We start from the raw sequence: 113,570 nt of genomic DNA, 5'->3' as shown, positions 1-113,570 counted from the left end.
CGTTACGCAGCAAGCTCCCCTCGATTGGTGATCGCCACATCGTTTCCGACGGACCCGGCGGTGAGGGTGTCTATTCTTACGAAGGATTGATAGAATCGGGCGCCGAGGTGGTCCCTGACGTTCCAGCCGATCTCGAGGCTTGCTATTTCCAGGGCTATACATCAGGGACGACCGGCTTCCCGAAGGGATGCGTCAATCCGCACCGCGCATTTGCGGATTGCCTGCGCCGGATGGCCACGATCTACGGCATCACGGCGAATGATCGCGAGTTTGTGGCCGCGCCGCTTTTCCATGAAGCGCCTGCACTGTTTTCACTGCTTCAGTTATTTTGCGGGGGAACGGTTATCGTCACCGGCGATACCACGCCGGCGAATGTGTTCAGCATGATAGATCGCTACAAGGCGACATGGGCTTTCATGGTGCCGACCATGTGGGCTGCGATGATGACGAGTGACGAGATCAACGAGTTTGATCTCGGATCGCTACGCATTGTCATCAGTGGCGGGTCTCCGCTGCAGACTCATACCAAGGAGGCCATCCTCAAGCGCTTCCCTCATGCGGGCCTCAACGAATTTTATGGCGGCACGGAAGTCGGTCTGGTTACCAACCTTCCTCATCAAGATCAGTCCCGAAAGGTGAGGTCGGTCGGACGTCCGGTGATCGGCATGTTTGTCGAATTGAGGGACGAGAACGGAAAGGTCGTGCCGCAAGGCGAAGTCGGCGAAATTCATATCGGCGGGGCCACGCTGATCCGGGAATATTACAACAATCCGGAGGCGACCGCCAGCGCTCGCAGCGGCAGCTTCTTCACGCTGGGCGACATGGGCCGATTCGATGAAGAGGGGTATCTCTACATCGTGGATCGCAAGAAGGACATGATCATCAGCGGTGGCGAGAACATCTTCCCGAATGACATCGAGGATGTTCTGTACAAGCACCCGGCGGTGAACATGGTCGCAGTCGTCGGCGCGCCGGACCCGAAATGGGGAGAGATTGTCGTCGCGGCTGTCGTGCTCAAGCAGGGGCACTCCGCAACCGAGGCGGAGCTGATCGCGCACTGCAAGGAAGCTCTTTCGAATTTCAAGGTCCCCAGGAAGATTGATTTCCGCGATCAGCTTCCGATGTCGTCCTTCGGAAAAATCCTGAGGCGCGACGTGCGCCAGCCTTACTGGGACAAGCAGGAGGTTCAGGTCTGACCTGACCGCCTGACCAAACGATTTCGGACAAGGCCGGCATCGTGTCGAAAGAAACAGAAGAAACCAAAAACATCACAATGCGAGAGAGGAACGTCATATGAGGTCAGCCAACTATCTTCGCACTTACATGCTAGCCGTCGCCGCGGCCGCGATTGCGGTGGTCGCGCAGCCCGCTGGCGCTCAGCAAACTTATAAAATCGGAGCAATGCTCGATGTCACCGGCGGCGCATCCTTCCTCGGAAAGCCGGAACACAACGCCGTCATGCTTGCGGTGGAAGAAGCCAATCAGGCCGGCGGCATCCGCGGCAGCAAGGTCGAACTCGTTTTTGAAGACAGCAAGAGCACGGAGACCGATACGGTGCTTGCCGCGCGCAAGCTGATCAATCAGGCAAAGGTCCTCGCAATCGTGGGGCCAAGCCGGACCGGTGGCGCGATGGCAGCCGTTCCGATTGTCACCGAAGCGGAAGTTGCAATGTTGTGCCCGGTGTCCGGCGTCGGCGTGATCGAGCCGGTTGCCGAGCGCAAGTGGGTGTTCCGTCCGGGACAGGGTGGCGATCTCTCGGTGGCCAAGGTGCTCGATTACGCGCGCCGCGCAGGATGGAAGAAGCTGGGCATTCTCTATTCCGCCGATGCCTATGGCGAGGATGGGCGCGACAACATGCGCAAACTTGTCAAGAGCGCTGGCGTTTCTCTCGATCGCGAGGAATCGTTCCCAGCCAATTCGACCGATCTGAAGCCGCAGCTTGCCAAGCTGAAATCGGCTGGCGTCGATGCGATCTTCATGCATGGCCTCGGCGCGCCTTCGGCCATCGTCTACAAGAATGCGCGCGAACTTGAACTGGCTACTCCGATCATCTCCGGGCATGGCCAGGCCAACAGCGCATTCCGGAATGCCGTTGGTGACGCGGTGATAGGGCAGCCGATTGTCGGTGCGCCTGTTCTGGTGTGGAGCGAGTTGCCGGGCTCGCACCCGCAGAAGAAGGTTTCTGAATCCTTCGTCACTAAATACAAGGCAAAGTTCGGTATCGCGCCGGACATGTTTGCGGGCGTCGCGTATGACTCCGCCAATATGGTTCTGCAGGCGATCCGGGAAACCAGCGGCGAGCGCGCCCAGATTCGCGATTGGCTCGAGAACAAGGTGAATAATTATGTCGGCGTGACCGGGGTCTTCAACTTCACCTCTCAGGACCACGGTGGACTGAAGAGCGACGCGCTGGTGATGATGATCGCTGACAAGGACGGCTGGCGTCTCGCCGATTACGAGAAGTAAGCCATCATGGATTGGGGCGCGATTCCGCAGTTCCTCGCCGGAGGACTTGCCATCGGTGCGGTGTATGGACTGATCGGCGTCGGCTTCAGCCTGATCTACAGTACGAGTAAGGTCATCAATTTCGCACAGGGCGAGTTCGTCGTTTACGGCGGACTCGCGACTGTGTCGCTGACCTTGTTCGACATTCCCGCGTCTGTCGCCCTGCCACTATCGCTTGCCGCCAGCATCGTCATGGGCGGAGCGTTGCAGGGACTACTGTCGACCGCGCGAAAAGGCAGCAATGAACTGACTTACATCATGACCACGATCGGCGTCGCGATCGCGCTGCAAGGCCTCGCCCATCAGATATGGGGAACAGACTACAAGACGTATGCGCTGTATCCGCAAGGTGCGATCAAGGTGCTCGGCGCGAGCGTCAACTACGCAACGATCACCATTCTGGTCATGACCGCCCTGGTCTGCGTCGCGTTATGGGTCTTCCTGTTCCGCTCCATGATCGGGAAGGCCATGCGTGCATGCGCCAATGACAGCCGCGCGGCCCGGACGGTCGGCATCCGTCCGCGGCGCATGGTGTTGCTCGCCTATTTGGCCAGCGCCGCCATCGGCGGTCTCGCCGGAATGCTGATCACACCCTCGCAGATGATGTCTTACGACAACGGCGTCATTCTCGCTATCAAGGGCTTTACGGCCGCAATTGTCGGCGGATTGGCCAATCCGTTCGGTGCCGTGATCGGCGGGCTCGTGCTGGGTTTGCTGGAAGGGCTGGGCGTCGGCTTGATATCGTCGGACTTGCAGAATGCATACGCGTTCCTCACGCTTTTGGTGATCCTTCTCGTCCGGCCGCAGGGCCTGTTCGGCCGCGCCGAGCCGGGATCGGCCCGATGATGGTGCGATCTCTCATGCCGGCTGTAGCGATGAGGCAGGGGCCCATGCTGGGCATTCTTGCTTTATTTGCGATTGTTCCGCTTGTTTCGCAGGATCCTTATGTCCTGGGCGTGTGGACGTTCCTGCTTCTCAATATCCTCGTCGTCGTGGGATTGGATCTTCTGCTCGGATACGCCGGACAGCTTTCCCTTGGCCATGGCATCTTTGTCGCGATCGGCGCCTATGCGTCCGGCCTGCTGACCACCAAGGCTGGGTTTTCTGGCTGGGCTGCGATGCCCGTCGGCATGCTTGCTGCAGCCCTGCTGGCAGCGATCGTGGCGGTCCCGACGCTTCGACTGCGCGGCTACTATCTGGCGATGGCGACGCTGGGTTTTCCAGTGATGTTCGACGCGGCTGTCCGTGTGACATCGCAATGGAGCGGAGGCTCTTCTGGAATCATCTCGATTCCCCGGCTCAAGATCGGCGGTTACATCCTGCGCGATCCCTTGGTGTATTACTATCTCGTGCTCGGTGTTGTCGCCGTCGTACTTCTGGTTGTGTGGAATCTCGCCAATTCGCGTCTTGGCCTGAAGCTGCGGGCGATCCATGCCGATGAAACGGCAGCTTCCGCGCGCGGGATCAACGTCACCTCGCTCAAAGTCATGGTGTTCGTCGCGAGTGCCACGATCGCAGCGCTGAGCGGAAGCCTGTACGTTCACAACGTTCAATTCGTGGCGCCCGATACGTTCGGCCTCAACTATTCCCTGACACTGGTCATTATGCTGGTCGTGGGCGGAATGGGGCGCATCTGGGGCGGTATCCTCGGTGTCGTCCTGCTGGGCTGGATGCCCGAGCTATTGCGTGAGGCCGCGACATGGCAGCCAGTGATCTTTGGATCGATCTTGGCCATCATCATGCTGTTCGCACCCAGCGGACTGGCCGGATTTGTGCGCAGACGCTCGTTCTTCTTGCCCGAGGAAGCGCCGGCCGGGCCGCCATCGAAATCGAGCGACAAGCCGGTTCTGGCGGTCAGAGATATCGGCAAGGCATTTGGCGGTGTGCAAGCGGTCAAGGGATTGAGTTTTGACGTGCGCGCGGGTGAGATCAAGTCGATCATCGGACCGAACGGGGCAGGGAAATCGACTGCGCTTGCGCTGATCTCGGGTGCAATCGCCGTGGACAGCGGCACGATCAAACTCGGCGGACAGCCTGTCGAGCAGACACCGGCCTATCATCGCGCGCGTCTCGGGCTTGGGCGCACATTCCAGCATGCCCGATTGATCCCGACGCTGACGGTCTACGAAAACATGGTGCTGGGGGCTTCGGTGCTCGGTACCCGCTACGACGCCGAGGCAAGCACGATCTTGCACCATCTCGATCTGGTGCACGTCGCCCACGCCTTTCCCGGGGAAGCAAACCAGTACGAACGCAAGCTCATCGAGATCGGCACGGCGTTGGCCGCAAGTCCCGCTCTTCTATTGCTGGATGAACCCGGAGCCGGTCTGTCGTCTACGGAAATTGAAAAACTGGCTAAATTGTTGCGCGAGCAGAAAGAAAGGGGCTGTGCCATCGTTCTGGTCGATCACATCATGAGTCTCGTGATTCCGCTTTCTGACAGCATTCTGGTGTTGAACAGCGGTAGTCCGATCATGGATGGAGAGCCGGCAGAGGTGATCGCTGATGCCGAGGTCCGGCGCGCCTATCTTGGCGAGAGGAGCGATGTCCATGCTTGAGGTGCGGGGACTTCAGGTTCGCTACGGAACAATCCTTGCGGTGGAGCATCTCGATCTTCACGTCAATGCAGGCGAGATCGTTGTTATGATAGGCGCGAACGGCGCGGGGAAATCCAGCGCGGTTAATGCGATCACCGGGCTTGTACAGCAGGTAAAGGGTGAGATCAGCTTTGGCGGAGAGGATGTTTGCCGATTGGATGCGGCGGAGCGGGTCCGGCGCGGTCTCGCGCTGGTGATCGAAGGGCGTGGTATTTTTTCCGAGATGACTGTTCGCGAGAACATCGAGCTTGGTGCCTTTGCCAAACCTGAATTGCGTGGGTCATCGTTACAGTCAGCGATTGACCGCGTCGTCGCGATGTTCCCGCGGCTCGGTGATCGGTTTTGTCAGATCGCCGGAACCTTAAGCGGCGGCGAACAGCAGATGCTGGCGATCGGGCGGGCATTGATGAGTTCACCCCGTCTGCTCGTTTTGGACGAGCCGTCCCTCGGACTGGCGCCGCGCATTGTCGATGAGATCGCGGAGCGTTTGGTTCAGTTGGCGCAGAAATCCGGTGTGACGGTATTGATCGCCGAACAGAACGCGGCGCTGGGGCTTAATATCTCTGACCGGGCTTATGTGCTGCAGCGCGGGCGGGTGGTACTTGAAGGATCGGCATCCGAACTGCGAGCTAATACTGATCTGATGCGGGTATATCTTGAGGGCTAACTAAGCACCGGTCGAAGGCAGAGAAAGCCGAGCGGGCATTGCTGTCCAAGCGTGAGGCGCCGCTACGGGCGATCGCTGCCAAGCTGCTGAACGACAAGCGCCTGGATGGTTCGACGGCCGTGACTGCTTCGGAAGGCCGTGGCGCCTCCCAATAGAGGACGAAAACCTTAGTCGTGAATAGCCCGGCGGCGATGGACTTCGGCGCGGGCTTAGCTGCGAGGGGCCGGTACGTCCCCGTCCGCCGTGGTTTCGGCGGCGTCCACGTGGTGGTCTTTCATATCGACACCATGCAATCGAATGTGCTCGCCTCGGCTCCCAGTTCTTTCAAATTCTTCGTAAGAAACATCGTCTTCACAGGTATTGGCAGCTCTTGAAGTTACCACGCCAAAGAAATGAGCGCCCGGCTCGCGCCGCGCAGATGGTCGCGCAATGAGCTGTCCGCCGAAATGAGCTGTCCGCCGATTACCGGCAGATGCGAACAGCGGCAACAACGCAGCGCAACGGCAACTAGCAAGGTGCGGTCCGGCCCGACTTCATATCATCGCCCATCGCGACCTTCACAGGGTAAGCATGATCTTTGCAACCGTCGGCGCTTCATCGAGCTGCACCCAATGACCCGCGTCCACCACATGGAGCTCAGCTCGCGCAAACTTGCCGCGTAGATATTCGGCATAGCTCGTCCGAAGATAAGGGTCTCTGTCGCCCCATATGATACGAACGGGGATATCGAGCTTGGCCAATTCGGGAATGCGCCGAAGGTTGTGCTCTTCCTCCGCCAGCAGCCCGCTAACCATTTGACCGAAAGCCGGAAGTGCACTTGGTTGCTGGCTAAAATTATGGTCGATGATGGGTCCAAGGAACGACATATAGTAAGCGCGGTGCTCTTCGCTCAATTCTTTCTGAAATATCTCGCGCTGGAAGTGCATGATGAACCTGAATATCTCTGGCCGTTGCAGAAAGGCACGAGTGAGGTTCCGTATTTCTGGTCTCGCAAAAAGCTCAATGAACTCGGGATGGTCGAGATCATTGGACGTACTGTAAACCGAGTTGAGTATGACCAGCCCCGACGTCATTTCGGGATGGTTTAACGCGAAGTTGATGGCCGTCGGTCCCGCTGAGTCATGCGAGACTGGGACAATCTTGTCCAGGTTCAGCCCTTTGACCACGGCCTCCAGGTCGCCAAGCTGCTGAGCAAAGCTATAGTGCTGCCCAGCAGGCTTGTCAGAATCGCCATAGCCCAGAAAATCAAAGCTCGCTACTTTCCGGCCCGCGGCAACCAGCAATGGGACTAGATCGTCGAAGATGTGCAGATTGTCGGGAAAACCGTGCAAAGGCACGAACGCCGGACCTTTGCCCTCATATTCACGAACGCGGACAGACCCTGCGTCGCGAGCGACCCGGTGTTCCGTGTAACGAGGGTGTGGAATTCGCGAGACTGCTGGGTTGGTCATTGTTGTTCCTACACGGGATAATTTAGCTTCGATCAGTTCCTTTGTGTTGAAGCGTCGCGCTCGCATCGGGGCGCTCTTCGAGGACTTTCGAGCTCCGCTCTAAAGAGGTATCGCCCGATAATCGCGCGATGGATTGCAATAAAATGACCTTCGTTGGATAATTCCAACGCTATAACTTATCGAGCATTGCCACATCGCTTGCTTTTCGCAGCACAAGCGTCTGCTGCCAATTACCCCTTGCTTCGGTAAAGGTTCAGTCAGCCAACTTCTCGGTCACCACCATCTCAAGCAATCTTTGTCGTAGCTCATTCTTGTTCTTGGTGCCGTTCAAATGCTCGAATTGTTGCTGAGCCTTGCGCCAAAGAGGGGAGGCGTCAGCGTGGGTGCGACGCCCCTTTTCGGTGAGTTCAATCAGCCGGCTTCGACCGTCAGTAGGCGACGGCCTGATCGTGATCAGGCCGTCCCGTTCCAAAAAACCGACCATCTTCCCCATCGCCGTGCGTTCGACGTCGAGCCGTTCGGCGAGGGCATTTATCGCAGCGCTTCCAGCCTCGTTGAGAATCGCCAGCGTCAGGAATTGCGTGATACGCAGGCCTGTCGGCTCGAGATGCGCGTCATAGAACCGCGTGATGCGCCTGCTCGCCTTCCTCATGGCGTTGCAGTTGCAATCGTCGATCCCAAGCGGTTGGTTGATCTGCTTCATTTTCATTTCTCTAGGCTTCGGTGACGACCTCCGCCTGCCGCGTCAGACAAAAGCCTTCTTGTGCTTCTCGATGAAGGCCGGCACTGAAAGCGCGGGAGTACCGGTGATCTTCTCAATGTTGTCGTTCGTCCCCGCGAAGATGCCGTCTCGATAGTTCTGAGCAACTTCAACGAGATGTTGAACCAGGAACGGGGGAAACTTGTAAAGCTGCTCCATCTTCTGCTTGAATTCCTCGATGGAGGTCGGGGCATACTCGATCTTCGCACCCAGAGCCTTGCTCATACCGGCGGCGATCTCCGTGTGATTCAACTCAACCGGGCCGTGGAGCGTGTAGATCTTTCCTTCGTGACCTTTCGGATTGGCCAATAGATGGGCGATTGTGCGCCCTTGATCCTCGGTCGCGATTGGGGCATGACGGCCGTTCTCGAACGGGAATTCAATCTTCTTCTTGGCCCAGATTTCCCTGGCGAAATGCGGATAGACCAGCCAATCGGCGAAGAAGGTGGGGCGGAGATGGGTGGTCGCGACTCCTGACCAATCGAAGACGCGTTCGGAAATCCAGTGATCCTGTGCCGCGTGACTGGTCGACTCCCGGCGCGCGGAGATCTGCGACATGTTGATGATCGCTGTGACGCCCGCTTCCTTTGCGGCCTGCGCGAAATAGGCGGACGCGTTAATAATGCCGGGCGCTATAGGGTGGAGAAAATAGGCCGATCGAATGCCCTCCATCGCCGCACGGATGGCGTCGATCCTAGTGAAATCGCCAATCGCGATCTCGACACCGCGAGCCCGTAGTGCAGCGGCCTTGTCGCCGTCCGAGCGCACGTAGGCCCGCACGCGCTTGCCCATTTTGAGCAATTCGTTGATCGCCGCCCCTCCGGTACGCCCTGTGGCCCCACTCACAAGAAACTCGGCTTCACTCATCTTCGTGATCCTTTCTGATATAGAGGCATATGCTCTTAATTCCATAGATAGAAGCATATGCTCTTAAATGTCAAGTGACTGTATTAGCCGCTCCCAGCGGTTTGAAAAATGAAAGTCATTTCAGATAGATAGAATAATGGACGCAGCGTTCCCGGAAAGGTCTAGCTTTCGCAGTCTCTGAGCGCGTAGCCTCGGTAAAGGCATTGGTCTTTCAGCGTCCTTTGAACGGGAAACTCGGGCGTGGCTTGTTCGCCTTGTACGCCTCAGCCGACGCTGGCATCGCAAGTTTGACATCCTCACTTTCGAACAAGGGTAATACGATGTCGAACATGGCCTCGTCAGCCGCCGATATGCCACCCGTTGCCCAGATGCGCAGGAGTGCCTTATGCGCAGCGTGAGCACGGGTTGCCCCTTCCGCGAGTTTGGCAGCGAATGCTCTGGCTTCTTCGAACAATGAACCGTCAGTTACGATATGATTGACGATGCCGTATTGCTCCATCACGCGGGCTGACACTCTTTCCGAAGTCAATGCCCATTCCATCGCTTTCGATCGGCCCGCACGCTCGGCGACCCGATAGATGCCGCCAAGGAGCGTTACAATCGCGAGCGATTGCTCTGGGTGACCGAGTTGTGCAGTTTCGCTCGCAAAAATCACGTCAGCCCGGATCGCAAGCTCAAGACCTCCGCCGAAGCAAAGGCCTTGCACTGCGGCTACCGTGGGGATCGGAATTCGTTCGAACCGGTTGAACACGTTCATGTAGCGTTCGAAAAGTGTGCGTAGCTCACGCTGATCCATGTCTGGCCACGGCACAATGTCGCCGCCAAAGCTGAAGTCGGGTCCCTCGGCATGGAGCAAGAGTGCTCGCGCTTTGCTGTTTCCAATCGCCGTCACGGCTTCTTCGAGCTCGCCGACCATTTGCGGAGATAACCGATTTTGCGGGGGGTTTGACAGCGCAATGATGGCGAGCTCGCCATCGATTCTATGTTTCAAATGGGCCATGGCTTGGGCCTCTAGTCGAGATGTGCGCGGAACCAGGCGACGGCCGCTCCGCATGCGTTTGGAAACTGACCGAGATAGGGATCGAAATGACCGCCGGGAATCGTCACCAGCTTTTTCGGCTCAAGCGCACGCTGGTAGGCGGACAGCGCAAGATCGGTGACCGTAATGGTATCGTTGAGCGCGACAATCATGAGCAGTGGCGTGGGCGAGACGCGTGGGAGCCACACGCCGGGTTCGTACATGCGCGCGGCCCGAGTCGAGCGAGCCGTGATGTTGTTGTCCCAAACGCCCTGAGGCAGTGGTTGCAGGTAGAAGTCGATTGCATCCTTTGATCGATAGGATGCTGGAACGGACGGATCGGCGCTCACGATCGTCTGGCGCTTCGGATCTTCGCCGCGGAATTGAGCCCGCGCTCATCCTCCGCAAAAGAATTCTCGATCGCAGCGATCACGTCGGGAGAAATACGGCGAAGTCCCTGCTCGTAGCCACTAATGGTAGGTACTTGCGAAACTACGGCGCGAATCCGTCGATCGGTTGCGCCCAGCACGATGACATGCCCGCCGGCGTAGCTCGTGCCCCAGATTCCGATTCGCGTGCGGTCCACCTCTGGCTGGTCTTCGAGAAACGAGATCGCTCGGCGCCAGTCGGCAATCTGACGCCATGGATCAACATCATGACGTAGTTTGCCGTCGCTCGATCCGAAGCCTCTATGATCGTGCAACAGTACCACAAACCCTGTGTCGGCAAACGCTCGGGCGAACTGCTCGAGGCCATGCTCTTTTACGCCCCCGTAGCCGTGAGCCATCGAGATAGCTGGCCTCGGCAATTGCCCGTCCGGCACAAACAGCCAACCTCGCAGCGCGTCTCCGCCTTCAACCCCGAACTGAACGTCGCGACGATCGAGCATTAGCTATCCCAACACGACGGTCTGTCCGCATCGCGGTGAATACCGCCTACGTATGTGTCTCGCGTAACGAAATGGATACGATTTCTTTCACCCCAGGGTCGCTCGACGAAGCCATTAAACCGTGTGCCTTGAGACACAGGAACAAATAGCCACGCCAGACAACCGCTTGCAGTAGACTATCCGTTCACTCGTGGCGCGTCTTGCAAATTACGTTCGGAATTGGACAAACCCAACTAGGGTGTACCGGCTGTAGGGCGCACCAGTACAACCCAAGGGCTGTTGTTCTTGAGTGTGCGTCGGTGAACCCGGGATCAAAGCGAGATCGCGTCGCTCAGGCACGATTCTTAGCAACCATTGGCGGGTCCGACGCTTGCTATTCGACCAAGAAAAATATGACGGTTGGCTCGTTCAATTAGGCTGGAATTTTACAAGAACGTTTCGACGCGGACGACTAGTTGAACGGTGAAGGATAGCGCGGTCATCGCAGCAGTGCTGCTGTTCGTCCGGGTTGTGGGTTTCGAGCATCCGGAGCGATTTCCGCCACCGGAGGCGCACATGTTCTATGAACATCGCGTCAAGGACGTCGACAACAACATTCCCAAGTATCAAGGCTATTTTCCAAGCGAATGGGCGATGGCGAAGATGATAGTGCACGCGCTGTCGCGATGAAGCTGCCAGCGTGGCGCGAAGGAAGGATGAGATCATGATTTCGAAGATTTCCGCTCCCGACAATCGCATCGCTCGCCAAGCCGAGGACCTGGTGCGCTCGTCATCCAGCGCGATGCTCTTCAACCACGTCATGCGCTGCTACTGGTTCGCGGAGCTCTTCGCGAAGCAGGAACAAGCCAAGGCCGATCGCGAATTAATGTTTCTTTCGGCGGTATTGCACGACCTCGGTTTCACCGAGTATGGCCGCGGTCCCGCGCGCTTCGAGATTGAGGGAGCTCACGCCGCGCGGCGTTTCCTGATGGCGAACGGCGTGGCGGAGGCCCGCGCGTGGCAAGTGTGGGACATCATTGCCCTGCATACATGGGATATAAACCTTTACCGGGAAGATGCGGCGCGTTTGGTTCAATTCGGGGTTCTCTATGATGTCATTGGACTGCCCGGGGCGACGCTCGATTCCGACGACGTCGCAGAGGTGGTCAGGCGTTTTCCGAGGCTGGGCTTCAAACGTGGCTTCCACGAGTTGCTGTGCGAAGAATTGGCCAACAAACAACCGTACGAGCACCGGTTGCATATCTGCACGTGCATAGCGCATCACCGGATGAAGCCAATAACGATTCCCGATGGACAAGAACTCCTGAACGGTGCGCCGTTCGACGAATGAGCGGGGCTACGCCTCGGTCGGGATGTTTTCAAATGAAATCGGGTGGTAACTGCCATGAACCATACAAAATCTTCGTTCCTTGCGGACACGGCAACGACAAAGTACGTCGATGCCGATGGTGCGCGCCTCGCCTATCGCGTGATCGGTCCTGAAGGGGCGCCGCCGCTTCTGCTTGCTATGCGGTTTCGCGGTGTGATGGATGAGTGGGATCCCGCTTTTCTCGAAGCGTTGGCAACGAAACGCCGGGTTTACTGGTTCGACAGTGCAGGCTTGGGTCTCTCGTCAGGAGAAGTGCCGGACAGCATTCCGGGCATGGCGCGTGTGTTGATCGCTCTCGTCGAGGCGTTGGAACTTGGCCCGGTCGACATTCTCGGCTGGTCCATGGGCGGCTTTGTCGCCCAAAGCGCGGCCTTGCATCGGCCGAATCTCGTGCGGAGCCTCATCGTCGCCGGCTCCGGTCCAGGGGGCGTTCCCGAGGCGCCGGCGACGCCGCCCAGTGTGCTCGAAATCGCGGGAAAGCCTTCCAACGTTGACGCGGACTTCATATACCTCTTTTTCCCGGCGACACCCGAAGGAATTGCTGCCGGGCGCGAACATCTGGCGCGCCTGGGCAAACGCGCGGAGCCGGCCGAACTCAGGCTCACCGGCGAAGGCGTGGCAAGGCAAAGCGCAGCGATTGCTTCGTTCCAGGGACGTGATGCGGTCTATCCGCATCTGGCGAAGCTCTCGATGCCCATTCTCTATGCAAACGGCGCGCATGACATAATGGTTCATGCGTACAACAGTTACGCTGCCGTCCAGCGCGCGCCCAATGCCGCGTTGATACTTTATCCCTGCTCGGGCCACGGTTTCTTGTTTCAGCACTACGCGCGGTTTGCGCGCGACGTGCATCAGTTTCTCGACGCGAACTAAGGCGTGCGACTTGCTTACCGGTTAAGAAAACGTAGCAAGAGATCACTCAACTCCTCTGGTGCCTCTTCCGGGACCATGTGGCCGCAGTTCGGAATGATATGCGCTTCGAGGTTGGTGACGACGCGACCGACACTATCGGAAGTCTCGTCGCCTCGTCCACGACCCGATCCACCGGCAACGGTCAAAACAGGTAGGGTCAGCTTACCGTCCTGCGCGATACGCGCTTTTACGAAGGCGGAGGATATCTCGGTCGTTCGGTAATACTCAAACCCGCAGCGCATTGCTCCGGCTTTAGAGTAGCAACGAACATATTCAGCCAGATCGGACGCGCTGACAGCGCCAGGTCGCTCGCTAAACTCGTCGTAAAACCAGCTGAGATAAATCTCCTCTCTGCCGGCTGTAAGCGCTTCGGGGAGGTGCGGCGTGCGGTGGAAGAGGTGGTGCCAGCGTGCGCCGCCTTGACTTGATCCGGCGGTCCGGCCGTCACCAGGAACAACGACATCGACGATAGCGAGTTTTTTGACGCGCTCGCGGGCCAGCAGTGTAGCCGCGAAAGCGACCGGTCCGCCCCAGTCGTGCCCGACCAAGCAAAACTCGTTCACCCCCAGTGAATCCATTAGTTCAACAATATCGCCAGCGACACTGGCGTTATCGTATCCTGTTGATGGGCGCGAGCTGTCGCCCAAACCTCTAAGATCCGGCGCAATCACGCGATATTGTTTCGACAGAATTGGCATGACGTGGCGCCAACTATGCGAGGTGTGGGGCCACCCATGGAGAAGAACGACTGTTTCGCCGCGTCCCTCTTCCAAGTAGTGAAGCTTGACCTCAGAAAGTCTCGCAAAGCAATCCGTTACCATTGCGCCTTCCCGTTCAGCTCTATGGTCGCTCGACACGAAGATCAGTACGGCTCGCGCCAAGCAAATGTCACGCGTCGACGTCAGTCGAGTGTGCGAGGGCCTTCTGAGCCTCGAGATCAGCGAGCCGTTGCGTGAGCGCGGCGTGGACAAGCTCGTAGGCATCGCTGCCGAGCGTCAGTCGCTTGGGCGCGGGGTTTTGATCGGCCGATGCAATAATCGCCGAGGCTACCTTGCGCGGATCACCCGGAAACATGGCGAGGCCAGCGGAGGCCACCAAACGGCGAAAATCGCCGACAGGTGTCTTGTCGTAGACTTCCAAAACTTGGCCCGCATCTGCGCTCGAGGATGCGAAGTTCGTCCGTGACGCACCAGGCTCGACCAGCGTGACCTCGATGCCGAACGGAGCGATCTCCGGGATCGTGCCTTCGAAGAAGCCCTCAATGCCCCACTTGGTCGCAGCATAGATGCCCATCGTCGGATAGGCCGCCTGACCTACTGAGGACGATATCTGAATAATCCGACCGCCACCCTGGCTCCGCAAGCGCGGGATCGCTGCGCGCGCGACGTGGATCGAGCCGAGAAGATTGGTATCGAACTGGCGCTCGATTTGGGCGTCCGCGACTTCCTCTGCCGCACCGAAGAGCGCATAGCCGGCATTGCTGACGACGACGTCGATTCGCTTCAGTTCGGCAAAAGCCCGGTCAATAACCGTGCGCACGGCGGTCGCATCCGCTACGTCGAGGACGCCGACCCATAAACGGTCGCCGTATTTCGTCGCGAGGTTCTTCAAGGCGTCGCCTTTGCGAACCGTGGCGGCGACCCTGTCGCCACGCTCGAGCAGAAGTTCGGCCAACTGCCGACCGAAGCCGCTGCTGGCCCCCGTGATAAACCATGTCTTTGTCATTGAAGGCCTCCGTAGGTCTGATGTTGCATTGTAGGTACTCCCTCCATCAAACGTGCCACCACACTGCCGGCCATCGTCTGCGACTTCCGGCCGGTAAAAGCGACGAACTCACTATGCCAAATACGCTCAACATTGCTTCGGCCATCCGCCCAACTAAGGGCGCGCATCCGACTGGGCAGACACATCCCGCACAATGGAACTCACCTTCACATCGCTCCGCTGATCGGGTCGCGAGGTCTATGCGCGCAGGATCGCGATTTAACCCTTGATGAAAGCGAGAAGGTCGGCGTTGATTATGGCCGCTTGTGTTGTGGGCATTCCGTGAGGGAAGCCCTGGTAAGTCTTCAGCGTACCCTTACTTGCGATCTTCGCGCTTAGAGGGCCCGAGTCTGCGTAAGGTACGATCTGATCGTCGTCTCCATGCATGACCAGGATGGGAATCTCGATCTTCCTGAGATCTCCAGTGAAGTCGGTCTGCGAAAAGGCGACGATGCCATCGTAGTGGGCCTTGGCGCTCCCCATCATGCCTTGTCGCCACCAATTCTGAATAATTCCTTCGCTAGGCTTCGCCCCAGGTCGGTTAAAGCCGTAAAAAGGGCCTGCCGGCAGATCACGATAGAACTGTGCGCGGTTGGTGGCGACTTGTTGCTGCATGTCGTCGAACACTTGCTTAGGCAGTCCGCCGGGATTGCCTGGTCCTTTCACCATAATGGGCGGGACCGCCGCGATCAGAACCGCTTTCGACGCTCGGTTCTGTCCGTGGCGGGCGAGATAGCGTACAACTTCGCCTCCGCCGGTCGAATGGCCGACGTGAACCGCGGCGTTCAAGTCGAGATGATTGACCATGGTCGCGAGATCATCCGCATAGTGGTCCATGTCGTGACCTTCCGCGATTTGGGTTGAGCGCCCATGCCCGCGACGGTCGTGCGCAATCACGCGGAATCCCTGCGCGAGAAAAAACAGCATCTGAGCGTCCCAGTCATCGGACGACAATGGCCAGCCGTGACTAAACACGATGGGTTGGCCCGATCCCCAGTCCTTGTAAAAAATACTGACCCCGTCCTTAGTTTTGACCGCTGGCATGATAGTTCCTCGAGGTGATGTTGGCCGGTGAAGCTCGGCTCATCTACTCCCTCGGTTCACATGCTTTCTTGCACAATCCCCACGAATTTGGACAAATGGCACCGTTAACGTCCTACGCTTCGTGGTGTCGAGCGGAGAGCCTTGGATGATCAAGCCAGAAACATTGGCCAATCGGCAGGCGTTGCACAGGTCGTCTCGATCTTTATCTACGGTCGGCGCGCGAGAATGTATGAACTCGGTCGAACACGCACGCCGTCCACTCGTCGTAGCAAGCGGGTGAACGAGTCCCTCTCGATCGTCGCCGTCTAATCCGAACTATTCTGCAGCTCAAGTTGCTCCTGAGCCGCGCGCCACAGAGGCGTTGCCTTATCCAGCACACGGTGCCCTCGGCGGGTAAGTTCCATCAGGCGACGCCGCCGGTCTGCAGACGAACGTTCCGTACGCACTAGGCCGGCAGTCTGCAGACTAAGCACTATCCGCGCCATCGTTCTCTGTTCTACTTCCAGTCGTTGCGAAAGCTCAGCTAACGTCCCGCGGCCTAACTCCTTCAATGCGGTCATGGCAAGAAACTGGGTGATGCGAATCCCGGCTGGCTCGAGGCAAGCGTCGTAGATCCGGGAAACGCGTCTGGCGACTTTCACCAGGCTGAGGCCGCAGCGATCCTCACTAGCGGGCGATGCGCCAATTCCTCCCGCGGATCTTTTGCGACCCATGTGCTCACCCCTGGCGTAACCTGAAGCGCAGCTCATGAGCCGCGATGGCTAACCGCTAATTTGATCGAGCGCTTTGCGGATTCCCTCGCCGTAAGCCGGATCCGCCTTCGCGCAGTTCGAAATATGCCGTTCCTGCACGGCCACTCCCGTGCCTCTCAGCTGCCGCGCGGTATTCTCGAAAAGCAAGCGTTGCTGAGCCGCGTCCATAAGTCTGAACAGATCGCCAGGCTGCCGGTAATGATCATCGTCAATCCGGTGGTCCCAGTGCGCTGCGTTGCCATCGATCTGCAATGCAGCCTCGGCCAACGCCGGCTGGTCCTTCCACTCACCGTGGCTATTGGGGAAATAGGTTGGGGTGCGGCCAAGATTTCCGTCCGTCCTCATTGCACCGTCCCGATGGTAGCTATGGAAAGGACACTTGGGCGAATTAACCGGGATGTGGTTGAAGTTCACCCCGAGGCGGTACCGCTGCGTGTCGCCGTACGAGAACAGACGCGCCTGCAGCATCTTGTCTGGCGAGAACCCAATACCCGGGATGATGTTTGCGGGTGAAAACGCCGCTTGTTCAACTTCGGCGAAGAAATTCTCCGGGTTCTGATTCAGTTCGAAGTATCCGACCTCGAGTAGCGGAAAGTCCGCTTTCGGCCAAACCTTCGTCAAATCGAACGGATTGTAGGGAAACGAGCGCGCTTGCGCTTCGGTCATGACCTGTATGAACAGCGTCCAGCGCGGAAACTCGCCGCGCTCGATACTTTCGAAGAGATCCCGCCCGTGGGTCTCGCGATCGTTCCCGACAAGACGGGCCGCCTCTTCGTCAGGAAGGTTCTGGATGCCCTGCTGGGTTCGAAAGTGAAACTTCACCCAGTGTCGGACGCCGTTGGCGTCGATCAAGCTGAACGTATGGCTACCAAAGCCGTGCATATGACGATAGCTGCGCGGGATACCCCGATCACTCATCACAATTGTGACTTGGTGAAGCGCCTCCGGCAGCAAGGACCAAAAATCCCAGTTGTTATGAGCGCTTCGAAGTCCGGTGCGCGGGTCACGCTTGATGGCGTGGTTCAGATCGGGAAAACGCAGAGGATCGCGGAAGAAGAATACTGGCGTGTTGTTGCCGACGATGTCCCAGTTTCCTTCCTCGGTGTAGAATTTCAGCGCAAAACCGCGAATGTCGCGCTCGGCGTCGGCCGCACCACGCTCGCCGGCAACGGTTGAAAACCGCGCGAACATCGGCGTCCGCTTGCCAACTTTCTCAAAAATCTTCGCTTTGGTGAAATGTGTGATGTCGTGGGTGACCATGAAGACGCCATGTGCGCCCGATCCCTTTGCATGCATTCGGCGTTCTGGAATCACTTCGCGATCAAAATGAGCGAGTTTCTCGATTAGCCATATGTCTTGCAGCAAAGCGGGGCCTCTTGGCCCAGCCGTTTGAATGTTGACGTTGTCTACAACGGGCGCTCACATGCGCGCGCCGTTGCTGGGGACCATCTCGGCGATCACACCTTTCAACCACCCGCTGAACATGGTGAGCCACAAGGTCGCGCCGGCGATCGCCACCAACAACCGGATCGTATTGAAGCCCACTGAACTGACACCGCTCACCGCCCTCGCATTGGCCGACGTTCTCTACGAAGCGGGATTGCCGCCGGAAATGCTCTCGATCGTGACCGGCAGTCCCCATTCGATGGGGGATGCCATGATCACCGATCCGGATGCCGATCTGATCACTTTCACCGGCTCCGTCCGTGTCGGCAAGCATATCGCTGCGACCGCCGGCTACAAGCGCCTCGTACTCGAACTCGGCGGCAACGATCCGCTGATCGTCATGGAAGATGCCGACCTTGAAAAGGCGGCGGAACTGGCGGTGTTGGGTGCCACAAAAAATTCAGGACAGCGCTGCACCGCAGTCAAACGCATTCTTTGTGTGGAAGCGGTAGCTGACGCATTTTCAGAACTTGTGCTGAAAAAGGCGAAGACGCTCAAGTGCGGTGATCCGATAGATCCGACCGTCGACATCGGCACGGTGATCCATGAGAAAGCTGCCATGGAGTTTGAGCGCCGTGTGAATGACGCGGTCAAGGACGGTGCGCGGTTGCTGCACGGCAACGACAGAAAGGGCGCGCTATATCCGCCAACGGTGGTCGATCACATTCCCTACACCAGCGAACTGGTGATGCAGGAAACATTTGGCCCGGTAATTCCGATCATTCGAGTCCCCAATGACATCGAGAGCGTGATCCGGATTTCCAACTCCACGGCGTTCGGTCTGTCGTCAGGCGTTTGCACCAACCGCCTCGACTACATCACGCGGTTCGTCAACGAACTCGATGTCGGCACCGTGAACGTCTGGGAAGTTCCCGGATATCGCATCGAGATGTCGCCTTTCGGCGGCATCAAGGATTCTGGCCTTGGATACAAGGAAGGCGTGCAGGAAGCGATGAAGAGTTTCACGAACGTGAAAACCTACTCGCTCCCGTGGTCCGCCTGACGACGTCGCCAGGATCGGTCCGGCGCAAACGACGCACTCAATCGCATGACTCGGGAACGGCTCCAAAGAAGGGCCGTCCGATATCCGGGATTAACACAGGGAGGCTTCAATGTCCGTTATGCAAAGCCCAGCGAGCATAGGCTCCATAGGGGCGACAAATCCAGAATTGGCGACCAGCTTTCGGCGAGCGCAGTGGCGCATGTTGCTGGCCGCCATGTTCTGCTATTTGTTTTTCTACACCGGCCGGCAAACGTTTGGCTTTGCCATCCCGGGAATCCAGGCCGAGTTTGGCGTGAGCAAGGCGGCGCTGGGATGGGCCAGCGCTGCGCTCTTGTGGTGCTACGCCATCGGTCAGGCCATCAATGGCAACCTTGGCGATAAATTCGGCGGCCGCCGAGTGATGAGCGCCGGCGCTATCCTGTCCTTTGTCATGAACTGGGCTACCAGCTTTTCGACAGGCATCGTCAGCCTGACGGCGTTCTGGGGAATCAATGGATATTTCCAGGCGATGGGATGGGCGCCGGGCAGCCGCCTTCTATCGAACTGGTGGGGGCGTCACGAGCGCGGCAAAGTGTACGGCATGTACACGTTTGCAGCCGGACTCGCTTCGGTCCTCTCGTTCGTCACGTCACTGGTTGTTGTCGGTTACTTCCATCTCGACTGGCGCTGGATCTTCCGAATTCCCGTCGTGCTTTTGCTGGTCGGCGGAATTGCGTTCTATCTGATCGCTCGCGAGAAGCCGGAGGATATGGGTTTTGCATCGCCTCATGAAGATGCGGTGGACGAAGCTGCCACGGCCAACGTCGATGATTCTGAAAGTTCGCTGTCCAGATACAAGGCGGTTCTGTCTAACTGGCGGCTGCTGGTTGCCGGTCTTGCCATCGGGTTTCAGAATGCCGCGAGATATGGGCTTCTGGTTTGGGTGCCGGTCCATTTTCTTGGCGCCAACTGGACCAAGGCAGCAGCGGAAACGGCTGTCATCGACCCCCGATGGATCAGCATCGCGCTTCCTGTCGGAATGGCCTTCGGCGCTTTCACCAATGGGTGGGTTTCGGACAAGTTCTTCAATTCGCGCCGTTCGTCCGCGATCGTGCTCTACATGGTTCTGGCTGCGATTACGGCGCTTTACATGTACACAATTCCCACTACGGCGGTGTATCAGGGATTGGCAGTCCTCTTTCTGTGCGGCTTCTTCGTTTATGGTCCTCAGTCGTCATTCTGGGCTTTGTGCCCCGATCTGGTAGGGCACAAGCGGGCCGGAACAGCAACTGGCATCATGAATTTCTGCGCGTATCTGTTCGCCGGGTTGGGCGAGCCGATCATCGGGCATTTCATGGACACGCGAGGTGAAACGTCGGTTGTTTTTCTGATCGTCTCGATGTGTGCCGCTGCAAGCGCCACGGTGGCAAGCTTTATTCGTCGATAAGTGTTGGCTTATATGGAGAAAGGCCCGCCAACGGCGGGCTTTTTTATTGAGAAGCACCAGCGTTCGCCGAAGGTGATAATGATGTTTTGGCCACGCAACGGTACGTTGATCGAGGATATATTCCTCACGATCCCAATTTTCCTCCGACGCGGGCCGCCGATAGCCCAAGCGGTCCGGCGGTAAAACGACTGCGGCCGCTGAATGAGGCAGCGAACGGGCTGCATGTGCGGCCGCGCAATTGGGCCCTCGAAGCGCACGATATCTTAATTCCGACCCCGCCGCTTGTGCATTCATAATAAGAACTTACCATGTTGGTGACCATTTTTGCGATGAGGCAGGCGGTCGAAATCCAAGGCATAATTTGGCTTTTGATCGAGATTTTTCGGGTATTCCTTGATCGGAAAGTTAGACATTCCAGAACGGCTTGACTAATTCTAAAAAAGAACTGTAGCTTCCAAAAAAACAAATGTCCCGCAGTGCCGAACGCGCTTCAGCGACTTTAGGGACAACAGCATTGGGTGGAACGATATGAACGCTCGGGCGCGCCGTCGGCGGCAGTGCTCGTGACCATCAGCTCAATGTAGTTTCGCGCGGACGAAGCATCGCTGAGGAAAGCGAAGAGGTTCGCGAGCACGGATGCGGCCCGCCGGCCCGCAATCATTCAGTGAATAATCCGGAGACCATCGTGGATATCGAGAACCTTCACTACTACGAGCCGTCACAAGGGCACGGGCTGAGGCACAATCCGTTCAACGCGATCATTGCACCGCGCCCGATTGGCTGGATTTCGTCGTTGAGCAGTCAAGGGCAGCTCAACCTGGCTCCCTACAGCTTCTTCAATGCCTTCAACTACGATCCGCCGATCCTTGGCTTTGCATCGATCTCCTGGAAGGACAGCGTCAAGAACGTCTCGGACACCGGCGAGTTCGTGTGGAATCTCGTGACGAAGGAGCTTGGCGATCAAATGAACAAGACGTCGGCGCCGGTCCCCCATGGCGTGAGTGAGTTTGACGTTGCCGGACTGACCACAGCGCCCAGCCGTCACGTCAAGGTGCCGCGCGTTCGGGAAAGCCGCGCTGCAATGGAATGCAAGGTGACCGAGATCGTCAAATTCAAGAACTGGAAGGGCGAAGCGGTCGAAGGGTGGCTCGTTCTCGGTGAGGTGGTCGCGGTCTACATCGACAAGGCGCTCATCAAGGACGGCGTTTATCAAACGGCGCTTGCAAACCCGATCCTGCGAGCGGGGCGGGGCGGGGACTATGTGGAAGTCACTGAGGATCGGATGTTCGAGATGGGGCGGCCGCCGGGAAGCAGCAAGCCGGAATTCCACGGATCGTGATGCCGCCGTCTTTGCTCGTCGAATTTGAACGTCTTTGTTTCTAAACGGGAGTTATCCTGATGCACTTCAATCTTTTCGGACGCGCGGCGAAAGGACTGGCGTTGGCAGCACTTGTTGCGTGCTCAAGCTCTGCCGCAATGGCCCAAAACTATCCCACAAGGCCCATCACCATCAAAGTGGCATTCCCTGCCGGCGGCCCGTCTGATGCGTCAATTCGCGCGGCCAATATCGTTCTTCAGCGCAATCTCGGTCAGTCGCTGATTTCCGAGAACGTCCCTGGCGCCACAGGTTCGATCAGCGCAATGGCCGTGCTTAACGCCCAACCGGACGGCTATACGCTGCTTGGAACCACCGGTTCGGATTTCGTGGTCGCGCCGTTCACGATCGCCTCTGCGAAGTATAAACCTGACAGCTTCAAGCTGCTGGGCGTGACCGGCGTTTCGGACTTCATTCTCGTGTCAAATACGAATTACTCGTTCAAGAATATCGATGAACTCATCGACTATGCCCAGAAGCCGGGGAACAAGCAGTTGACACTCGGGCACTGGGGCAAGGGCTCGACGGCTCATATCGTTGGCGCCGACTTTCAGGCCCGAAGCAAAGCCACATTCCTGGAGGTTCCTTATAAAGGTTCGGCGCCCGCGCTTTCCGACATCACGGGCGGGCATCTCGATCTGACCTTCGCACTCCTGAGCGGACCGACCCTGGAGCTGATCCAGTCTGGCAAGGTGAAAGCGATTGCGATCGCCAGCAGCAAGAGAAGTGACGTTCTTCCGGATGTGCCGACAATCAGCGAAAGCGCGAAGGTCGGCAAATTCGAATACAGCATCTGGTCGGCGCTGTTTGCTCCGCCCAATACACCGGAGCCGATCGTTACCCGTCTGTCTGAGGCGATGGGTGAGTGGGCGACAAGCCCGGAAAACGCCGCACGGATCAAGCTCAACGGCTCGCGTGCCATGGAGCCCATGAGCCCGGCCCAGGCGGCGGCTTTCTTCAAGAGCGAGCAGGAGAAATTCAGCGGGATAGCTCGCTCGCTCAATCTCGAATTGCAATAAGCTTTTCAGCTTGCGCATTTAAGCGAGCATGAAACTTGTTTGCTCAACCGGCCAGCCGGATGTCTGCGGCTGGCCGCGATTACAAAACAGCGATGCGGGCCACGCTCTAGCGCCTATTTTGTAACGAGCTTGCATGCGCCGCACGGCTGATCAAATTCCAGCCGGCAGCGTTGACCTGCCGGAGCATCGGCCCCGGCTGGATCGGCATTTAGCTCTTTGACCCGCCGCTAAAAGGATTATTCTGAGCGGGCTGGGTGGAATAGAGTCTGTGTGTTGGCGAACCCTTTTCCCGGAGAAGAGGAGACCGCATGACGATCTACATTTCTCAAGGTCGCTACACGACCGCGGCCATCAAGGGGATGTCTGCAAGGCCGGAGGACCGCTCGGAGGCGGTTGCGGATCTATTCGCTGCCGCCGGTGCGCGGCTGATCAGCTGGTATCTGACGCTGGGTCCCTACGACTGGCTGATCATAGCGGAAGCTCCGGATGAGCCCACGATGATTTCGGCAGTGCTTGCCGCCGCGGCCGGCGGAAGCCTCTCGGACATAACCACGACAGTTGCGCTCACGGCGAGCGATACCGCGAAAGCCTTCCAGCGGGCAGGCGAGTTGACTCAGAAATTCAGATCGGCGGGCCGAGCCGATTACTATGGCGTAGGGATCGACTCCGCCAGCGACATTCAGTGAGGCATGAACACGCGGCATCCGGGAGCTGCGCTGGCCGCTGCCTGCCCCTCTGCGATCGACAGCAAGCTACATGACTGCGAACTTTCGGGTTTTTGCATCCGCGAGCCGCTGGATTTGGCTGATCTGGCGCTAGAACCCACAGCAATTATGTCGCGGTGCAGCAAATGAACCGCCTCGCTTCTTCGTTGTATTTGGTGCATTCTATCTTGGAACTCGCGTTTGAACGGGGTTTGGGATGGGAAACGTCGGCGAGAACTACGTTCGGTTGGTCGGAGGCGATCTTGTGTCGTCCGTCATTACCGATACGCCGAGCATGCGGATCGAAGTGCTTCGCAGAGAAACGGTTGGGCGCATGCATTGGCATTTTCGCCAGCCGGAGCTGTCGCTGTTCTGGTTCGGCAAGGGAGCCGAACGCCTGAGAGCCACGATTGACGGGCGGCCGGTGGAGCGCTGGTTTCCCGGCAAGTCGAAGCTCGCGATTTTTCCCGCCGCCATCGAGATCGAAGGCGAGTGGAATGTCGGGCCGACCCTCGACTATACGGTGGTGTTCCTGAACCCGGCTTTCGTGGGTGAGCGCCTTCAAAATGCAATCACGAATCCCACAGTGGCTTTTGAGCACGACGGATTGACCCGCGGCCTCGCCGAACTCTGCCGTGAGGCAGCCTCGCCGGATAACGTTTTCAACCTCATGGCGGAGGGATGGTCGATTCAGGCGCTGGCCCACATTTCCCGGGTCAGCGAAAGAAGTCAGCAGGCGCCCAGCGAGTTGCGGGGCGGTTTGCCTGGCCGCAGTCTCCGGCGCCTCGAGGAATACGTTCGAGAGAATCTGACCCAGCCGATCTGTCTTGCGGAACTTTCGGAGATCGCGGGGCTGAGCAAGCGGCATTTCCTGCGGGCGTTTCAGGAGAGCGTCGGCACGACGCCCTATAACTACGTTCTTTCGCGCCGGATCGATGAAGCGAAGCGGCGGCTGTCGGATACGGAAGACAGCATCGTCGATGTCGCCCTCGCGACGGGTTTCAGCCACGCCCAGCATTTCTCGACAAGTTTCAAGAAAGCGACCGGTGTGACGCCATCCGCGTTCCGTCAGCGCTGTCTGTCGTAGGCAACAACCCTCTCTGACACGCGCTGGCCGGCTTTCCGGACTAAATGGCGTTTTTCCGGAAGTCCTGGCGCTATCCTGCAAGTCAGGATCAGCCTCGCGATCTAACACTATCCCACAAAAATCCACGCAGACTGCGGCCGCTCGGCCGTGGCCAAGCGGGAGTTTCGGGGCGGAACGCCCGGCATAGGGAGAGCGGGATGGCTATTTTCAACGGATACACGCGCATTGGTGTGGCAGCGGCGATAAGTCTTGCGGCATCGGCCAGCGTGACGGCGTACGCGCAGGAGAAGACGCCGATCAAGATCGGGCTGATGCTGCCGTATAAGGGCGTCTATGCGCCTCTTGCAGTGAATATTGACCAAGGCTTCCAGATCGCGCTCGAGGAATACGGCAACAAGTCCGCCGGGAGGCCCATCGAGATCATCCGCGCCGACGACGAACTGACGCCGAGTGTCGGGGTCCAGAAATTCAACAAGTTCGTGCAATCCGACAAGGTCGATCTGGTCGCCGGAGTCGTCGGCTCCAATGTCGGTATCGCGGTCTCCGAACTGGCGGACAAGAACAAGATGCCGATGGTGTTCGCCAACGCATTCGCCGACGAAATCACCGGCAAGTTTTGCAGCCCATACATCGCCCGCACGTCTTTCAGCGCCAACGGATTCGAATATGCTTCCGGAAAGTACTGGGCAAGCAAGGGCGTGAAGACCGCCGTCACGATGGGCCCCGATTACTCCGCGGGGCGTGCATTCATCGGCGGATTCAAGCGCGGCTTTGAGGACAACGGCGGCAAGGTTATCGAGGAAATCTGGACCCCCTTCCAGAAGACCAAGGATTACAGTGCCGCGCTGACGCAGGCTTCGAACTCCGGCGCGCAGATTATTTACGCCTTCTATGCGGGCGCGGAGGCAATCCAGGTCGTCAAGCAGCACGCCGATTTCGGACTGCGGACCAAGATCCCCCTGATTGGCGATCACTGGGTTTATGACGAAGCGCTTTGGCCGGCCCTGGGTGATCTGGCTCTAAATGCGCAGCACGTTGCCACGCATTATCCGGGTATTCCCACCGAAGCGAACCAGAAGTTCGTGAAGGCCTATACCGCAAAGTACAAGCAGGAACCCGACGTCAGCGCCGAGCTTGGCTATGACAATGGCAAGGCGATCATGCTGACACTTGAGAAGCTCGGCGGCCAGATGCCGGAAGATCGCGCCAAGTTCATCTCCACGATGCGCGACCTGACGTTCGACGCTCCGCGTGGAAAGATCAAGTTCAATGCGCAGAACAGCGCGTTGCTCGAGAAGGTCTACGTGATCGAGATCGTCAAGGGACCCGACGGCAAGATGCAGCGTAAATCGCTGGATCAGTTCCCAGGAGCGGGCGATCTGCCGGGTTGCACGAAATCGTTCTGATCCGAGGCGAGCTTCGCTTTCAGCGGAGCTCGCCTCCCTCGAATTTGTGTGAAACATGCAGCTCTTTCTGATTCAGCTTCTCAATGGCGTGCAACTGAGCATGCTGGTGTTCCTGCTCGCGGTCGGCCTTACGCTGATTTTCGGGCTGATGAACATTCTCAATCTGGCCCATGGCGCCTTCTTCACGATGGGGGCCTATTTCGGATTGGTTGTCGCTAACAAGACAGGCTCGTTCTGGCTTGCGCTGCTGATAGGTCCGCTGCTGCCGTTCGTGGCAGGCTTCGTGCTGCAACTCTTCGTTCTGCAACCGCTGGCTCAGCGCGGACGCTCGACGCATCTGGATCTCGCCTTGCTAACGTTTGGCCTGCTGTTCGCAACCGCGGGTGCCGTCGAATACATCTACGGATCGGCATTTCACAGCATTGTCACGCCCGATTTCCTCAAAGGCCGTGTTGCCTTGCTGGGCATCGAATATCCGCTCTATCGGCTTTTCATCATCGCGGTTGGCATTGCCATCGCTGTCGCGCTTGTCCTGTTAATTGACCGTACGCTGATCGGTGCCACGCTGCGGGCCGGTGTCGACAACCGTGAGATGGTCACCGCGCTCGGCATCAACATCAATGTTCTGTTTGCGCTGGTGTTCGGATTCGGTTCCGCTCTCGCCGGCTTTGCGGGTGTCGTCGCCGCACCGGTCATGAGCATCTACTCCAACATGGGTATCGGAATCGTCGTAACGACGTTCGTGGTCGTGGTGGTGGGCGGTCTCGGCAATCTCAAGGGGTCGTTCTATGCGTCACTTATCGTGGGTATGACCGATACGTTTGCCCAGGCCTATCTTCCGGAGGCTGAGCTTTTTGCGATTTACGCGCTTCTGATCGCCGTGATGATCTTCCGTCCGCAGGGCCTTTTCGGCGCGGTTGGGAGGGTCGCATGAGCGCAGATGCCGTCCTCACGAGGGAGAAGGACGTCGGCGGTTTGAAGCGTCTGCCGCTTCCAAAGTCTCGCCGTGCTTTCGCTGTGTTGTTCGCCGCTTTTGCCGCCGGACTATGCGCGCTGCCGTCGTTTTCCTCCGGTTATATCATGACGCTGGCGGTCGAAGTCATGATTGCGGGTGTATTTGCGTCCGGCATCAATCTTCTGACCGGGTACACGGGCCTTGTGTCGCTCGGACAGGCGATGTTTCTCGGGTTCGGTGGATACGGCATCGCCATCGGAACGGTGCTGCTGGGGTGGCCGCTGTGGGTTTCTGCGCCGGTCACGCTGGTGGTGGTAGCCGTAATTGCCGCTGCCATTGGCGCAATCTGCACGCGGACGCGCGGCGTCGAGTTTCTTCTGATCACGCTGGCATTCTCCCAGATGTTTTATGGCGCGATGATCAAATTGCGGTGGACCAACGGCTCTGACGGCATGACGGGAATTCCGCGTCCCGATCTGTCATGGCTCGGCGTGAGCGGGGATAACCCGACCGTCTTCTACTACTACGTTCTCGCCGTTGCAGTTCTGGCGCTGCTGATGCTGTGGCGGATCGTGACGTCGCCTTTCGGCAGCATCCTGGTCGGCATTCGTGAAAACGAGCGCCGCATGATGTCGATGGGATACGCGGTTGCGAACTACAAGATCGGATCGTTCGCGCTGGCCGCGGTGATTTGCGCGGTCGCGGGTATTTTGCAGTCGCAATACACCTATTTCGTCAATCCCGATGCGATGAGCTGGCAAATGAGCGGCGAGGGCGTGCTGATGGTCATCATCGGCGGTGCCAATGTCATTCTCGGGCCTTTCGTAGGCGCGGCAGTGTTCGTCGTCGTCAAACAGGCGCTGAGCATGATCACCGAAGAGTACAATTTGTTCTTCGGCATCTTCTTCATGCTCGTGGTTGCGTTTTTCCGCGGCGGCGTTCTCGGCGCCATCACCACGCTGATCGGAAAACGGCGATGAGCGCCCTCGAAATCAGGAATTTGCGCAAGGCCTTCGGCGGGCTTCAGGTCATCAGCGACCTCGATCTGAAGGTGCCGTCGGGCCAGCGTCATGCAGTGATTGGGCCGAATGGCGCCGGCAAGACCACGCTGTTCAACATCATTACGGGATGGCAGCCGCCGACCAGCGGCGAAATTCTCATTCATGGCGTCCCTGTGCAGCAGGGGCGGCCCGACCTCGTCACGCGGGGCGGTCTATCGCGCTCATTCCAGAAAAACATGCTGCTTGAGAGCGTCACCGTTCTTGAGAACCTGCGCGTTGCCTGCCAGGCGTTCGATGCGTCCCGGCACTCGATATTCCGGTCATGCGGGTCGTTCTCGGACGTCGTTCGCAAGGCACACCTCGCCGCCGAGCAGATGCATCTGGACACCGTGCTGCATCGGAATGTGAACGAACTATCCTACGGACAGAAGCGTCAGCTCGAAGTGGCGATCGCGCTTTGTGCGGAGCCGAAGATTCTGCTGATGGACGAGCCGGCAGCCGGAACGTCGCCGGATGAGCGCACCAGTCTGATCAAGCTGATCAACGGCCTGTCATCCGAGTTGACCATTGTGCTTGTCGAGCACGACATGGATGTCGTGTTTGCGATCTGTGATGTCATTACGGTGCTGAGTTACGGCAAGGTGCTCGCAACAGGAACGAAGGACGAAATTCAGTCCAATCCTCAGGTGATCGAAGCATATCTGGGGCAGCACCATGCTTAAAGTGCAGCATCTTCACACCTATTACGGCGAAAGCCACATCCTGCAGGGTGTCGATCTCTCCGTGACGACCGCGCAGTGCGTGGCAGTGCTCGGCCGGAACGGCGCGGGCAAGACGACAACGCTGCGCTCGATACTCGGGTTGACGCCCGCGCGGCGCGGCCTCGTGGAGTTCAATGGCATCGACATCACAAGGCTGCCGACCCATAAGATTGTGAGATCCGGCATTGCTTTCGTGCCGGAGGATCGCGGCATCTTCCCGACGGTAACCGTCGAAGAGCATCTTGCTATTGCCTACGGTGCGTCGAAACACCGGCCGAAGCGTAGGCCGGTGGAATACGTGTTCGAGATATTTCCACGCCTCGCCGAACGGCGCAGGAGTCTTGGAGGGCAACTCTCCGGCGGCGAGCAGCAGATGCTGGCGATCGGACGGGCGCTGGTGGCCGGGCCGGATCTGATGATCCTCGATGAGCCGAGCGAAGGTCTGGCGCCGGTGATTATCGAGAAACTCGCGGCCGTGCTCCAGGATGTGAAAGCATCCGGCACGCCAATTCTGCTGGTCGAACAGAACTATCACCTCGCCACCCAACTGGCTGACCATGTTTACGTGCTCAGTCAGGGCCGGGTTCAATTCTCCGGCGACACGCAATCGCTGATCGCAAATGACGATGTCAGGCGAACGTATCTAAGCGTGTGACGTCGGCAATGCGGCAGCCCGGATGAAATGAAACAGAAAGAGTAGAGATATGCCCGGTCCTTTGAGTGGAGTTCGCGTTCTGGATTTGACGGCGGTGGTGTCGGGTCCTTACGCGACGATGTTCCTGGCGGATCAGGGCGCGGACGTGCTGAAGATCGAGCCGATCGGCGGCGATGGCACGCGGCGCAGCCGCACCCTGATCGATGCGGCCGGAGAGTTCTCCGCCCTGTTCGTGTCGTGCAACCGCGGCAAGCGTTCGCTGTCGATCGATATGAAGAGCGACGCGGGACGCGAGGTGCTGGCCAAGCTGGCATCGCAGGCGGACGTGCTGGTGCAGAACTTCCGCCCCGGCACGATGGAACGCCTCGGCCTCGGGCAGAAGGAACTGCGCGAGAAGTACCCGCGCCTGATCTACGTTTCCATCAGCGGGGTCGGCGACAGCGGGCCTTATGTCAAGAAGCGGGTCTACGATCCGATTGTCCAGGCCTTGTCCGGCTTTGCCGACATCCAGTCGCAGCCGGTGACCAACCGGCCGCAGATGATCCGCACCATCGTCTGCGACAAGACCACGTCGGTGTTCACCGCGCAGGCGGTGTCGTCGGCGCTGTATGCACGCGAGAAGACCGGCAAGGGCGACCACATCCAGGTTGCGATGCTCGACACCATGATCTCGTATCTGTGGCCGGAAGGCATGATGCAGTACACCGTGGTCGGCTCCGAGGCGGCCGCGGCTGACCCCAACGACCGGCCGGACCTCGTGTTCCAGACGCTCGACGGTTACATCACCGCCGGCACCATCTCCGATTCCGAATGGCAGGGCTTCTGCAAGGCCTCGGGCGATCCGGAGCTTGCGAAGGACGAGCGGTTCGCGACGCCGAGCGCACGCTTCATCAATGCCACCGCGCGCATCAACAAGATGCAGGAGTACATCAGCCAGCGCACCACCGCCGAATGGCTGGAGCGTCTGGATGCGGCCGATGTGCCGTGTGCGCCGATCCTGCGGCGCAATGAGATCATCGGCAACGATCAGGTGGTGGCGCGCGGCCTGATCGAGGAGTTCGACCAGCCGACGGTGGGCCGGGTGCGGCAGCCGAAGCCCGCAGCGATCTTCGAGGTCAACAAGGCTGAGATCGGCGGTCCGGCGCCGCGCGTCGGCGAGCACTCCCGCACCGTGCTGCGCGAACTCGGCTACAGCGACAGCGCCATCGACACAATGATCGCCGGCAAGGCCGTCAGGGCCGTGGGCTAACGCGACAAACAATTTCAGCTTCTGGAGAACGGACAGTGACGAACAAAACGAAGGTCGCACTTCTTGTTGGCGCAGGCGATGCTATCGGGGCTGCGGTTGCTCAGAGATTTGCAAGGGGCGGTTATACGGTCTGCGTTGCGCGGCGCGAGGCTGCCAAGTCGCAGGGGCTTGTCGATTCGATGAAAGCCGATGGACACGACGTCCGCGCCTACAGCGTCGATGCACGCAAGGAAGAGGACGTCCAGAAATTGTTCGCGGACGTCGAGAAGGACGTCGGCCCGGTCGAGGTCTGCCTCTTCAACGCCGGCTCGAACGTCAACAAGCCGCTGCTGGAGACGACCGAGAAGCTGTTCTTCAAGGCCTGGGAGCTTGCATGTTACGCAGGCTTTCTCGTGGGCCGCGAGGCGGCGAAACACATGTCGACACGCGGCCGCGGGACGATGCTTTTCACCGGCGCGACCGCCAGCGTTCGGGGGGGAAAGGGTTTTGCGGCATTTTCGGCGGCGAAGTTCGGTCTGCGCGCCGTCGCCCAGGCGATGGCTCGCGAGCTTGGACCGAAGAACATTCATGTCGTCCATCTTCTGATCGATGCGGGCGTTGACAGCGAAGCCATTCATCAGCGCATGAAGGCCGCAACCGGAATCAGCGCCAGCGAGATTCCTCCGGACAGTCTGACCAAAACAGCGTCCATCGCCGAGGCATACTGGTTTGCTCATCAGCAATCCAAAGACGGCTGGACTCATGAACTCGATCTGCGCCCATCAGTGGAGACATGGTAAGATGGCAGACGAACTCATCCTCTGGGGTGTCGGTACAACGCGCACGATTCGCGCGCACTGGGCGCTTCATGAACTCGGTCTTCCGTATACGTCGCGGCCGATTCTCCCGCGGTCAGGCGAGACCAAGACGATGGAGTACACCGCGCTAAATCCCCGCCAGAAGATTCCACTCTTGCAGGATGGTGATCTGACCATCGGCGAAAGTGCGGCCATTGTCGCGTATCTCGCCAACAAACACCGTGCCGGTGCTGCTCTCGTTCCGGACTGCCCGAAGCTTTACGCAAAGTGGCTGGAATGGTGCTTCTTCATCGTGACCGAACTGGATTCGACCAGTCTATATGTCATGAGGCGGCACGGCACCAATCAGGGGCTGGCACATATTTATGGCGATGCGCCGCATGTCGTGGCGAAGGCTGGCGAGTACTTCCGCGAACAGCTACGCCATGTCGACGCCGCGCTGTCGGATGGCCGCCACTATCTGATGGGAGACCAATTTACGACCGCGGACATTCTGCTGACAACGTGTCTGACATGGGCGATCGACTATGGTGTGGGGATTTGCGACAGCGCAGTGCCATACCTGGAACGAGCTACATCGCGTGGTGCGTATAAAAGCAGTTCAGAAGTGAACTTTGCCCAGATCTAGGAATTGACACCGCTCCGCGTGCGATAGCCTGCACGCAGGTGTCCGGTCCCCTGCCGAACGCCGGACACCCGTATTCGCGACACGACGGATCGTGGCGCGATAGCGTCAGTTCGAATCGAAGATTTCAACTGGAAGGCTCTTTGCCTTGCTGTGAAGTTCCTGAATTGGGAAAGCAGACTTTACGGTCGAGGCGCTCTTCTCTCCCGGCACAACGTTCGACGTCGGGAAATCCATCGTCGCGGTATCGAAGGTTGCTTCTCCCTTCGCGTGCGGGTTGCCTGCATTCAGAATGATCAGACTGCCCACCAACAGTATGTAGGCGCAAAATGCGCCAATGACGAAAGTGAACCGGCGGTTGCTGAAGCTGAGCTTTGTCATGGGAGCCTCCTGTCTGGCTGCCATGAACCTTTCAGCAAAGAGAGAAATATGTCTGTGATCTCACCCACAGACTGAGAGAATATGTCGTCTCGCTGCGGTTGATACTTTCGCGCAGAGTGTGAGCAGGCTCACATTCGACAGCCGCCCTGAGCGCTTATTCTTTAAGGGCGAGCGGCAATCCGACGGTCCAGAACATCACCGCTCTCAAAACCTCGCAAGCCATTGCGGTTACTGACGTTTCTGATCATTCGTTGACATCCTTGCTCTCCGAAAAACCCTTCCGCCTGCTTCGCACGCATCGACCTCTTAGTATTGGCTGTCCGTTGGTGGAGATGATACCTTGCGATCTGAATCGCATACCAATCAATTGCCGATCCAGATTTTTAACGCGTGCGTTGCCTGCGATAATTGCGGGATGTCGTCATGAGCACGAACGTTCCTGATTCAACGCTCAAAGGTCCGAATCGCGGCCCTTCCGCGGCCGCCGCATCCTCACGCCGCCAGTGGCGGGCGGCTGACGGCGGCGCGCTGACCCGGCTTTTGCAAAGGATATCGCTCGCCAGGAAGATGGCGAGCTACCGGTTCAGCTCCTACATATTTTGCCATCTCTGGCTTCTCAAGCTTGTTTTCACGGTGCTGCGCCGTGTCCGTCCCGTTTCGATCTTCGGCAAGCTCGTTGTCCTCACCAAGATGAGCGATGTCCGCGAGGTTCTCGGACGTTTCGATGATTTCACGCTGGGCGAAGTCATCGAGCCGGGAATGCCGTGGGGGGCATTCCTGATGACGGTCGACTGGAGAGAGCAGCATGCACGCGAGCGAGCGCTTCTCCAGAGTATGGTCAAGCCGAAGGCCGATCCGGGGACGATCAGGAAGTCTGTCGCCGATGAATGCCGCGAACAGATAGCCGCTGCCACCAACGGCCGCATCGACATGGTTGCCGAATTCGCAGAGCCTGCCGTCATTCGTATCGCCACTGACTACTTCGGCGTTGCTCCGCTGAAGAACGACAGGCACCGCATGGCGCGCGCCACCCGGCACCTGGCCGGCATTATCATGGTGAACCCTCCGGTCGGCTCACAGCCCTGGATCGACTCGCGTGACGATATGGTCGTCCTGACGCAGCAGCTGCTGGAGCAGATTGAAGCCGTCAAGTCGGTAATCGGCGCGTCGCGCAAAAGCGAGCTTCCCGACAATTTGCTGACGCGGCTGACTTTGCTGCTGCATGCGGGAGGCACACCAAAGTGGTTCGACGAGGACTGGATACGGCGATACCTGACAGGCCTGGTTGCGACCGGCCTGGCGACGGTCGTCCGAGGAACGTCGCAGACGGTCGACCAGCTCGTGTCGCGGCCGGATTCCTTGCGGGAAGCCCAGCGGCTGACCGCAGCGCTTGATGATGCGGAAGCTCATGAACGACGTCTCACCAGCCGCGCCTCGGAAGTCGAACGGCGCTCTGTCGCGGAGCGTGTGGCAAGATCGCGCACTGCATTGACGCGCTACATTTATGAAGCCCTTCGGTTTCGCCCGATGCTCCCCTTGCTGGTTCGCGACTGTCCGCGCGAAACAATCATCGCCAACGGAACTGGGCGCGTGCGTATCGTGCCGGCGGGTGCCCGCATTCTGGCTGCGCCATTGGCCGCCATGTTTGATCCGGATGCGTTTCCAAAACCATTGCGCTTCGATCCAAATCGGCCGCTTGAGAATTACATTCATTTTGGCCACGGGGAGCGTCATTGTTTCGGGCGGTACGTTGCCGAGGTCGCTCTCATGGAAATGGTGCGCGCATTGCTGCGTCTTCCCGGTCTTGCGCGAGCAGGCGGAGCCGATGGCCAGATCCACTATGAGGGACCGGCGCCATGTTCATTTGTACTCACATTCAATAGGCAAACCATCGGGGCTCAGGAACGGTGAACCCGAACTACACGACCATCATCACACCGCTCGATCCCGGCCGTGTGGACGCGTGCCGGAAGTATCTGCGCGACAACGCTGAGCTTCGTCTCGCCGGCGATCTCATCGAATGCCAGCCTCTGTTCCGGTTTGACAAGATCGCAGGCCTTCATTTTTGCAGCTTTGTCATTCTCGATGAAGACGGTGAATTTGCTCCAAGCCTCGTATTCGAGGCGACTTTTGACGGATCTAGAGAAGATTTTCTGGATGAGTTGCTGGAAATTGCATCAGAGGGCATGCATGAGGTTTATCGGCATTGCACGGACTATCCGTTTTCCGGGCCCGCCGCGCCACGACTGATCGAAGAGTATCTCGCAAATCATGATGTCGGCGCGAACACTTTTTTCAGCGGCAGTCCGGGGCGGACCGTTGGGCAAATCCTGGGTGAAAACCTTCTGCGCCGCGACATTCTCACGTTCCTGTCAAAGCGATGCCAGCCGGGCAACGCTATTCCCGCGCGACCGGCCGGATTTCTCGACGAGGTGCGACGTCATGTGATCCGCGGCCGGGATGATAATCGCTGGGCCGAGCAAGCCGCGCCGGTGCCCTGGGAAATACGGCAGCGTTCGGGGATTGTGGCCGCTGCTATCATCGCGGCGTTCGTTGCGGTCTGCGCCACCGGCATAGCCGTAGGCGCGCTATTTGGGTGGGGGCCGTTTGTGCTGTACGGACATATCGTCCGGGCCTTCGAGCAAGTGAGCCACATCGGCGCCAGCATCAGCAACTTTATGGTTTCCCGGTTTCCCTGGATTGCCAGTCACATCACGATCGAGCCTGCGATCCTCCATATCCTGATTGCGTTGACCGGCGTATGGCTGATCGTGCGTGTCTTTGAACTCTTTCTCACCAGTTGGACGAAGAACCCTCACGATCAGCTTTTCATCAATCGTTTCCCGCTCCAGATCGCGGTTATCGTCAGATACGCATTGATCGTGTTTCTTGTCGGCTCGGTCGTGCTGGCCATCATTTCAGGAATGACCGCGGCCCGGTCGGCGGGTAGCGCGGTTCATTACGGCTTCTGGTCGATTGTCTGGCGTCTGATCGTTGTCGGCTTGATCCTGGCTGTCCTGAAGTACTCGGCAACCTCCCTGAAGCTTGCCGTGCAAATTCGGCCCTATAGCGCCGTTCGTGAAAACGTTCGCCGGCTGCTGCTCGATCTTCTCACATTCGCGATGGTCGTCGTAACGGCCATAGGTGTTCTGCTCGTCGCGCGCCACATCCCGTTCGCCGTTAGCGAGCAGATCGCGACAATCGCGCGGTCAATCGTCTTTGCCATCCTCGTCACTGTGGCTTACGGACTCATTGGCATTTTGGCTTTTTATGCCATTGGGCTTCTCATATTCGGGCTCATACGAGCACTTGAAGTCAGCGACAAACGTAATTTTTCCGAACCCGCCGAACTCATCGCGCGAGCCCGGGAGAACGCCAGGAAGTATGCTCGCGAGGAAGGCGGCATCAACAGGTATCAGAATCATCTGGCCAGCATCACGACCGTGAAGCCGGGCTTCATTCGATGCTGGCTGCTGCGCCTTGCGCTGTTTGTCATTAACCTGCTGTCCCGCTTCTGGTTTAACCGCGGGGAGCTTGGCGGCATACCGACGATTCTGTCGGCCCGGTGGGTGATGATCGACGGCGGGAAGCGGCTCTTGTTTCTCGATAATTATGGCGGCGCCTGGGAAAGCTATCTGAATGAGTTCATCGATCTGGCAGCGGTGAAGGGCCTGAATGCCATCTGGTCGAACACGTTCGTCTCGGCGGATGGAAAATCCTACGGGTTTCCTGCATCGAAATTTCTTTTCTGGAAGGGCGCGCAAGCCGAGCAGCCTTTCAAGGCCTATGTCCGCCAAAGCCAGGTTGAGACGATCGCTTGGTACAGCGCATATCCTACGCTCAGTGTCATTAATATTAACGCCAGCACCGAGCTGAGACAGTCGCTATTCGAGCCGCTGAGCGACGGCGACATCGATGCAATATTTCGAAGCCTCTGATGTGGAAGAGTGCCATGGAAAGAGTTGAATGGGATGACGTTCAGAGGCTCGTGCTGAGCGGATATCCGAAATTGCCATTTTCCGCTTACGTCTTCTGGCACTTCGTGCCCGGCGAGGTCGAGACGGCAAGGAAGTGGTTAAGGCTGTTGTCAGGCCGGCTGACGCGCGCGACGGGCCGCGGCGATCAGCAAGCGATCAACCTTGCGCTTACGGCGCATGGGCTGGAGCATCTCCGCGTCAGTGATGGAGTGCTGAGCAGTTTCTCACTCGAGTTCCTCGAAGGGATGGCCCCGAAGCCGACGCCTGAAGCGCAGTTTCCGCGCCGGTCGAACGTTCTCGGGGATGTCGGTGATAGTTCACCCGAGTTCTGGGAGTGGGGTGGCTGGAAAGAGAACCGAGATATCGACGGCGTGCTGTTGCTCTACGCTGCCGACCAAACGAAGCTGCTCTCGCTTATCGATGCCGAGATCAGCGCAATGGTGGAAGCTGCTGCACCCGCGTTGCGTCAGAATGGCGAGCCGCTCATCATCGAGGGCCGGGTCTATGACGATCGCAAAGAGCACTTTGGATTTACAGACGGCATTTCCCAGCCTTTGATTGAAGGATCGCCCAAGGCAAATGGGAAGCGCACCAGTGACGCCGACAACAACAAGAAGCTGACATCAGACGAAAAGCGGATTCTTCTCGTCAAGCCCGGTGAGTTCGTGCTTGGTTACAGGAACGAGCGGCGTACCAGTATATCGGACGTCTATCCCGAGAGGGCTGACGCGAACACAGAACCGCAAGATATCCGGCGCAACGGCACTTATCTCGTGTTCCGGCAACTTGAGCAGGATGTACTCGCCTTCAATGAATTTGTCGCGAAGACGGCTGAGCGTATTTATGGGCGAGCCGATGAGCCCGCGCAGGAGAAGATTGCGTCACAGCTTGTCGGGCGGACGCGCCAAGGCCATCCTCTGGTTCCGATAGACCGTCCGCCTGATGCGGCTCCGCGCAATGATTTTCTCTATTACTTCGAGGATCGATTTGGCATGGCTTGCCCGATCGGCGCTCACATCCGGCGTGCGAATCCGCGTGACACCGTCGGGCCGGACGCCGATACGGCGCTGCGTCTTTCAAAGATGCATCGCATTATCAGGCGCGGCAGGCCTTATGGAGAAAGAGTCGGCGTTGAGAAGGAAAACACGACCGGCAAACAAGCGGCGCGCGGAATGGCGTTCATTGCCCTTAATGCGGATATCGCCGGGCAATTCGAAATGATCCAGCATTCATGGCTGAACAACACTCATTTCGGCGGTCTTTATGCCGGGACAGATCCGTTTGGACATTTCAGTTGCGCCGGAGATGTGGTCGCCATTCAGGACCGGCCAACGAACCACCACGTCGATCGGCCGCGCCCGTTTGTCCGGGTTCGGGGTGGTGCTTACTTCTTTCTGCCCGGGATTGAAGCGGTTCGCGCGCTGGCAAGGTAGATCCAACCAGACCCGACCGGTCAAGACTAAGAGAAATTACCGGTTCGCGATGCTCGGTTCCTTGTTTCGATTTTCGGAGCTTTCCATCGCGTGACGACAAGCAACTGCTAAGGCGCGCATGCCGCATTTCTCTGCAAACCCCAACGCGAGGCTGAAATAGACTTCGGCGGCGACTGGATCATCCGGATTGCTGGCTCGTGCGATTTCACCGAGCAAATGCGTCGCATAGGCCTGCTGCGGGGGCTCGCCGCGCTGTTCGGCGAGCGACAGAGCGCGCTCACCGGCCGCATGCGCTTCGGCGAGACGGCCAGCCGCGAGCAGGGCCCGGCCTTGCGCAATGAAAAGATAGCGCCAGCCGAACGAATGCTCCGCCAAAGGTACGTCGAGCCGCTCGGGCACCGATAGGATATTGAGGGCTGTCTCGACGTCGCCCGTCGCGAGATGGGCTTCACCCATGCGGGCTGCGAAGACGGGATACATCTGGACCATTTCGAGATCCAGGCAGGTCTGCCAGCTTTCGCGCAAAAGCGAGAGTGCTTCTGCGTGCCGCCCCTGGGTCGTCCGCAGGCGACCGAGCACATGATTGATATTTGCGCGCGAGTAAGCGTGATCCAGGATCTCAGCGCGCCTGCTGGCGTCTTCCGCCACGGTTTCCGCGCGGTCGAGGTCGCCGAGTTCAATCAGGGAGTCCGCCATGAAGGTGCGCAAAAGAACGCTCGGATAGGCGGCCCAACCGGCCCGTTTCTGGTCAAGCTCCGGCGTTTCGATCTCGATGCACTTTTCGTGCATCTCGATCGATGTCGCGAAATTGCCGAGCTCGTGATGGACAATACCCACGATGAGGAGTGCTGCGAACTGGAGAGATGGATCGCCGATCTTGTCAGCAATGCGGCTCGCGGTTTCGGCCGCTGCCATCGCGGGGGCATGCTCACCAAGCCTCCATAGCGCCACAGCGAGCTGACAATTGACCGCGGCGGTGCGCACGGGGTCTCCCGAGGCGTCGGCCAGACGGCTCGCTTCGCGCAAGACCTCCGCAATCCGGCGATGCTTGCCGAGCGGTTCGAGCGCAATCACCAGCGTCAGGCGGAAATCGATCTCGGTTTTGATCTTGGCGGGGGAGGCCGGCAGATGCGACAGGGTTTCGAGGCCGCGCTCGAAGATGTTGATCGCGTCCTGATTGGCTCCGCGCTTTACCGCGCGGCGGCAACTGCGCAATTGATAGGGGACGGCCTTTTCCCATAGCTCGGCCTTGAATGCGTGGTCGGCGAGCCGATCAATATACTCGTCAAGACGATCGGGAAAGCGCGACTCGATAATGTCGACGGCTTTGGCATGAAGGGAGCGTCGAAGGCCCAGCAGCATCGTGCCGTAGACAACTTCACGCGTAAGCTCATGCTTGAAGGAATAGTCGGCGGATGTGGTGCTTCTGATTTTCCGGAGAAAATCGGCAGCTTCCAGCGTTCGCAGTTCGCCGGAAATCTCCGCGGGAGTCACGTCCAGCATTTCCGAGAGCAGGGCCACGGAAATCTCGGTGCCGATAACGGCTGACGTCTGCAACAGGGACTTTGGAAACCCGTCCAGCAGATCGATGCGCGCCGCGAGCACCGAGTGAATGGTTTGTGGAATTTCAACCCGGCCGGTTCGTTTCGCGGCCAGATAGTTCCCCGGCTGTCCCTCGAGATACCCCGTTTCCTTGAGTGTCTGGACCAGTTCTTCCATGAAAAGGGGATTGCCTTGGGACTGCGCCAGTATTTTCCGCTTTAACGGAATGAGGCTGCTGTCGTCGCCCATGAGCCAGTCCATCAACTGGTGCGAGGTCACATCGTCAAGCGGCGACAAATCGATGCCGATTGTGCCGCTATCTACCGGGCCGCCCTCGGGGCGTTGCGTTCGGATCAGAACCGTCCGCGTCCCTTCCAGCGCGCTAGCCAGATTTTGCAGAATGAGCTTGGTCTCTGCGTCGGCCCAGTGAACGTCCTCGACCAGGATCACCGAGGGATTCAATTGTGCGTGATGAAAAACCAGCGATCTGACGGCTTCCATGGTTTTAAGCCGCCGCTCGGATGGTTCCAGTTTTTTCCACTCCTGGTCGTCGGTGTTGAGATCCAGCAGCGAGAGAATCGGCGGCAAGAAGACCGACAAGTTGCTCCCCAGCCGGTCGATCCCCTCCTTAACGCGCGTAATGACAGTCTCGGGAGTGTCATCAATGCCAATCCCGAACATGGCTCTGATGAGTATGCCAATGGGATAGTAGCTCGAACTTGTTCGCTGCGAGGGACAGGCGGTCTCAAGGACGGTCCATTCGTCCGAAAGATTCCGGATGAAATCGTGTATCAGCCGGGATTTCCCCAACCCGGCGGCGCCGACGATGCATAACGATTGTCCATTTCCCGCTGCAGCACTCTCGATCGCACTTCTCAGGATGCGCATTTCATTCTGACGGTCAACGAGAATGCTGAGGCCTCGCGCGGAGCGAACCTGCCATCGCGTTCTTATCCGTATTGCCGTCAGTTCGAAAACTTCAACTGCTTCCGAGACGCCTTTCACCTCCGCAAATCCTCGCGGCTCCACCGTCACAAACCCTTTCGCGAGATCGTGCGTTGCCGCTGTCAGCAGAATCTTGCCGGGTGCGGCGAGTTCCTCCATGCGCGCGGCCAAGTGAACGCTCTTGCCGACGGCATCGTAGTTCATCGCCAGATTGTTGCCGATCGAATGAATGACGACCTCTCCGGAATTCATGCCAATGCGAATGGCGATGTCCCGTCCGGTCCGCTGGTTGAGTTCACCAACGGCGGTCCGCATGGCCAGTGCCGCGCTGCACGCCTGGACCGCATGATCCTCCCGCGCGATAGGAGCTCCGAACAGCGCCATAATCCCGTCGCCGAGGGTCTGGTTCACGAAACCGTCGTGATGATGGACTGCATCCATCAGACTTTTCAGGACAGGGCCGAGAACCTGGAGCGCTTCTTCCGGATCGAGCTGATCAATGAGCGCAGTCGAATCGCGGACATCCGCAAAAACGACTGTGACGTGCTTGCGCTCGCCCAGCATCGCACCGCCGGAACGCAGGATGCGGTCGGCAAGGTCGGGGGGGATGTTCGACTGCAGAAATGAGAGCGCGTTCGACGCCGGCTCGCTGGAGCGGGCCTTCGGGCGACCGCAGCCACCGCAAAATCTCGCTGTCGGTTCCATAACGAAACCGCAGTAGCTACAGCGATGATCTATGCCGCCGACCAAGCTACGCTACCCTATGGTTATGGCAGCCCCGCAATTCCTTAGCCCAAATAGGTTTAAGGGTTCCTTGGGCAATAGCAAGATGAACGAGCCCATGCGGTGGGGATACACGCCTAAAAAATAACCGCAAGCCAAGGGCTGCCGCGGATATACCAAGGGCTGCGTCCCTCCCAGGCTGCATTTCATTGAAACTTCAAGGAGTTTGTATTGTTTTGTTCCCGGCGTATCCTGAGGATCGCCGAACAAGAGCAAGTTTAGCTATTTCGCGATCGGGCCGTAAAGCGATGCTTCAGGACGACAAGCCAACCGTAGCCCGATCTGCCGGGGACAAGACGAATGTCTTGCGTAACCACCCACTGTTTCGCGACCTCGGGACTGAGGCGCTGGATCAGTTGTGCCACTACGCCAAAAAGAGAACCTTCAAACGGGGTGTAACGATTTTCGCCAAAGGGGATCCGGGCCAAAGCCTGTTCTTCATTATCAGCGGCACGGTGAAGATCGGCGTCTCGTCCGCCGATGGCCGGGGCGCTATTTTCAATATGGTCGATGCGGGAGAGATGTTCGGCGAGATTGCGGTTCTCGATGGTCTTGCCAGAACTGCCGATGCCATTGCAAATTCGGACTGCGAGCTGTTTGTCATTGATAGAAGGGATTTCTTCTCTCTATTGGCCAGTCAACCGGTGCTGGCAACAAAACTGATAGAACTGCTGTGTGTACGATTGCGCTGGATCAGCGATCACGTAGAGCAGGTCATATTCCCGGATCTGTCAGGCAAGCTGGCCAAGGCCCTTGTCCGTCTGATTGATCGGCCGGGCGCTGCTGTGGATAAGAAGATTACTATCACGCAGCAGGAAATTGGCGAGATGCTTGGCCTGTCGCGGGAGAGCGTCAACAAGCAACTGCATGAGTGGGCTGACCGGAAACTGGTCCGTCTTCAACGCGGATCGATCACCGTCATCGATGTAGATTCGTTGAGGAGTATGGCGGAGCGATCGCAAGACTGATCACGCTCGGGATCTGCCGATCAGGACAAGTCTCGGCCGGGCGGTGCCGAATCGATCAGCCGTCCGTCTGTCAGAGGCTTTGCGTTTTCTGAAGGTTGCCCAGCGGACACGCCTTGCGGCTGTGCGTAGAGTTTTGCTTTGCCTGTTCAACCTGAGAAGATGATTTCACAGGCGCGACTGACCGAGAGTTTGCGGCGAATCCGATCAGGGCTATGACAATAGCGAATTCCACGGCCAGGACCGCAAGAGACCATCTCCAACACACAATCCAGTTTCGCCGACTGCTCAACCCGGAATGGGTAAACTTTCCTATCTGGGTTTGCATGAATGCCTCCTTTGAAGGAGGCATTCATTAGGCCCATTCGCGGGTGGGGTATGTGAAGCAACTCACAGAGCGATGAACCTGCGGCTAGCCGTCGCTGCGGCCCTTGATGACGACACCGAAAGGCTCCCAACGGCTGCCTTTGAACCGCATCATCTGCATGTCTTCGAGCGGAGAAAAGTCCTTCTCGCCGGTGTTTGCCAGAATACCGGGAATCAGGACGTCGGACTCGAAGTTCTTGATGCTTGCAGCCTGTTTCATGATGTTCTCGCGGGTCAGGTTATCGCCGCTCTGCTTGAGCACCTGAACCATTAACTGGGCGCCCATATAACCGTGGATCATGAGGCTGTCTGCCTTGTTGGCGTCGGGCATATATTTCGCGAGGAACGAGGTGTAGGCCTTCATACCCTTATCGTTGTCCCACTGCGGATCCGACGCATCCTTGATGAAGGTTCCTGACAGCACGCCTTGCGCATTCTCAACGCCTGCGGGCACGATGACCGTTCCCACGGACGAGGCGACGTTGGGGACAAAGTGCATGGGCTTCCATCCCAACTCAGCGATCTTCTTGATGCTCTGCGCGACAAATTTCGGCGTGCCGAAGGTAAACATCACGTCGGCGCCGGAATGTCTCAGCTTGACGATTTGCGAGTCGATGGTTGGGTCGGCCACTTCATAAGGAGCTTCCTCGACGATCATCGATGCCTTCGCGCCAAGGCCGGCTTTCAGTCCGCTCAACAACTCTTTTCCGAAATCGTCATTTTGATAAAGAATGGCAATCTTCGCGTCCGGCTTTTCGCGAAGGAGGTAGGCGGCATAGATGCTTCCTTCAGTCTGATAGCTGGTGCCGAGCAGCATCGTCCATGGGTAGGTCTTTGGGTCGCTCCATTTGGACGAATAAGACGCCGGAAAAAGCTGGGGCACCTTCTTTGCGTTCATGTACTTCTGGATCGCCGAGTTCGACGGCGTCCCCATCGGGCTGAAAATCAGCAGCACTTCGTCGCTCTCGATTAGTTTGCGCGCCTGTTCGACCGCCTTCGGTGGGCTGTAGCCATCGTCGTAGCTGATGAATTCGATCTTCCGGCCGTTGATGCCGCCGTCATCGTTGATCTTCTTGAAGTAAGCGGCTTGCGTCTTTCCGATGACGCTATAGGCGGAAGCCGGTCCGCTGTAGGGCATGATGTTTCCGAGTTTGATGGTCGTGTCCGACGCGCCCGGATCGTATTTTTTCTGGGCGTGCGCCGGTGCGATAACGCTCATGCTCAAGCCGACGACGCCAGCAATTATCGACGATCGAATGTGCCTCATATTCCCTCCGTGTAATCATGTTTGGGTTGCCAGATCTTGGGTCTGGTCACAAAGCGCCGTGAAGAACCGGATTTGGGAGGTGCGCCCTGATGCACGCCATCATTAAATTCGCGGCCGGGCCCCTCTGGAATGTCGCTTTGAGAACCGTTCTGCATGAGTCGCAGCGGTTGCCTTTCGAGAACAGCGCCTTCCAAAACGATCAGGGCATAAATGCTATCGAGGTTGCACATGGAGTCTCCCAGGCGGCCACGCCAATCTTGTTCGCTCTACCTGGTATGACAACGTCGAACCGTGCCAAATGCCGCGTCCTAAAATGCCAAGGCGGGACGGTTGCATCGCGATTAAACGCGATGTTTTGCAGCGTATGTCAGGCTGGGACTGCTAGCCGGGGTGACGCGGACGATAGTGTGTCGGCGAATGACCGGTCCACTTACGGAAAGCCTTGCGGAAGCTCGTGGCGTCCGAAAACCCCACCCGCTCGGCAACCTCGTCGATCATGAGATGGGTATTTTCCAGAAATTCGGTCGCCACCGATCGGCGCATATTGTCCAGAACGGATTGATACGACAGTCCTTCCTGCGCCAATCGCCGATGCAGCGTACGCAGCGAAAGACCGAGCTGGTCCGCAATCTCTTCAGCGGTCGGGAAGCGTCGCGGGCTGTTGAAGCATGCGGTTCTTATCCGGCGCACCAGCTCTGTTTCTCCGGGAGTTGGGGCCATCACTGCGTTGCAGAACTGCTGACAGACCTGTGCGGTGATCGGGTTGGCGTTAGGACAGCACCGATCCATCACCTCGACCGGGAAGTGCCATTCCATCGAGCCGGCGTCGAACTCAATCGGGCAATTAAACATCCGCTCATAGTTTCGCCAATGAACGGGGGCGGGATAGGGAAACAGCATGCGTGTTGTCGGGAACGGCGCCTCCAGAACCCTGCTGAAAAGCGCTGTCATCGAACTCCGCCAGAATTCCGCGACGAACGGAAGCAGGTGACCGAGTGACTGGGTGCCATGGCTGCGGAGGATCGCTGTGCCATTCTCCACGCTATAACTGATTTGCAGCACGGTGGATCCGGCTTGCGTGATGTGCTCGATAGAAAACTTCAGTGCTTCCCCGAATGTCGGGCTGCTGACCATCGCATAGCCATAGATTCCGTAATCGCTGATGCGCTGCCGCGCGCCTGCGAGCAGTCCGATATCCGTTCGTTTCGCGAGCGCGACGGCATTTCGATAGATCGCCAGACGCTGACGCCGCGAGATGCGCGCATGCGGGTCTTCGAGCTGAGACGGAAGGGCACCGGTGCGGGCGAACAGATCCTTCACGGAAACACCTTCGGCGGCGAGTTCGGCCGCAAGAGCGGCAAGCCCAAGCATGCTTTGAGTCGGCGCATCGATATCGTCCGACAGCGGACTGATGATCTTGGATATCAGCATTGGTTCCTCCGGCCGCGTCGTGTTCTTTTCTTTCAGATTGGCACGTTTGGACCCCCTCTGTCATCGCATTGTGCACTGCAGTTGGCATTTTCGGACCTGAATATTGGCACTTCTTGACGTTGCTGGCGGCGTGAGCGGCGGACAAGTTGCCGCAACGAGGAAGCGGGCTTCAGGACCCGCCGCGCCGGTGAAATGGGAGAGAAAATTGACGACAGTCACGCACGAGATGGACGGCGCAGTAGGCGTCGTGACGCTCGCCAAGCCGCCGCACAATTTGATCGACGACCAGATGATCGCGGATCTGATCGCAGCTTACCGGGCGGTGCTCGCAGGGGGCTGCCGCGCAATTTTGCTGCGCAGCTCGATGCGCCACTTCTGCGCCGGCGCAGAGCTTAAATCCTTCGGCACGACCACCATGATCCAGAGCGATCAAAAACGCTTCACCGAGTTTCTCGATGCGATTGAAGATGTCCCGGTCCCGACTGTTGCTGCGGTACACGGAGGCGTTCTCGGCGGTGGTCTTGAACTGGCGCTGACCTGCGACATGATCATCGCCGCGGACACCGCGTTTCTGGGGCAGGTTGAAGTTACCGTCGGACTGCTCCCGCTGCTTGGCGGGACACAGCGTTTGGCGCAGCGTGCCGGCGCGGCGCGGGCAAAGGAAATTGCCATGCTCGGGCGGCGGCATACGCCGGAAGCCTTCGAGCGCTGGGGCATCATCAATCTCGTGGTGCCCGAGGCGGAACTGCCCGCCGCGTCGCTGACGTGGGCGCGTCAACTGGCGGCGGGTCCAACGGCGGTGATCAAAGGCATCAAAATGCAGGCGAACCTTGCATCGCGGGGCGGCGTTGCGTCTGCCGACGAGCGGCAGATCGAGATCAATGACATGATCTGGAAGGCTGCTGATCGGCAGCGGGGCTTCGACGCGTTCTTTGCAACCGGCCCGGCCTCTGCAGCGTTCAAGGGAGACTGACCGTGTCTTCAGCTCCTCTGGAAGGATTGCGCGTTATCGATTTCACCCGTGTGCTCGCAGGACCGCATTGCACGAAAGCGCTTCGCGATCTCGGTGCGCAGGTCACGAAGATCGAGCCGCCGTCGGGCGATCTCGGCCGCGTGAGTCTGCCGCATATCGGCGATATGGGCCTCTACTATGTCCAGCAGAACGCGGGAAAGCGGAATCTGAGCATCGATCTGAACTGGGCGGAGGCGCGCGAGATCGTGGTTGATCTGTGCCGCAACGCCGACGTCATCGTTGAGAATTTCCGGCCCGGCACGCTGAAGCGCTTCGGTCTGGCATACGAAGACGTCCGCGCCTTCAATCCGAAGGTTGTTTACGCTTCACTCAGCGGATACGGCCAGAACACGTCGTGGCGCAATCGGCCCGCTTTCGCTCCCACGGTGCAGGCCGAAACCGGACTGACTGCGATTGTCGAGGAGCATTTCGGCAATGCGCTGTCCGAGCCGCGAGGAGACGCCTGCAGCCACGCGGACGTCTATACCGGGCTCCAGGGTGTCATTGCGATTCTCGCCGCACTGAATCATCGCAGTCGAACCGGTGAGGGCCAGCACGTGGACGTGTCGATGGCAGCCACGATGCTCTCCGTCAACGAGCGCGCGGGCGCGCAGCTCTCGGGCATCGACACCGACGGCGAGCCGATCGCGCTGTCGGCCAATGAATCTCATATCTTCGAATTGTCCGACGGGCGCAGGCTCACCATCGCGGGAAGTCCGATCTACTCTCCGATGTTCAGCCGATATTGCGCCATGATGCGGCGAAACGACCTGCTGGCCGATCCGCGTTACGCCACGGCGAAACTGCGGCGTCAGAATTTGCCATCGCTTCTGGCGGAAATCCGGTCATGGCTGACCACATTCTCTGATCTTGAATTGCTTCAGGCGCAGGTCAGCGAGGCCGGCCTTGCGGTCGGGAGAGTCCGGACTGTCCGCGAGTTTGCTGAGTCGGAATGGGTGAAGGAATGGGGCGCGGTTGTCGAGGTTGAGGACCGCGCCGGAAATACCACCCGCATGCCGGGCAATCCATGGCGCTTCAGCGAATCCGAACTGCCTCTTCCTGGTGTCCCGGCGTTTCAGGGCGAGCACAACGAGGAGATTCTCCGGGAGAACAATGTTCCGGATTCGCGCATTACGGATCTGCAACAGCGCAAGGTGCTCCTCAGCAGGCGAAGTCCGGTCGGGGCGTATGACTGAGCAGTGCCCGCCGTCTTGCATGACCGGAGTTTGTAATGAAGCCAATGATCGATGAAAAAACTGCGGCGTACAATGTCATGCGTTTTTGGCTCGTGCACGGGTATGATTACCGAAGCGCTGCCACTTTGAATCACAGGCGCGGCTCACTTAATCCATACAAGGTGAGCCAAGCAAAAAGGGAATCGCAGATCGTTCGTATTGGTACGCTGTTCTAGTTCAGCAATCACGTCTTTCAGCCACTTGCGAATTGCCTTGATCTTCGCGCTGGTGGCGTCCTCTTTCCGATAGACGAGATGAAAATCGCGTTTGTCCATCAGGAGTGACGGACGAAAGAGGGCCTTGAGGCGGCCAGCCGCCACAACCGATGCCGTCAAGGGGAACGGCGCGAGGACAACACCGACGCCTGACTCTGCCATCTGGATTGCCGCCAGCAGGCTGTCGCTCGATAGGTTGAGTTCATTCAATTTGATTCTGGGGTCTGCCTTGGCAAACCATTGCTCCCACATTCCAGGAATATTATTGAGCTCGATAAGGGGCATTCGCGCGAGATCCTTGGCGCTCTTCAATGGCGCGAATTTCTCGCAGAGATCGGGATGGGCCAAAGGCGCAAGTTTTGACCGAAACAGCCTGTGGGCATGCAAGCCGCGAAACGGCGGTCCACCGACCTGAATGGCGGCATCGATGCTTTCAGTGTTGAAATCCACATCGGTGTTTCGTGCTTCAAGTCGGAGATCGAGAGACCTGTTAGCGGATTTGAATTTCTGAAGATGGGGCAGCGCGGCGAATGTCGCGAAGCTGGGCGAGGCGCTAACCCTCACGATTTCCCTGCGTTCCTTGCTTAGCAGCGCTTCGCCGGCGCGTGATAATTCCGCGAAAGCTTTCAGGATTGACGTCCCGTACATCGCGCCATCTTTCGTAAGCACGACCTTGTTTCCGTCGCGCACGAAAAGTTTGACGCAAAAATGCGTTTCCAGCGAACTGATCTGATGGCTGATCGCCGACTGAGTCAGGCTCAAGTCTTCCGCAGCAGCCTTGAAGCTGCCCAATCTCACTGCGGCTTCGAATGACCGTAGCGTGGATAACGGTGGAAGCGATGATCGCGATCGTTGCATGTGAATTTCATTCATATGGCCGCAAGGGAATTCATTTGCGCCCCGGAAGACGCCTGATCATGCTCGCACCAAATGTCAAGACGGGCAACGCGGCTGCCGCAGCATGTCAGCCATGCTCGCTAACCGGCAACAAGCTCACAAAGGGCATGACGGAGGACGATGATTGGCCAAAGCATTCGAGCGCCAGGGCGATGCAGCATGTCGCTGCAATTGCCCGGCCGATTCAACCGCCTCCATTTCGGTTGCCGATGACCGCGGTTATCTCCGCCGACATTAATTCCGGCCGCGCGGGCGGTGCATGCGAATGCCTGCTGGCCGGCGACCGTTCCAGTTGCGCATTTACAGTGAAGGAGAACCAGATGAACGCCCCGCAGAAATTCCATGATTCAACACCGGCTGCCGAGAAGATGTACACGGATCTGCCGCGCCCGCCGGTATTTGCAACAGTTGGCGAGGAGCGGTTGCATCGCAAGCAGCGCCTGGCCGCCAGCTTCCGGTTGTTCTCGAAATTCGGCTTCGAGGAGGGTGTCGTTGGCCACATCACGGCGCGCGATCCCGAATTCACTGACACGTTCTGGGTCAATCCGTTCGGAATGCACTTCAGCCTGATCAAGGCATCCGATCTGATCCGTGTCGGGCACGACGGAAAGGTAGTCGAAGGCAATCGGCCGGTGAATGCTGCCGCGTTTGCTATTCACTCGCGTGTCCATGCAGCTCGTCCGGACTCAGTCGGCGCGGCGCATTCACACTCGACTTATGGCCGCGCCTTTGCCGCGCTCGGCCGCAAGCTGGATCCAATTTCGCAGGACGTTTGCGCCTTCTACAACGATCACGCGCTTTACGACGATTACGGCGGGGTCGCGGTCGATCTCGACGAGGGACAACAGATCGCGAAGGCGCTCGGCCCGCACAAGGCAGCCATCCTGCAAAATCACGGCCTTCTCACAGTGGGCCAGACCGTCGACGAGGCGGCATGGTGGTTCATTACCATGGACCGGTCGTGCCAGGTGCAACTGATGGCAGAAGCCGCGGCTGCTTACTCCGGGCAGAAGCTCAAGATGATTTCGGAAAAGTCCGCACAGCAGGCTTATCAAATCGTCGGCTCGTCGTTCAGCGGATGGTTTCAGTTCCAGTCGCTCTATGCGCGCATTCTGAAAGAGCAGCCGGACTTTCTCGACTAGGAGCATCGCGGCCGCTCCCATGAGGGCGGCCGCGGATCAAATTCTTAAATGCCAGGAGGAATTCATGAACCGGCACGTCAAACCAAAGCTGTCGCAGATATCGTCCGAAGAGCGCCACGCACGTGAGCAACTGGCGGCGTTTTACCGAATCTGCGACCGGTTCGGCTGGACCGAGCTTATTTACAATCATATTACCGCGCGCGTTCCGGGACCGGAGCGTCACTTTCTCATCAACCAGTTCGGGTTGATGTACAATGAAATCACCGCGTCGAATCTGGTGAAGATCGATGTTGATGGCAACGTCGTTGACGGCAGCGATGCCAAGGTCAATGCGCCGGGGTTTACCATCCACTCCGCGATCCACATGGCGCGCGAGGATGCTCATTACATCGTGCATACCCATACGACCGAGGGCGTGACGGTTGCATGCGCGGACGGCGGTCTATCGCCGCATAGTTTCTATGGCGCGCAGCTTTACGGCGAAGTGGCCTATCACGACTTCGAAGGAATTTCGGTCGATCTCAGCGAGCGTGAACGGCTGGTGAAGTCGTTAGGCAACAAGAACGTCATGATCCTGCGCCATCACGGTTTGCTGACTTGCGGAGAGACCGCCGCGGCCGCATTCTTCCGAATGTATATGTTGCAGCGCGCCTGCGAGGTGCAGGTGCACACCTTGCAGATGGGCAAGGAGCTGAGGCATCTGCCGGAAGCGGTACTGAAGCGTACCGTGCAGCAGTCGCAAACGGCCGTCGCCAAGGGCTTCGATGAGAAGCATGCGTTCGGTCAGGACACCTACGACGCATTGATCAGGCAGCTCGACGCCGAAGGATCGACGTTCCGTCAATAGGCAGACGAACGGACAAAACAAACAGTTTCAAAGCAGCAAACAGCCGGCGGGCCCCAAGAGCCGCGCCGGCTGCAATAAGACGCGGAAAAATCCGCCCAATCATTTTCACATGGGGAGAAACACAGATGAGTCAGATAGCAGTTGATGCCTTGCCGGAGGATATGGCGGAAAGCGATATCGAAAAATCGACGATGCGCGCTGTTTCGGTCCGAATCTTGCCATTTCTGATCCTGGCCTATTTCATATGCGTGCTGGACCGGGTCAACGTCAGCTTTGCTGCGCTGACCATGAACGCGGATCTCGCATTCACGCCGCTCATCTATGCCTGGGGCGCGGGCATCTTCTTTATCGGCTATTTTATCCTGGAAGTGCCGAGCAATATCGCCTTGCATCATTTCGGCGCGCGTCGCTGGATTGCGCGCATCATGGTGACGTGGGGACTGATTTCCGCTTCGATGGCGTTCGTCAGCGGGCCGACCAGCTTCTATGCCCTTCGCTTTCTGCTCGGTGTTGCCGAGGCCGGATTTTTCCCGGGGATCGTTCTCTATCTCACCTACTGGTATCCGGCAAAATATCGGGCCCGCGTGATGTCAGCCTTCATTCTGGGCGCGCCGCTGTCCGCGGTATTCGGCGGACCAGTTTCGGGGCTCCTGCTCGAGATGAACAACATGCTGGGCCTGAAGGGTTGGCAATGGCTTTTCATCATTGAGGGGATTCCGGCTGCGATCCTCGGCGTCATTGCCTTCTTTTACCTGACGGACCGTCCGTCGGATGCGAAATGGCTCGACCCGGAGCAGAAGAAATGGCTCGAGGCCAGGCTTGACGGCGAGCGCAGCGCCAAGGAAGCGGCTCATCGCATGACGCTGTTGCAGGCGCTGAAGTCGTCCAAGGTGCTGGCATTGAGTTTCGTCTACTTCGGACTCCTGGCTGGTCTCTACGGAATACAGTTCTGGTTGCCGCAGATCGTAAAGGGCTTCGGGTTGACGAACGTTCAGACCGGATTTGTCAGCGCGCTGCCGTTCGCATTCGGCACCATCGCCATGTATCTGTGGGGACGCCGCTCGGATCGGGCACAAGAGCGCGTGTGGCACATTGCAGTTCCGCTGTTCGTGACGGCCGCTGCGCTCGTCGCATCAGCCTATGCGGGGAACCTGCCTCTTACCATGGTGGCGCTCATCGTGGCGGCTGTCGGCGGATTTGCAGCATTCGGGCTGTTCTGGACTCTTCCGACGGCCTTGTTGACCGGGGTTGCAGCCGCCGGCGGCATTGCGCTGATCAATTCGATCGGCAGCCTGGCGGGCTTCGGCGGCCCTTATCTCATCGGCTGGGTCAAGGAACTCACCGGAAACACAATAACCGGATTACTTGTTCTCGCGGTACTTCCGGCTGTTGCTGCGTTTTTGGTGCTGGTATTAGGGCACGATACGAAAACGGAATTCGCAGGCGACTCGAAGAAAGTCTGACGCCTCCAACTTCCGGCCTGCGGTGTTGTGACGACACCGCAGGTTTTCGCTACGTGCAGTATATGCTACGCGTTACCTTTCGCGCGGTAGATTGCCTCCAGCACCCGCCGCGGTGTCATCGGACAGCACAGTAATTCCACCCCCAGCGATTTGAGTGCGTCGTTGACAGCGTTGCCGATGGCGGCGGGAGGAGCAATCGCACCGCCTTCACCAAGACCTTTGACACCGAACTCCGTGTAAGGTGACAGCGTTTCCATGTGCTCGACCTGCGGAGCGGGAACCTCGGTTGGCCCAGGCAGCAGATAATCCGCGAAGGTCGATGCCAGCGGTTGTGCTGATGGATCGAACGGCATCTCTTCATAGAGAGCCGTGCCGATACCTTGTGCAAGGCCGCCGTAGATCTGGCCGTCGACGACCATCGGATTGATCAGCTTGCCGCCGTCCTCGACGATCACGTAGTCGAGAATTTCGATGTCGCCCATTTCCGGGTCCACTGCAACGACGGCGATATGTGCGGCGTAGCTGAATGTGCCGGAGTCGCGCACCGGCTTGTAGCCAATCGTGGTTTCAAGGCCGCGCGGATCGACCGAGGCAGGGAGATCCTGAGGGCGCCGATACCAGGTGTGAGCGACTTCCTTAACAGTCACGCTTCCCGATGGCCCGATCACACAGCCGTCCTCAAGGCGTACATTCGCAACATCGGTTTGCAGCAGATGCGCCCCGATGCCTTTGATGAGGCCGGCGATTTCCTGCGAGGCGCGTGACACGGCACCGCCTGCCATTACAGCTGATCGCGAACCCCAGGTTCCGGTCGAGTATGGCGTGTATTCGGTGTCGCCGTGGACGAGCTTGATCTTCGCGGTCTCGATGCCCAGAATCTCGTGGGCGATCTGCGGCAATGTTGTTTCCATGCTCTGCCCGTGCGAATGGACACCGATACGAAGCTCGAGACCTCCATCCGGCGTGACGCGCGCAGTCGCCTGTTCGTATCCCGGGATCATCGGGATTCCCCAGCCGGAATAGACCGATGTGCCGTGCGCGCCCTGCTCGCAATAGATCGAAAGACCGATGCCGATCAGTCTGTGGGTGTTTTCCTCCTGTTTGCGGATGGCGTCGAGATTGATCCTTGCCATGGCGCGTTTCAAAGCTTCAGGATAATCGCCGCTGTCAAAATGCTTTTTGGTGATGTTGTCGAACGGCATCTGCTCAGGCTTCACCAGATTTTTCAGCCGCACCTCCAGAGGATCGAGTCCTGCCTCGCGCGCGACGGCATCCACCATCAGTTCCATGGCATAGCAGACGCCCGTGCGGGCGACGCCGCGATAAGGGAGAATTGGACACTTGTTGGTTGCGACCGACCAAGTCCGGCAGCGATATGACGGAAAGTCGTAAGGCCCCGGCAGGATGCTCGCAATCTGCGCGGCCTCAAGACAGGCCGAGAACGGGTAAGATGAGTAAGCGCCGGAATCGACGGTGGCCTCGCACTCGATGCCGCGCAGCGTGCCGTCGCGATCCGCGTATGCGGTGATGACATAATGATGCTCGCGGCAGTTTGCGCTCGCAGTCAGATGCTCGCGGCGATCTTCGATCCAGCGGACCGGATGACCGCAGTGCATCGCAAGCCAGGCGAGGCAAACATCTTCCGGCGGCATGAGAGCCTTGTAGCCGAAGCCGCCTCCGACGTCGGGCGAGATGACCCGTACCTTGCTTTGGTCGAGCCCGAGACATTCGGAGATGCCGGTTCTGATAATGTGCGGCTGCTGCGTCCCGGTATAGAGCACTAGCTGATCGAGGCGCTTGTCCCAATAAGCAACAGTGGCGCGCCCTTCCAGCGGCGCCATGCATTGCCGCGCCGTCCTGATTTCACGGGTCACCTTGATCGGGGCGTCGTAGGCCGCCTCCATATTCACGTCGATATACGTTTCCAGGAAAACGTTATCGCCCCAATGGTCGTGAACCAGCGGTGCACCGGGCCGTCTCGCGGTCAGCATCTCGCTCACCACCGGCAGTTCGTCGAGGTCTAGTTCAACTGCGCCGGCGATGTCTTCAGCTTCGGCGCGCGTACTGCCTATGCACATGGCGACAAGCTCGCCGACCTGCCGGACCTTTTCGTGCGCCAAAAGAGGCTGCTCCGAATGCTTGAAGCCGGGCAGGCCGGATGCGGCGACGATCGGTTTGACGTCTGTAAGATCGCTGGCGGTGAAAACGCGATCCTGAAATTCCGGCGGGATTCGCACGCCACGGATCTTCGCGTGAGCGAGTGGGGAGCGGACGAAGGCGACGTCCTTGAGTCCGGGCAGCTTGAGGTCGCCCACATACTGGCCGCGGCCGCGCAAGAAGCGGTCGTCTTCCTTTCGCAGCAACGACGCGCCGACGCCCTGAAAATCCATCATCCCTCCGATCCGATCACCGCTTGCCACAGGCCGAATTGCTTTATATCATTCTATCTATAGGACAACAATGAGATAGAGAGATATGGTTCAGATTACAGTCATTCAGCCGTCGGGAACAACGTCTCAACTGGATGTGCCCGAGGGCTGGAGCCTGATGCAGGCCGCAGTGAAAAACGGCATCGACGGTATTGTCGCCGAGTGCGGCGGGTCCTGTGTTTGCGCGACCTGCCATGTCTACGTCGAGCAAGAGCGATTGACGGAACTCCCGCCGCCTGGCGAGGACGAACTTGAACTTCTGGACGAAGTGAAAGCCGAGCGGCGTCCCAACAGTCGCCTGTCATGCCAGATCAAGGCCTCACCCGCGATCGACGGACTCGTTGTCACCGTTCCCGAGTGCCAGACGTGACCGGCACCGATCCCCACATTGTCATTGTCGGGGCCGGGCAGGCCGGTCTTCAGGCAGCCGAAACGCTTCGCAGCGAAGGGTTTGAGGGCCGGGTCACGTTGCTCGGTGCCGAGCCGCACGCGCCTTATCAGCGGCCTCCGCTCTCGAAAGCGTGGCTCACGGACAAACTGGACCCTGAACAGCTGACGCTGCGTGATCCCTCCGTGCTGGAGAGGAAGCGGATCGATCTCTGCACCGGCGCATCCGTGTCGGCGATCGATGTGAGATCGCAAGCCGTGTTGCTGCGCGATGGGCGAGCATTGGCCTACACCGGGCTGGTTCTCGCCACGGGCGCGACGCCGCGTCAGCTTCCGCAGGCGCAAGAAGCCCGCGATCTGGTTCGGACGCTGCGATCACGCGCCGATGCTGACGCGATCGCGCGCGGACTTCAGAATTGCGCGCGAATGGAACTGCCTCTGGTCGTTGTCGGGGGAGGGTTCATCGGACTGGAGGTCGCGGCGAGCGCACGAAAACTTGGTATCGAAGTTACTGTCCTCGAGGCGGCTCCGCGTCTGCTGGAAAGAGTTTTGTCCGCAGAACTGTCCGCGTGGTATGCTCGGCTGCATGCCGATCGCGGCGCGACATTGATTTTTGAAGCGCGGATAGCTGAAATCCGAAAAATCACAGCGCATGCTGTCGAGGTCCAGCTTGCTGATGGACGCTGCATCGTTGCCGGGCTGGTGGTTGCGGGAATTGGCGTGACGCCCAACGACGAACTGGCAAGGGCTGCTGGAATCGTGTGCGAAAATGGAATCGTAGTGGATGCATGCGGACGCACCTCGGTTCCCAATGTTGTCGCTGCGGGCGACTGTACGGTTCGCCGCCTGCTGGATGGCACCATGCTTCGGCTGGAGTCGGTTCAGAACGCAGTCGAGCAGGGCCGGTCGGCGGCCTGCGCACTGCTGGGAACGGACAAGCCAAGTCTTGGAACGCCGTGGTTCTGGTCGGACCAGTACGACATGAAGCTCCAGATTGCGGGGCTGTCGCGGGGGGCGGACACGCATGTTCTGCGTGGCGACATGGGAGGCCATTCGTTTTCGATCTTTCATTTTCGCGAAAGCCGTCTTGTGGCGGTGGATTCGATCAACGCCGCCAGGGATCACATGGTCGCGCGGGACCTGATCGGGCGGCAAATTTCACCAACTGCGCAGCAGGCCGGTGATGCCGCGTTCAATCTCGCAAAGCTTCGCACCGTTCAGGCCTAGTTTTTTCGGAGTAAAAAAATAGCGGCGGCGCCGATATCGGCGCCGCCGCTGATCCTTGCCCGTTACTTGCTGACCAGCACGACCTTTCCATCGTCGATCTTGACGAGGTGCGTTGTCGCCGGGCTCTGTCCGCTCTCGGCGCCGGCCGGACCGACTTTCTCGAAGACGATGCGGCCGGTCAGGCCGGGAAACTCGATCTCCCAAAGAGCTGCGCGAATCTTCTCCGGCTCAGCGACACCGGCTTTCTTGATGGCTGCGGCCAGCACCTGAATGCCGTCATAGCCGCGCGCGCCCTCAGGCAGTCCCGCAAACGGAAGTCCGGTTTTTTCCCACGCTGCGATGAACGAGCGGGCCGCTGCAGGATCTGCCGAGGTTTCCGGGAACCACGGCGCAAACATCGCGTCATGCAACGAATTGTTCGCTGCCGAGCCGGCCTGGGCAATCAACTGATCCGGCACGGTACCGCCGGTGGTGATGATCTGTCGCTTGATGCCGAGCGCCTGCGCCTGCTTCATCACCAGCGTCATCTGTTCCGGGCCGGATGTCGTGAAGAGGGTGTCACTGTCTGTGCTCTTGATGGTCGAGAGCTGCGAAGACATGTCTTGCGCCGCTGCGTCCATATGCAGCGTGCGATTGACGGTGATGCCCTTTTCCTTCAGCATTTTCCCGAATTCGGCAGCCGCACCGAGACCCCAATCATTGTTGACGACCAGGAAGTCGACCTTCTTGATCTTCAGCGGTTCGACAAAGCGGGTGAAGCTCTTGGCTTCCATGCTGTTGGTCGGGCTGATGCGGAATACATACGGGTTGCCCATGGTCGTGATCTTGTCGGCGCTGGACGTTTCGACCAGCATCGGGACCTTGTATTCCATCAGCTTTGGCATCACTGCGAGTGTGTAGGTCGAGCTCCATGCGCCCATCATTGCGGGCACCTTGTCGCGCGTAATCAGCTTCTCGGCGACGTTCGCAGCTTCGGTGGGATTGCTCTTATTATCTTCGATGATCAGTTGAAGCTTCTTTCCGAGCACGCCTCCCTTCGCATTGATCTCTTCCGCGGCGATCTTGGCGCCGTTGGTGACGAAATTCCCCGACGCGGCGACAACGCCCGTCAGGGGCTGATTGACGCCGAGCTTGATGGTTTCCTGGGCTATTGCGCCTGTCCCGACACTGGTTGACAGGACCGCTAGCAATATTCTGGACCAAGACGATTTCATTGAATTCCTCCCTCCGGTTTTACCCGCCCGCCTGTTTGCGCGCTAAGTCACACTATCACCCTATTAATAGTATGACCAAGCCGCAAATGTAATCGATGGTGCTATTTTTCGGGGCAATTTGCACGAAAAACTCGCTTTGCGCACTTGCCGCTTATCTCTATCATGCTATAAATAGGATGAGTGGGTCGGCGGACGCCGCTTATTGTTTGGCGAATGCCGCAAATCCACGTCGGAAGGCCGCGCATTCTGTGCGCCAGGTGAGTGCGGAATGAATCGGAAGCTTGCGCATCTTCGTCGTCTCGTTCGGTTAAGTGACGCCAGGGCGGACCTGCCTGCACACACTCTGCTTCATGCTGGACCGCCTTACAAAGGCAAACCGCCGGGCGCGGTCATGGCGGCCGCGGAGCAGGCCGCGGTGATCGGAGGTTTCGCCGAGGATACCTCAGCCGCGCGCGGGATGCTTGAGGCGGGTTCACTTTCACTCAAGCCGGCGCAGGACCACGGCATTGCTGTTCCGCTCGCGATGGTGGCTGCGCCGTCGATGTGGTGTTTCGAGGTCGGGGACAATGACAGCGTCTTCTATTCTCCTGTCTCCGAAGGGCCGCCGCCAGCGTTGCGATTTGGCTCCGCCGATCCACTCTGTGTCGCGCGCGCGCGCGATTGGACCGCGGAGGTGGCGCGAGCACTCAATCCGCAGCTTGGCAAACTGCCGGACATCGAATCGATAATGCGGGAGGCCCTGCGCGAGGGGGACGACTGCCACGCCATCACACGGGCCGGAAACGATCGGTTGCTCGAACTCAGGAGCGAATTGCCCACCGGCATCGTGGCCGATATCCGGGCGAATCCCGGTTTCGTCCTGGGCATCTGGATGGCCTGGGCCGCGTGGAAACTGCACACATCGGCAAGCGAGATCGTGGCCATTGGCGGCAACGGCATTGAGTTTGGCTTGCGACGGCGCGGCGAGACAAGCTGGTCGACCGTATCATGCGCGCCGCCAATAGGAATCCGCTTCAATCAACAGCAGACGGCGCCGGCCCTGGGCGCCATCGGTGACAGCGCGCTCGTCGATATCTGCGGGTTTGGCGGACAGGCGTTAAGTCATGCGCCAGTGCTCGCAGCGGAGTGGGCACATTTGCTCCCGCTGGATGCGCAATCGCGCGCCAGCGCCATCATTAACAGCGGTAAGGGCATCATCGATACCGACGTCGTCCGCGCCACCGGCGTCACGCCGATCATCAATCTTGCGATCCTCGATAAAAGAGGTGCTGCCGCACCCATCGGAAGAGGGTTCTACATCGTACCGCCCTCACTTTTCGGAACTGGAGACTAGGAATGGACCTGACAGGAAAGGTGGCTGTCGTCACCGGCGGCGCGATGGGGATCGGCTATGCGATCTGCGAGGCGCTGGCCGGGCAGGGCGCGTCGATCATGATTGCAGATCTCAAGGGAGGTTCGGCCGCCGCGGATAAATTGCGCCAGCGCGGATATCAGGCCCACCATGTCGATGCGGATGTTTCCAGCGAGCAGGACACCGGCCGCATGGCGTCAGCGGCCGTCGAACGGTTCGGGCACGTCGACGTTCTGGTGAACAACGCCGCGATCTATTCCACCCTGTCCCTCAAGCCATTCGAGCAGCTTACAGTCGATGACTGGCAAAAAATGCTGAATGTCAATGTCATCGGGCAGTTTCTGTGCTGCAAGGCGGTACTGCCGGCATTCAAGAAGCAGGGCTCCGGGCGCATCATCAACATCTCGTCGGGTGTCGCCTTCAAGGGCAATCCCGGCATGTTGCATTACGTCGCCTCAAAGGGCGCGATCGTGTCCATGACACGAACGCTTGCGACCGAGCTTGGCGAGCACGGTGTTCTCGTCAACAGCGTCGCGCCCGGCTTCACGCTGAGCGATGGCGTTCAAAACAATCCCGAACTGGCGAACACGGTTTCCGGATTTTCCGTGCGCAACAGGGCGCTCAAGCGGGACATGCTGGCTGGAGACGTTGTTGGCGCCGTCGCTTTTTTTGCGGGCCCGCATGCCGCTTTCATCACCGGCCAGACCTTGGTTGTCGATGGCGGCGCTTACTATCACTGACGGCTGCGGAATTCTTGACTGTCGAAGGGAAGCAACAAAATGAAATACGTTACCAATGCATGGTACCCGGTGGTGTGGGCCGATCGTGTTGGCCGGGAGTTGACTCGGCACGTGGTGCTCGAAGAACCCATCGTCATCTATCGTCTGGAGGACGGAAGCATCGCGGCTCTTCAGGATGCGTGTCCGCATCGTCTTGCCCCGTTGTCGCTGGGCAAATTGAAGGGTGACAACATCGAATGCGGCTATCACGGCATGACATTCGACTGCAGCGGAAAATGCGTTCTCATTCCGGGGCAGGATGTGATTCCGGGCAACGCGCTGGTCCGCTCATATCCGCTTCAGATCAAGTACGGGCTGGTGTGGCTTTGGATGGGCGATCCGAAGAAAGCCGATCTCAGCAAGATGTTTCATCTGCCGCAGTACGAGGCCGAAGGCTGGCACGCCGTGCAGGGCGACACGCTGCGGATCGAGTGCAACTATCTCAGCCTTTGCGACAACCTGCTTGATCCGGCGCACGTCACGTTCGTTCACACAACAACTCTTGGCACTCCGGCCGGGGCCACCGTTCCGGTCAACAACGAATACCGCAACAACGAAATCACCGTGTGGCGATGGATCCGCAACGGGCCGGCGATTCCGCTTTTCTCGAAGTACGGCAAGCTCACCGGGTCAGTCGATCGCTGGCACTACTACAATTACTCGACGCCGTGCTACTTCGCGATCGACATGGGATCGTGCCCTGCCGGTTCGATTCCCGATACGGAGGACAGAGATAAGGGCGTTCGGATGTTTGCCTGCCACGTTCTGACCCCGGTCGATGAACGGACGGTGCTTCAGCACTGGTTCCATGTTCGTAACTTCCGCACCAACGAGCACAACATGGACGCCTCGCTGACCGCCGATCTCGATATGGCTTTCAAGGAAGACAAGGTCATCCTGGAGCGGATCCAGCTCGAGGAAGAGCGCGACCCGAACTACAAGCGCATCATTCTGGGAATCGACGCGGCGCCGATGAAGATGCGCCGGATGGTCGATAAACTTATTATCGCGGAACTGGAGTCTGCCGGTTGAGCTGACGATCCGTACACAATCGCGCGCGCCAAAGATCATCTCTGGCGCGCGGACACTTCCTCTGTACTGCCTGGGGTTTCGGCCCCAGGATTTTTTTGGGGGCGGGGCTTTGCCGGAGCACCTGGCTAGCTGCGATTCATCAGATCGCGCCGAAGCGCGAAACAATTCCGGTGGTAATGAAAATCCGCGACGTAGATCGCAACATTCCGGTCGTCCAGAAGAACGATCCTGCAGTCGGCGGTGGGCTCGCCAAGTCCGATCTTGAGCAGGTCGGCGACCTCGGGATTCGCTATGCCGATCGTCACCGTCTGATAGGCGTGACTGATCGAGATATCCTTCATCTCCATGATGAGCGGCAGGGCGGGTAACCGTGTGAATTGCTTCCGTTCGCGTGCGAATATCTCCTGCGACAGGTGCAGGTTGACGACTGAAAACGGCTCATCCCCGTTGTACTGCACGCTTCTCAGCAGCGCATATCTATGCGCGGGGACACCTTCACCCTCGCCGAGGGGAGGGCTGGCAACTTTTTCTTCTATGTGAACGATCTCGACGCGATTGTCCTTGATAGAGCTGATAAGGCCGTCGAGGTCATTGGCGATGTTCAGCCAGTGCCGTTCCTTCGGCACGTAAGATACAAAAGTGCCGAGACCCTGCCGGGAATCGAGCATTTTTTCTTCGCGAAGAATCTCGATGGCCTTGCTGATGGTGATCTTGGCAACGCCGAATTCGGCTTCGAGCTCTTCGATCGTCGAGATCTTGTCCCCGTTCTGCCAGCGGCCAGCTTCAATGCGCTGCCGCATTACCGATGCCAGCTGCAAGTACAGAGGCATACGGCTACGGTCGAAAATGACTGAGAGCTTATTCATCTCTCTATTATAGAGTAGTCCTATATATAAGGCGAGCCGTGTTTAGAGGTCATCTAATGGGTGCGGACTGCGACAGCCGGCGCCGGCACACGATGTGCCGCTCCGTCCAGGTATCGTACCGAACGGTGAGGACTAGCGCCGCTTAGAGCGTCGCCATTGCTTTTGGCGAGAAGGGTGCAAGTTCGGCGAAGCGTTTGTCGCGCACCTTGGCCGGCCACTCCGGATCGGTAATCAGCGCGCGGCCAACTGCGACCAGATCGAACTCATGATCCGCAAGCCGCGCTTCGAGTTCGCTGAGATCGCCAACTTCCGCGCTTTCACCCTTGTAGGACTGAATGAAGTCGCCGCCCTTCAGACCCACCGATCCCACCGTGATCGTTGGCTTGCCGGTGAGCTTCTTGCTCCAGCCGGCGAGATTGAGGTCGGAGCCCTGGAATTCGGGCTCCCAGAACCGCCGCGTCGAACAGTGGAAGATGTCGGCGCCTGCGTCGACCAGCGGCTGGAGGAACGCGGCGAGCTCGTCGGGCGAGTGAGCCAGCTTCGCACCGTAGTCCTGCTGCTTCCACTGCGAAAACCGGTGAATAATGACGAAGTCTGGCCCCACACGCTGGCGGATGGCCTTGATGATGTCGGCGGCAAAACGAGTACGCTTAACGAGATCGCCGCCGTAAGCGTCGTCGCGCCGGTTCGACTGCTCCCAGAAGAACTGGTCCACCAGATAGCCGTGCGCACCATGAAGTTCGACGGCATCGAAGCCGATCTCCTTGGCGGCGCCCGCGGCTTTCGCAAACGCTTCGATGGTGTCTGCGATATCCGCGTCGGTCATCGGCTCGCCAACCAGCTTGCCTGAACCGGACAATCCCGATGGCCCATCAGACTTGCCTTCCGGACGCGGACCGGTCCCAGCCTTGCGGACCATTCCCTGATGCCAGATTTGCGGCGCGATCTTTGCTCCGGCCGCATGCACTTCTTTCACCACGCGACGCCAGCCATCGAGGCTTTTCGGGGCATAGAAGTTCGGAATGTTCGGATCATTCGATGCGCCTGCGCGGTCGACCGTGGTTCCTTCGGTGATGATCAACCCGACGCCGCCTTCCGCGCGGCGGCGATAGTAGGTCGCGACATCCTCACCGGGGGTCCCGTCCGGACTCTTCGAGCGCGTCATCGGCGCCATCACCACGCGATTGGGCAGTGAAAGCGATTTGTGCCGGAATGGCTGGAACAGCGGGTTCGTGGTCGACATGAAGGCCTCGCGACAGTTGACTGGCGATTTTCTGATGAAAATTGTGCGGTAGCAGTTCTGGCAACGTCAATTCAAAACGGTGGCGCGGCAGCTATGCAATGGCTCTCCAGGGATAGCCGCCTGATTTGGATCGCCCTCTAGGCCCCCTGAAAAACGACCTTGCCGCGGAAGTTTTTTGAACCGTGTTCCACCACTGCTTGCACGCCGGCCCTGAAGTCCGCGCTGTCGAAGAGCGGCGGGCCGAGGTCGAGCAGCAGTTCGTCCGCAGCGCGCACGCCGTGGTCAAGAAACGCGCGCATCAGTCGCTTGGTGACGGCGTGAGCTTTGGTCGGTGCGTTGGCGAGCTTTTGAGCCCATGCCATGGCCTCGGCTTGCAGCGAGGCCCGAGGAACAACCCGATTGATGATATTCCAGCGTTCAAACGATGCCGCGTCATAGAAGTCGCCGGTGAAACAGATTTCGCGCGCGCGGGCGGGGCCGCATCGCTCGGCCAGAAGATAAGCGCCGCCCAGGTAGGTCGCAGCGCCAATGTGCTGTTCGACCTGTGCAAACTGCGCATCATCGGCCGCGATGATGACATCGCATCGGAGTGCGATTTCGAGCGCTGCTGCGAGGCAAAGCCCCTGAACGGCGCAGACGACAGGGATGTTCAGGGCTTCCAGCCGGGTGCAGATCCGAATCCCCCGGCCCAGCATCTGACGGGCGCTCTTGCTGTCGACACCAACGAAGGTGGTCTGCACATTCACGCCGCAGCCGAAATGATCGCCCGCGGCCTGGACCAGCAGCGCGCGGATGTTGGACGCCTCAACCTCGTCGAGTACAGTCTCGAAAGCCGCAAACAGGGCGTTATCGGCGAGATTGATCGGCGGATTATCGATGGTGATGACGCCAACATTTGCTTGTTTTTCGAAGCGCACTGAACTCATTTTTTATCCCTTCTCGAATGGTCCGACCGGGCCGGACTCGATGTGTCCTGCGGCTAAGTGCCTGGAAACCGGTAGTGCTGAAACTGTTCCCGTAAATCGGTCTTCTTGATCTTGCCGGTTGCGGTGTGAGGTATCGCATCGACGACGACGACATCGTCGGGCATCCACCACTTCGCGATCTTGCCTTCCATGAAGTGGAGAATGTCGGCACCCTTCGTCTTCGAATCCGGTTTAAGCTGGACGATGAGAAGGGGCCGCTCGTCCCATTTGGGATGGCGGATGCCGATCACCGCGGCCTCCAGCACGTCGGGATGGCCGACCGCCAGATTTTCCAGATCGATCGAGGAAATCCATTCGCCCCCGGATTTGATGACATCCTTGGAGCGGTCGGTGATCCGCATATAGGCGTGCTCGTCGAGAGTGGCGACGTCTCCGGTGTCAAAGAATCCCTCGTCATCGAGAATATCGTCGGTGATCCGATAGTACGCCTTGGCGATGGCCGCTCCGCGGACCTTCAGGCGTCCAAACGTCTTCCCATCCCGTGGCAGCTTTTTGCCGTAGTCGTCCGTGATCTTCATCTCGACAAGGAAGGGCGGAAAACCTTGGCTGGAGAGCCGGTCGATCTTGTCCTTGCCGGAGAGATTTTCGAATGGGGGTTTGAGTGCCCCGATCGAGCCGATCGGACTCATCTCGGTCATGCCCCAGCCCTGACGCGCCGGAATCCCCATGCGGCCGAAAGCCTCGATCATGGCGGGCGGTGGGGCTGCGCCGCCAATTGTCAGATGCTTGAGATCGGGCAGCCGCAGGTTGTTTGTTTCCATGTATTGCTGAAGCATCAGCCAGACGGTCGGCACACCAGCCGTCAGTGAGACCTTTTCGTCCCGGAGAAGCTCGTAGATCGACGCACCGTCCATCTTTGCACCCGGAAACACCAGCTTGGTGCCGGTCATCGGGGCATGGAACGCCAGCCCCCAACTGTTGGCGTGAAACAGCGGGACGACAGGCAACACGGTATCGGTGGATTTCAGGCCGACTACGTCAGCCTGCGCGACCATCAGCGAATGCAGGACATTGGAGCGGTGGGAGTAGAGCACCCCCTTCGGATCCCCGGTCGTCCCCGACGTGTAGCAAAGACCGGCTGCGGTATTCTCGTCGAACGATTTCCATTCGAAATCGCCGTCGACGCTATCGATCCAGTCCTCGTAAGCGATTGCCCCGGGCAGATTTGTCGCCGGCATGTGCGCACGGTCGGTGAGAATCACGAAACGCTCGACCGAGGAGAGTTGCGGCGCCAGCTTCTCCAACAGCGGCACGAAGGTGAGGTCGGTCATCAGGATCCGATCCTGAGCGTGATTGGCGATCCATGCGATTTGCTCAGGGAACAGCCGCGGGTTGATCGTATGACAGACCGCGCCGATGCCCATGATTCCGTACCAGGCCTCAAGATGACGCCATGTGTTCCAGGCTAGGGTCGCGACGCGGTCTCCGAGCCTGATGCCGTCACGTTCGAGCCGCTGTGCAACCTTCAGGGCGCGCGTCCGGATGTTCAGATAGTTGGTGCGATGGATCGGTCCTTCGACTGACCGGGTCACGACCTCTCGCGTGGGGTGACAGTCCGCGGCATGGTCGATGATACGGTGGCACAGCAAGGGCCAGTCCTGCATCAGGCCTAACATGGTGTGAAGCTCCTTGAGTTCTTGTCCTGCAAATAAAAAGAAACCCGGCACTCGATGAATGAGTGTCGGGTCAGTCTGGGTGGAGCTACATAGGTTTGTTTTCGCTGCTGAGAATCGGGCCGAACAACTCCCATTGATCCTTGGAAAAGCGCATCATCTGAAGCTGCTCGATCGGCCGGTAGTCACTCGCGCTCGTCTTCACGCGAATGCCCGGCAGAAGCATATTCACGTCCATATCGAGACTGGCGGCCTGCTTCATGACGTTTTCGCGGGTCAGGTCGTCGCCGCACTGCTTGAGCACCTGTGCCATGATTTGGGTGACCGCATATCCATAAATGTAAAGGCTATCCGCCCGGTCTGCGTCCGGAAGATACTTGTCCATGAAGGCATTCCACTCGATCATGCCCTGATCGTTCTTCCATTTCGGATCGGTGGCGTCCTTCAGGTAATAGGCGCTGAGCACGCCCTGCGCGTTCTCGAAGCCTGCCGGCTTGATGACGCCTCCGATCGTGGTCGAAACCTGAGGGATGATCTGAACAACCTTCCAGTTAAGCTCGCCAACCTTCTTGATGCTTTGTGCGACGAACTTCGGCGTTCCGATGTTGATGAAGACCGCTGGATTCGCGGCCTTGATCTGCACGATCTGGGAATCGATGGTTGGAGCCGAAACCTCGAAGGGCACCTCGGCGACGATCAGCTTGCTGGCGTTTTCGCCGAGCCCTTCCTTCAGCCCGATCAGATAATCTTTTCCGAAGTCGTCATTTTGATACAGCACCCCGATTTTGGCGTCCGGATAAGTCGCGAGAATGTACTGGGCATAGATGCGTGCCTCGCCGCGATAACTGGGCAGAAGTGCCATGGTCCACGGATAGTTCGCCGGATCGGCCCACTTGTCCGCGCCGCTGGTGACGAACAGTTGCGGCACCTTCTTCTGGTTCATGTACTTGTGAATGGCCGTGTTGCCTGGCGTGCCGAGATTGCTCAGCAGGAAAAGGACCTCGTCGCTCTCGACCAGCTTGCGGGCCTGTTCGACGGTCTTGGGCGGACTGTAGCTGTCGTCATAAGAGATGTAAGTGATCATGCGGCCGTTGATGCCGCCGCGGTCGTTGATCATCCTGAAGTAGGCCGCCTGCGCTTTTGCAATCGCAGAGTATGCCGAAGCGGGTCCGCTGTGCGGCGATGTGTTGCCGATCTTGATTTCAGTATCGGTCGCTCCCGGATCGTAGCGTTTCTGCGCGAGCGCTGCATCGCTTGTTGCGAGCCCATATGCTACGATCAGTCCAAGCGCGATTTTTGCGAATGTCTTGAAGTTCATGGCTGCCCTCCCAGGCTTTGCGACTTTGCGTTGCCTTTTTCGGCTTTTGGCAAAGTCGCGAGAGCTAAGCAGGCGGACTTTGTCGGCCCCAATGAAAATCTTGAACCGGCGCTATTCAGCCGTGAAGCGCTGCGTGGCCCGGGATGCTCATTCACTGATGAATAGCGATCATCCAGAATTTTAGTAGCTGGAAGCCGTTTCGGCTGATCTGATCACGCCCAAGCGCGCCCGACGTCTGATCGGATGGCAACGGGTATTGCAGGAAGCTGGCTGGAGCATTCGTCCGGTTTCATTCTCGCTAATCCATTTACCCGGTAGCGCGCCGGCCTTTATGGCGGATCGTCGATCCTAATGTCGGGCAACTTGATCCAAGAGAATTCGGGAGGAAACAACGTGAGTGAGACAAAGGCTGCTGTAGGGCAGGTTCGAACCGAGGTGCATGGCCATGTATTGAAGATCATCATCGACAACGCGGCCAAGAAGAATTCCTTCAGCCCGCAGATGATGCATCAGATGTCCGATGCGCTTACTCTCTTGCACAATACCGACGACTATTGGGTCGGTGTGGTCTGCGCGGAAGGAAGCGATTTCACAGCCGGCCTCGATATGCCGAAGTTCTTCGGTCCTACGGCGGACAAGGATGCGCTCAAGCTAAAAGAAGGCAACGTCGATACATTCGCGCTTCAGAAGCGTTGCCGAAAGCCCGTCGTCACGGCGGTTCAAGGTATCTGCTTCACCATCGGCATCGAAATGATGCTTGCCGGCGATATTGTTATCGCTGCCAGCGACGCGCGTTTCTGCCAGATGGAATCCAAGCGCGGGATCGCCCCGCTGGGTGGCGCGCATTTTCGCTTTCTGACGCGCGCCGGCTGGGGCGACGCGATGTATCATCTCTTCCTTTGCGATGAGTTTTCGGCGGAGCGGGCCTACAAGATCGGTCTGGTCCAGGAGGTGGTGACGCCCGGCCAGCAGATCCAGCGCGCGATGGAGATTGCGCAGACGATAGCGAAGAATGCGCCGATCGGCATTCAGGTCACCAAGGAAGCCGCCCTGAAGTTCATTGAGAGCGGCGAGCGGTCTGCAATCGACTACATCCCGAAGATCAGAGACCGCGTGTTTAACAGCGAGGACTTCAAGGAAGGCATTCAGTCCTTCGTTGAGCGCCGCCCTGCGGTCTTCCGCGGAAAATAACCGCATCCGAGACGGTAACCATTTAACTCATCAGAGGGACGACAAGCGACATGGGAAGCATCAAGAAGGCATTCGATCTGACCGGCAAGACCGCACTCGTTACAGGGGGCTCGCGCGGGCTTGGGCTTCAGATCGCCGAGGCACTTGGCGAGCAGGGGGCAAAAATCGTCCTCTCGTCGCGCAAAGCCGGTGATCTGGAAGAAGCTCAGGGCCATCTCGCCAAGCTCGGCATCAAGGCAGACTGGATCGCAGCCGACAATTCCAAGGACGAAGACATCAAGCGGCTCGCGGACGGCGCAATCGCCAAGCTCGGCAAGGTCGACATCCTCGTGAACAACGCCGGTGCGACCTGGGGCGCGCTGACGGAAGATCATCCCATCGAAGCATGGGACAAGCTTATGAACCTCAATATCCGCGCGTTGTTCGTGCTTAGGCAGCAGATCGGCAAGAAATCGATGATTCCCAACAAGTACGGGCGGATCATCAATCTCGCATCGGTTGCCGGGCTGTTCGGCAGCAGCGGTGAGATGCAGACGATCGCCTACAACACCAGCAAAGGTGCGGTGGTGAACTTCACTCGCGCTCTTGCGGGCAGTTGGGGCCGTCATGGCATCACGTCCAACGCGCTTGCGCCGGGTTTCTTCCCGTCAAAAATGACGAAGGGAGTGATCGCATCGGTCGGTGTCGACAAGTTGACCGAAGGTGTGCCGCTTCGCCGCCTTGGCGATGATGACGATCTCAAGGGTGCTGCGCTATTGTTCGCCAGCGACGCCGGAAAGCATATCACCGGGCAGATACTGGCGGTCGATGGCGGTCTGACGGCTGTGCTGTCGTCGTCCTGAGTTATCAAACCCGGCCCGGAAACGGGCCGGGTTTTTGATTCGGTCGCTTCGTCACCTGATTAAGGGATGATGAGAGCAAGACTCTCCGCCACCAGAGCCGGAGACTGATTGTTTTCGATCTCCAGCGTTGCTTTGCTTTTGATCAGGAATTGCCCGTTTTCCTTTGGCTCGATGCCGATCAGAGCCAATTGCAGGCGAACCCGCTCGCCGGCCTTCACCGGCGTAATGAACCTGACTTTATCCAGCCCATAGTTGATGACTGCAGAGGCATCCCTGGGAGCAAGTCCCAGCTTCATTGCTAGTGCGGCGACCAGCGAGAGACTGAGATATCCGTGGGCAATCGTGCCGCCGAACGGGCTCTCTTTCCTGGCGCGTTCAATATCGACGTGGATCCACTGCTGGTCGCCAGTGCATTCGGCGAATTGATTGATTCGGAGCTGGTCAACATCGACCCAGTCCGACGCCCCAAGGCTCTGGCCAACGAAGTCCTTAACGTTGGCGAGCGTGATATCCGTCATAACAATCAGCACCTTTCATCATGGTTATGTCCGTCATTGTCGTCGCGGCTGGAATGATCGCCATGGCAGATATTTCGAGACTATAGCCAGCAGTGAATAGCGATTGCGTCATTCATCATTGAATAGCCAGTCGCCAAATTCTCCCTACCTCTTCAGGACGGGCACGTTCAGCCTGCTGTCCTAAAGGTCCAGATTCAATGGAGCCCAAGGGAAACGCTGTTCATGACCAACTCCATAGCCTTGGCTGACGCCGTCGCGCCAATCGAGACGCTCTCCGATATTCCACGATACTATGCAGCTTTGACCCCGGATGCGGTCGCGCTGAATTTTGAAGGCAGGGAAACCACCTATGGTGGTCTCGATCATGCCTCAAACCAGGTTGCAAATGGCCTGATCGCGGCCGGCGTCAAACCTGCGCGCCGAATCGCGATTCTCGACAAAAACAGCGACGCCTTCTTTTCGGTTCTTTTGGGTGCCGCCAAGGCGAATGCGGTGCTCGTGCCCATTAACGCACGGCTTGCCGCTCCGGAGATCGCGTTTGTGATCAACGATGCCGAAGCGGAAGTGCTGTTTATCGGTGAACCGTTTCTGGAAACGCTCGGCAAGATTCGCGATCAACTTGTCACGATCCGCGAGGTGATTGTTCTCGATGCATCTTACGCGGCGTGGCGCGACGCGCAGAACCCCCGTGATCCCGGCGTGATCTCACAGCCCGAGGACGTCTGTATTCAGATGTACACCAGTGGAACGACTGGTCATCCCAAGGGGGTTCAGCTCACTCACCGGAATTTTTCGCTGACGTCGCCCGCGGTGTTAGATTTCTGGGGTCACTGGACATCCAGTGACACGCTGCTGATTACAATGCCGCTGTTTCATATCGCCGGGGCCGGGACGGGCATCCTGGGTCTGCTCGCTGGTATGAAGATTGTCGTTCTTCGCGAGTTTGTCCCGTCTCAGGTCCTTCAATCGATTCAACACGATCGTGTCACGGCTTCGTTCTTTGTGCCCGCGATGATACTGGCGCTTCTGTCTGAAAAGAATATCGATCAGATCGATACCTCTTCGCTAAAGCGAGTGATTTATGGCGCCTCGCCAATTCCAATCGATCTGTTGAAAAGCGCGTTGCGCGTGTTCAGGCAAACCGCTTTTGTCCAGGTCTACGGCCTTACCGAGACCACCGGAGTGCGGACCGCGCTTTTGCCGGAAGACCATTCCCGTATCGACAGCGAAGTCATGAAATCATGCGGCCGGGCCATCGACGGCGTTGAACTGCGAATTGTGGATGCTCTGGGAGCGCCGCTGCCACCGCGCGAGGTGGGAGAGGTCGTCTGCCGGACGGCAAAGAACATGGTTGGATACTGGAATCGTCACGACGACACAGCGAAGACCCTCAAGGGTGAATGGCTCCATACCGGCGATGCAGGATATCTTGATGAAAACGGATACCTTTATATCCACGATCGTATCAAGGACATGATTGTCTCCGGCGGAGAGAACATCTATCCCGCGGAAATCGAGAGTGTATTGTTCAGCCACCCGGATGTCGCCGATATCGCGGTCATCGGCGTACCGGATGAGCGGTGGGGCGAAGCCGTCAAGGCTCTTGTAGTGCCGATGCAGAATGCCGTTGCGGACGCCGACAGCATTTTGCGATATGCGCGGGAGCGCCTGGCAGGTTACAAGATTCCGAAGTCGATCGAGTTCTTGTCAGAGATGCCGAGAAATCCCTCAGGAAAGATATTGAAGCGCAAGCTTCGTGAACGGTACTGGCAGGGACACGACAGGCGTGTAAACTAAGTTCTGCATGCCCGTCCCATCACTATCCCTTCCCAGGCAGCGCGGAATGCAGATGTGACCGAAGCAAACTGGGATTTGTACCGTCTATTTCTGGTCGTGGCCCGAACGGGCAGCGTCAATCGCGCCGCCAATGAACTTGGGATGAGCCAACCGACACTGAGCCGGCGGTTAAAGGAGCTTGAGCGGTACGTCGGAGCGCCGCTGTTCTTTCGGGCGTCGTCGGGAGTAAAACTCACGCCGGAAGGCGAAGATCTTCGGCGCTCGGCTGGGGATATTCTGTCCGCATTCGACTTGTTTAATCGCGAGCTGCGTTCGCGCGTCGGCCAGAGGTCGTCCGTGGTCAAGATCTCCGCGACGGAGGGACTGACAAAGCACTGGCTCCTGCCTCGCGTCAAACAACTCCGCAGTCTGAACAGTCGTCTGCGTCTTGAACTCACATCGACAATGCATCAGCAGTCCCTGGCGACGAGCGATCTCGACTTCGTCATCAGAATGGGTGATCCGGGCGAAAGTGAACTGATCGGAAAGCGGGTAGCGACCGTCGCGTTCGGGATATTCGCTTCGGAGGAATATCTGGCGGCGCATCCTGCACCGCGATCGCTGGCTCAACTCAAGGATCACGACATTATCGGACTCACAGAGGATTTTGCCGGCTTCCGAAGTGAACGCGCCGGCCAGATGCAGTTGGCCACACAGTTCTTTGCCGCGACGGAGGTGCGAAATGCCCTGCGCATTTTGCCAGTTGCAAGTCACTTTGCTGCGGCGGCGGAAGGCCTTGGTCTGGCCTTTCTCGCTGTGCCCTTTGCGCAAGCCGAACGACTTGTCCGGGTGCTTCCGAATGAGACGGCATTTTTGAACGTGTGGTTGCTTCGCCGTCCTGAAAGCGATCTTAGAAAGCTGACCAGAGAGGTCAGGCGTTTTCTTGAGAGTGAGTTCGTAAAGTCGAAGAGCTGGTTCTCCGGTAACCAAAGACCCGCTCATACGCCAACCCGGCGTAAACCCTGAGCGCCGCGAGATAAGCAATATGGATATGGCGAGAGCTCCTCGCTGGACCCATTTAGAGACGATGTCAAAAGCAGCATGCTGCCGAGTAAACGAACACCTCAGAAGCCCTGAGATGATCGACGGCGGCCGGGACGTCGGCTGAGATCCGTCCCGGTTCGCGTTTCGTCCGAATGGACACCTCATTCTGCGGCTGGCTGTCCGCAAGTAACCCGCTAGATGGTCTGACGGAACCTTCCCCCGAACCGCGCATCTTGCATATGCTGGCGTCAGGAGCGCGCAGACGAGGAGATCTTGCTCGATTGGGTCATGATCAGGGCTCGTGAGATGCAGGAAGCCGACGGGGACGTTCGTCTCGATGACAATCACGAAGCGCTGAAAGTGCGTCTGCATACGTATGATGAGCAGACTGCTCCGCTCATCGAATACTATCAATAGAGAGCCATCCTCAGGAGCATCAACGGTTTGCTGCCGGTCGACGCCGTGACTGCGGAGCTTTTGACGGTCATCGGAGGCAGCCGATAGCGACAACCGGCTCAGGTGATGCATAACGTCGTGGGCATTGAAAATGGACCCGCGACGCGGTGGATCAGGCCCCGACCACAATTCTCTCTGCGCCGCTTGCCTGGGCCTCTCCTCCCAGATAGGCGGCTTCGAGCGAGGGGTCCTTCGCGATGGTTTCTGCGGCTCCACTTTTGACGATCGCGCCTGTCTCCAGAAGATAGGCCCTGTCAGCCAGAGCAAGAGCCTGTCCGGCCATCTGATCGACGACAATCAGCGTCATTCCTTCAACGCGGAGACGTTCGAACGACGCGAAAAGCTCGTCGACCACAAGCGGCGCGAGTCCAAGCGATGGCTCGTCCAGCATCAGCACTTTCGGCGACGTCAGCAGGCCGCGGGCGACTGCCAGCATTTGCTGTTCACCGCCGGAGAGAAGACCGGCGCGATGATCGATGCGCTGGTTGAGGCGTGGAAAGCGGGCCAGCATGGCTTCGACTTCGGCATCGAGATCGATGTCCGTGCGAGCATAGGCCCCAAGCTGCAGGTTTTGCCGGACCGTGAGTTCCGGGAATACCTGCCGTCCCTCCGGCACCAGCACAACACCAATGCGGGCGCGTGCATGCGCGGGCAGGCTATCGATCCGTTCGCCGGAAAGCGAAATCTCGCCGGTTGCGCGTGGCGGCTCAAGCCCTGCGATCGAGCGCATCAGCGTGGTTTTACCCGCACCGTTTGCGCCAAGCACGGCAATGGCCTCGCCGTTACCGACAACGACGTTAATGCTTTCGAGCGCCCGCGACAGACCGTAGAACGCATCGAGCTTTCTGATGTCGAGCACAGTCTCCTGCCCGGGCTGACGGACGGGACGCTGGCGCTGTTCGCTCGCCGTTGCATCGCCGAGATAGGCCTTCCGGACCAGAGGATCGTTCCGGATGGCCGCAGGCTCGCCGACGGCGATGCGTTTGCCGCCATCCAAGACCACGATGTGATCGCTCAGCGACATGATCATCGGCATGTCGTGCTCGACAATGATCACGGCGACACCGAGATCCGCGATGCGGCGCAGCAACGTTGTCAGGCGCAGCTTGTCACCCTTCGACAGGCCGGCGGCGGGCTCGTCAAGAAGCAGGACCTTCGGCCGCAACGCCAAAGCGCGCGCGATTTCGACCAGACGTTTCTCACCATGCGGAAGCGATTCCGCCGGCCGGTCGAGGTCACCATCAACTCCCGCGAACCGCAGCAGGGATCGCGCGAAACGCTCGGTGTCCGGATTGCGGAGCGGCGAGACGATGCCGCCCAGCTTGCCGGCGGTTTCCGCCAGGAGCGTGTTTTCGATAATAGTGAGCGAACCGAATAGTTGCGTGGTCTGGAATGTCCGCGCCACGCCGGCGCGGGCGAGAGTGTGTGAGGGCAGGCCGGTCAGGTCACGATCACCAAGTTTCACCGTACCTGACGTCGGCCGATAGAATCCGCAAAGCAGGTTGAGTGCGCTCGTTTTGCCGGCGCCGTTGGGGCCGATCACACTCGTCACCTGACCGGGCTGCGCGGTAAACGATACGTTCTGCACCGCGCGGACACCGCCGAACGCGATCGATAGGTCCGTGACGTTGAGCGGTGGCGCGCTGCTGCTTTCCACGCGAAGAGCGGCACCGGGGTCGCCGATCGTCGACATACCTTCCGCACTGGATTGCGGCCGGGACGCCGAAAAGAATTTTGCAAAGAGTTGCCCGGCTAGACCCGCGACGCCGTTCGGAGCAACGCGCAGCACAGCGAACAGCAAAAGACCAAACGCGAGCAGGCGATATTCCGCCAGATCCGAGAGAAGCTCTGGTAGCAGTACGACGAGTACTGCACCGATCACCGGGCCAAGCGCCGACCCGGCTCCTCCGATCATGACGCCGAACAGCAGCAGGATCGATTGCAGGAAGGGGAATGAACTGGGGCTGATGTAGCCTTGAAGCGGGGCGAATAATGATCCTGCCAGCGCCATGGCTGCCGCTGAAATGACAAAAGCCATGGTGCGCACGCGGACGAGATCGATACCCACCGAGCGGGTCGCAACTTCAGAGTCGCGGGCCGCGCGCATGGCATAGCCCCAGCCGCTTCGCTTCAGCCGATCGAATAGCACGACGCCGGCAAACATCAGGGCGACGCTGGCGATGGCGAGGCCGCGCTCCGATAGGGGCATGCCGAAAATGCTCGGTGGAACGGTAAGGACAAGGCCGTTGCCGCCGCCGGTGAGATCGCGCCATTCGATGGTGCCGTGTTCGACGATGAAGCCGAACGCAATCGTGACCATAGCCAGATACGGGCCTCGGACGCGCAACGCCGGCATGGCAAGAAGACCGCCGATGATGCTGACGAGGACAATGCCAGCGCCGGTCGCTGCCAGATAAGGCCAACCGGCCTTTTCCATCAAAAGCACCGTCGTGTAAGCGCCTATTGCCATGAAGCCGATATGTCCGAGCGAGATCTGCCCCGCCAGTCCGAGCAGGACATTCAGGCCGATGCAGGCAATGGCAGTCAGCGAAATGGTCGCGATGAGAAACACCGCGTAGCTGTCGGCGACTGCTGTATAGCCAAGGGCAATCGCCAGCGCGGCGCCGCCGATGATAAGAGACGTGCGGGAAGTCATACCTTTTTCACTCCAGCGCGGCCGAGCAGCCCGTGGGGCAGAACGACGAGAATCACGATGACAGAAGCGAATGTGATGATCTGGGTGTAAACCGAGCCGAGATAGCTGGTGGCGAACACCTCAATAAGGCCGAGGCAGAGTCCAGCCAGCATGACGCCCCATGCGCTGCCGAGGCCTCCGATGATTGCGGCGGCAAATGCCTTGATGCCAAACAGCGTCCCCATTTCCGAAGAGACGTTGAACAGCGGCGCAATCAGAAGGGCGGCGATCCCGGCGAGAACCGCCGATACCGCGTAGCTTGCGGCGATAGCGCGGCCGACATCGATGCCCATCAGGTGTGCAGCATTTGGATTTTGCACGACCGCGAGCATGGCGACGCCATGGCGCGTACGGCGGGTGAAAAGATGAAGCGCCGTTGCCAGGAGAAGACCGATGATCGGGATCAGAAGCTGAAGCGGATAGACGCCGGCTCCTTCGACGATCTGGATAGGTTTCACCGCGAGCATTGAGGGGAAGCCGCGCGGCTCCTTGCCGAACACAAACAGCATCAGGTTATCGACGATGATGCCGACGGCAACGGTTGCCATCAGCCAGTTGTCCGATCCGCGCTGCACGAACGGACGCACGGCATAGCGTTCGATGATAAGGCCATACAGGGCGCAGATTGCGAGAACAGCCGGAATGCCGAGCGCGCCCGGCCAGCCCCACAGAACGAGAAAAAAGTATCCAGCCACGGCTCCTAGGGTCATCGAACTGCCCTGGGAGAAGTTCACCGTGCCGGATACTGCGTAAGTGACGTGAAAACCAAGCGCGAGCAGTCCGTACATGCTGCCGAGCGCCAATCCTGTGATGATCGCAGGAAGAAGTGACATGTGCTGATCGCCTTGGGTTGTCGGCCAACGCGCCGGTTTACTTCTTCACGAACGGCAGGATGTGGTTGTCCTCGAAGCGCGTCCAGATGTAGTCGCTCTCCGTGAGCGCATCGTGCTTCGTCTTCGTGAACGGCTTGTCATAGGTCTTGATCAGGCCGTCGACGCGGTCGATTGCATAGAAGCCGTCGCGAATTGCGACTGGCTCTGCCTTGCCAGCCTTCTCGATTGCTTTCGCAATGACGAGGACCGAATCGTAGGCGTTGGCAACGCCGACGGCGGGGGTGATATCTGCCGGACCCTTGATGTCAGGATACTTCGCCTGCAGCGCCGCGATGACTTTCTTGCCGACGGGCGAGAGGTCGCCGAAGAAGCTATAGGTCTGAACGAAGATCACGTTCTTGGCGTTAGGCCCTGCAAGTTCGGTGAAGCGGCCGCCGGCGGGCCCCCAATGCGAGACGATCGGCGGAGCCCATCCCATCCGGTCGAGCGATTTCACGACCTGCGAAGCCGGACCGACGTTGCCGACCAGGAACAACGTATCAGCGCCTGCCTGCTTCAATCGCGACAGCTGCGGCACGACATCGACGTCGTTTCCTTCGAACTTCTCGATGCCGGCGGGCTCAGTGCCAGATGCCTTCATGGCGGCCTTGAGGCCATGCTCGTTTGACTCGCCCCATGGATTATTGACCAGGATCAGCCCGGGCTTTTTGGTGTCGTAGGTCTTGCGGGCGAACTGGACGATGGCCTTGTCGACTTCATCATCCATCGCAGAGACGCGGAACACGAAGTTGTCGGCGGCACCGTTCTGCGTGATGTTGGTGCCCGCAGCCCATGGCACGACGAAAGGCATCTTGGCGTTGTTGACGAACGGCACGATCGCGAGAGCAACCGGCGTATCGAGGCCGCCGAGCAGGGCTGAAACCTTCTCACGCTGGATCAGTTCGCGTGCGGCGATGAGTCCTTTCGCCGGGTTGCTTTCGTCATCGCGGCGAACGAGTTCAAGTGGCCGGCCGAGAACGCCGCCCTTGGCGTTGATCTCTTCGATGGCGATAGTGGCTCCACGAGTCAGAGCTTCACCAGCCCGTGCCGATTGACCGGAAAGGGCAGTGACGAGACCGATCTTGATGGGGTCGGCGGCATGAGCAGGTGAAGCGGCCAGTGTTACCGCGAAGGCCGCGCCCATCATGCCTTGCAGGAACGAAGGACGAGAAAAGGCACGGTTCGATGATGTCGAATTGTAGCGCATTCTGTTATTCCTCCCGATAAGGCGGTTGCTCTCCGTTTCGAGAACAAACTCGCCAGCATTTCCGCCGCTCATCGTTTCGCGAACTTGACGGAAGTAAAAACTTTCTTCAACTATAGTCGAAATGTCAAGCGGCCATAATTACTTTGAGGGAGTTTCCGGGATGGTCGAGAAAACGTCCACACCAAAAGAGAAGCAGATTGTGCCGATATCTGCGGCAGTTGCCGATGCTTCAAGCAACCAGAAAAATCAGTTGGGTTCGCGTAAAGGGAAAAGTCTCGAGGTTCCTTCGCACGGGCGATATGGCTACAGCGCGATCGTCAACCGGCCTGACTTCAACTGGCCCGACGGCAAGCGACTTGCCGTCTATATCGGTTTGAATCTTGAGCATTTTTCGTTCGGCGACGGACTGGGCGCGGAGTTGTGCCCCGGCGGTCCGCATCCGGATGTCCTGAATTATGCATGGCGCGACTACGGCAACCGTGTCGGTGTCTGGCGGCTAATCGATCTTTTCGACGAGCTGTCACTGCCCGTGTCTGTCCTCGCGAACAGCAGTATCTACCATTACTGCCCGGAAGTGATGGAGGCTTTTCGGAAGCGCGGCGCCGAGGTGGTCGGTCATGGGCGAACGAACTCCGAGCGGCAGGGCATACTGCTCGAAGCGGAAGAGCAGCAACTGATCGCCGAGTGCACTGCGGTGATTGCCGATTTCGAGGGGCGCCAGCCGGCGGGATGGCTCGGACCGTGGATCTCGCAGTCTCACCTCACGCCCGACCTGTTGGCCGAGGCCGGGTACGGATACCTGCTCGACTGGTGCATGGACGATCAGCCGATCTGGTTTTCAGCCCGCAATGGCGGAAGGATTCTTTCGGTGCCCTATCCGCAGGAATTGAACGACATTCCTTCGATCGTCGGGCGAAAGGACTCGGGCGAGCAGTTTGCCCAAATGATCGTCGACAACTTCGAGGAAATGCTGGAGCAGTCCACGAAGCAGTCTCTCGTGATGGGCATCGCGCTGCATCCTTATATTGTGGGGCAGCCGCATCGTTTGAGGCCACTGCGGCGCGCGTTGCAAACCATCGTTGCGAAGCGGCGCGACATCTGGATCACAACTCCGGGACGCATCGCCGATTACTGTCGCACGCTGCCAGAAGGAATCATCCAGTCGTGAGGAGGCGCAACCGCACAGCCGATCGACGATGCATGTGCTTGCTTACAGATTTGGGGACTTCAATTGACTGACATCGATACCCTGTTTCAAAACGCACGACTGCCCGATGGGCGAACGGTCGATATCGCCGTGAAGAACGGACAGATTTCTGCCATTGCAGCCGGTCTGCGCGTTGCGGCGCGTGAAAGTACTGATCTCAAGCGGCGCTTCGTGCTGCCGGGCCTGGTCGACGGTCATATCCATCTCGATAAGGGGTTCATCGGCGACGAATGGAAGCCGCATCGGCCGTGTACCGCAGGCTTCAATGTCCGCGAGCGGGTTGAGTTCGAGAAGCAGGCACTTGCCAAGGCGAAGCCGATTCCTGTCCGCGCCGCCGGTCTGATCGAGCTTTGCGTTTCGCAGGGTACGACCCACATGCGCAGCCATGTCGATATCGATCCGCAGATCGGATTGCGGAATCTCGAGCAGGTGGCGGCGGTCCGCGATGCGCATAGGGGCAAAGTGTCGATCCAGATCGTCGCCTTTCCGCAAAGCGGCATCGTGACTGCGCCCGGCACGCGCGAACTGCTCGACGAGGCCGTCCGCAATGGGGCCGATCTTGTCGGCGGTCTCGACCCCGCCGGCTTTGACGGTGACATCGCGGGACACCTCGATGCAATCTTCGATGTCGCGGAGCGTCATGGTGTCGGCATCGATATCCATCTGCACGACGGCGATCTGCTCGGTGTGTTCGAAATCGAGGAGATCGCGCGGCGCACGAAGGTGCTTGGCCTTGGAGGCAGGGTGACGATCAGTCACGCGTATGCGCTGGGACAGGTTCCGCGAGATATAGCGCTGCGGGCGGCAAATCGGCTTGCGGAAGCGGGGGTTTCGATTCTGACGAATGCGCCCGGCGCTCACGCATTTCCGCCGGTCCTGCTGCTTCACGAAGCCGGCGTGAATGTCTTCGCGGGCAACGATAACATCCGCGATTCCTGGTGGCCTTATGGCGATGGCGATCTGCTCGAACGGGCGATGATCGTGGGGTATCGTTCAGGTTTCAATACCGACGCGGAACTCGCGCTTGCGTTCGACATGGTGACGTCGCACGCGGCGCGAGCACTCGGTATCAAGGGGTATGGTCTTGTGGAAGGCGGGCCTGCGGATTTTCTGGTGATCGATGCGCAGCATGTTCAGGAAGCGGTTATCGCGCGGCCCAAACACCGTGACGTCTATAAAGCCGGTCGCCCGGTCGCCCGCAACGGCGTGACAGTCTCCGATGTACGTTGAAGCAAGCGCATTGGCCAATAGGCCGTCCACCCGGCGAGGACGGCCGATCTCGTCATTTGATTGCAGTTGCGGCGATGTGGTAGCTAGGACCCATATTGCCCGCAGAATGCAGTTTCAGAGGTCGAATGACCCCGCCGGTAACGGCAACTATGTTAAAGTCACCAAATGCTTTCAATGGTGTTGACCAGGTGCACGAATGAACGAGACGTCAGCAAAGAAGCAGCCCGCACGCAAGAAAGCCGCTGGGGGCAAGCGCAAACGGGATTCCGCCCTCACCAAGGAATCGATCCTGCAAGCTGCGACTTATGAATTCTGCCGCAACGGACTTGGCGGGGCACGCGTCGACGCGATTGCTCACCGCGCGAAGGCCAATATGCGCCTGCTGTATCACTACTTCGGCGACAAGGACGGGCTCTATCTGGCCGCTCTGGAGCATGTCTATACGGACATCCGCGCCGCCGAACAGCAGCTTAATCTCGACAGCCTCGACCCCGCGGAAGCCCTGCGCGAGCTGGTCGATTTTACGTTCACGTTCTTCCAGAATCACCAAGACTACATCGCGATGATCAACACGGAGAATCTGCAGCGCGGAAAGTATCTTCGCAAATCCCGCAAGATCGCCGCACTGACAATGCCGCTCGTATCCAACATCGAGAATATTCTACGGCGAGGCGCGGCGGCCGGCATTTTCCGCAGCGGCGTGGATCCGATCCAGCTCTACGTGACGATTACGGCGTTCAGTTATTTCCACGTATCGAACCGGCATACACTGTCGCTGATGTTCGACAAGGATCTGGGCGATGCAGGCTGGCTTGAAGACCGCCGCAGGCACGCTCACGACGTGATCATGGCGTGGCTGACGGTTCCCGATACCTTGCGCAAGGATGGTAAGAAGGTCTCCTCACCGAAACTTTCGCCGGTGCAGGGCAAAGCCCCTAATCTCGTCTGACCTTGTCCTGTTTACGCGCGCGGAAACAATTCGTTCCCGATCATGACGTTGTCGGTACGCGCAGCACGCTCTTCCCGTTTGACATAAAAGTAAGAATATTATTACTTATCTGAACTTCGGGGCATGGGGCGCCTGAGAGCCGGATATGTCAGTAACAGGTTGCATAGAGACTTCTGTGTCACGGCCGGGTACCCGGCCGTTGCCTGCCATTCGCGAAATGGGGCTGCTCGCGGAGAAGGCGCTGCGGAGCGACAGCGAAGGGCGGGTTGTCGCTGTTTTCGAGAGCTCGTTTTATGCCGTGCTTGGTGGCCAATGGATTTGTGTTGGCCTTCCGCATCTTGGCTCTGGTCCGCTGCATGTCCTGTGCGAACGTCGATCGCTTTGCTGGCCAGCGATATACGCTGCCGTTTCGGTGGATCGTTCAACTCTCTGTATCGACAACAGGCCATTGGCGACGTTCGGCGATGCATCGATTTGGAGGCCGGTGTCGGCAGTATGCTGGACGCTTGCAGGATTGCAGCGCGGACTTGGCGCCGTTGATCAATCTTTTCTTGTGGGGGTGGCGGAGGAGGGATTGGCGTCTGCGGGTTGTGCGCAGCGTCACGAAAAGCTCACGCCGCTTGTCGCGGTCGCCGCGCCGGGAATAGCTGCTCTCGATCGCGTCATCACGAATGCGCTCGATGGACGTGCTCCTCTGCCGGCGGAACGCGCGGAACTGGTAACACTGATCGGTCTCGGACCGGGTCTGACGCCGTCCGGTGACGATCTGCTCGGAGGCGCGCTCATCGCGCTGGCGGCACTCGATCTGCCGAAAGTGCGGGACCTGCTGTGGAGCGCCGTCCGCGCGCATCTTGACCGTACCAACGACATCAGCGCGACACATCTGCGGACCGCGGCGCTGGGTTACGGAGCCGCGGCGATGCATGCTGCAATTCACACGACGATAAGCGGGGACATCAATCGTGTGGCGCCGGCTTTGGCCGCGGTATCGGCGATAGGTCACAGTTCGGGCAGGGACGGCTTTGCCGGCGCGTTGATTGCACTGCGGGCTATTGAGCGGCACTTCGCCCGCGATGAGCCGCGGCCTCCGTCTTTCAATCGCATTTAGCAGCACCGCATCCGATCTCCCAACTTAACTGCTCCGGGTGCATGCCCGGAGCAGTTCTTTCTCTGCGGTGCAGTGCCTTTTCTCGTCGATGGTTTCTGGCGCTGCGATCGCGCGCCGACTGGATGGGCGCTCGCTCAAGGCTCTTGACGGTATATAAGTAAAAACATTATTACTTATTTTTGCGTGCGGAGCGTTCCGATGTTGCAGACGAAAAGAAGCTATCGAGGCATGGTGACGGCGCCGCATCATCTTGCGGCCCAGGCCGGTCTTTCCGTTCTGTCCGATGGCGGCAATGCGATCGAGGCAATGATTGCCTCCGCTGCGGCAATCGCCGTGGTCTATCCGCACATGAACGGCCTCGGCGGCGATAGCTTCTGGCTGATCGGCAAGCCGGGATCGGCGCCGATCGGAATTCAGGCGTGCGGGCGTTCCGCGATGGCTGCCGATCGCAATTGGTATCGGGAGCGTGGGTGCACGGCCATTCCCGGGCGCGGTCCATTGGCGGCGTTGACTGTTGCGGGCACCGTTGACGGCTGGGAGAAGGCGCAAAATCTCAGCCGCCGGCAGCATGGCGGACGATTGCCAATGTCGCGTCTTTTGCAGGATGCGATCCGCTACGCATGGGAAGGTGTGCCGGTTCCGCAAACACTCCACGAGAACATCAAGAAGAAGCGCCCGGAGCTGCAGGACGTACCGGGCTTCGCTGATGTCTATTTGCCGAACGGTGCTCCACTCGCTGTCGGTTCAAAGCTGCGGCAGCCTCGCGTCGCGGACACCCTCGCGCGCCTGTCGCAAGCGGGCCTGTCGGATTTCTATCGCGGTGATCTCGCCCGTTCGATGGCCGCCGATCTTCAAAAGGCCGGCAGCCCGCTTCGTCTGCCCGATCTCGAGCGTCATCAGGCCACTCTGGTAACACCGCTGTCGCTCGATGTGACTGGCCATAAGGTTTTCAATATGCCACCGCCGACGCAGGGTCTCGCGTCGCTGCTGATCCTTGGACTTTACGCCCGGAGGATTGCCAACGAGGCGGACGGCATTGATTATCTCCATCGCCTGGTCGAATGCACCAAGGCAGCATTTCGTGTCCGCAATCGGCATGTGACGGATCCCGACTATATGGAACGTGCCGCGGTGGACTTCCTGACGGAGGAATCCCTCGCGGCCCTCGACAAGACTGTTGCGACAGATCGCGCTGCTCCGTGGCCCGATCCGTCAAAGCATGGCGACACGGTTTGGCTCGCTGCGACCGATCGCAGCGGTTTGAGCGTCAGCTTCATTCAGAGCATTTACTGGGAGTTCGGCTCGGGTGTCGTTCTTCCTCAGAGTGGCGTGACCTGGCAAAATCGCGGAACAAGCTTCGGCCTCGGTGAGAACGATACAAACCGGTTGGAGCCGTCGCGGCTTCCCTTCCACACCATCCAGCCTGCGATGGCGGAGCTGAGCGATGGCCGTCTGATGTCCTACGGCACGATGGGCGGTGAAGGACAACCTCAAACGCAGGCCGCAATTTTTTCGCGCTATGTGCTGCACGGCCAGGATCTCCAGTCGACGGTCACCGCTCCGCGCTGGCTGCTTGGCCGAACGTGGGGTGAGGAGAACAACAATCTGAAAATCGAATCCCGTTTCGACCCCGGAACGATCGAGGCGATGCGCAGTCTTGGGCATGATGTGCAGGTTGTGAGGCCGTTCGAGGAATTCATGGGGCACGCAGGTGCAATCGTGTGGCATCCGGACGGATTGCTCGAAGGTGCAAGCGATCCCCGCAGCGACGGTGTGGTTGCTGCGCGATAGCTGCGACGGGACGGCGCCGCCACACCGATTTGCCGAGATGTAGTCGCGTGGAACAATCGCGCGGCGTCTTGATGCTTATCATCGCTAAACCGCGTCAAGCGGCGTGCAGTGCATTTCGCCGCTGCCGCTTTCATTCGGATCATGATCTTCAGTGTCTCAATTCAGTGTTTTGGCATCGGCAATTGACAAAGTAAGAATTTTCTTACTAATCTTGAAGCGTCGATAAAGAGTGAAGGAATGACGTCCATGGCAACTGAGAAAGATGCGCCGTATCAGGCTCTGCTGACGGGCGACGTAAAGGTCGTGAACGTCGGCCTTGAAGGCTTCGTGAAAGATCTGCGCGACTGCGACATCGAGGTCATCCATGTCGACTGGTCGCCGCCGGCCGGTGGTGATCCTGAGATGGCTGCGTTGCTCGCGAAGCTCGGCGTGTGAGGAGGCGTTCATGAAATTAATAGAAGAAGCAAACAAGCAGGCTCTGGCGCGCATTCTGGAAGGCGAGCCGAAGCTGATCGACATCGTTCCGGCGCGGGAGGTGTTGAAGGGATTGAAGGATCGGATGGTTCTTCATGCCGGGCCGCCGATCACATGGGACAAGATGTGCGGTCCGATGCGGGGCGCGGTCGCCGGCGCAATTGTCTTTGAAGGCTGGGCGCCAGATCTCGAGGCTGCCACCAAACTCGCCGCCAGCGGCGGTATCGAATTTCATCCGAACCATCATTTCGGCGCGGTCGGTCCGATGACCGGCATGACGACGGTGTCGATGCCGTTGTTTGTTGTCGAGAACACCAGGTTTGGTAATCGCGCCTATTGTGCGATCAACGAGGGACTTGGGAAGGTGATGCGCTTTGGCGGCAATGACGCGAGTGTGCTCGCGCGACTTGCCTGGCTGCGCGACGTATTCGGACCGGTCCTTGCCAGGGCCATTCGGGCGCGCGGCGGCATTGAGCTCAAGTCGATCATCGCGCGCGGCCTCTCGATGGGCGATGAGATGCACCAGCGCAATCTCGCCTGCTCAAGCGTGTTTCTGCGGGAGGTGGGGCCGTCGCTGGCGCGGACCTCGACCGACAACGAAGTTCTGGCCGATTGCATCGCCTTCATTGCGCAGAACGATCAGTTCTTTCTCAACATCGCGATGGCCATGGGCAAGGCGATGACCGATCCGGCGAAGGGCATTCGCGGTTCGACCATCGTCACCGCCATGTGCCGCAACGGCACCGACTTCGGTGTGCGTGTCAGCGGCCTCGGCGACCAGTGGTTCACCGCGCCTGTCGAAATGCCGGAGGGTCTCTACTTCGCTGGTTACTCTGAGAAGGACGCTAATCCCGACATGGGCGACTCCGCCATTGTCGAGACCATCGGTCTTGGCGGTTTCGCCATGGCTGCGTCGCCCGCAGTCGCCGGATTCATCGGCGCGGGTGCGCCGTCGTCAGCGGGAAATTTCACCCGTGCGATGGGTGAAATCACGGCAGGCCAAAATCCTGAGTGGACAATCGCAGCGCTCGACTTCGCCGGCGTTCCTACCGGAATCGATGTGCGCCTGGTGGTCGAAACCGGGCTGGCCCCGGTCATCAATACCGGCATCGCACATCGAGAGCCCGGGATCGGGCAGGTGGGCGCCGGCGTGGTGAAGGCGCCGATGGCCTGCTTCCAGCAAGCTGTCCGGGCCATTGCGAAAGATCTGGGGGTATCATGAGCGCATTCGTTCTGAATGAAATTCGAAAAGGTTTCTATCTGGATTCTGTCGCGCTGATGCGGCTGTCGCGTGAGATCGCGTCGGCGCCCGGCATTCTCGAAGCTGCGTTGATGATGGGGACGCCGTCGAATGTTGCCATCATGCGTAACGCTGGACTTCTAGACGGTGATGTCGCTGCACTGGGCAACGATCTCATCCTTGCGGTCAAGGCCGAGAGTGAGCAGGCCGCACGGGCCGCACTCGGCGACGCGCTCAAGGCGCTCGATAAGCCAAAGACCCGGAGTGCTGGAGAGGCCGCATGGCGGCCGCGCAGCATTGGCGCGGCGGTCAAGTCCACGCCTGATGCCAATCTGGCGCTGATTTCCGTTCCCGGTGAATTCGCCGCGGCCGAAGCGCGCAAGGCGCTGAACCGCGGGCTTCATGTGCTGATGTTCAGTGACAACGTCTCGATCGCGGACGAACTGTCGCTCAAGCAGCATGCGCGCGAGTTGGGCCTGCTGATGATGGGGCCGGATTGCGGCACGGCCGTCATCGGCGGTGCGCCGCTGGCGTTCGCCAACAAGCTGAAGCGCGGCAAGATCGGTATCATCGGCGCGTCCGGAACCGGCACGCAGGAAGTCTCGTGTCTGATCTCCGAGGCAGGTGAGGGCATCTCGCACGCGATCGGCGTAGGCGGACGCGACCTGAAGAAGGAAATCGGCGGCATCACAACGCTGATGGCGATGGATGCGCTGGATGCTGATCCGGAGACGGATCGCGTGGTTCTGATTTCCAAACCGCCGCATCCGGATGTTGCGAAGGTTGTGATCGCGCGCATTGCAAAAAGTCCAAAGCCCTATACGGTGTGCTTCATCGGTGCAGCTTCAGCCGCCGATCTGCCGCCGAATGCGAAATTTGCGCGCACCCTGAAAGATGCAGCGGAGCTCGCGCTCGGAGGCCGGACCATCGGCGGCAACTTCAATGTCACGAAGCTTGCCACGCGCTTGCCCCGGCGCAGGGGGGAACGCCGGATCGAGGGTCTGTTTGCCGGAGGGACACTCTGCGCCGAAGCGCAGGTGATCCTCGGAGCCGGCGGACGCAAGGTGGCCTCGAATGCCGCGATTCCGAATGTTCCCTATCTCGATGCGCCGGAGAGCGCTGGCCGGGATCGGATCATCGATCTCGGCGCGGACGAATACACCCAGGGCCGGCCGCATCCCATGATTGATCCGTCGGTGCGCGACGACGCCTTGCGTGCGGCACTGATCGATCCGGAGGTCGCGGTGATTCTCGTCGATCTCGTGATCGGTTACGGCGCGCATGCCGACCCCGCATCGCATCTGGCGGAGATCGTAGCCAACCGGCCTGACAGTGCCCCCATCATCGTCGCTTCGGTGACCGGCACGGAGCTTGACCGGCAGGTGCGCTCCGCGCAGGTCCGGCGTCTGGAGGACGCGGGCATTATGGTCGCGCCGTCGAACGCGCAGGCATGCGAACTCGTGCTGGCTCTTGCGGCCAATGACATGAAGGTGAGCCGTTATGCGAACTCTTAATGAAGTTCCACGCCGTCTTGTAATCGCCATCGGTGGCAATGCGGTTCATCCGGAAGACATCAGTGGCACCTCCGAAGAGCAAAAGTCCGTTGCGCAGCAGACCGCGGAGGCGCTGTTGCCGCTGGCGCAGATCGACAATGAATTGGTGATCACGCACGGCAATGGCCCCGTGGTCGGCAAGATCATGATGCGTCAGATGCTGACCATGAGCCGCATTCCGCCGATGTCGATGGACATCTGCGTGGCGCACAGTCAGGGCGGCATCGGCTATCTCCTGATGCAGGCGATCGAGAACGCCTTGCGGGAACAGGGCAATCAGCGGCACGTTGCAAGTCTCCTGACCCAGGTGGAAGTCGATGCCGACGATCCCGCCTTCGGCAACCCGACCAAGTTTGTCGGTCCGTTCTTCACGGAAGAGGAAGCCAAGAACATCAGTAAGGAACTGAACTGGGCAATGCGCGAGGATTCCGGTCGCGGCTGGCGTCATGTTGTGCCGTCACCGAAACCAAAACACGTCTGCGATATTTCGCTGGTCGATGCGCTGGTCAAGCGCGGCACCATCGTTATTGCCGGCGGCGGGGGTGGCATGCCGGTGATCCGCGATGCGAAGGGCGTGCGTACCGGCGTGCCTGCGGTTATCGACAAGGATCTGACGTCGGCACACATCGCCAATGTGCTCGATATCGACGAATTGCTGATCCTGACGGCGGTGCCGCGTGTCGCCATCAATTTCGGCAAGCCGAACCAGAAGGAGCTTACGGAGGTCACGCTCGACGAAATCAAGGCCTATCACCGGGAAGGACATTTTCCGCCGGGCAGCATGGGTCCGAAAGTCGATGCGGCAATCCGCTTTCTGGAAGGCGGCGGCAAGCGCGCCATCATCAGTCACCTTGATCACGCGATGCCTGCGCTTCGCGGCGAGACCGGAACGCATATCGTTCGGAACCCATAACCGCTTTCGTACTCACAAGAGGAAAGCTTCGCCGACTGGGAGAAAAGAATCGTAGCTCACTCCGGCATGGACTCAATGATCGCGCTTGGACGCATGACGGGAGCGCATGATCCGCGCAGCGACGGGCGAGCACTCGGGATGTAACCGGTCTCAAGCGTTTCCGCTGTGGACGACGGAGTCGCAGCGGAAACGCTTCGGTGATTGGTTCTACGGCTTGTCGCGCCCCCACGGGAGCAGAGAAGCAGGAAAATCGGCCGCGTAGCGCCGTCCTTTCGGCGGGTGGGGCGGTTCCTGGTATGGATTTGGATCCGGCTCGAGCACCTTGCGATAAAGATGCCACGTGGCATGACCGAGTACGGGCAGAACAACGGCGAGACCGAGGAACAGCGGAATCGATCCGATTACCAGCAGCGCCGCGACAATCAGACCCCACGTCGCCATTGCAACGGGATTCTTCGCCACGACCCGCAGAGAGGTCCGGATGGCATCGATCGTATTCGCATGCCGGTCAAGCATCAGCGGAAACGCCACGACACTGATGCACAAAGCGATGACAGCGAACAGAAAGCCGACGCTGCATCCCACGACCATCAGCTGCAGCCCTTCCTTGGTCGAGAAAATGCGTGAGGCGAAATCGGGAATGCTTGCAGCAGGAGTGTTGCCGAAGATGGCAACGTAAATGGAATCTGCGGTGGTGACCCAGACAACGAAAAGAATGAGCAGGATCACGCCAAGTCCGAGCATGGCTCCGAAAGACGGTGATCGCAGCACGGCAAATGCATCCCATGCGGAAGGCTCTTCCCCGCGCTCGCGCCGGCGGCTGAGCTCATAGAGCCCAAGCGCGGCGAAGGGACCGATCAGTGCGAAGCCCGCCGCGAGCGGGAACAGCAGCGGCAACACCGAATAGCCGAGCACTGTCCTTGCGATCACAAGTCCGAGCACCGGATAGATCACGCACAGAATAACCGCGTGGCTTGGGATCGCCTTGAAGTCTTCCCAGCCCAGCCGCAAGGCCTCGAGCAGATCGGAGGTTCCGATGTCGCGAACGACAGGGACGGCAGCGCCGGAAGACGCGTCTGGTACAACTTGTGGAATGTTGTCTGAATACGGTGTGGCCATGGCCGCAATCTCCCATGCGTTCGCACCGGCGAGATTGGGCGTCTTTTTCAAGCGACGTTCAATCGCCTTCGTGCGCAGAAATGGCGACCAGATGAGACGGCCAAGTTCACGAAAGAGCTATGCCGGGCAAACCGGGTCGCGACCTGTGGAGCAAGTATAGCGCAACCAGACAAGAATAGCACGCGCTGTTAGATCCATTGTGCATCTGCAAAATTTTTGAAGGCAAGGTGAGAAGACGTTACGCGCTTCTGTGTTCCCGATTGCATTGCGGCATTGTGCGACGGCACAGCACTCAACAAGCATCATCCGTTCGCATGAGCCGGTCTATTGACAATCAAGCCCGGCGAGGAACATCCTCTAGTGGTAATGCCCATAGTTCAATGACACCTGCGATCGCAGCATCTTCGCTGAATTGAACCCGACCGGCATACTTGCTCTTTAAACTGCTGATGTCGGTTTCGATGTTGCGACCGGTTAAGGGGGCAAGGCGGCCAGCATTGCGATGGCTATCTTGATGCATGCCATCCCGTGTCGACATGAGCCGTGCCCCTTAAGTCTTGTCCGTAGCCTCTAGAGGCAAGGATGAACAAGGCATGGCTGTAGCACTCATACTGCTTTTGGTCGCGATCGCTTCCGTGCTGTTCCACCTCTGGAGTCCGTGGTGGTGGACGCCGATTGCTTCAAACTGGAGCTACATCGACGACACCATCACGATGACGTTCTGGATCACCGGAGCGGTGTTCTTCGCGGTGATCGCGTTTATGGCCTATTGCGTCTTCCGCTTTCATCACAAGGAGGGAAGGCGGGCAGCCTACGAGCCGGAAAACAAGAAGCTCGAATTGTGGCTCACGATAGGAACCGCCATCGGCGTCGGCGCAATGCTCGCCCCCGGTCTGGTGGTCTGGCACCAGTTCGTCACCGTTCCGGCCAACGCCACTGAAATTGAGGTCATGGGCCAGCAATGGCGGTGGAGCTACCGCCTTCCGGGGAAGGATGGCCGGCTTGGCACAACTGATGCCCGCAACATCAGCGCCGAAAATCCCCTTGGACTGAATCCAAACGACCCGAACGGACAGGATGACGTCGTGATTGAAAACGGCGATCTGCATCTGCCTGTCGGGAAACCGGTGAAGGTATTGCTGCGCTCGATCGACGTCCTGCATGATTTCTACGTGCCTGAGTTCCGGTCGAAGATGGACATGGTGCCCGGCTCCGTTACCTATTTCTGGTTCACTCCAACACGAACCGGGACGTTTGAGGTCCTCTGCGCAGAGCTGTGCGGCATCGCGCACGCGCAAATGCGAAGCAAGGTTATTGTTCAGGAAGAGAAGGACTATCACGCGTGGCTTGAGAAGCAGCAGACGTTTGCGGAGCTATCCGGTGAGCGCAACATCATGAAGGCAATTTTCAAGACAGGCAGTGAATGAAAAATACTGATGAAGAGGCGCCGCACCTCGTGAGGCTAACTCCTCTCGGATGAGTGGAAGACCAAGGAGGACATTTCGATGGTTGATGTCCCGTCTGACGTGCTCGCAGGAATTCCGCCTGCTGAAGTGGGTGAGGTCGATCTTTATCATCCGCATAGCTGGTGGACCAAATACGTCTTCTCGCAGGATGCGAAAGTCATCGCGATCCAGTACTCGCTCACCGCGATGGCCATCGGCATGGTCGCGCTGGTGCTCTCGTGGCTGATGCGGCTGCAACTTGGATTCCCCGGTACCTTTTCATTCATCGATCCAAGCCAGTATCTCCAGTTCATCACCATGCACGGCATGATCATGGTGATCTATCTTCTCACGGCGCTGTTTCTCGGAGGTTTCGGAAACTACCTCATCCCGTTGATGGTCGGCGCGCGCGACATGGTTTTCCCGTACGCCAATATGCTGAGCTACTGGATTTACCTGCTTGCCGTGCTGGTGCTGGTGGCGACCTTCTTCGTGCCCGGTGGACCGACCGGCGCCGGATGGACGCTCTATCCGCCGCAGGCAGTTCTCTCCGGAACGCCAGGACAGGAGGCCGGCATCATCATGATGCTGCTGTCACTGGTTCTGTTCATCATCGGCTTCACCATGGGCGGCCTGAACTACGTGGTGACAGTACTGCAGGCCCGCACGCGCGGGATGACGCTGATGCGGATGCCGCTGACGGTGTGGGGAATTTTCACAGCGACCGTGATGGCGCTGCTCGCTTTTCCCGCTCTGTTCGTCGCCTCGGTGATGATGCTTCTTGACCGGCTTCTCGGCACCAGCTTCTTCATGCCCACGCTGGTGGAAATGGGCCAGCAGATGAAGTACTCCGGCGGGAGCCCGCTGTTGTTCCAGCATCTGTTCTGGTTCTTCGGTCATCCCGAGGTCTATATCGTCGCGCTGCCGGCTTTCGGGATCGTCTCCGATCTCATCAGCACCCACGCACGCAAGAACATTTTTGGCTATCGCATGATGGTGTGGGCGATCGTCGGAATCGGCGCGCTGAGCTTCGTGGTGTGGGCGCACCACATGTATGTCAGCGGCATGAATCCGAAATTCGGCTTCTTCTTTGCGACGACGACGCTGATCATCGCGGTGCCGACTGCGATCAAGGTCTACAACTGGGTCCTGACCCTGTGGCGCGGCGACATTCATCTCACCATCCCGATGCTGTTCGCGCTCGCGTTCATTGTCACCTTCGTCAACGGCGGCTTGACCGGCCTCTTTCTCGGTAACGTCGTTGTGGATGTTCCGTTGTCCGACACGATGTTCGTCGTCGCACATTTTCACATGGTGATGGGCATTGCGCCGATCATGGTCGTGTTCGGTGCGATCTATCACTGGTACCCGAAAGTCACCGGGCGGATGCTGAACGAGTCGCTCGGGCGTTTTCACTTCTGGGTGACGTTCATTGGTGCCTACGCAGTCTTCTTCCCGATGCACTATCTCGGGCTGCTAGGTATGCCGCGCCGCTATCATGACATTGGCGATACGGCATTCGTCCCGGCATCCGCCCACGATCTGAACGCATTCATGAGCATCGCAGCCTTGATCGTGGGATTCGCCCAGCTTGTGTTCGTGTTCAATCTCTTCTGGAGCCTGCGCAAGGGGAAAGAGGCTGGCGGCAATCCGTGGCGGGCGACCACGCTGGAATGGCAAACGCCTGAAACTCCGCCGGCGCATGGCAACTGGGGCAAGGAACTCCCCGTCGTCTATCGCTGGGCCTACGATTACAGCGTGCCCGGTGCTGCGCAGGATTTCATTCCGCAGAATGAGCCACCGGCTGCTCTTGCACTGAAGGGGACGCATCCGTGACAGCAATTGTCCTGTTCATGGCTGGAATCGCGGCCATTGCGGGATGGTGGCTCTCGCAGCAGCGCCTTGCCGCCAAGCCATGGCTTGAGGAGGGCGTCATCGGCGATTTTCCCGATGGGAGCGTTTCGTCGCTGCCGCCCGCGAAGATTGGACTGGGTGTGTTTCTGGCGGTCGTCGGATCGTTGTTTGCCCTCTTCATCAGTGCGTACTCCATGCGCATGGAGCTGATTGACTGGCGGTCGATGCCGGTACCGAAGCTGTTGTGGTTCAACACCGGCGTTTTGATCGTAAGCAGCGCAGCACTTCAATGGGCGCAAGTCGCGGCGCGCCGGGATGACGGTGACAATGTGCTTATCGGCTTGCTCGCAGGAGGCGTCTCTGCCGTCGTTTTTGTGATTGGCCAGTTGCTGGCGTGGCAACAACTCAACGTAGCCGGTTATTTTTTGACGGCTAACCCGGCCAATGCCTTCTTCTATCTCATCACCGCGGTTCACGGACTGCATGTGCTGGGCGGCCTCGCGGCGCTGGGCAGGACCATCGCCAAGGCATGGCGCGGCGTTGAGGTCTCGCGGCTCCGCTTGAGCGTCGAACTGTGCACCATGTACTGGCACTTCCTGCTTCTGGTTTGGCTGATCCTGCTTGCGTTGTTGACTGGCTGGGCGGACGATTTCGCCGCCATCTGCCGCCAACTGCTGACTTGAGGAGATTGGACCGATGGCGGAGACTGTGCTGACAAACACCGGACAATCCCACACACGGGCTAAGGGCTGGCGAGGCATTGCGGCCGACTGGTCGTCAGATCAGCGGGCGTTCAAGAATGTCTCGTGGGGCAAGGCCATGATGTGGATCTTTCTCCTCAGCGACACCTTCATTTTCGGCTGTTTTCTGCTGTCCTATATGACGGCGCGGATGTCGACGACGGTGCCTTGGCCGAACCCCAGTGAAGTATTCGCGCTCGAGATCGCCGGACATCATATGCCGCTGATCCTGATCGCCATCATGACCTTCGTGCTCATCAGCAGCAGCGGAACCATGGCGATGGCCGTCAACTGCGGCTATCGGCGCGACCGCCGCAAGACTGCGATCCTGATGCTGGTGACGGCTGCATTCGGCGCGACGTTCGTCGGCATGCAGGCCTTTGAGTGGACAAAGCTGATCATGGAGGGTGTCCGGCCATGGGAGAATCCGTGGGGGGCGGCGCAGTTCGGCTCATGCTTCTTCATGATTACGGGTTTCCACGGAACGCACGTCACCATCGGCGTGATTTTCCTGATCATCATCGCGCGAAAAGTCTGGCGAGGGGATTTCGACACCGAGCGGCGCGGCTTTTTCACGAGCCGGAAGGGACATTACGAGATCGTCGAAATCACCGGACTCTATTGGCATTTCGTCGATCTGGTGTGGGTCTTCATTTTTGCGTTTTTCTATTTGTGGTGAGGTGACACATGGCTGAAGTCACGATGAACGGAGTTTCTCATGCGGCACCTGCTGCAGCACCGGCTGTTGCACATGCCGAGGGACAGCAGCATCCGATCAAGCTGTACCTCGTGGTCTGGGCATGGCTGTTTGTGCTGAGCGCCTGCTCTTATCTCGTCGATTATTTCGGCGTTCACGGATATCTACGCTGGTCGCTGATCCTGCTGTTCATGATTCTGAAGGCAGGTTTGATTGTGGCGGTCTTCATGCACATGGCCTGGGAGCGCCTGGCGCTGAGTTATGCCATCCTGCTGCCGCCGCTGGTGTTGCTGGTGTTCGTGGGCATCATGGTTCTGGAGTCGGACTACACGTTTTTGACCCGGATCGTGTTCTTCAGGTCAGGGGCGTGAGACTGGCGGGGGCCTCGTACGTACGGAGGACTGCCATGACGACATATATCATGCTGGCGAACTGGACCGACAAAGGCGTGCAGGCCGTGAAGGACTCGCCGCGCCGTCTGGATGCGGCGAAGAAGGCGCTCAAGGATATGGACGGCGAGTTCAAATCATTTTTCCTGACCATGGGACAATATGACATCGTCGCGGTTTACGAAGCTCCGGACGATGCGGTTGCTGCGCGTTTCAACCTGCAACTTGGAATGATGGGAAATATCAGGACGCGCACATTGAAGGCGTTCCCCGAAGCAGCTTACCGGGAAATCATCAATTCGCTGGGCTAACCCGCCAACAGCGCGCTCGTTTCAGATTTGGTTTTCTCAGCCGTTCTGTTTGTCAGACATGGAGTGGTCGCATGCGCATTTTCGTTCTCGTCGTAGGAGCAGGGCTTCTCTTGGTTGTTCCCGCGGCCGCCCAGGATGCGGCCGCAGGCGAGAAGGTTTTTGCTCAGTGCAGGGCTTGCCACCAGATCGGCGAAAGCGCGAAAAACGCCGTCGGGCCCGTGCTCAACGGACTGTTCGGGCGCAAAGCCGGGAGTATCGAAGGCTTCAACTACTCGGCGGCGAACAAGAACTCCGGCCTCACCTGGGATGAAGCGACCTTCCGGGACTACATCAAGGATCCAAAAGCCAAGATTCCGGGCACCAAGATGATTTTCCCGGGCCTGAAAGATCCAAAGCAGATTGACGATGTCGTCGCCTACCTCAAGCAGTTCGATTCCAAAGGAAAGAAAGCGGAGGCAGTTCCATCGGGGATCAGGCAGGCGAGCCTGAAATGAAGTGCTGTCCTGGTAGCTCTCTAGTTTCGCCGAGCGGGTCCAACGGTCTGCGTGCCGGGGGGCAGGAAGGTGTTCCTGCGTCCATGATTGCCCTTGCCGGGGCATGCAGATCGGCGTTGGAGCCCTTACTCGGTGCGGCGGTTGGCGCAGCAGATATCCTGCCGCCAATCATATCCACGCACTGTCACACTCGGCTGCTTAGATGGGAAGCGGGTAAACATGAGTGGTATCCATCGCTCTTCCGAAATAGATGATTTTATATTCATCTAATAAATCAATGACTTGGTCGTGTGTTACTGAGTGGTAAACGCTGTCACACCGCTGTCATGTGGATTTCATAAAAAGTGCAGGCTCGGCCTTCTAAGAAGGCGGCCTCGAAGCGCGATAACGATCTCGAACGGTCAGGCGCTTTGTTCACACGATGGAGAGACCCAGTGAATTTCATTAAAAAAGCGATCGTCGCTGCCGGCCTTGTCGCCGCATCGACCTCGGCCTTTGCTGCCGACATCACCGGCGCGGGTGCGACGTTCCCGTTCCCCGTCTACTCGAAGTGGGCTGACGCTTACAAGAAAGAGACCGGCAACGGTCTGAACTACCAGTCGATCGGTTCCGGCGCCGGAATCAAGCAGATTCAGGCCAAGACCGTGACCTTCGGCGCGACCGACGCGCCTCTCAAGGCTGAACAGCTTGAGAAGGATGGCCTCATTCAGTGGCCGATGGTGATGGGCGCGATCGTGCCTGTCGTGAACCTCGAAGGCATCAAGCCGGGCGAACTGGTGCTCTCCGGCGAACTGCTGGGCGACATCTATCTCGGCAAGGTCACCAAGTGGAACGACCCCGCAATCGCCAAGCTGAACCCGAAGCTGACGCTGCCGACCGATGCCATCACCGTGGTGCGCCGTTCGGACGGTTCGGGAACGACCTTCAACTTCACCGACTATCTGTCCAAGGCCAGCCCTGAGTGGAAGGCCAAGGTTGGTCAGGGGACCGCTGTTGAATGGCCCACCGGCGTCGGCGCCAAGGGCAACGAAGGCGTAGCCGGCAACGTCGGCCAGACCAAGAACTCGATCGGTTATGTCGAGTATGCCTATGCCAAGCAGAACAAGCTGACCTACACTGCGATGATCAACAAAGCCGGCAAGACCGTTCAGCCGACCGTTGCTGCGTTCCAGGCGGCGGCTTCCAATGCTGATTGGGCCAAGGCTCCGGGCTACTACGTGATCCTGACCGACCAGCCGGGCGAAGCTTCGTGGCCGATCACCGCCGCAACCTTCATCCTGATGCACAAGACCCCGGTCGACAAGGCTGCCTCTGCGGAAGCGATCAAGTTCTTCAAGTGGTCGTTCGAGAAGGGCGCCAAGATGGCTGAAGAGCTCGACTACATCCCGATGCCTGAGCCGGTGGTCAAGCTGATTGAAAAGACCTGGTCGGCTGACATCAAGAGCTAAGCAAATGTTCCGGAGGAGAGGCTTGCCTCTCCTCCGTTTTCTTGGACTACCGCTGGCGTAACGACGTGTGCGGCCGGCAACTATGTAAGTGAATGGGACAGGGGACTAGCGTGGCAGAGATGGCGGTTCAGAGCACCTCAATGGAAGCAGCCGGACCTTACGATCGCGCAAAAGCTCTGAGCGCATTCAAGTTCGGCGACAAGGCATTCTACTGGACCACCAGGGTCTGCGCGATCGCCGTCTTGCTTATTCTCGGTGGCATTATTCTATCGCTGATCGCAGGCGCATGGCCCGCGATGAAGGAATACGGGTTTGCATTCCTCTGGACGCAGCGCTGGGCGCCGTCCGCTGATCCTCCGGTTCTGGGCGCGCTTGGCCCGATCTACGGCACGCTGATAACCTCGGTGATCGCGATGATTATCGCCATCCCGGTCGGTATCGGTATCGCGATCTTCCTGACCGAGCTTTGCCCGCAGTGGCTGCGCCGTCCGATCGGCATCGCCGTCGAACTGCTCGCAGGCATTCCGTCGATCATCTACGGCATGTGGGGCTTCTTCGTACTTGGCCCATTCCTGGCAAACTCATTCCAGCCTTTCATGATCCGGCTGTTTGACGGTGTGCCCGTCCTCGGCACGATTTTCGCGGGGCCGCCGTCCTACCTCAGCCTGTTCAATGCCGCGCTGATTCTGGCCATCATGGTGCTGCCCTTCATCACCGCGATTTCCGTCGACGTGTTCAAGACGGTGCCGCCAGTGCTGAAGGAGGCGGCCTATGGTGTCGGCTGCACCACCTGGGAAGTCGTCCGCAACGTCGTGATCCCTTATACCAAGGTCGGCGTGATCGGCGGCATCATGCTCGCACTCGGCCGCGCGCTCGGCGAGACGATGGCGGTGACATTCATTATCGGAAACTCGTTCCGGATATCCTCATCGGTCTTTGCTCCGGGCACGACAATTTCAGCGGCCATCGCCAGCGAATTTGCCGAAAGCGACGGTCTGCATCAGTCCGGTCTCATTCTGCTTGGCTTGCTGTTGTTCGTGCTGACGTTCTTCGTGCTCGCAGCAGCGCGGCTGATGCTGATGCGTCTTGAAAAGAAGGCGGGGAACTAAGTCATGAACCCGATCTATGCCTCTCGCCGCCGCTGGGACATCGTCATCCGGTTCTTGTGCCTTGGCGCAGCTGTTTTCGGCGTGACCTGGCTCGCGCTGATCCTGTTCACACTGTTCTACAACGGCTTTGCTGGCCTGCATCTCGGTGTCTTCACCGAGAATACGCCGCCGCCCGGATCCACCGACGGCGGATTGCTGAACGCCATCGTCGGCTCGATCATCATGACGGTGCTTGGCGTCGGCATCGGCGCGCCGATCGGATTGTTCGCCGGCACTTATCTCGCCGAATACGGCAAACACGACCGCCTGACCTCGGTGATCCGCTTCATCAACGACATCCTGTTGAGCGCGCCATCGATCATCATTGGTTTGTTCGTGTATGGTGCGGTCGTTGTACCGATGGGCGGCTTCTCGGCGCTGGCCGGCACGCTGGCGCTTGCGGTGATCGTGATCCCGGTCGTGGTGCGCACCACCGAAGACATGCTTGGTCTCGTGCCCAATCCGCTGCGTGAAGCAGCATCTGCACTCGGTCTTCCGCGTTCGCTCGTCATTAAGCGTATCGCTTATCGCGCTGCGCGCGCCGGCCTCATCACCGGCGTCCTGCTGGCGACGGCACGCGTTGCTGGCGAAACCGCCCCGCTGCTGTTCACCGCGCTAAGCAACCAGTTCTTCAGTCTCGATCTGACCAAGACGATGGCGAACCTGCCGGTCACCATCAACAACTTCGTCCAAAGCCCCTACGACTACTGGAAACAGCTCGCATGGACCGGGGCTTTGCTTATCACCTTGACCGTACTTGCCCTTAACATTGGCGCGCGCATTCTCGGCGCCGAGAGGACATCGAAATGAACGAGCAGCTTTCTGTCAGCGTAGATCTTTCCCGCAGCCCCGTACCGGGTGGTATTGGCCGGCTTGATGCGCGGCCCAAGGTGACCGCGCGAGATCTGAATTTCTATTATGGCGAGCACCACGCCCTGAAGAGCATCAATCTTGTTCTCGGCGAGAACCGCGTGACCGCCTTCATCGGTCCGTCAGGCTGTGGCAAGTCGACATTGCTGCGCATCTTCAATCGCATGTATGACCTTTATCCCGGTCAGCGAGCGGTCGGCCAGTTGATGCTGGACTCGACCAATATTCTCGATCCGAAACTGGACCTGAATTTGCTGCGCGCCAGGATCGGTATGGTGTTCCAGAAGCCGACCCCGTTCCCGATGACGATCTATGAGAATATCGCGTTCGGTATCCGGCTCTATGAAAAGATTTCGAAGTCCGAAATGGACGGCCGCGTCGAGGCCGCGTTGAAGGGCGGCGCGCTCTGGAACGAGGTCAAGGACAAGCTGAACGCCAGCGGCCTCAGTCTGTCCGGCGGCCAGCAGCAGCGCCTGTGCATCGCACGCACTGTCGCCGTCCGTCCTGAGGTCATCCTGTTCGACGAACCTTGCTCGGCGCTCGATCCGATCTCGACCGCCAAGGTCGAAGAACTGATCCAGGAACTCAAGGAGGACTACACGATCGCCATCGTGACGCATAATATGCAGCAGGCGGCGCGTGTGTCTGACAAGACAGCGTTCATGTATCTTGGTGAGCTGGTCGAGTTCGACGATACCAACAAGATATTCACTTCGCCGACCGACCGGCGCACACAAGATTACATCACCGGCCGCTTCGGCTGACGCGCATTCGCGGGAGAAAACATATCATGGCTTCAGATCATACCGCCAAAGCGTTCGACGACGACCTTCAGGAACTCAACCGGCTCGTGGCCGAGATGGGCGGACTGGCAGAACGGCAGATCGTCGATTCCGTCGATGCGTTGATCCGGCGCGACGTCGCGCTGGGCAAGCGCGTTGTCGCGGCCGACCTCGAGATCGATAAACTGCAGCACTTGATCGAGGAACGCGCGGTGCTGACGATCGCTCGCCGCCAGCCGATGGCGGTCGATCTGCGTGAAATCGTCAGTTCGATGCGCGTTGCCACCGATCTGGAGCGCATCGGCGACCTGTCGAAGAACATCGGCAAGCGCGTCGCAGCGCTCGACAGCGATTTCCATCCGCTGAAGCTGATCCGTGGCCTTGAACACATGACCGACCTCGTTCAGTCGCAAGTCAAGTCGGTGCTCGATGCATATGCGGCGCACGATCTGCCTGCCGCGATGACCGTCTGGAAGGGCGACGAAGAGGTCGATGCAATCTGCACGTCCCTGTTCCGCGAGCTTCTGACCTATATGATGGAAGACCCGCGCAATATCGGTTTCTGTATTCACTTGATGTTCTGCGCCAAGAATATTGAACGGATCGGCGACCATGCGACCAACATCGCCGAGACGGTTTTCTACATGATCGAAGGCCAGCAGATGCTCGATCAGCGCCCGAAGGGCGACATGACGAACTTTGCAACGGCCGCGTCAGGCAGTTAATTTGTAAGACGAACTAAAGGACTTGAAATGAGCGCCCGAATTCTTGTGGTCGAGGACGAAGAGGCGTTGACCACGCTGCTTCGCTACAACCTGGATGCCGAGGGCTACGACGTCGAGACGGTTGCCCGCGGCGACGATGCGGACACCCGGCTCAAGGAACATGTTCCCGATCTCATCGTGCTCGACTGGATGCTTCCAGGCCTGTCCGGGATCGAGCTTTGCCGCCGGTTGCGTGCACGACCCGAGACCAAGCAGATTCCGATTATCATGCTGACCGCGCGCGGCGAGGAAAGCGAAAGGGTGAGGGGCCTTGCGACCGGAGCGGACGACTATATCGTCAAACCGTTCTCGGTGCCGGAACTGCTGGCGCGTGTGAAGGGTCTGCTGCGGCGCGCAAGTCCCGAACGCCTCGCGACCGTTCTCGCCTTTGGCGACATCGAACTAGATCGTGACCGGCGGCGCGTTGCCCGTTCTGGCCGCCCGATCGACTTGGGCCCGACCGAATACCGGCTTCTGGAGTTCTTCCTGGAACACCCGGGGCGTGTGTTCAGCCGCGAGCAGCTGCTCGATGGCGTGTGGGGCCGTGACATCTATATCGACGAGCGCACGGTGGACGTACACATCGGCCGTCTCAGGAAGCTGCTGAATCTTGGGCGCGAGTCGGATCCGATCCGCACGGTTCGTGGCGCGGGCTACGCGCTTGACGATCGCTTCGCCAAGGCTGATTCGCAAAACTGAGTCGCAAGTTGCCTGACCTTCACCTCGCATAAGCAGGGTGTTGGTCATCGGCAGCGACGTGCCTCACACAGGGTTGACGACGTCGCCGTCTTCCTTGACGAACCTGCCTATGTGCGGATTTGGCAGAACGTCAAGCACAGCCTCCGAGGGCCGGCACAGCTTGACGCCCTTAGGTGTCACGACGATCGGCCGATTGATCAGGATTGGGTGTGCGAGCATCTGATCGATCAGATCATCATCTGTCCATTTCGGATCGCCGAGCCCAAGCTCGGCATAGGGTGTGCCCTTCTCGCGCAAAAGCGAGTGCACAGAAACTCCCATCGCCGCAATGAGCTCGATCAGTTCTGAGCGGGTGGGCGGCTGCTTCAGATACTCGATAATTGTGGGCTCGATGCCGCTTTGCCGGATCATTGCCAGCGTGTTGCGGGACGTTCCGCAATCCGGGTTGTGATAGATGGTGACGTTCATGGCTGCATCCGTCTTTTAACCAGGCCAATCCGGTTTTCGACCGCTCAAGCCTTGTACGTTGACGGCCGGAATGCGTCGAGTCCGGGCCTTGCGCTTGCTTGTTTTATAGAGCCTCCAAGTCTACGCTCGCCGCGCTAACGTCGTTTGGGATGCAGGAATCGATGAGGCCGAGGCTAGCCGATGTTGCACGTATGGCGGGGGTCGACGTATCCACCGCTTCACGGGTGCTGCGCGGCGAGGAGAGCCAGCGCATTCGTCCAGAGACGCGAGAGCGGATTCTCGAAAGCGCTCGTAGTCTGGATTATTCACCAAATACGCTCGCGCAGGGTTTGCGAACGTCACGCAGCCGGACGCTCGGTCTCATCGTTCCGCAACTCGATAACCCGGTGTTTGCGTCTGCCATTCGCGGTGCCGAAAAATCCTCCGCACGGCATGGCTATTCGTTGCTGATTGCGCACCGGGAGTCGGGCGCGACCGACGCCGTCTATCACCGTCTGTCTCACGGCAACCGCGCCGACGGGCTGCTGGTTGCGAGCCTCGACGATGACGCCCTGTTGCGCGAAGAGCTTGAATCGACCCATACGCCATTCGTGCTGCTCAACCGGCAACTGTCGGGCAGCCCTTATTGTGTCGTGCTCGACAGCCGCGCCGCTGCGGCAATTGCCGTCGATCATTTGGCGCAGATGGGTCACAAGCGGATCGCACATCTTGCGGGCCGTCCCGGCGGGTTCAACGCCGGCGAACGACTGGCCGGATATCGCGACGGATTGAAGCGGCACGGTATTCCGTTCGATCCGAAGCTGGTCGCCGTTGCTGGATACACGGCGGAGGGCGGAGCGGATGCGATGCGCAGTCTTCTTGCACTGAAGCCGACGGCTGTTCTTGGCGCCACGCTGGTCACCGCGGCGGGTGCGATGGCTCTGTTGCATGAAGCGGGTCTGCAAATTCCACGCGACATATCGGTGATGGGCCTGCACGATGCGCCGGTTGCCACAATGCTTTATCCGCAATTGACGTCGGTGAAGATGCCTACGGAGTTGATGGGTGAAATTGCTTCCGATCTTCTGATCGATCTTTTGAACGGCGGTACGCCGCAACCTGTCGCGCCTCTCGCGCCAGACGGTCTCGTCATCCGCGCTTCCACAGGCCCAGCCCCGCGCTAAATTTTAACTTGACCGCAGGGGCCGTTTGTAAGACGTTTGAACAAACGATTGTGCAAGCCATTTGTTCAATCACGAGAAAATATAATGCGATCAGGGGAGTGCGCCGAGTGAGCGTGGCGAATTTGGCCTCTGAAAAGGGGCTGTCATGACTGCAACCACCATCGCCGCCGTGCGCGAAACCGATCGTGTCGATGAAAGCCTCGTCTCTGCTTTTGGGGCAATCGTCGGTAATGACAACGTTCTAGCATCATTCGATCAGCGCCTCGGCTATGCGCGCGATCGCCTGCCATTCGCTGTTTTCCGCGAGCGCGCCGGCACTCTTGCCGGAGCGGTGCCACGTCTCGTTGTGCGTCCAGCGAACGAGGATGAGATTATTCGCGTCGTTCAGCTTGCCAGGGCGCGGAATACTCCGATCATTCCCTATGGCAACGGCTCGGGTGTTCTGGGCGGCGCGATTCCGCTCGGCGGCGAGATCATGCTGGACACGCGCCGGCTCGATAAAATCGTTTCGATCAACCCGACCGATGCAGTCGTGACCGTGCAGGCGGGCATGAACGGCGCCGAGTTCGAGCGTCAGCTCAATGAAGCCGGATACACGTGCGGTCATTTACCGCAGTCGATCGAGATTTCCACCGTCGGCGGCTGGCTCGCCTGCCGTGGCGGAGGACAGGCCAGCAGCCGTTATGGAAAGATCGAGGACATCGTTGCCGGATTGAAAGCCGTGCTGCCGGACGGCACGCCGCTTGAAGTGCGCCCGGTTGCGCGGCGCTCGGTCGGTCCGTCAATCCGAGATCTGATGATCGGCGGTGAAGGTGCCTTCGGCATTATTACGGAGGCCACGCTGCGAATCTGGAAAAAGCCTGAGATCGAGCGCGGTGTTGTGCTGGCGTTTCCGACGCAGCAGGCGGCTTGGGACTGCGCGCGGCTCATTATGCAAGCAGAACTGCGCCCGGCCGTCGTGCGTCTTTACGATAGGGTTGAGAGCGATGAGCGTACTAAGGACATCGCATTGTTCAAGACCAAGCCCTATCTGGCCATGATGATGTTCAGTGGCAGCGAGCCGCTGGTCACAGTCGAGCAGGATATGGCGCTGGCGATCGCCAAGGAACTTGGCGGCGAAATCGGACCTGATGCTCCGTTCCACCATTGGAAGGAAAACCGCTACGTCGCTTACTCGCAGAAGTGGCACGATGCGGGCTATTTCAATGACACCATTGAGGTGACCGGTAACTGGTCGGCAATCCCCGCGATGTATGACGCCATCGGCAACGCTGTACGCAAGATTCATCCGGGCGTTCATTTCGGCGCGCACTGGTCGCACGTCTATCCCGAAGGCGCATGCCAATACATGACGATCCGCCTGCCGCCGATGGCAGATGAGGTCGCGCTGCCGATCCACGCCAGACTTTGGGATGCGGTGCAGGAACTGACGCTCGATCACGGCGGCTCGATCGCGCATCATCACGGCGCCGGCTTGTTCAGAAATCCATGGATGCAGCGCGAACTCGGCGCGGGTCTCAATGTGCTCCAGACAATCAAGGATGCGCTCGATCCCGCCAATCTCCTGAATCCCGGCAAGCTAGGTTTGCGTCCGGGGCCTAACGCGAAAGACATTCGCCGTGATTGACAGGACGCGCAGCGGCGCGGCATTCGGGGAGGGTGCGCATGGCTGTGTCTGATCCTCTCCTGGTCGGCATCGATCTCGGTGCCGGCTCGCTCAAGATCAGCATCATCAGGAGTGATGGTTCGCTGGTCAGCGAGGCGTCCGCGCCCGTCGCGACGTCGTCGCCACATCCGGGCTGGAGCGAGCAGAACCCTGATGACTGGTGGTTGGCGGCTTGCGATGCGTTACGCCGCGGTTTGAAAGCGTCCGGGCGCCCCGCGTCCGATATCGCCGCGATTTCGTTCTCGGCCGGCGCTCACACGCAGGTGCTCGAGGATGCCGACGGTCACGTGATCCGCCCCGCGATTTTGTGGAACGATCAGCGCAGCCGCGAGGAGACACTGCAGCTTCGCGACAAGGCTGACGCGCGTATTCTGGAGATCGGGGCCAATCGCGCCAACCCGACCTGGACGTTGCCGCAGATGCAGTGGCTGCGCACGCATGAGCCGGAAGCGTTCGCGCGCGTCAGGCGGCTTTATATCGCCAAGGATTGGCTGCGCGCGCAATTCACCGGTACTTGGGAGACCGATACTATTGATGCTCTGGGCACTCTGATGCTGGATGCACAGAAGGTAGAGTGGTCGAAAGAACTGTGCGACATGATTGGCTGGCCGATGGCAACATTGCCGCCGATCGTCAAGCCGAGCGCCATTGTCGGCAAGGTGACGGCGAAAGCTGCGCAGGCGACAGGCCTGGCGGAAGGCACGCCGGTGGTCTGCGGCACGTCCGATACCGCGGCGGAGACTTTTGGCGCGGGCATGGTGCGCGAGGGAATGGGGGTCGTGAAGCTGGCAACGGCAGCGACCGTGAATGTGCTGTCGCCCAAGGCCCAGCCAGACTTCTCGCTGATCAATTACTATCATGTCGTGCCGGACCACTGGTACGTCATTGCCGCTACCAACTCCTGCGCGTCCGCGCACAAATGGCTGCGCGATACATTCTTCCGCAGTGACGGTGAAGACGGCAGCGCAGTTTTCGATGCCATGGATACCCGAGCATCTGCGGTGCCGCCCGGCGCTGAGGGATTGTTCTTCCATCCTTATCTGAATGGCGAACGCAGTCCTTACTGGGATCCGCTGCTGCGGGCGGATTTCGTCGGTGCAGGCTTCAACCACGGCGGCGGCCATTTTGTCCGCGCGCTCTACGAGGGCGTGGCCTATTCCCTGCGGGATTGTCTTGAGGTCATGAAGTCCAAGGGTCTTGGATTTTCGACGGCGCGCTTGACGGGTGGCGGTGCGCGCAGCGCCTTGTGGCGACAGATCGTCGCCGACGTGCTGAACATCACGGTTGAACTGCCCGCCGTTGCTGATGCCTCGTATGGCGCGGCATTGCTGGCAGGCGTCGGCATTGGCGTTTTCAGGGATGAGCGTGCGGCCGCCGGTGTCGTTCAAATCGTATCGCGGGCGGTGCCGGATCCGGCGCGGACCGCTGTCTACGATCAGGGTTTTCCGATTTACCGCGATATTCAGAAGGCGCTCGCGCCGATTAATCATCGCATCCACGGTTTCGTGGCCCGTCAGAACAAGTGATGCATGTCAGAGATTAGGCTCGAAAAGGTTCGCAAGGCTTACGGTCCGGTTGTCGCCGTTCACGGCGTTGATCTGACGATTCGCGACGGTGAATTCGTGGTGTTCCTGGGGCCATCAGGCTGCGGAAAGTCGACAACGCTGCGCATGATGGCGGGCCTTGAGGAAATTACCTCGGGCAAACTCTTTATCGGTGACCGCGATGTTACCGCGCTGGAGCCGAAAGATCGTAACATCGCTATGGTATTCCAGAACTACGCGCTCTATCCGCACAAGACGATTTACGAGAATCTCGCCTTCGGTTTGCGGATGCGAAAGATGGATCCTGCGCAGATTGACATGAGAGTACAGCGCGCAGCGAAAATGCTGGGTCTTGATGAATTCCTGAAGCGTAAGCCGAAACAGCTTTCGGGCGGCCAGATGCAGCGCGTCGCACTCGGCCGTGCGCTCGTGCGTGAACCTGAGGTGTTTTTGCTGGACGAGCCGCTGTCGAACCTGGACGCCAAGCTGCGTGTCCGGATGCGAGAGGAAATCGCCCGCCTGCACCAGGAAGTCGGCACCAGCATGGTGTATGTGACCCACGATCAGGTCGAGGCGATGACGCTTGCCAATCGTATCGTCATCATGCGCGACGGTCACGTACAGCAGGTTGGGGCTCCGCTCGAAGTTTACGATCGCCCCGTGAATCTGTTTGTGGCGGGATTTATCGGTTCGCCGGAAATGAATCTCGTCGAAGGACGGGCGTCCAATGGCGTGTTCGAGAGTGGTGCGCTGCGGGTTTCTCTGCCCGAGCTATACCGAGCGGCCAACGAGGATGTCGTGCTCGGTATCCGGCCCGAACATATCGCACTTGGCGAAGGACCCGACGCGTTGGCATTTGAGGTCGGCGTCATCGAGCAACTAGGAGCTCAGACACTGACGATCGGAGAAGTGAGCGGGGCCCGTCTGCGCATTCTTACCGACCGTGTCGATAACTGGAAGTTCGGCCAACGAATTCCCGTCCGGCTGCAGGCTGGACGGCTCCACCTGTTCTCGAAGTCAACGGGGCAGCGACTTTAGACGACCAAGAAACCAAAACGAACGTTCACAACAGTGAAATTTCTAGGGGAGACAAGGGAAATGGCTAAAGACGGAATATCGAATATCGATCGGCGTACGCTCATCAAGGGCGCGGGAGCAGTTGGCGCGGGTCTTGCCGCAGGCACGCTCGGCGCACCGGCGGTATGGGGCCAGGGCAAGAAAACCATCCGCTTCCTGAACACCGAAACTTCCATCGACAGCATTCGCGCGCTGAAAGTTGCCTGTGCCGAGTATGAGCGGATGACAGGTACGCAAGTTATTGTTGACTCGGTGCCGCTCGACGATGCCTTCACCAAGGTGACGACGTCTCTGCGCGGCGGTCAGCCCTATGATATCGCGACATTCGCATTCGTCGGTCACGTTCTGCTGCTGCAGGCCGAAGGGCATTTGATGCCGCTGACCGAACTGACCAGCAAGCACAAGTGGGGACCGAAAATTCTCTTCCCCATCAAGAATGAGGTCTACTGGTATCCCTACGACTACAATCTGGCCTGGATCTACTATCGCAAAGATCTCTACGAGAAGAAGGGCTTGAGCGTCCCTAAGACCTGGGCCGAGATGCTGAAGAATTCACAGGCGCTGAACGAGGATGGCCGCTCAGGCTCGCTGTTCCCGATCGGCAGCAACGGCGCGACCAACTGGCTGTCGCCGGGCTTCATGTGGGCCGAGGGCGTCAAGCTTTTCGACGACAAATGGAATGTCTCCATCGATAACGCGGCGAACGCTCCGAAGGTCGCGGCATATCTCGATTTCTTCGCCGACCTTTACAAGACCATGCCGTCCGGCACCAGCCAGGCGAGCTTCGGCGAGGTTCTCTCCAATTTCTCCTCGGACAAGGTCGGACACACTGCCTATGCGGGCCGTATCATTGAAGCGTTGGAGCGCACGTCGCCGGCTCTCGCGACCAAGTACGGTATTACGCCGTACATGGACAGCGCAGGGAAGGCGAAGGCCGTCAACCACGGCTATGACGGCTGGGTTGTGCTGAAGACGCCGAACTCCAGTGAATCGATGAAGTTCATGAAATGGTTCACCGAGAACCAGTACATCAACTTCCTGCACACCGCGCCGCTGCACTTCCAGCCGCCACGCCTCGATGTCTACGAGGACGCCCGCTGGCGCGCCCACCCGCTGATCGAGAAGCACAAGGATGCGGTGGAGACGATGAAAAATTTCATCGTCGACAAGTCGATGATCCTGACGTCCGTCGACACGGAAGGCCCGGCGCCGGACCTGCGTCCGGGTAAGGTGTTCGAAGGCTTTGTGATCCCCGAGATGTTGCAAAATCGCGTCTTGAAGAACATGCCGGCGACCGAATGCGTCAAGGCGGCTGGAGACAAGATGCGCAAGCTCACGGCATCATAAGAAACGCGTGTGCCAACTGCTCGGCCGGATGCTCCCGGCCGGGCTCTTCCCCGGAAAGACGAAGTTGAGTTCGAAGGCGACGATATACACCTTCCTGGTGATCGGACTTCTCGTGACGCTCGTTTTGATCGTTGCGCCGGTGGCGTATGCGATCAGCCTGAGCTTTTACAAGCTTGATTCGTTCGTTGGCGAAGCCAAGTGGGCTGGCTTCGATAATTACATCGCAATTCTGAAGTTACCCGAGTTCTGGCGCGCACTCTGGAACGGTGTGCTTTATTCTCTCGGGTCGATCGTGCTTCAAGTCGTGCTTGGCATCGGATTCGCGCTGATCCTGAACGAGACGTTTCCAGGCCGAAACTTCGTGCGCGGATTGTCCATCCTACCGTATCTTTTGCCCACCGTGGTCGTGATCCTGACGTTTAAATGGATGGTGGACGGCAGTATCGGCATTATCACCAAGACTATCGCCGCGATGGGCCTGCCGCCGGTGAATTGGTTTGAGAGCTCAGGCGCGGCAATGACATCTGTCGTTCTCGTCAGCGTCTGGATGTGGACACCATTTGTCACGACATGCTTTCTGGCGGCGCTGCAAACGGTGCCGACATCCCTTTACGAGGCAGCACGAGTCGACGGCACTACGGCGGTTCAGCGCTTCTTCCACATTACCTTGCCGATGCTGAAGCCGATCCTCACCGTGGTGGTATTGCTGCGCGCAATCTGGATGTTCAACAAATTCGACGTAATCTGGCTTCTGACCCGCGGCGGCCCGGTCGGCTCCACCGAACATCTTGCCATCCTGTCCTATCGTCACGCGTTCAGCCTGTTCGACATCGGCGGCGGTGCTGCGATTGCGACGATCTCGTTCGCGATCCTGTCGGTGGCCGTGTTCTTCTACTTCCGTATCTTCCCGTTGGAGGACGATTAATGGCCGCCGTTAAATCGCTCCCCGCCCGACTCAGTCTCTATGCCGCCGCAATCGTGATCGCGATCTATTCGGCGTTTCCGATCTACTGGATGTTCATTTCCAGCCTCCGCGAGCCGACGAGCCTGCTCAGCACGGTCTCCCTTATGCCGGGGCCATTCACGCTGGAATACTACCGTAACCTGCTCGAACTGACCGACTATCCGACCCACTTCATGAACAGCGTCGTCGTGGCGGTGGTCACGGTCGTCGTGACCATGGTCTTTTCGGTGATGATTGCTTACGCCGTGACGCGCCAGCGCATTCGCGGCAAGAAGCTCATCGTCGGCGCGATGCTCTACGCCTATATGTTCCCGCCGCTGCTGATCGCGATTCCTATGTTCACGATCTTTGCGCGGCTCGGCTTGAGCGACACGCTGATTGGGCTGATCGCGTCGCACCTGACACTGACGCTCCCCCTCGGGGTCTGGTTTCTGTGGGGCTTCTTCAAAGGCATGCCGTTTGAGTTGGAAGAGGCCGCGATGGTCGATGGCTGCACCCGACTCGGGGCATTTTTACGCGTCGTTCTTCCGCTCTCGCTGCCAGGGCTTATTACCGTTGCAATCTTCTCGTTTCTGCTGTCCTGGACCGACTACACCTTCGCGCTCATCATGATCGGCAGCGATGCCAACAAGACCCTTCCGGTGGGGCTTGCCTCGATGGTCGGCTCATTCGATTTGCGGTGGGGCGAGATCATGGCGGGCTCGACGCTGATCGCGCTGCCGCTGTTCGCAGCGTTCGCGCTCCTGACGCAGTACTTCATTCAAGGCCTCGGTGCCGGTGCAGTAAAAGGCTAATTATGGATCTCGGATTGAAAGGCAAAGCAGCGCTGGTCACCGGCGCGGCACGCGGCATCGGCAAGGCTGAGGCACTTGCGCTGGCGGCGGAGGGTTGTTCGATCGCAATCAACGACATCGATCGCGATGCCGCTGATGCCACTGTCGCAGAGTTGCGCGCGAGCGGAACTGCCGCCGTCGCCTGTATTGGCGACGTGTCAGAAGAAGCTGGCGCGGAAGCGGTCGTGCGCGAGGCGTACCGGGGTCTCGGGCAACTCGACATACTGGTCAACAACGCGGGTGCCGGCGGCCGCCATCTCGGAAGCCTTGCCGAGAACATGTCCCTTGACGATTGGGACATCATTGTTCGGACTCACCTGCGAAGCACATTCCTGTGCAGCAAGTATGCAGTGCCGTTCATGCGCGAGCGGAACTTCGGGCGGATCGTGAATACCTCATCGATGAATGTCACCGGGGGTGGACGTCCCGGCGTGACGAACTACTCCGCGGCGAAGGCAGGGGTCATTGGTTTCACGCGGACGCTGGCCAAGGAAGTCGGCAGCGCCGGCATCACCGTGAATGCCATCGCGCCGGGTTATGTCGAGACCGCGCTGATCGCCGGCTTTTCCGCCGAGAAGCGCGCCATCATCGCTGGGCAAAACCCTCTCGGCCGGTTCTGCCAGCCCGACGAAGTGGGTTCGCTGATCGCATTTCTGTGCTCCACTCAAGCCGCTTTTATCAATGGCGCGCTGATCTGCATGGATGGCGGCAAGCGTGACTTCTTCTGGGGTGACCAATGACCATTCGAGCTTTCGGCGGCCCGCATCGGTATGTACAGGGCCCCGGCGCTCTGAATGAGCTTTCGGCACTGGTTCCGCTGTATGGCCGCCGCCCCCTGGTCGTGGCGGATGTCGCGGTGATGGGAGTCCTTCGCGAGCAACTCGAAACACTGCTTCAACCGTGCACCGACAGCATAGAGTTCGCTGAATTTTCGGGCGAATGTTCAGCTACCCAGATCGACGCAATGGCGGGCAAGGCTGGCGCTGCAAGTACAGACGTGGTTGTCGCGATTGGTGGCGGCAAGGCGATCGATACCGCAAAGGGTGTCCGGATTCAGCGAGGCGGAGGCATTATCGTGGTGCCGACGGTCGCCTCGAACGATGCGCCCACCAGCCGCCTTGCGATCGTCTACACTGACGATCATGTCCTGAAAGAAGTCAGGCTGATGCCGACCAATCCGGACGCGGTCGTTGTCGATACATCGATCATCGCACGCGCACCGCGCAGATTTTTTGTTGCGGGCATTGGCGATGCACTCTCGAAGAAGTTCGAAGCTGAGCAGTGTTTTAATTCCGGTGGCATGAATTTCTACAAGGCTCGACCGGCCGAGCTCGCGGTTTCAATTGCGAACCAGTGCTATCAGGTGATCCGGAGGGATGCGGTTGCATCGCTCGTGGCAGTCGATCGGAAGGAGCCTGACGCTGCGTTTGAGAATATCGTGGAAGCGACAATTCTGCTCAGCGGATTAGGTTTTGAAAGCGGCGGGCTGTCGATTGCGCACTCGCTGACGCGTGGCTTCTCGGCCATTCCATCGCTCAACGGCGCGCTGCATGGTGAACAGGTGGCATTCGGTCTTCTTACGCAGCTCTGTCTGGAGCAGAGATCACAAGAATTTCTCGCCGACATAATGACGTTCTTCAAGACGGTTGGCCTGCCGACAAGCCTGAAGGACCTCGGGTTTTCCGGCGACAGGCAGGATGGCATCCAGACGATCGCGCAGCGCTCGATCGCCGAAGCGCCGTATCTGAGGCAGTTTGTAGGGGCGGTGACTGAGCAAAGCCTCGTGGCCGCGCTCGACAAGGCAGACCGTTTCGCGAGATCGGGTAGTTGAGCTCAGTCTGGCCAAAGACTCACCAGAGGGTCCAAGGCCTTGATCGGTTCCGGCAGGACCTTCCGAGCGGACAAGTCAGTCCGTCACGTGTTGAAGCAGGGCGGGCGACAAATTTTTTTGAGATTGGGTGGTGATTCAGCGCAGATCGCCATTCCATCCAAATGAGCTAAATTGCGACCTTATTCGCTGGATGCCTCGACAGTTCGCTTGTTAGAAATTTCGTGCTGGCTCACGCGCAATCAGGAAGACTGAACATCCTTATGGCTGCCGGTCCCAGACTCCAGCCACTTGTGATCGTTTGTCTTTTCAAAGAAATCCTTGGTCAGGACGGCAACCTCAGTCCTGTTTCTGACCTTGAGCTTTCTCATGATGTGGCGAAGATGGACTTTAACTGTATGCTCGCTCATACCAAGCTCATAGGCGATCTGCTTATTAGCCATCCCCTGACAGAGCGCTTCGACGACCATCATCTGCCTTTCTGTCAAAAGCTCGCTTGTTTTGGACACCGCTGGCTGCTTGTTGCGATCGAGCTCAAGGCTGCTGACAGGCACAAATGTTCCGCCGGCTTCCACCAGGCGCACAGCTTCAACGGCAACATTGAATGGTAAGCTAGTTGGGATGTAGCCGCGTGCTCCATTTCTCAGCGCGTGCATCACATAGTTCGTGTCGTCGATGTCGGACATGATGACGACAGGAATATCGGCGGCGCTGGATTCAAGAAACTGAAGGTCTGCGACGCTGGACGATCCGCTGCCATCGACAAAGAATACGATCACGGCTGGAGTGAGAGCGTTCTGTTCGGTGGAGTTTCTCCACTCAAAGATATTGGTGAATGCGAAAATGCCATGGCTTCGGTAGGAAACTTCAAGACAGCGAACAAAACAGTCACGAAAAAATGCGCGCTGATGGATCACGACGATCCCTGGCTTTTTTACAGGAGGAGGTTTGTTATTGTGATCCTTTTCGTTGGCGCCGTTGAGATGCCTAATTTCATTGGGCTTGGTTTGGGCTTTGGGATCTGCGCGATGGCGCGGAGGAAGCGGGCGTGCATCCTGTGAATTCGTCTCGTGCTTGCAGGCAGAGTCTAAACGGGTGTGCACGGCCGGTGAAGAAGGGTGGTCAGCGCCATCTCGCATGAAGAGACGAGCTCTGCTCGGAAGCGATTTTCTCAAAATGGATTGCTTGAGTGTGAATTGCAGAGAGTGACCGTTGGAATGTGTATTGTGACGCCGACTGGCATTTTGTTCAGCGGGATTATTCTGAAATTCGCTACGAGAAATTTGTTCAGACAAATCGTCCAAAGCTTGTTGTCGTTCGCGGAATGAAGCTGAATTTGAATAACCGGTGATACTCATAATACGCCCCTACTCATTACTTCGGTGGTCGCACGGGCCTTTCCATTTCAAAACGCAATGTTTAGCGGGTCTAATCAATTTGCCCTTAATCCTCAGTATAGTCCCCCTTTTTTGCAATCCTGCAACGTTTTTATGTGAGGGCTCATCGCGCTGCACAAACTTGCGTTTTGAAAGTGGGCTGCACGTCAAACGTGTCCTCCAACCGGTTCCACTAGGGGAACTTTAGAGGGGTGCTGCGCCTGGCTCTACCATATTATCACGGACGTACGCTGAAACGTGCGCATCGAAAAAGCGCTCCCATGCAGCTGATACGTCATCCCGCTCTGTGATTGTCGAATCTGCTTCTTGCAGGTCGCGGGGCCGGTCCTGCCATCCTGTCCCAGCGCCGGCAAAGAGGATTGAATTCCCGACAAGCATCGAGCCGAAGGCGAATGCATTCCGGCAGCCGGTTTCAAAATCTCGATTGCATGAGGTGCTCAACAAAAGCACCTCTTCGCCGATTAGGCCGGATCGTATCGTGGTGATGTCTTCCCAAGATCTGGCCTGTACGCGACACAAAGCTTCGCCCTCGATCTTGCCGGCTTCGATCCTGGCCGCGATGGTGATCAACATGACCATGAAGCCGACCATGTATGGGTCCGACCATGTGAGGTCAGATATGCCCCCGAGGCGGTGGCGGCTTTTCTCGACCATGGGCGAGATCACAGCGGTTGCAGCCCTGTGAGCTCTGCGAACTTTGGATAGGTCTAGGGCCCAGCGCCACATGTCGCTGCACTCCGCAATGTCTCCAAAAAGTGTCAGAATGCCAATGCCGCCCTTGTTTTGTTCAAGGACCTGCTGGATCATACATCAATAATCGTGCGGTGCTCCAGACCCGTCAGGAGTGGACCTGTCCATGGTGTCCAGCCGGCTTCCGACAAAGCCCGATTTCGAGGCGCTTGCAGCATCGGCGCCCGCGTCGGCCGATCGCCGCACGCTCATTCTGGCGCTGATCGGTAATCTGGTTTCAAGCTGGACCAATAACGAGAGTCTGTTCATTTACGTTC

104 protein-coding genes and 2 pseudogenes (2 of these 106 only partly in view) are annotated in these 113,570 nt (G+C 58.7%); 73 read left to right on the top strand and 33 right to left on the bottom strand.

The genetic code is table 11. The annotated features are described in order from the left end of the window. The 5 genes from AC1RM7_RS18160 to AC1RM7_RS18140 all read left to right on the top strand — a co-directional run. Positions 1-1,196: the 3' portion of a class I adenylate-forming enzyme family protein gene (locus tag AC1RM7_RS18160; RefSeq protein ID WP_081758752.1), read on the top strand. It extends 346 nt beyond the left edge of the window; the window shows 1,196 of its 1,542 coding nt (coding positions 347-1,542); the start codon falls outside the window, past its left edge; it ends in the stop codon at positions 1,194-1,196. A gap of 97 nt (positions 1,197-1,293) precedes the next feature. Next, positions 1,294-2,466, top strand: a complete 1,173-nt coding sequence (locus tag AC1RM7_RS18155; RefSeq protein ID WP_006020056.1) for an ABC transporter substrate-binding protein — start codon at positions 1,294-1,296, stop codon at positions 2,464-2,466. A gap of 6 nt (positions 2,467-2,472) precedes the next feature. Next, positions 2,473-3,351, top strand: a complete 879-nt coding sequence (locus tag AC1RM7_RS18150) for a branched-chain amino acid ABC transporter permease (RefSeq protein WP_024921930.1) — start codon at positions 2,473-2,475, stop codon at positions 3,349-3,351. Between the two features lie 44 nt (positions 3,352-3,395). After that, entirely contained in the window at positions 3,396-5,063 is a 1,668-nt protein-coding gene (locus AC1RM7_RS18145; RefSeq protein WP_024921931.1) for a branched-chain amino acid ABC transporter ATP-binding protein/permease, read from the top strand. Continuing rightward, on the top strand, positions 5,050-5,769 hold the full coding sequence (locus tag AC1RM7_RS18140) for an ABC transporter ATP-binding protein (RefSeq protein ID WP_024921932.1): 720 nt from the start codon (positions 5,050-5,052) through the stop codon (positions 5,767-5,769). The genes AC1RM7_RS18145 and AC1RM7_RS18140 overlap by 14 nt, the downstream gene beginning before the upstream one ends. A 557-nt stretch (positions 5,770-6,326) precedes the next feature. On the opposite strand, the gene AC1RM7_RS18135 is transcribed toward AC1RM7_RS18140, so the two are convergent. The 6 genes from AC1RM7_RS18135 to AC1RM7_RS18110 all read right to left on the bottom strand — a co-directional run bounded on the left by AC1RM7_RS18135 (position 6,327) and on the right by AC1RM7_RS18110 (position 10,754). Next, the gene (locus AC1RM7_RS18135; RefSeq protein ID WP_160166483.1) at positions 6,327-7,220 is read right to left on the bottom strand and encodes an alpha/beta fold hydrolase; all 894 of its coding nucleotides are present in this window, start codon (positions 7,218-7,220) and stop codon (positions 6,327-6,329) included. A gap of 253 nt (positions 7,221-7,473) precedes the next feature. After that, positions 7,474-7,923, bottom strand: a complete 450-nt coding sequence (locus AC1RM7_RS18130) for a MarR family winged helix-turn-helix transcriptional regulator (protein ID WP_024921934.1) — start codon at positions 7,921-7,923, stop codon at positions 7,474-7,476. Between the two features lie 42 nt (positions 7,924-7,965). Then, on the bottom strand, positions 7,966-8,847 hold the full coding sequence (locus AC1RM7_RS18125; RefSeq protein ID WP_024921935.1) for an NmrA family NAD(P)-binding protein: 882 nt from the start codon (positions 8,845-8,847) through the stop codon (positions 7,966-7,968). 211 nt (positions 8,848-9,058) lie between these two features. Beyond that, a complete protein-coding gene (locus tag AC1RM7_RS18120; RefSeq protein WP_492838979.1) occupies positions 9,059-9,847 on the bottom strand; it encodes an enoyl-CoA hydratase/isomerase family protein in 789 nt (262 codons plus the stop codon). Positions 9,848-9,858: 11 nt separating this feature from the next. Beyond that, positions 9,859-10,215, bottom strand: coding sequence for an alpha/beta hydrolase family protein (locus AC1RM7_RS18115; protein WP_204367757.1), 357 nt, complete (start codon positions 10,213-10,215; stop codon positions 9,859-9,861). Then, positions 10,212-10,754 (bottom strand): alpha/beta hydrolase, encoded by a 543-nt coding sequence (locus AC1RM7_RS18110; protein WP_204367756.1) that lies wholly within the window; start codon positions 10,752-10,754, stop codon positions 10,212-10,214. The genes AC1RM7_RS18115 and AC1RM7_RS18110 overlap by 4 nt, the downstream gene beginning before the upstream one ends. A 462-nt stretch (positions 10,755-11,216) precedes the next feature. Here AC1RM7_RS18110 and AC1RM7_RS18105 point away from each other — a divergent pair, with 462 nt between their 5' ends. From AC1RM7_RS18105 to AC1RM7_RS18095, 3 genes are all read left to right on the top strand, one after another. Further along, positions 11,217-11,423 carry a hypothetical protein gene (locus AC1RM7_RS18105; RefSeq protein WP_024921937.1) on the top strand — a complete coding sequence of 69 codons (207 nt, stop codon included), beginning with the start codon at positions 11,217-11,219 and terminating at the stop codon, positions 11,421-11,423. 34 nt (positions 11,424-11,457) lie between these two features. Continuing rightward, entirely contained in the window at positions 11,458-12,084 is a 627-nt protein-coding gene (locus AC1RM7_RS18100; RefSeq protein ID WP_492838982.1) for an HD domain-containing protein, read from the top strand. A gap of 138 nt (positions 12,085-12,222) precedes the next feature. Further along, entirely contained in the window at positions 12,223-12,996 is a 774-nt protein-coding gene (locus AC1RM7_RS18095; RefSeq protein WP_051472554.1) for an alpha/beta fold hydrolase, read from the top strand. A 14-nt stretch (positions 12,997-13,010) separates the two neighbouring features. Here the strand turns inward: AC1RM7_RS18095 and AC1RM7_RS18090 are convergent, their stop codons facing one another. From AC1RM7_RS18090 to AC1RM7_RS18070, 5 genes and pseudogenes are all read right to left on the bottom strand, one after another. Continuing rightward, positions 13,011-13,856, bottom strand: coding sequence for an alpha/beta fold hydrolase (locus AC1RM7_RS18090; RefSeq protein WP_034460893.1), 846 nt, complete (start codon positions 13,854-13,856; stop codon positions 13,011-13,013). Positions 13,857-13,923: 67 nt separating this feature from the next. Next, positions 13,924-14,760 carry an SDR family oxidoreductase gene (locus AC1RM7_RS18085; RefSeq protein ID WP_024921941.1) on the bottom strand — a complete coding sequence of 279 codons (837 nt, stop codon included), beginning with the start codon at positions 14,758-14,760 and terminating at the stop codon, positions 13,924-13,926. Positions 14,761-15,018: 258 nt separating this feature from the next. Further along, positions 15,019-15,843 carry an alpha/beta fold hydrolase gene (locus tag AC1RM7_RS18080; protein WP_024921942.1) on the bottom strand — a complete coding sequence of 275 codons (825 nt, stop codon included), beginning with the start codon at positions 15,841-15,843 and terminating at the stop codon, positions 15,019-15,021. 305 nt (positions 15,844-16,148) lie between these two features. Beyond that, positions 16,149-16,556 carry a MarR family winged helix-turn-helix transcriptional regulator gene (locus AC1RM7_RS18075; RefSeq protein ID WP_492943903.1) on the bottom strand — a complete coding sequence of 136 codons (408 nt, stop codon included), beginning with the start codon at positions 16,554-16,556 and terminating at the stop codon, positions 16,149-16,151. A gap of 48 nt (positions 16,557-16,604) precedes the next feature. Beyond that, positions 16,605-18,014, bottom strand: a pseudogene (locus AC1RM7_RS18070) (catalase); the annotation flags it as partial. A 4-nt stretch (positions 18,015-18,018) separates the two neighbouring features. On the opposite strand from AC1RM7_RS18070, the pseudogene AC1RM7_RS18065 reads away from it, so the two are divergent. From AC1RM7_RS18065 to AC1RM7_RS18000, 14 genes and pseudogenes are all read left to right on the top strand, one after another. Next, positions 18,019-19,044, top strand: a pseudogene (locus AC1RM7_RS18065) (aldehyde dehydrogenase family protein); the annotation flags it as partial. Between the two features lie 199 nt (positions 19,045-19,243). Beyond that, entirely contained in the window at positions 19,244-20,470 is a 1,227-nt protein-coding gene (locus tag AC1RM7_RS18060; protein ID WP_492838988.1) for an MFS transporter, read from the top strand. A gap of 691 nt (positions 20,471-21,161) precedes the next feature. Next, the gene (locus AC1RM7_RS18055; protein WP_430648565.1) at positions 21,162-21,809 is read left to right on the top strand and encodes a flavin reductase family protein; all 648 of its coding nucleotides are present in this window, start codon (positions 21,162-21,164) and stop codon (positions 21,807-21,809) included. A gap of 59 nt (positions 21,810-21,868) precedes the next feature. Further along, entirely contained in the window at positions 21,869-22,864 is a 996-nt protein-coding gene (locus AC1RM7_RS18050; protein ID WP_006019367.1) for a tripartite tricarboxylate transporter substrate binding protein, read from the top strand. 308 nt (positions 22,865-23,172) lie between these two features. After that, positions 23,173-23,550, top strand: a complete 378-nt coding sequence (locus AC1RM7_RS18045) for a GYD domain-containing protein (RefSeq protein WP_492838990.1) — start codon at positions 23,173-23,175, stop codon at positions 23,548-23,550. A 235-nt stretch (positions 23,551-23,785) separates the two neighbouring features. Beyond that, positions 23,786-24,655 carry a helix-turn-helix domain-containing protein gene (locus AC1RM7_RS18040; RefSeq protein ID WP_492838992.1) on the top strand — a complete coding sequence of 290 codons (870 nt, stop codon included), beginning with the start codon at positions 23,786-23,788 and terminating at the stop codon, positions 24,653-24,655. 197 nt (positions 24,656-24,852) lie between these two features. Next, the gene (locus AC1RM7_RS18035) at positions 24,853-26,061 is read left to right on the top strand and encodes an ABC transporter substrate-binding protein (RefSeq protein ID WP_492838994.1); all 1,209 of its coding nucleotides are present in this window, start codon (positions 24,853-24,855) and stop codon (positions 26,059-26,061) included. 55 nt (positions 26,062-26,116) lie between these two features. Beyond that, positions 26,117-26,995 (top strand): branched-chain amino acid ABC transporter permease, encoded by an 879-nt coding sequence (locus AC1RM7_RS18030; RefSeq protein WP_111835298.1) that lies wholly within the window; start codon positions 26,117-26,119, stop codon positions 26,993-26,995. Further along, entirely contained in the window at positions 26,992-27,996 is a 1,005-nt protein-coding gene (locus tag AC1RM7_RS18025) for a branched-chain amino acid ABC transporter permease (RefSeq protein WP_492838997.1), read from the top strand. The genes AC1RM7_RS18030 and AC1RM7_RS18025 overlap by 4 nt, the downstream gene beginning before the upstream one ends. Further along, positions 27,993-28,739: an ABC transporter ATP-binding protein gene (locus AC1RM7_RS18020; protein ID WP_111835277.1), complete on the top strand. Its 747-nt coding sequence runs from the start codon at positions 27,993-27,995 to the stop codon at positions 28,737-28,739. The genes AC1RM7_RS18025 and AC1RM7_RS18020 overlap by 4 nt, the downstream gene beginning before the upstream one ends. After that, the gene (locus tag AC1RM7_RS18015) at positions 28,732-29,433 is read left to right on the top strand and encodes an ABC transporter ATP-binding protein (RefSeq protein ID WP_006019374.1); all 702 of its coding nucleotides are present in this window, start codon (positions 28,732-28,734) and stop codon (positions 29,431-29,433) included. Before AC1RM7_RS18020 ends, AC1RM7_RS18015 begins: the two co-directional genes overlap by 8 nt. 49 nt (positions 29,434-29,482) lie before the next feature. Then, complete coding sequence (locus AC1RM7_RS18010) at positions 29,483-30,682, top strand: CaiB/BaiF CoA transferase family protein (RefSeq protein WP_492839000.1); 1,200 nt, start codon at positions 29,483-29,485, stop codon at positions 30,680-30,682. Positions 30,683-30,717: 35 nt separating this feature from the next. After that, positions 30,718-31,461 carry an SDR family NAD(P)-dependent oxidoreductase gene (locus AC1RM7_RS18005; protein WP_492839002.1) on the top strand — a complete coding sequence of 248 codons (744 nt, stop codon included), beginning with the start codon at positions 30,718-30,720 and terminating at the stop codon, positions 31,459-31,461. 1 nt (position 31,462) lies between these two features. Next, positions 31,463-32,107, top strand: coding sequence for a glutathione S-transferase family protein (locus AC1RM7_RS18000; protein WP_425993107.1), 645 nt, complete (start codon positions 31,463-31,465; stop codon positions 32,105-32,107). 105 nt (positions 32,108-32,212) lie between these two features. Here the strand turns inward: AC1RM7_RS18000 and AC1RM7_RS17995 are convergent, their stop codons facing one another. After that, positions 32,213-32,485, bottom strand: a complete 273-nt coding sequence (locus tag AC1RM7_RS17995; RefSeq protein ID WP_006019378.1) for a hypothetical protein — start codon at positions 32,483-32,485, stop codon at positions 32,213-32,215. 423 nt (positions 32,486-32,908) lie between these two features. Between AC1RM7_RS17995 and AC1RM7_RS17990 the strand changes: the two genes are divergently transcribed. The 3 genes from AC1RM7_RS17990 (at position 32,909) to AC1RM7_RS17980 (ending at position 37,895) form a co-directional block, all read left to right on the top strand. Next, positions 32,909-34,396 carry a cytochrome P450 gene (locus tag AC1RM7_RS17990; protein ID WP_492839005.1) on the top strand — a complete coding sequence of 496 codons (1,488 nt, stop codon included), beginning with the start codon at positions 32,909-32,911 and terminating at the stop codon, positions 34,394-34,396. Between the two features lie 251 nt (positions 34,397-34,647). Further along, positions 34,648-36,423, top strand: a complete 1,776-nt coding sequence (locus AC1RM7_RS17985; RefSeq protein ID WP_152544252.1) for a hypothetical protein — start codon at positions 34,648-34,650, stop codon at positions 36,421-36,423. Between the two features lie 104 nt (positions 36,424-36,527). Beyond that, positions 36,528-37,895 carry a Dyp-type peroxidase gene (locus tag AC1RM7_RS17980; RefSeq protein WP_244434502.1) on the top strand — a complete coding sequence of 456 codons (1,368 nt, stop codon included), beginning with the start codon at positions 36,528-36,530 and terminating at the stop codon, positions 37,893-37,895. A gap of 36 nt (positions 37,896-37,931) precedes the next feature. Here the strand turns inward: AC1RM7_RS17980 and AC1RM7_RS17975 are convergent, their stop codons facing one another. After that, the gene (locus AC1RM7_RS17975; protein WP_244434506.1) at positions 37,932-40,946 is read right to left on the bottom strand and encodes an ATP-binding protein; all 3,015 of its coding nucleotides are present in this window, start codon (positions 40,944-40,946) and stop codon (positions 37,932-37,934) included. 467 nt (positions 40,947-41,413) lie between these two features. On the opposite strand from AC1RM7_RS17975, the gene AC1RM7_RS17970 reads away from it, so the two are divergent. Beyond that, complete coding sequence (locus AC1RM7_RS17970) at positions 41,414-42,133, top strand: Crp/Fnr family transcriptional regulator (protein ID WP_024921421.1); 720 nt, start codon at positions 41,414-41,416, stop codon at positions 42,131-42,133. A 409-nt stretch (positions 42,134-42,542) separates the two neighbouring features. Here the strand turns inward: AC1RM7_RS17970 and AC1RM7_RS17965 are convergent, their stop codons facing one another. The 3 genes from AC1RM7_RS17965 to AC1RM7_RS17955 all read right to left on the bottom strand — a co-directional run bounded on the left by AC1RM7_RS17965 (position 42,543) and on the right by AC1RM7_RS17955 (position 45,194). After that, positions 42,543-43,763 carry an ABC transporter substrate-binding protein gene (locus tag AC1RM7_RS17965; protein ID WP_006019385.1) on the bottom strand — a complete coding sequence of 407 codons (1,221 nt, stop codon included), beginning with the start codon at positions 43,761-43,763 and terminating at the stop codon, positions 42,543-42,545. After that, a complete protein-coding gene (locus tag AC1RM7_RS17960; RefSeq protein ID WP_152544199.1) occupies positions 43,760-43,993 on the bottom strand; it encodes a hypothetical protein in 234 nt (77 codons plus the stop codon). Before AC1RM7_RS17960 ends, AC1RM7_RS17965 begins: the two co-directional genes overlap by 4 nt. 151 nt (positions 43,994-44,144) lie before the next feature. Continuing rightward, positions 44,145-45,194 carry an AraC family transcriptional regulator gene (locus AC1RM7_RS17955; RefSeq protein ID WP_024921422.1) on the bottom strand — a complete coding sequence of 350 codons (1,050 nt, stop codon included), beginning with the start codon at positions 45,192-45,194 and terminating at the stop codon, positions 44,145-44,147. Positions 45,195-45,399: 205 nt separating this feature from the next. Between AC1RM7_RS17955 and AC1RM7_RS17950 the strand changes: the two genes are divergently transcribed. Continuing rightward, on the top strand, positions 45,400-46,167 hold the full coding sequence (locus AC1RM7_RS17950; RefSeq protein ID WP_006019388.1) for an enoyl-CoA hydratase/isomerase family protein: 768 nt from the start codon (positions 45,400-45,402) through the stop codon (positions 46,165-46,167). 2 nt (positions 46,168-46,169) lie between these two features. Then, a complete protein-coding gene (locus AC1RM7_RS17945; RefSeq protein WP_492839010.1) occupies positions 46,170-47,402 on the top strand; it encodes a CaiB/BaiF CoA transferase family protein in 1,233 nt (410 codons plus the stop codon). A 143-nt stretch (positions 47,403-47,545) separates the two neighbouring features. Here AC1RM7_RS17945 and AC1RM7_RS17940 read toward each other — a convergent pair whose 3' ends face one another. After that, a complete protein-coding gene (locus tag AC1RM7_RS17940) occupies positions 47,546-48,514 on the bottom strand; it encodes a LysR substrate-binding domain-containing protein (RefSeq protein WP_492943902.1) in 969 nt (322 codons plus the stop codon). 359 nt (positions 48,515-48,873) lie between these two features. On the opposite strand from AC1RM7_RS17940, the gene AC1RM7_RS17935 reads away from it, so the two are divergent. The 3 genes from AC1RM7_RS17935 (at position 48,874) to AC1RM7_RS17925 (ending at position 52,005) form a co-directional block, all read left to right on the top strand. After that, the gene (locus AC1RM7_RS17935; RefSeq protein ID WP_024921425.1) at positions 48,874-49,695 is read left to right on the top strand and encodes a class II aldolase/adducin family protein; all 822 of its coding nucleotides are present in this window, start codon (positions 48,874-48,876) and stop codon (positions 49,693-49,695) included. A 64-nt stretch (positions 49,696-49,759) separates the two neighbouring features. After that, on the top strand, positions 49,760-50,542 hold the full coding sequence (locus tag AC1RM7_RS17930; RefSeq protein WP_024921426.1) for a class II aldolase/adducin family protein: 783 nt from the start codon (positions 49,760-49,762) through the stop codon (positions 50,540-50,542). Between the two features lie 125 nt (positions 50,543-50,667). After that, entirely contained in the window at positions 50,668-52,005 is a 1,338-nt protein-coding gene (locus tag AC1RM7_RS17925; RefSeq protein ID WP_024921427.1) for an MFS transporter, read from the top strand. 65 nt (positions 52,006-52,070) lie between these two features. Here AC1RM7_RS17925 and AC1RM7_RS17920 read toward each other — a convergent pair whose 3' ends face one another. Then, positions 52,071-54,395 (bottom strand): xanthine dehydrogenase family protein molybdopterin-binding subunit, encoded by a 2,325-nt coding sequence (locus tag AC1RM7_RS17920; RefSeq protein ID WP_024921428.1) that lies wholly within the window; start codon positions 54,393-54,395, stop codon positions 52,071-52,073. An 85-nt stretch (positions 54,396-54,480) separates the two neighbouring features. Between AC1RM7_RS17920 and AC1RM7_RS17915 the strand changes: the two genes are divergently transcribed. Next, positions 54,481-54,804, top strand: a complete 324-nt coding sequence (locus tag AC1RM7_RS17915; RefSeq protein WP_024921429.1) for a 2Fe-2S iron-sulfur cluster-binding protein — start codon at positions 54,481-54,483, stop codon at positions 54,802-54,804. Continuing rightward, positions 54,801-56,048 (top strand): NAD(P)/FAD-dependent oxidoreductase, encoded by a 1,248-nt coding sequence (locus tag AC1RM7_RS17910; protein ID WP_024921430.1) that lies wholly within the window; start codon positions 54,801-54,803, stop codon positions 56,046-56,048. The genes AC1RM7_RS17915 and AC1RM7_RS17910 overlap by 4 nt, the downstream gene beginning before the upstream one ends. 62 nt (positions 56,049-56,110) lie before the next feature. Here the strand turns inward: AC1RM7_RS17910 and AC1RM7_RS17905 are convergent, their stop codons facing one another. Beyond that, positions 56,111-57,262: an ABC transporter substrate-binding protein gene (locus AC1RM7_RS17905; RefSeq protein ID WP_006019398.1), complete on the bottom strand. Its 1,152-nt coding sequence runs from the start codon at positions 57,260-57,262 to the stop codon at positions 56,111-56,113. Positions 57,263-57,653: 391 nt separating this feature from the next. Here AC1RM7_RS17905 and AC1RM7_RS17900 point away from each other — a divergent pair, with 391 nt between their 5' ends. The 3 genes from AC1RM7_RS17900 to AC1RM7_RS17890 are packed head-to-tail and all read left to right on the top strand — an operon-like array spanning position 57,654 to position 60,424. After that, positions 57,654-58,595 (top strand): oxamate carbamoyltransferase subunit AllG family protein, encoded by a 942-nt coding sequence (locus tag AC1RM7_RS17900; protein ID WP_034460876.1) that lies wholly within the window; start codon positions 57,654-57,656, stop codon positions 58,593-58,595. A 2-nt stretch (positions 58,596-58,597) separates the two neighbouring features. Beyond that, positions 58,598-59,353, top strand: coding sequence for an SDR family NAD(P)-dependent oxidoreductase (locus AC1RM7_RS17895; RefSeq protein ID WP_024921432.1), 756 nt, complete (start codon positions 58,598-58,600; stop codon positions 59,351-59,353). A gap of 39 nt (positions 59,354-59,392) precedes the next feature. Further along, positions 59,393-60,424 (top strand): aromatic ring-hydroxylating dioxygenase subunit alpha, encoded by a 1,032-nt coding sequence (locus tag AC1RM7_RS17890; protein ID WP_006019401.1) that lies wholly within the window; start codon positions 59,393-59,395, stop codon positions 60,422-60,424. Positions 60,425-60,549: 125 nt separating this feature from the next. Here the strand turns inward: AC1RM7_RS17890 and AC1RM7_RS17885 are convergent, their stop codons facing one another. The 5 genes from AC1RM7_RS17885 to AC1RM7_RS17865 all read right to left on the bottom strand — a co-directional run bounded on the left by AC1RM7_RS17885 (position 60,550) and on the right by AC1RM7_RS17865 (position 66,450). After that, positions 60,550-61,254 (bottom strand): GntR family transcriptional regulator, encoded by a 705-nt coding sequence (locus AC1RM7_RS17885; protein ID WP_492943901.1) that lies wholly within the window; start codon positions 61,252-61,254, stop codon positions 60,550-60,552. A 178-nt stretch (positions 61,255-61,432) separates the two neighbouring features. Then, complete coding sequence (locus AC1RM7_RS17880) at positions 61,433-62,533, bottom strand: NADH:flavin oxidoreductase (protein ID WP_024921434.1); 1,101 nt, start codon at positions 62,531-62,533, stop codon at positions 61,433-61,435. A 137-nt stretch (positions 62,534-62,670) separates the two neighbouring features. Further along, entirely contained in the window at positions 62,671-63,459 is a 789-nt protein-coding gene (locus tag AC1RM7_RS17875) for an enoyl-CoA hydratase/isomerase family protein (protein ID WP_024921435.1), read from the bottom strand. 53 nt (positions 63,460-63,512) lie between these two features. Beyond that, on the bottom strand, positions 63,513-65,135 hold the full coding sequence (locus AC1RM7_RS17870; RefSeq protein WP_024921436.1) for a fatty-acid--CoA ligase: 1,623 nt from the start codon (positions 65,133-65,135) through the stop codon (positions 63,513-63,515). An 85-nt stretch (positions 65,136-65,220) separates the two neighbouring features. Continuing rightward, a complete protein-coding gene (locus AC1RM7_RS17865) occupies positions 65,221-66,450 on the bottom strand; it encodes an ABC transporter substrate-binding protein (RefSeq protein ID WP_024921437.1) in 1,230 nt (409 codons plus the stop codon). Positions 66,451-66,843: 393 nt separating this feature from the next. On the opposite strand from AC1RM7_RS17865, the gene AC1RM7_RS17860 reads away from it, so the two are divergent. Both AC1RM7_RS17860 and AC1RM7_RS17855 read left to right on the top strand, forming a co-directional pair. Continuing rightward, positions 66,844-67,641 carry a crotonase/enoyl-CoA hydratase family protein gene (locus tag AC1RM7_RS17860; RefSeq protein ID WP_006019407.1) on the top strand — a complete coding sequence of 266 codons (798 nt, stop codon included), beginning with the start codon at positions 66,844-66,846 and terminating at the stop codon, positions 67,639-67,641. Between the two features lie 50 nt (positions 67,642-67,691). Then, positions 67,692-68,483 (top strand): SDR family oxidoreductase, encoded by a 792-nt coding sequence (locus AC1RM7_RS17855; protein WP_492839020.1) that lies wholly within the window; start codon positions 67,692-67,694, stop codon positions 68,481-68,483. A 59-nt stretch (positions 68,484-68,542) separates the two neighbouring features. Here AC1RM7_RS17855 and AC1RM7_RS17850 read toward each other — a convergent pair whose 3' ends face one another. Then, entirely contained in the window at positions 68,543-69,001 is a 459-nt protein-coding gene (locus AC1RM7_RS17850; RefSeq protein ID WP_192824444.1) for a MaoC family dehydratase, read from the bottom strand. A 222-nt stretch (positions 69,002-69,223) separates the two neighbouring features. On the opposite strand from AC1RM7_RS17850, the gene AC1RM7_RS17845 reads away from it, so the two are divergent. The 3 genes from AC1RM7_RS17845 (at position 69,224) to AC1RM7_RS17835 (ending at position 72,238) form a co-directional block, all read left to right on the top strand. Beyond that, entirely contained in the window at positions 69,224-70,798 is a 1,575-nt protein-coding gene (locus AC1RM7_RS17845; RefSeq protein WP_492839022.1) for a fatty acid--CoA ligase, read from the top strand. A 54-nt stretch (positions 70,799-70,852) separates the two neighbouring features. Continuing rightward, positions 70,853-71,803: a LysR family transcriptional regulator gene (locus AC1RM7_RS17840; protein WP_024921441.1), complete on the top strand. Its 951-nt coding sequence runs from the start codon at positions 70,853-70,855 to the stop codon at positions 71,801-71,803. 306 nt (positions 71,804-72,109) lie between these two features. Beyond that, the gene (locus tag AC1RM7_RS17835; protein WP_275451142.1) at positions 72,110-72,238 is read left to right on the top strand and encodes a hypothetical protein; all 129 of its coding nucleotides are present in this window, start codon (positions 72,110-72,112) and stop codon (positions 72,236-72,238) included. A 151-nt stretch (positions 72,239-72,389) separates the two neighbouring features. On the opposite strand, the gene AC1RM7_RS17830 is transcribed toward AC1RM7_RS17835, so the two are convergent. From AC1RM7_RS17830 to AC1RM7_RS17820, 3 genes are read right to left on the bottom strand one after another with little or no spacing between them, the layout of a single operon-like run. Beyond that, a complete protein-coding gene (locus tag AC1RM7_RS17830) occupies positions 72,390-74,933 on the bottom strand; it encodes a branched-chain amino acid ABC transporter ATP-binding protein/permease (protein ID WP_492839025.1) in 2,544 nt (847 codons plus the stop codon). Then, on the bottom strand, positions 74,930-75,805 hold the full coding sequence (locus tag AC1RM7_RS17825) for a branched-chain amino acid ABC transporter permease (RefSeq protein ID WP_024921443.1): 876 nt from the start codon (positions 75,803-75,805) through the stop codon (positions 74,930-74,932). The genes AC1RM7_RS17830 and AC1RM7_RS17825 overlap by 4 nt, the downstream gene beginning before the upstream one ends. A 37-nt stretch (positions 75,806-75,842) precedes the next feature. Beyond that, on the bottom strand, positions 75,843-77,051 hold the full coding sequence (locus AC1RM7_RS17820) for an ABC transporter substrate-binding protein (protein WP_024921444.1): 1,209 nt from the start codon (positions 77,049-77,051) through the stop codon (positions 75,843-75,845). Between the two features lie 160 nt (positions 77,052-77,211). Here AC1RM7_RS17820 and AC1RM7_RS17815 point away from each other — a divergent pair, with 160 nt between their 5' ends. The 9 genes from AC1RM7_RS17815 to arcC all read left to right on the top strand — a co-directional run bounded on the left by AC1RM7_RS17815 (position 77,212) and on the right by arcC (position 87,516). After that, a complete protein-coding gene (locus AC1RM7_RS17815) occupies positions 77,212-78,219 on the top strand; it encodes a polysaccharide deacetylase family protein (protein WP_024921445.1) in 1,008 nt (335 codons plus the stop codon). Positions 78,220-78,282: 63 nt separating this feature from the next. Beyond that, entirely contained in the window at positions 78,283-79,488 is a 1,206-nt protein-coding gene (locus AC1RM7_RS17810; RefSeq protein ID WP_024921446.1) for an amidohydrolase family protein, read from the top strand. 196 nt (positions 79,489-79,684) lie between these two features. Beyond that, positions 79,685-80,437, top strand: coding sequence for a TetR/AcrR family transcriptional regulator (locus AC1RM7_RS17805; protein WP_006019418.1), 753 nt, complete (start codon positions 79,685-79,687; stop codon positions 80,435-80,437). Between the two features lie 574 nt (positions 80,438-81,011). Then, complete coding sequence (locus tag AC1RM7_RS17800) at positions 81,012-81,545, top strand: oxamate carbamoyltransferase subunit AllH family protein (protein WP_244434503.1); 534 nt, start codon at positions 81,012-81,014, stop codon at positions 81,543-81,545. A gap of 198 nt (positions 81,546-81,743) precedes the next feature. After that, the gene (locus tag AC1RM7_RS17795) at positions 81,744-83,336 is read left to right on the top strand and encodes a gamma-glutamyltransferase family protein (protein ID WP_024921448.1); all 1,593 of its coding nucleotides are present in this window, start codon (positions 81,744-81,746) and stop codon (positions 83,334-83,336) included. Positions 83,337-83,582: 246 nt separating this feature from the next. Next, complete coding sequence (locus AC1RM7_RS17790; protein WP_034460878.1) at positions 83,583-83,771, top strand: hypothetical protein; 189 nt, start codon at positions 83,583-83,585, stop codon at positions 83,769-83,771. Positions 83,772-83,781: 10 nt separating this feature from the next. Then, positions 83,782-85,032: a YlbE family protein gene (locus tag AC1RM7_RS17785; protein ID WP_006019422.1), complete on the top strand. Its 1,251-nt coding sequence runs from the start codon at positions 83,782-83,784 to the stop codon at positions 85,030-85,032. Next, on the top strand, positions 85,029-86,564 hold the full coding sequence (gene fdrA, locus AC1RM7_RS17780) for an acyl-CoA synthetase FdrA (RefSeq protein ID WP_024921450.1): 1,536 nt from the start codon (positions 85,029-85,031) through the stop codon (positions 86,562-86,564). The genes AC1RM7_RS17785 and fdrA overlap by 4 nt, the downstream gene beginning before the upstream one ends. Further along, positions 86,551-87,516 carry a carbamate kinase gene (gene arcC, locus AC1RM7_RS17775; protein ID WP_006019424.1) on the top strand — a complete coding sequence of 322 codons (966 nt, stop codon included), beginning with the start codon at positions 86,551-86,553 and terminating at the stop codon, positions 87,514-87,516. The genes fdrA and arcC overlap by 14 nt, the downstream gene beginning before the upstream one ends. Before the next feature lie 207 nt (positions 87,517-87,723). On the opposite strand, the gene AC1RM7_RS17770 is transcribed toward arcC, so the two are convergent. Next, complete coding sequence (locus AC1RM7_RS17770) at positions 87,724-88,635, bottom strand: DUF2189 domain-containing protein (protein ID WP_006019425.1); 912 nt, start codon at positions 88,633-88,635, stop codon at positions 87,724-87,726. A gap of 334 nt (positions 88,636-88,969) precedes the next feature. After that, a complete protein-coding gene (locus AC1RM7_RS17765; RefSeq protein WP_152544201.1) occupies positions 88,970-89,173 on the bottom strand; it encodes a hypothetical protein in 204 nt (67 codons plus the stop codon). 55 nt (positions 89,174-89,228) lie between these two features. Here AC1RM7_RS17765 and coxB point away from each other — a divergent pair, with 55 nt between their 5' ends. The 13 genes from coxB to phoB all read left to right on the top strand — a co-directional run bounded on the left by coxB (position 89,229) and on the right by phoB (position 100,276). Continuing rightward, on the top strand, positions 89,229-90,062 hold the full coding sequence (gene coxB, locus AC1RM7_RS17760) for a cytochrome c oxidase subunit II (protein ID WP_024921451.1): 834 nt from the start codon (positions 89,229-89,231) through the stop codon (positions 90,060-90,062). A gap of 78 nt (positions 90,063-90,140) precedes the next feature. After that, positions 90,141-91,916 carry a cytochrome c oxidase subunit I gene (ctaD, locus tag AC1RM7_RS17755; protein ID WP_006019427.1) on the top strand — a complete coding sequence of 592 codons (1,776 nt, stop codon included), beginning with the start codon at positions 90,141-90,143 and terminating at the stop codon, positions 91,914-91,916. Next, complete coding sequence (locus tag AC1RM7_RS17750; RefSeq protein ID WP_024921452.1) at positions 91,913-92,617, top strand: cytochrome c oxidase subunit 3; 705 nt, start codon at positions 91,913-91,915, stop codon at positions 92,615-92,617. Before ctaD ends, AC1RM7_RS17750 begins: the two co-directional genes overlap by 4 nt. A gap of 13 nt (positions 92,618-92,630) precedes the next feature. Then, the gene (locus AC1RM7_RS17745) at positions 92,631-93,353 is read left to right on the top strand and encodes a heme-copper oxidase subunit III family protein (RefSeq protein WP_024921453.1); all 723 of its coding nucleotides are present in this window, start codon (positions 92,631-92,633) and stop codon (positions 93,351-93,353) included. An 8-nt stretch (positions 93,354-93,361) separates the two neighbouring features. Then, positions 93,362-93,742, top strand: a complete 381-nt coding sequence (locus AC1RM7_RS17740; protein WP_024921454.1) for a cytochrome C oxidase subunit IV family protein — start codon at positions 93,362-93,364, stop codon at positions 93,740-93,742. Between the two features lie 35 nt (positions 93,743-93,777). Then, positions 93,778-94,071, top strand: coding sequence for a GYD domain-containing protein (locus AC1RM7_RS17735; RefSeq protein WP_024575842.1), 294 nt, complete (start codon positions 93,778-93,780; stop codon positions 94,069-94,071). A 71-nt stretch (positions 94,072-94,142) separates the two neighbouring features. Then, the gene (locus AC1RM7_RS17730) at positions 94,143-94,565 is read left to right on the top strand and encodes a c-type cytochrome (protein ID WP_024921455.1); all 423 of its coding nucleotides are present in this window, start codon (positions 94,143-94,145) and stop codon (positions 94,563-94,565) included. 434 nt (positions 94,566-94,999) lie between these two features. After that, positions 95,000-96,013, top strand: coding sequence for a phosphate ABC transporter substrate-binding protein PstS (gene pstS / locus AC1RM7_RS17725; protein WP_006019433.1), 1,014 nt, complete (start codon positions 95,000-95,002; stop codon positions 96,011-96,013). A gap of 110 nt (positions 96,014-96,123) precedes the next feature. Continuing rightward, positions 96,124-97,122, top strand: coding sequence for a phosphate ABC transporter permease subunit PstC (gene pstC, locus AC1RM7_RS17720; protein WP_024921456.1), 999 nt, complete (start codon positions 96,124-96,126; stop codon positions 97,120-97,122). A gap of 3 nt (positions 97,123-97,125) precedes the next feature. Then, positions 97,126-97,971 (top strand): phosphate ABC transporter permease PstA, encoded by an 846-nt coding sequence (pstA, locus tag AC1RM7_RS17715; RefSeq protein WP_024921457.1) that lies wholly within the window; start codon positions 97,126-97,128, stop codon positions 97,969-97,971. Further along, positions 97,968-98,795, top strand: a complete 828-nt coding sequence (pstB, locus tag AC1RM7_RS17710; protein ID WP_006019436.1) for a phosphate ABC transporter ATP-binding protein PstB — start codon at positions 97,968-97,970, stop codon at positions 98,793-98,795. The genes pstA and pstB overlap by 4 nt, the downstream gene beginning before the upstream one ends. 26 nt (positions 98,796-98,821) lie before the next feature. Continuing rightward, entirely contained in the window at positions 98,822-99,538 is a 717-nt protein-coding gene (gene phoU, locus AC1RM7_RS17705; protein WP_006019437.1) for a phosphate signaling complex protein PhoU, read from the top strand. A gap of 27 nt (positions 99,539-99,565) precedes the next feature. Beyond that, positions 99,566-100,276: a phosphate regulon transcriptional regulator PhoB gene (gene phoB / locus AC1RM7_RS17700; RefSeq protein WP_006019438.1), complete on the top strand. Its 711-nt coding sequence runs from the start codon at positions 99,566-99,568 to the stop codon at positions 100,274-100,276. A 63-nt stretch (positions 100,277-100,339) separates the two neighbouring features. Here the strand turns inward: phoB and arsC are convergent, their stop codons facing one another. Further along, positions 100,340-100,744, bottom strand: a complete 405-nt coding sequence (gene arsC, locus AC1RM7_RS17695; RefSeq protein ID WP_024921458.1) for an arsenate reductase (glutaredoxin) — start codon at positions 100,742-100,744, stop codon at positions 100,340-100,342. Positions 100,745-100,893: 149 nt separating this feature from the next. On the opposite strand from arsC, the gene AC1RM7_RS17690 reads away from it, so the two are divergent. The 9 genes from AC1RM7_RS17690 to AC1RM7_RS17650 all read left to right on the top strand — a co-directional run bounded on the left by AC1RM7_RS17690 (position 100,894) and on the right by AC1RM7_RS17650 (position 111,169). Next, positions 100,894-101,907, top strand: a complete 1,014-nt coding sequence (locus AC1RM7_RS17690; RefSeq protein ID WP_492943900.1) for a LacI family DNA-binding transcriptional regulator — start codon at positions 100,894-100,896, stop codon at positions 101,905-101,907. Between the two features lie 145 nt (positions 101,908-102,052). Continuing rightward, the gene (locus AC1RM7_RS17685; RefSeq protein WP_006019441.1) at positions 102,053-103,534 is read left to right on the top strand and encodes an FAD-binding oxidoreductase; all 1,482 of its coding nucleotides are present in this window, start codon (positions 102,053-102,055) and stop codon (positions 103,532-103,534) included. A 38-nt stretch (positions 103,535-103,572) separates the two neighbouring features. Continuing rightward, positions 103,573-105,099, top strand: a complete 1,527-nt coding sequence (xylB, locus tag AC1RM7_RS17680; protein ID WP_492839038.1) for a xylulokinase — start codon at positions 103,573-103,575, stop codon at positions 105,097-105,099. 3 nt (positions 105,100-105,102) lie between these two features. Then, positions 105,103-106,155, top strand: coding sequence for an ABC transporter ATP-binding protein (locus tag AC1RM7_RS17675; protein ID WP_492839040.1), 1,053 nt, complete (start codon positions 105,103-105,105; stop codon positions 106,153-106,155). Between the two features lie 60 nt (positions 106,156-106,215). Beyond that, complete coding sequence (locus AC1RM7_RS17670) at positions 106,216-107,541, top strand: ABC transporter substrate-binding protein (RefSeq protein ID WP_425993188.1); 1,326 nt, start codon at positions 106,216-106,218, stop codon at positions 107,539-107,541. Positions 107,542-107,605: 64 nt separating this feature from the next. Beyond that, the gene (locus AC1RM7_RS17665; RefSeq protein WP_051054990.1) at positions 107,606-108,466 is read left to right on the top strand and encodes a carbohydrate ABC transporter permease; all 861 of its coding nucleotides are present in this window, start codon (positions 107,606-107,608) and stop codon (positions 108,464-108,466) included. Further along, positions 108,466-109,299: a carbohydrate ABC transporter permease gene (locus AC1RM7_RS17660; protein WP_492839043.1), complete on the top strand. Its 834-nt coding sequence runs from the start codon at positions 108,466-108,468 to the stop codon at positions 109,297-109,299. The genes AC1RM7_RS17665 and AC1RM7_RS17660 overlap by 1 nt, the downstream gene beginning before the upstream one ends. Positions 109,300-109,313: 14 nt before the next feature. Continuing rightward, positions 109,314-110,078 (top strand): SDR family NAD(P)-dependent oxidoreductase, encoded by a 765-nt coding sequence (locus AC1RM7_RS17655; RefSeq protein WP_492839045.1) that lies wholly within the window; start codon positions 109,314-109,316, stop codon positions 110,076-110,078. Then, positions 110,075-111,169, top strand: a complete 1,095-nt coding sequence (locus tag AC1RM7_RS17650) for a glycerol dehydrogenase (protein ID WP_492839047.1) — start codon at positions 110,075-110,077, stop codon at positions 111,167-111,169. The genes AC1RM7_RS17655 and AC1RM7_RS17650 overlap by 4 nt, the downstream gene beginning before the upstream one ends. 239 nt (positions 111,170-111,408) lie before the next feature. On the opposite strand, the gene AC1RM7_RS17645 is transcribed toward AC1RM7_RS17650, so the two are convergent. Together AC1RM7_RS17645 and AC1RM7_RS17640 are read right to left on the bottom strand one after the other, a co-directional pair. Further along, positions 111,409-112,524, bottom strand: coding sequence for a response regulator transcription factor (locus AC1RM7_RS17645; protein WP_492839049.1), 1,116 nt, complete (start codon positions 112,522-112,524; stop codon positions 111,409-111,411). Positions 112,525-112,746: 222 nt separating this feature from the next. Beyond that, a complete protein-coding gene (locus tag AC1RM7_RS17640; RefSeq protein WP_492839051.1) occupies positions 112,747-113,370 on the bottom strand; it encodes a hypothetical protein in 624 nt (207 codons plus the stop codon). A 49-nt stretch (positions 113,371-113,419) separates the two neighbouring features. On the opposite strand from AC1RM7_RS17640, the gene AC1RM7_RS17635 reads away from it, so the two are divergent. Continuing rightward, on the top strand, positions 113,420-113,570 hold the 5' end (the start) of the coding sequence (locus AC1RM7_RS17635; RefSeq protein WP_006019451.1) for a hypothetical protein. It continues 419 nt past the right edge of the window; 151 of the gene's 570 nt are visible here — the first part of the coding sequence; the start codon lies at positions 113,420-113,422; the stop codon falls past the right edge of the window.

The sequence above is a fragment of the Afipia sp. GW822-FHT03D08 genome, assembly GCF_058801645.1.
Note: the sequence above shows the minus strand (reverse complement) of the source record. Positions and strands in the feature narration are given on the sequence as shown.

What these genes read in the sequence shown, in the direction of transcription:
- AC1RM7_RS17845 (WP_492839022.1), top strand. Translation starts at nt 69,224, where the DNA reads ATGACCAACTCCATAGCCTTGGCTGACGCCGTCGCGCCAATCGAGACG.
- coxB (WP_024921451.1), top strand. Translation starts at nt 89,229, where the DNA reads ATGGCTGTAGCACTCATACTGCTTTTGGTCGCGATCGCTTCCGTGCTG.
- AC1RM7_RS18035 (WP_492838994.1), top strand. Translation starts at nt 24,853, where the DNA reads ATGGCTATTTTCAACGGATACACGCGCATTGGTGTGGCAGCGGCGATA.
- AC1RM7_RS17915 (WP_024921429.1), top strand. Translation starts at nt 54,481, where the DNA reads ATGGTTCAGATTACAGTCATTCAGCCGTCGGGAACAACGTCTCAACTG.
- AC1RM7_RS17670 (WP_425993188.1), top strand. Translation starts at nt 106,216, where the DNA reads ATGGCTAAAGACGGAATATCGAATATCGATCGGCGTACGCTCATCAAG.
- AC1RM7_RS17865 (WP_024921437.1), bottom strand. Translation starts at nt 66,450, where the DNA reads ATGAACTTCAAGACATTCGCAAAAATCGCGCTTGGACTGATCGTAGCA.
- pstA (WP_024921457.1), top strand. Translation starts at nt 97,126, where the DNA reads ATGAACCCGATCTATGCCTCTCGCCGCCGCTGGGACATCGTCATCCGG.
- pstB (WP_006019436.1), top strand. Translation starts at nt 97,968, where the DNA reads ATGAACGAGCAGCTTTCTGTCAGCGTAGATCTTTCCCGCAGCCCCGTA.
- AC1RM7_RS18050 (WP_006019367.1), top strand. Translation starts at nt 21,869, where the DNA reads ATGCACTTCAATCTTTTCGGACGCGCGGCGAAAGGACTGGCGTTGGCA.
- AC1RM7_RS17850 (WP_192824444.1), bottom strand. Translation starts at nt 69,001, where the DNA reads ATGACGGATATCACGCTCGCCAACGTTAAGGACTTCGTTGGCCAGAGC.
- AC1RM7_RS17835 (WP_275451142.1), top strand. Translation starts at nt 72,110, where the DNA reads ATGATCAGGGCTCGTGAGATGCAGGAAGCCGACGGGGACGTTCGTCTC.
- AC1RM7_RS17970 (WP_024921421.1), top strand. Translation starts at nt 41,414, where the DNA reads ATGCTTCAGGACGACAAGCCAACCGTAGCCCGATCTGCCGGGGACAAG.
- AC1RM7_RS17745 (WP_024921453.1), top strand. Translation starts at nt 92,631, where the DNA reads ATGGCGGAGACTGTGCTGACAAACACCGGACAATCCCACACACGGGCT.
- AC1RM7_RS17925 (WP_024921427.1), top strand. Translation starts at nt 50,668, where the DNA reads ATGAGTCAGATAGCAGTTGATGCCTTGCCGGAGGATATGGCGGAAAGC.
- AC1RM7_RS18015 (WP_006019374.1), top strand. Translation starts at nt 28,732, where the DNA reads ATGCTTAAAGTGCAGCATCTTCACACCTATTACGGCGAAAGCCACATC.
- AC1RM7_RS17675 (WP_492839040.1), top strand. Translation starts at nt 105,103, where the DNA reads ATGTCAGAGATTAGGCTCGAAAAGGTTCGCAAGGCTTACGGTCCGGTT.
- AC1RM7_RS17740 (WP_024921454.1), top strand. Translation starts at nt 93,362, where the DNA reads ATGGCTGAAGTCACGATGAACGGAGTTTCTCATGCGGCACCTGCTGCA.
- AC1RM7_RS18140 (WP_024921932.1), top strand. Translation starts at nt 5,050, where the DNA reads ATGTCCATGCTTGAGGTGCGGGGACTTCAGGTTCGCTACGGAACAATC.
- AC1RM7_RS17735 (WP_024575842.1), top strand. Translation starts at nt 93,778, where the DNA reads ATGACGACATATATCATGCTGGCGAACTGGACCGACAAAGGCGTGCAG.
- AC1RM7_RS17650 (WP_492839047.1), top strand. Translation starts at nt 110,075, where the DNA reads ATGACCATTCGAGCTTTCGGCGGCCCGCATCGGTATGTACAGGGCCCC.
- AC1RM7_RS18020 (WP_111835277.1), top strand. Translation starts at nt 27,993, where the DNA reads ATGAGCGCCCTCGAAATCAGGAATTTGCGCAAGGCCTTCGGCGGGCTT.
- AC1RM7_RS18125 (WP_024921935.1), bottom strand. Translation starts at nt 8,847, where the DNA reads ATGAGTGAAGCCGAGTTTCTTGTGAGTGGGGCCACAGGGCGTACCGGA.
- AC1RM7_RS17795 (WP_024921448.1), top strand. Translation starts at nt 81,744, where the DNA reads ATGTTGCAGACGAAAAGAAGCTATCGAGGCATGGTGACGGCGCCGCAT.
- AC1RM7_RS17685 (WP_006019441.1), top strand. Translation starts at nt 102,053, where the DNA reads ATGACTGCAACCACCATCGCCGCCGTGCGCGAAACCGATCGTGTCGAT.
- AC1RM7_RS17730 (WP_024921455.1), top strand. Translation starts at nt 94,143, where the DNA reads ATGCGCATTTTCGTTCTCGTCGTAGGAGCAGGGCTTCTCTTGGTTGTT.
- AC1RM7_RS17875 (WP_024921435.1), bottom strand. Translation starts at nt 63,459, where the DNA reads ATGAGTTCAGTGCGCTTCGAAAAACAAGCAAATGTTGGCGTCATCACC.
- AC1RM7_RS18000 (WP_425993107.1), top strand. Translation starts at nt 31,463, where the DNA reads ATGGCAGACGAACTCATCCTCTGGGGTGTCGGTACAACGCGCACGATT.
- AC1RM7_RS17995 (WP_006019378.1), bottom strand. Translation starts at nt 32,485, where the DNA reads ATGACAAAGCTCAGCTTCAGCAACCGCCGGTTCACTTTCGTCATTGGC.
- arsC (WP_024921458.1), bottom strand. Translation starts at nt 100,744, where the DNA reads ATGAACGTCACCATCTATCACAACCCGGATTGCGGAACGTCCCGCAAC.
- AC1RM7_RS18130 (WP_024921934.1), bottom strand. Translation starts at nt 7,923, where the DNA reads ATGAAGCAGATCAACCAACCGCTTGGGATCGACGATTGCAACTGCAAC.
- AC1RM7_RS18060 (WP_492838988.1), top strand. Translation starts at nt 19,244, where the DNA reads ATGTTGCTGGCCGCCATGTTCTGCTATTTGTTTTTCTACACCGGCCGG.
- AC1RM7_RS17825 (WP_024921443.1), bottom strand. Translation starts at nt 75,805, where the DNA reads ATGTCACTTCTTCCTGCGATCATCACAGGATTGGCGCTCGGCAGCATG.
- fdrA (WP_024921450.1), top strand. Translation starts at nt 85,029, where the DNA reads ATGAGCGCATTCGTTCTGAATGAAATTCGAAAAGGTTTCTATCTGGAT.
- AC1RM7_RS17660 (WP_492839043.1), top strand. Translation starts at nt 108,466, where the DNA reads ATGGCCGCCGTTAAATCGCTCCCCGCCCGACTCAGTCTCTATGCCGCC.
- AC1RM7_RS17905 (WP_006019398.1), bottom strand. Translation starts at nt 57,262, where the DNA reads ATGAAATCGTCTTGGTCCAGAATATTGCTAGCGGTCCTGTCAACCAGT.
- AC1RM7_RS18080 (WP_024921942.1), bottom strand. Translation starts at nt 15,843, where the DNA reads ATGCCAGCGGTCAAAACTAAGGACGGGGTCAGTATTTTTTACAAGGAC.
- AC1RM7_RS18155 (WP_006020056.1), top strand. Translation starts at nt 1,294, where the DNA reads ATGAGGTCAGCCAACTATCTTCGCACTTACATGCTAGCCGTCGCCGCG.
- AC1RM7_RS17960 (WP_152544199.1), bottom strand. Translation starts at nt 43,993, where the DNA reads ATGTGCAACCTCGATAGCATTTATGCCCTGATCGTTTTGGAAGGCGCT.
- AC1RM7_RS17975 (WP_244434506.1), bottom strand. Translation starts at nt 40,946, where the DNA reads ATGCTGGGCGAGCGCAAGCACGTCACAGTCGTTTTTGCGGATGTCCGC.
- AC1RM7_RS17640 (WP_492839051.1), bottom strand. Translation starts at nt 113,370, where the DNA reads ATGATCCAGCAGGTCCTTGAACAAAACAAGGGCGGCATTGGCATTCTG.
- phoB (WP_006019438.1), top strand. Translation starts at nt 99,566, where the DNA reads ATGAGCGCCCGAATTCTTGTGGTCGAGGACGAAGAGGCGTTGACCACG.
- AC1RM7_RS18150 (WP_024921930.1), top strand. Translation starts at nt 2,473, where the DNA reads ATGGATTGGGGCGCGATTCCGCAGTTCCTCGCCGGAGGACTTGCCATC.
- AC1RM7_RS17765 (WP_152544201.1), bottom strand. Translation starts at nt 89,173, where the DNA reads ATGTCGACACGGGATGGCATGCATCAAGATAGCCATCGCAATGCTGGC.
- AC1RM7_RS18040 (WP_492838992.1), top strand. Translation starts at nt 23,786, where the DNA reads ATGGGAAACGTCGGCGAGAACTACGTTCGGTTGGTCGGAGGCGATCTT.
- ctaD (WP_006019427.1), top strand. Translation starts at nt 90,141, where the DNA reads ATGGTTGATGTCCCGTCTGACGTGCTCGCAGGAATTCCGCCTGCTGAA.
- AC1RM7_RS17805 (WP_006019418.1), top strand. Translation starts at nt 79,685, where the DNA reads ATGAACGAGACGTCAGCAAAGAAGCAGCCCGCACGCAAGAAAGCCGCT.
- AC1RM7_RS17885 (WP_492943901.1), bottom strand. Translation starts at nt 61,254, where the DNA reads ATGCCTCTGTACTTGCAGCTGGCATCGGTAATGCGGCAGCGCATTGAA.
- AC1RM7_RS17815 (WP_024921445.1), top strand. Translation starts at nt 77,212, where the DNA reads ATGGTCGAGAAAACGTCCACACCAAAAGAGAAGCAGATTGTGCCGATA.
- AC1RM7_RS17940 (WP_492943902.1), bottom strand. Translation starts at nt 48,514, where the DNA reads ATGCAACGATCGCGATCATCGCTTCCACCGTTATCCACGCTACGGTCA.
- AC1RM7_RS17920 (WP_024921428.1), bottom strand. Translation starts at nt 54,395, where the DNA reads ATGGATTTTCAGGGCGTCGGCGCGTCGTTGCTGCGAAAGGAAGACGAC.
- AC1RM7_RS17890 (WP_006019401.1), top strand. Translation starts at nt 59,393, where the DNA reads ATGAAATACGTTACCAATGCATGGTACCCGGTGGTGTGGGCCGATCGT.
- AC1RM7_RS17785 (WP_006019422.1), top strand. Translation starts at nt 83,782, where the DNA reads ATGAAATTAATAGAAGAAGCAAACAAGCAGGCTCTGGCGCGCATTCTG.
- AC1RM7_RS18085 (WP_024921941.1), bottom strand. Translation starts at nt 14,760, where the DNA reads ATGACAAAGACATGGTTTATCACGGGGGCCAGCAGCGGCTTCGGTCGG.
- AC1RM7_RS17990 (WP_492839005.1), top strand. Translation starts at nt 32,909, where the DNA reads ATGAGCACGAACGTTCCTGATTCAACGCTCAAAGGTCCGAATCGCGGC.
- AC1RM7_RS18010 (WP_492839000.1), top strand. Translation starts at nt 29,483, where the DNA reads ATGCCCGGTCCTTTGAGTGGAGTTCGCGTTCTGGATTTGACGGCGGTG.
- AC1RM7_RS17870 (WP_024921436.1), bottom strand. Translation starts at nt 65,135, where the DNA reads ATGTTAGGCCTGATGCAGGACTGGCCCTTGCTGTGCCACCGTATCATC.
- AC1RM7_RS18110 (WP_204367756.1), bottom strand. Translation starts at nt 10,754, where the DNA reads ATGCTCGATCGTCGCGACGTTCAGTTCGGGGTTGAAGGCGGAGACGCG.
- xylB (WP_492839038.1), top strand. Translation starts at nt 103,573, where the DNA reads ATGGCTGTGTCTGATCCTCTCCTGGTCGGCATCGATCTCGGTGCCGGC.
- phoU (WP_006019437.1), top strand. Translation starts at nt 98,822, where the DNA reads ATGGCTTCAGATCATACCGCCAAAGCGTTCGACGACGACCTTCAGGAA.
- AC1RM7_RS18145 (WP_024921931.1), top strand. Translation starts at nt 3,396, where the DNA reads ATGCTGGGCATTCTTGCTTTATTTGCGATTGTTCCGCTTGTTTCGCAG.
- AC1RM7_RS17690 (WP_492943900.1), top strand. Translation starts at nt 100,894, where the DNA reads ATGCAGGAATCGATGAGGCCGAGGCTAGCCGATGTTGCACGTATGGCG.
- AC1RM7_RS17830 (WP_492839025.1), bottom strand. Translation starts at nt 74,933, where the DNA reads ATGACTTCCCGCACGTCTCTTATCATCGGCGGCGCCGCGCTGGCGATT.
- AC1RM7_RS18045 (WP_492838990.1), top strand. Translation starts at nt 23,173, where the DNA reads ATGACGATCTACATTTCTCAAGGTCGCTACACGACCGCGGCCATCAAG.
- AC1RM7_RS17645 (WP_492839049.1), bottom strand. Translation starts at nt 112,524, where the DNA reads ATGAGTATCACCGGTTATTCAAATTCAGCTTCATTCCGCGAACGACAA.
- AC1RM7_RS18030 (WP_111835298.1), top strand. Translation starts at nt 26,117, where the DNA reads ATGCAGCTCTTTCTGATTCAGCTTCTCAATGGCGTGCAACTGAGCATG.
- AC1RM7_RS18135 (WP_160166483.1), bottom strand. Translation starts at nt 7,220, where the DNA reads ATGACCAACCCAGCAGTCTCGCGAATTCCACACCCTCGTTACACGGAA.
- AC1RM7_RS18075 (WP_492943903.1), bottom strand. Translation starts at nt 16,556, where the DNA reads ATGGGTCGCAAAAGATCCGCGGGAGGAATTGGCGCATCGCCCGCTAGT.
- AC1RM7_RS18120 (WP_492838979.1), bottom strand. Translation starts at nt 9,847, where the DNA reads ATGGCCCATTTGAAACATAGAATCGATGGCGAGCTCGCCATCATTGCG.
- AC1RM7_RS17895 (WP_024921432.1), top strand. Translation starts at nt 58,598, where the DNA reads ATGGACCTGACAGGAAAGGTGGCTGTCGTCACCGGCGGCGCGATGGGG.
- AC1RM7_RS18090 (WP_034460893.1), bottom strand. Translation starts at nt 13,856, where the DNA reads ATGGTAACGGATTGCTTTGCGAGACTTTCTGAGGTCAAGCTTCACTAC.
- AC1RM7_RS17900 (WP_034460876.1), top strand. Translation starts at nt 57,654, where the DNA reads ATGGCGGCCGCGGAGCAGGCCGCGGTGATCGGAGGTTTCGCCGAGGAT.
- AC1RM7_RS17880 (WP_024921434.1), bottom strand. Translation starts at nt 62,533, where the DNA reads ATGTCGACCACGAACCCGCTGTTCCAGCCATTCCGGCACAAATCGCTT.
- AC1RM7_RS17770 (WP_006019425.1), bottom strand. Translation starts at nt 88,635, where the DNA reads ATGGCCACACCGTATTCAGACAACATTCCACAAGTTGTACCAGACGCG.
- arcC (WP_006019424.1), top strand. Translation starts at nt 86,551, where the DNA reads ATGCGAACTCTTAATGAAGTTCCACGCCGTCTTGTAATCGCCATCGGT.
- AC1RM7_RS18025 (WP_492838997.1), top strand. Translation starts at nt 26,992, where the DNA reads ATGAGCGCAGATGCCGTCCTCACGAGGGAGAAGGACGTCGGCGGTTTG.
- AC1RM7_RS17790 (WP_034460878.1), top strand. Translation starts at nt 83,583, where the DNA reads ATGGCAACTGAGAAAGATGCGCCGTATCAGGCTCTGCTGACGGGCGAC.
- AC1RM7_RS17820 (WP_024921444.1), bottom strand. Translation starts at nt 77,051, where the DNA reads ATGCGCTACAATTCGACATCATCGAACCGTGCCTTTTCTCGTCCTTCG.
- AC1RM7_RS18100 (WP_492838982.1), top strand. Translation starts at nt 11,458, where the DNA reads ATGATTTCGAAGATTTCCGCTCCCGACAATCGCATCGCTCGCCAAGCC.
- AC1RM7_RS17965 (WP_006019385.1), bottom strand. Translation starts at nt 43,763, where the DNA reads ATGAGGCACATTCGATCGTCGATAATTGCTGGCGTCGTCGGCTTGAGC.
- AC1RM7_RS17935 (WP_024921425.1), top strand. Translation starts at nt 48,874, where the DNA reads ATGAACGCCCCGCAGAAATTCCATGATTCAACACCGGCTGCCGAGAAG.
- AC1RM7_RS17955 (WP_024921422.1), bottom strand. Translation starts at nt 45,194, where the DNA reads ATGCTGATATCCAAGATCATCAGTCCGCTGTCGGACGATATCGATGCG.
- AC1RM7_RS17855 (WP_492839020.1), top strand. Translation starts at nt 67,692, where the DNA reads ATGGGAAGCATCAAGAAGGCATTCGATCTGACCGGCAAGACCGCACTC.
- AC1RM7_RS17930 (WP_024921426.1), top strand. Translation starts at nt 49,760, where the DNA reads ATGAACCGGCACGTCAAACCAAAGCTGTCGCAGATATCGTCCGAAGAG.